Source organism: Acidovorax sp., from assembly GCF_046291265.1.
In the GTDB taxonomy this organism is placed as follows: Bacteria; Pseudomonadota; Gammaproteobacteria; order Burkholderiales; family Burkholderiaceae_C; genus Acidovorax.
Window position 1 is genome coordinate 1 of the sequence record NZ_JBKBTV010000009.1, and the last position, 108,091, is coordinate 108,091.

The 108,091-nt window shown below is 59.8% G+C and carries 93 protein-coding genes and 1 pseudogene; 52 read left to right on the top strand and 42 right to left on the bottom strand.

The features are described 5' to 3' along the window. The 15 genes from ACK41V_RS05290 to ACK41V_RS05360 all read left to right on the top strand — a co-directional run. Positions 1-628: substrate-binding domain-containing protein (locus ACK41V_RS05290; protein ID WP_409778839.1), on the top strand; the 628-nt coding region annotated here is incomplete at its 5' end. A 204-nt stretch (positions 629-832) separates the two neighbouring features. After that, positions 833-2,350 carry a multiple monosaccharide ABC transporter ATP-binding protein gene (gene mmsA / locus ACK41V_RS05295; protein WP_409778842.1) on the top strand — a complete coding sequence of 506 codons (1,518 nt, stop codon included), beginning with the start codon at positions 833-835 and terminating at the stop codon, positions 2,348-2,350. Position 2,351: 1 nt separating this feature from the next. Further along, the gene (gene mmsB / locus ACK41V_RS05300) at positions 2,352-3,584 is read left to right on the top strand and encodes a multiple monosaccharide ABC transporter permease (protein WP_409778845.1); all 1,233 of its coding nucleotides are present in this window, start codon (positions 2,352-2,354) and stop codon (positions 3,582-3,584) included. A 5-nt stretch (positions 3,585-3,589) separates the two neighbouring features. After that, the gene (locus ACK41V_RS05305; RefSeq protein WP_409778848.1) at positions 3,590-5,119 is read left to right on the top strand and encodes a sugar ABC transporter ATP-binding protein; all 1,530 of its coding nucleotides are present in this window, start codon (positions 3,590-3,592) and stop codon (positions 5,117-5,119) included. Continuing rightward, complete coding sequence (locus tag ACK41V_RS05310) at positions 5,112-6,167, top strand: ABC transporter permease (RefSeq protein ID WP_409778851.1); 1,056 nt, start codon at positions 5,112-5,114, stop codon at positions 6,165-6,167. Before ACK41V_RS05305 ends, ACK41V_RS05310 begins: the two co-directional genes overlap by 8 nt. Beyond that, a complete protein-coding gene (gene yjfF, locus ACK41V_RS05315) occupies positions 6,164-7,201 on the top strand; it encodes a galactofuranose ABC transporter, permease protein YjfF (protein WP_409778854.1) in 1,038 nt (345 codons plus the stop codon). The genes ACK41V_RS05310 and yjfF overlap by 4 nt, the downstream gene beginning before the upstream one ends. Before the next feature lie 196 nt (positions 7,202-7,397). Further along, positions 7,398-9,131 (top strand): IlvD/Edd family dehydratase, encoded by a 1,734-nt coding sequence (locus ACK41V_RS05320; protein ID WP_409778856.1) that lies wholly within the window; start codon positions 7,398-7,400, stop codon positions 9,129-9,131. A gap of 112 nt (positions 9,132-9,243) precedes the next feature. Then, on the top strand, positions 9,244-10,182 hold the full coding sequence (locus ACK41V_RS05325) for a dihydrodipicolinate synthase family protein (RefSeq protein WP_409778859.1): 939 nt from the start codon (positions 9,244-9,246) through the stop codon (positions 10,180-10,182). 1 nt (position 10,183) lies between these two features. After that, complete coding sequence (locus tag ACK41V_RS05330; protein WP_409778862.1) at positions 10,184-11,167, top strand: 2-dehydro-3-deoxygalactonokinase; 984 nt, start codon at positions 10,184-10,186, stop codon at positions 11,165-11,167. A gap of 44 nt (positions 11,168-11,211) precedes the next feature. Next, a complete protein-coding gene (locus ACK41V_RS05335) occupies positions 11,212-11,856 on the top strand; it encodes a 2-dehydro-3-deoxy-6-phosphogalactonate aldolase (RefSeq protein ID WP_409778865.1) in 645 nt (214 codons plus the stop codon). A gap of 53 nt (positions 11,857-11,909) precedes the next feature. Continuing rightward, on the top strand, positions 11,910-13,058 hold the full coding sequence (gene dgoD, locus ACK41V_RS05340; RefSeq protein ID WP_409778868.1) for a galactonate dehydratase: 1,149 nt from the start codon (positions 11,910-11,912) through the stop codon (positions 13,056-13,058). A gap of 544 nt (positions 13,059-13,602) precedes the next feature. Beyond that, positions 13,603-14,322, top strand: a complete 720-nt coding sequence (locus ACK41V_RS05345; protein WP_409778870.1) for an ArsR/SmtB family transcription factor — start codon at positions 13,603-13,605, stop codon at positions 14,320-14,322. 352 nt (positions 14,323-14,674) lie between these two features. Then, complete coding sequence (locus tag ACK41V_RS05350) at positions 14,675-16,321, top strand: methyl-accepting chemotaxis protein (protein ID WP_409778873.1); 1,647 nt, start codon at positions 14,675-14,677, stop codon at positions 16,319-16,321. Between the two features lie 443 nt (positions 16,322-16,764). Next, entirely contained in the window at positions 16,765-17,757 is a 993-nt protein-coding gene (locus ACK41V_RS05355) for a sensor histidine kinase (protein WP_409778876.1), read from the top strand. Positions 17,758-18,121: 364 nt separating this feature from the next. Beyond that, positions 18,122-18,760, top strand: a complete 639-nt coding sequence (locus ACK41V_RS05360; protein WP_409778879.1) for a LysE family translocator — start codon at positions 18,122-18,124, stop codon at positions 18,758-18,760. Positions 18,761-18,967: 207 nt separating this feature from the next. Here ACK41V_RS05360 and ACK41V_RS05365 read toward each other — a convergent pair whose 3' ends face one another. The 9 genes from ACK41V_RS05365 to ACK41V_RS05405 all read right to left on the bottom strand — a co-directional run bounded on the left by ACK41V_RS05365 (position 18,968) and on the right by ACK41V_RS05405 (position 30,900). Further along, positions 18,968-19,588: a hypothetical protein gene (locus ACK41V_RS05365; protein WP_409778881.1), complete on the bottom strand. Its 621-nt coding sequence runs from the start codon at positions 19,586-19,588 to the stop codon at positions 18,968-18,970. Between the two features lie 200 nt (positions 19,589-19,788). Continuing rightward, a complete protein-coding gene (fusA, locus tag ACK41V_RS05370; protein ID WP_409778884.1) occupies positions 19,789-21,837 on the bottom strand; it encodes an elongation factor G in 2,049 nt (682 codons plus the stop codon). A 483-nt stretch (positions 21,838-22,320) separates the two neighbouring features. Continuing rightward, positions 22,321-22,497, bottom strand: coding sequence for a helix-turn-helix domain-containing protein (locus ACK41V_RS05375; RefSeq protein ID WP_409778887.1), 177 nt, complete (start codon positions 22,495-22,497; stop codon positions 22,321-22,323). A 375-nt stretch (positions 22,498-22,872) separates the two neighbouring features. Then, positions 22,873-23,289 carry a hypothetical protein gene (locus ACK41V_RS05380; RefSeq protein WP_409778890.1) on the bottom strand — a complete coding sequence of 139 codons (417 nt, stop codon included), beginning with the start codon at positions 23,287-23,289 and terminating at the stop codon, positions 22,873-22,875. A 15-nt stretch (positions 23,290-23,304) separates the two neighbouring features. Beyond that, positions 23,305-24,234 carry a hypothetical protein gene (locus ACK41V_RS05385; RefSeq protein WP_409778893.1) on the bottom strand — a complete coding sequence of 310 codons (930 nt, stop codon included), beginning with the start codon at positions 24,232-24,234 and terminating at the stop codon, positions 23,305-23,307. 813 nt (positions 24,235-25,047) lie between these two features. Next, positions 25,048-26,922: a patatin-like phospholipase family protein gene (locus tag ACK41V_RS05390; protein WP_409778895.1), complete on the bottom strand. Its 1,875-nt coding sequence runs from the start codon at positions 26,920-26,922 to the stop codon at positions 25,048-25,050. Positions 26,923-27,160: 238 nt separating this feature from the next. Further along, the gene (locus tag ACK41V_RS05395; RefSeq protein ID WP_409778898.1) at positions 27,161-28,420 is read right to left on the bottom strand and encodes a hypothetical protein; all 1,260 of its coding nucleotides are present in this window, start codon (positions 28,418-28,420) and stop codon (positions 27,161-27,163) included. A 500-nt stretch (positions 28,421-28,920) separates the two neighbouring features. Beyond that, positions 28,921-29,196, bottom strand: coding sequence for an IPTL-CTERM sorting domain-containing protein (locus ACK41V_RS05400; RefSeq protein WP_409778901.1), 276 nt, complete (start codon positions 29,194-29,196; stop codon positions 28,921-28,923). Between the two features lie 630 nt (positions 29,197-29,826). Next, positions 29,827-30,900, bottom strand: a complete 1,074-nt coding sequence (locus ACK41V_RS05405; protein WP_409778904.1) for a helix-turn-helix domain-containing protein — start codon at positions 30,898-30,900, stop codon at positions 29,827-29,829. A gap of 314 nt (positions 30,901-31,214) precedes the next feature. On the opposite strand from ACK41V_RS05405, the gene ACK41V_RS05410 reads away from it, so the two are divergent. From ACK41V_RS05410 to ACK41V_RS05420, 3 genes are all read left to right on the top strand, one after another. Next, the gene (locus ACK41V_RS05410) at positions 31,215-31,424 is read left to right on the top strand and encodes a hypothetical protein (protein ID WP_409778907.1); all 210 of its coding nucleotides are present in this window, start codon (positions 31,215-31,217) and stop codon (positions 31,422-31,424) included. A 60-nt stretch (positions 31,425-31,484) separates the two neighbouring features. Beyond that, a complete protein-coding gene (locus ACK41V_RS05415) occupies positions 31,485-34,694 on the top strand; it encodes an IPTL-CTERM sorting domain-containing protein (protein WP_409778910.1) in 3,210 nt (1,069 codons plus the stop codon). Between the two features lie 133 nt (positions 34,695-34,827). Further along, positions 34,828-35,658 carry an IPTL-CTERM sorting domain-containing protein gene (locus ACK41V_RS05420; RefSeq protein WP_409778913.1) on the top strand — a complete coding sequence of 277 codons (831 nt, stop codon included), beginning with the start codon at positions 34,828-34,830 and terminating at the stop codon, positions 35,656-35,658. A 725-nt stretch (positions 35,659-36,383) separates the two neighbouring features. On the opposite strand, the gene ACK41V_RS05425 is transcribed toward ACK41V_RS05420, so the two are convergent. The 6 genes from ACK41V_RS05425 to ACK41V_RS05450 form a co-directional block, all read right to left on the bottom strand. After that, entirely contained in the window at positions 36,384-38,711 is a 2,328-nt protein-coding gene (locus ACK41V_RS05425) for a S8 family peptidase (RefSeq protein ID WP_409778915.1), read from the bottom strand. 694 nt (positions 38,712-39,405) lie between these two features. Continuing rightward, a complete protein-coding gene (locus ACK41V_RS05430; protein WP_409778918.1) occupies positions 39,406-39,765 on the bottom strand; it encodes a DUF4150 domain-containing protein in 360 nt (119 codons plus the stop codon). Positions 39,766-39,788: 23 nt separating this feature from the next. Beyond that, complete coding sequence (locus tag ACK41V_RS05435) at positions 39,789-40,775, bottom strand: hypothetical protein (protein ID WP_409778921.1); 987 nt, start codon at positions 40,773-40,775, stop codon at positions 39,789-39,791. After that, the gene (locus ACK41V_RS05440) at positions 40,775-41,803 is read right to left on the bottom strand and encodes a hypothetical protein (RefSeq protein WP_409778922.1); all 1,029 of its coding nucleotides are present in this window, start codon (positions 41,801-41,803) and stop codon (positions 40,775-40,777) included. The genes ACK41V_RS05435 and ACK41V_RS05440 overlap by 1 nt, the downstream gene beginning before the upstream one ends. Positions 41,804-41,931: 128 nt before the next feature. Next, positions 41,932-43,044, bottom strand: coding sequence for a DUF2169 domain-containing protein (locus tag ACK41V_RS05445; RefSeq protein WP_409778925.1), 1,113 nt, complete (start codon positions 43,042-43,044; stop codon positions 41,932-41,934). A gap of 17 nt (positions 43,045-43,061) precedes the next feature. Then, positions 43,062-45,380 (bottom strand): type VI secretion system Vgr family protein, encoded by a 2,319-nt coding sequence (locus ACK41V_RS05450; RefSeq protein WP_409778928.1) that lies wholly within the window; start codon positions 45,378-45,380, stop codon positions 43,062-43,064. A gap of 245 nt (positions 45,381-45,625) precedes the next feature. Here ACK41V_RS05450 and ACK41V_RS05455 point away from each other — a divergent pair, with 245 nt between their 5' ends. The 5 genes from ACK41V_RS05455 (at position 45,626) to ACK41V_RS05475 (ending at position 49,452) form a co-directional block, all read left to right on the top strand. Further along, positions 45,626-46,702 carry an AP2/ERF family transcription factor gene (locus ACK41V_RS05455; RefSeq protein WP_409778929.1) on the top strand — a complete coding sequence of 359 codons (1,077 nt, stop codon included), beginning with the start codon at positions 45,626-45,628 and terminating at the stop codon, positions 46,700-46,702. A 127-nt stretch (positions 46,703-46,829) separates the two neighbouring features. Next, a complete protein-coding gene (locus ACK41V_RS05460; RefSeq protein ID WP_409778932.1) occupies positions 46,830-47,534 on the top strand; it encodes a hypothetical protein in 705 nt (234 codons plus the stop codon). Beyond that, the gene (locus tag ACK41V_RS05465; RefSeq protein WP_409778934.1) at positions 47,534-48,109 is read left to right on the top strand and encodes a hypothetical protein; all 576 of its coding nucleotides are present in this window, start codon (positions 47,534-47,536) and stop codon (positions 48,107-48,109) included. Before ACK41V_RS05460 ends, ACK41V_RS05465 begins: the two co-directional genes overlap by 1 nt. 472 nt (positions 48,110-48,581) lie before the next feature. Further along, positions 48,582-49,205: a hypothetical protein gene (locus ACK41V_RS05470; RefSeq protein WP_409778938.1), complete on the top strand. Its 624-nt coding sequence runs from the start codon at positions 48,582-48,584 to the stop codon at positions 49,203-49,205. A gap of 55 nt (positions 49,206-49,260) precedes the next feature. Beyond that, positions 49,261-49,452, top strand: coding sequence for a hypothetical protein (locus tag ACK41V_RS05475; RefSeq protein ID WP_409778941.1), 192 nt, complete (start codon positions 49,261-49,263; stop codon positions 49,450-49,452). Between the two features lie 22 nt (positions 49,453-49,474). Here the strand turns inward: ACK41V_RS05475 and ACK41V_RS05480 are convergent, their stop codons facing one another. Next, entirely contained in the window at positions 49,475-50,581 is a 1,107-nt protein-coding gene (locus ACK41V_RS05480) for a PQQ-dependent sugar dehydrogenase (protein WP_409778944.1), read from the bottom strand. 10 nt (positions 50,582-50,591) lie between these two features. Here ACK41V_RS05480 and ACK41V_RS05485 point away from each other — a divergent pair, with 10 nt between their 5' ends. Next, the gene (locus ACK41V_RS05485) at positions 50,592-51,062 is read left to right on the top strand and encodes a hypothetical protein (protein ID WP_409778946.1); all 471 of its coding nucleotides are present in this window, start codon (positions 50,592-50,594) and stop codon (positions 51,060-51,062) included. 112 nt (positions 51,063-51,174) lie between these two features. Here the strand turns inward: ACK41V_RS05485 and ACK41V_RS05490 are convergent, their stop codons facing one another. Then, a complete protein-coding gene (locus ACK41V_RS05490; RefSeq protein WP_409779086.1) occupies positions 51,175-51,246 on the bottom strand; it encodes an H-NS family nucleoid-associated regulatory protein in 72 nt (23 codons plus the stop codon). A gap of 398 nt (positions 51,247-51,644) precedes the next feature. Between ACK41V_RS05490 and ACK41V_RS05495 the strand changes: the two genes are divergently transcribed. Next, the gene (locus ACK41V_RS05495) at positions 51,645-52,757 is read left to right on the top strand and encodes an endonuclease/exonuclease/phosphatase family protein (RefSeq protein ID WP_409778948.1); all 1,113 of its coding nucleotides are present in this window, start codon (positions 51,645-51,647) and stop codon (positions 52,755-52,757) included. A 374-nt stretch (positions 52,758-53,131) separates the two neighbouring features. Here ACK41V_RS05495 and ACK41V_RS05500 read toward each other — a convergent pair whose 3' ends face one another. The 3 genes from ACK41V_RS05500 to pstS all read right to left on the bottom strand — a co-directional run bounded on the left by ACK41V_RS05500 (position 53,132) and on the right by pstS (position 57,613). Then, on the bottom strand, positions 53,132-54,598 hold the full coding sequence (locus tag ACK41V_RS05500; protein WP_409778951.1) for an IS5 family transposase: 1,467 nt from the start codon (positions 54,596-54,598) through the stop codon (positions 53,132-53,134). 306 nt (positions 54,599-54,904) lie between these two features. Next, positions 54,905-56,437, bottom strand: a complete 1,533-nt coding sequence (locus tag ACK41V_RS05505) for a CHAD domain-containing protein (protein ID WP_409778953.1) — start codon at positions 56,435-56,437, stop codon at positions 54,905-54,907. A 108-nt stretch (positions 56,438-56,545) separates the two neighbouring features. Further along, a complete protein-coding gene (gene pstS, locus ACK41V_RS05510) occupies positions 56,546-57,613 on the bottom strand; it encodes a phosphate ABC transporter substrate-binding protein PstS (RefSeq protein ID WP_409778955.1) in 1,068 nt (355 codons plus the stop codon). A gap of 224 nt (positions 57,614-57,837) precedes the next feature. On the opposite strand from pstS, the gene ACK41V_RS05515 reads away from it, so the two are divergent. Then, positions 57,838-59,493, top strand: coding sequence for a methyl-accepting chemotaxis protein (locus tag ACK41V_RS05515; RefSeq protein ID WP_409778958.1), 1,656 nt, complete (start codon positions 57,838-57,840; stop codon positions 59,491-59,493). Between the two features lie 40 nt (positions 59,494-59,533). Next, positions 59,534-59,737 (top strand): hypothetical protein, encoded by a 204-nt coding sequence (locus ACK41V_RS05520; protein ID WP_409778961.1) that lies wholly within the window; start codon positions 59,534-59,536, stop codon positions 59,735-59,737. A gap of 72 nt (positions 59,738-59,809) precedes the next feature. On the opposite strand, the gene ACK41V_RS05525 is transcribed toward ACK41V_RS05520, so the two are convergent. The 4 genes from ACK41V_RS05525 to ACK41V_RS05540 form a co-directional block, all read right to left on the bottom strand. Next, positions 59,810-60,304, bottom strand: coding sequence for a protein tyrosine phosphatase (locus tag ACK41V_RS05525; protein ID WP_409778963.1), 495 nt, complete (start codon positions 60,302-60,304; stop codon positions 59,810-59,812). A 124-nt stretch (positions 60,305-60,428) separates the two neighbouring features. After that, a complete protein-coding gene (locus ACK41V_RS05530) occupies positions 60,429-61,301 on the bottom strand; it encodes a phosphate/phosphite/phosphonate ABC transporter substrate-binding protein (RefSeq protein ID WP_409778966.1) in 873 nt (290 codons plus the stop codon). Positions 61,302-61,330: 29 nt separating this feature from the next. After that, on the bottom strand, positions 61,331-63,568 hold the full coding sequence (locus tag ACK41V_RS05535) for a putative bifunctional diguanylate cyclase/phosphodiesterase (protein ID WP_409778969.1): 2,238 nt from the start codon (positions 63,566-63,568) through the stop codon (positions 61,331-61,333). 339 nt (positions 63,569-63,907) lie between these two features. Further along, positions 63,908-64,816 (bottom strand): LysR substrate-binding domain-containing protein, encoded by a 909-nt coding sequence (locus ACK41V_RS05540; RefSeq protein ID WP_409778972.1) that lies wholly within the window; start codon positions 64,814-64,816, stop codon positions 63,908-63,910. A gap of 181 nt (positions 64,817-64,997) precedes the next feature. Here ACK41V_RS05540 and ACK41V_RS05545 point away from each other — a divergent pair, with 181 nt between their 5' ends. The 12 genes from ACK41V_RS05545 (at position 64,998) to ACK41V_RS05600 (ending at position 76,797) form a co-directional block, all read left to right on the top strand. Then, a complete protein-coding gene (locus ACK41V_RS05545; RefSeq protein ID WP_409778975.1) occupies positions 64,998-65,765 on the top strand; it encodes an ABC transporter permease in 768 nt (255 codons plus the stop codon). Continuing rightward, entirely contained in the window at positions 65,762-66,790 is a 1,029-nt protein-coding gene (locus ACK41V_RS05550; protein ID WP_409778977.1) for an ABC transporter ATP-binding protein, read from the top strand. The genes ACK41V_RS05545 and ACK41V_RS05550 overlap by 4 nt, the downstream gene beginning before the upstream one ends. A gap of 37 nt (positions 66,791-66,827) precedes the next feature. Next, entirely contained in the window at positions 66,828-67,919 is a 1,092-nt protein-coding gene (locus ACK41V_RS05555) for an extracellular solute-binding protein (protein ID WP_409778980.1), read from the top strand. Between the two features lie 10 nt (positions 67,920-67,929). Next, positions 67,930-68,751 carry an ABC transporter permease gene (locus ACK41V_RS05560; RefSeq protein ID WP_409778983.1) on the top strand — a complete coding sequence of 274 codons (822 nt, stop codon included), beginning with the start codon at positions 67,930-67,932 and terminating at the stop codon, positions 68,749-68,751. Then, on the top strand, positions 68,702-69,274 hold the full coding sequence (locus ACK41V_RS05565) for a TIGR00725 family protein (protein WP_409778986.1): 573 nt from the start codon (positions 68,702-68,704) through the stop codon (positions 69,272-69,274). The genes ACK41V_RS05560 and ACK41V_RS05565 overlap by 50 nt, the downstream gene beginning before the upstream one ends. A 458-nt stretch (positions 69,275-69,732) precedes the next feature. After that, entirely contained in the window at positions 69,733-70,902 is a 1,170-nt protein-coding gene (locus ACK41V_RS05570) for an esterase-like activity of phytase family protein (protein WP_409778989.1), read from the top strand. 327 nt (positions 70,903-71,229) lie between these two features. Beyond that, complete coding sequence (locus tag ACK41V_RS05575; RefSeq protein ID WP_409778992.1) at positions 71,230-72,318, top strand: substrate-binding domain-containing protein; 1,089 nt, start codon at positions 71,230-71,232, stop codon at positions 72,316-72,318. A 43-nt stretch (positions 72,319-72,361) separates the two neighbouring features. Then, positions 72,362-73,375, top strand: a complete 1,014-nt coding sequence (locus tag ACK41V_RS05580; protein ID WP_409778994.1) for an extracellular solute-binding protein — start codon at positions 72,362-72,364, stop codon at positions 73,373-73,375. After that, positions 73,375-74,193 (top strand): ABC transporter permease, encoded by an 819-nt coding sequence (locus ACK41V_RS05585; protein ID WP_409778997.1) that lies wholly within the window; start codon positions 73,375-73,377, stop codon positions 74,191-74,193. The genes ACK41V_RS05580 and ACK41V_RS05585 overlap by 1 nt, the downstream gene beginning before the upstream one ends. After that, the gene (locus ACK41V_RS05590) at positions 74,190-75,017 is read left to right on the top strand and encodes an ABC transporter permease (RefSeq protein WP_409779000.1); all 828 of its coding nucleotides are present in this window, start codon (positions 74,190-74,192) and stop codon (positions 75,015-75,017) included. The genes ACK41V_RS05585 and ACK41V_RS05590 overlap by 4 nt, the downstream gene beginning before the upstream one ends. Further along, positions 75,014-75,985 carry an ABC transporter ATP-binding protein gene (locus ACK41V_RS05595; protein ID WP_409779003.1) on the top strand — a complete coding sequence of 324 codons (972 nt, stop codon included), beginning with the start codon at positions 75,014-75,016 and terminating at the stop codon, positions 75,983-75,985. Before ACK41V_RS05590 ends, ACK41V_RS05595 begins: the two co-directional genes overlap by 4 nt. Further along, positions 75,979-76,797: a phosphodiesterase gene (locus tag ACK41V_RS05600; protein WP_409779005.1), complete on the top strand. Its 819-nt coding sequence runs from the start codon at positions 75,979-75,981 to the stop codon at positions 76,795-76,797. The genes ACK41V_RS05595 and ACK41V_RS05600 overlap by 7 nt, the downstream gene beginning before the upstream one ends. A 48-nt stretch (positions 76,798-76,845) precedes the next feature. Here ACK41V_RS05600 and ACK41V_RS05605 read toward each other — a convergent pair whose 3' ends face one another. Then, the gene (locus tag ACK41V_RS05605) at positions 76,846-77,742 is read right to left on the bottom strand and encodes a LysR family transcriptional regulator (protein ID WP_409779008.1); all 897 of its coding nucleotides are present in this window, start codon (positions 77,740-77,742) and stop codon (positions 76,846-76,848) included. A gap of 108 nt (positions 77,743-77,850) precedes the next feature. Here ACK41V_RS05605 and ACK41V_RS05610 point away from each other — a divergent pair, with 108 nt between their 5' ends. Beyond that, complete coding sequence (locus ACK41V_RS05610) at positions 77,851-78,888, top strand: Kelch repeat-containing protein (protein ID WP_409779011.1); 1,038 nt, start codon at positions 77,851-77,853, stop codon at positions 78,886-78,888. 461 nt (positions 78,889-79,349) lie between these two features. On the opposite strand, the gene ACK41V_RS05615 is transcribed toward ACK41V_RS05610, so the two are convergent. From ACK41V_RS05615 to ACK41V_RS05625, 3 genes are read right to left on the bottom strand one after another with little or no spacing between them, the layout of a single operon-like run. Continuing rightward, the gene (locus ACK41V_RS05615; protein WP_409779088.1) at positions 79,350-80,606 is read right to left on the bottom strand and encodes a phosphoribosylamine--glycine ligase; all 1,257 of its coding nucleotides are present in this window, start codon (positions 80,604-80,606) and stop codon (positions 79,350-79,352) included. Positions 80,607-80,644: 38 nt separating this feature from the next. Then, positions 80,645-81,598, bottom strand: a complete 954-nt coding sequence (locus tag ACK41V_RS05620; RefSeq protein ID WP_409779014.1) for a methyltransferase — start codon at positions 81,596-81,598, stop codon at positions 80,645-80,647. A gap of 7 nt (positions 81,599-81,605) precedes the next feature. Next, positions 81,606-81,824, bottom strand: coding sequence for a hypothetical protein (locus ACK41V_RS05625; protein ID WP_409779016.1), 219 nt, complete (start codon positions 81,822-81,824; stop codon positions 81,606-81,608). A gap of 268 nt (positions 81,825-82,092) precedes the next feature. Between ACK41V_RS05625 and ACK41V_RS05630 the strand changes: the two genes are divergently transcribed. The 4 genes from ACK41V_RS05630 (at position 82,093) to ACK41V_RS05645 (ending at position 85,118) form a co-directional block, all read left to right on the top strand. Further along, positions 82,093-82,443 carry a hypothetical protein gene (locus ACK41V_RS05630; protein WP_409779019.1) on the top strand — a complete coding sequence of 117 codons (351 nt, stop codon included), beginning with the start codon at positions 82,093-82,095 and terminating at the stop codon, positions 82,441-82,443. Between the two features lie 476 nt (positions 82,444-82,919). Further along, positions 82,920-83,072 carry a hypothetical protein gene (locus tag ACK41V_RS05635; protein ID WP_409779022.1) on the top strand — a complete coding sequence of 51 codons (153 nt, stop codon included), beginning with the start codon at positions 82,920-82,922 and terminating at the stop codon, positions 83,070-83,072. Positions 83,073-83,226: 154 nt separating this feature from the next. Then, the gene (locus ACK41V_RS05640) at positions 83,227-84,390 is read left to right on the top strand and encodes a zinc-dependent alcohol dehydrogenase (protein ID WP_409779025.1); all 1,164 of its coding nucleotides are present in this window, start codon (positions 83,227-83,229) and stop codon (positions 84,388-84,390) included. A gap of 299 nt (positions 84,391-84,689) precedes the next feature. After that, positions 84,690-85,118, top strand: coding sequence for a KGG domain-containing protein (locus ACK41V_RS05645; protein WP_409779028.1), 429 nt, complete (start codon positions 84,690-84,692; stop codon positions 85,116-85,118). Positions 85,119-85,208: 90 nt separating this feature from the next. Here the strand turns inward: ACK41V_RS05645 and ACK41V_RS05650 are convergent, their stop codons facing one another. After that, positions 85,209-85,595 (bottom strand): hypothetical protein, encoded by a 387-nt coding sequence (locus tag ACK41V_RS05650; protein WP_409779031.1) that lies wholly within the window; start codon positions 85,593-85,595, stop codon positions 85,209-85,211. Between the two features lie 182 nt (positions 85,596-85,777). Further along, a complete protein-coding gene (locus tag ACK41V_RS05655) occupies positions 85,778-86,020 on the bottom strand; it encodes a hypothetical protein (protein WP_409779033.1) in 243 nt (80 codons plus the stop codon). A 560-nt stretch (positions 86,021-86,580) separates the two neighbouring features. Between ACK41V_RS05655 and ACK41V_RS05660 the strand changes: the two genes are divergently transcribed. From ACK41V_RS05660 to ACK41V_RS05670, 3 genes and pseudogenes are all read left to right on the top strand, one after another. Further along, entirely contained in the window at positions 86,581-87,069 is a 489-nt protein-coding gene (locus ACK41V_RS05660; RefSeq protein WP_409779036.1) for a hemerythrin domain-containing protein, read from the top strand. Positions 87,070-87,101: 32 nt separating this feature from the next. Then, positions 87,102-87,347 (top strand): annotated as a pseudogene (locus ACK41V_RS05665) (hypothetical protein); the annotation flags it as partial. Positions 87,348-87,360: 13 nt separating this feature from the next. Then, positions 87,361-87,708: a hypothetical protein gene (locus ACK41V_RS05670; RefSeq protein ID WP_409779091.1), complete on the top strand. Its 348-nt coding sequence runs from the start codon at positions 87,361-87,363 to the stop codon at positions 87,706-87,708. Between the two features lie 52 nt (positions 87,709-87,760). Here the strand turns inward: ACK41V_RS05670 and ACK41V_RS05675 are convergent, their stop codons facing one another. The 8 genes from ACK41V_RS05675 to ACK41V_RS05710 form a co-directional block, all read right to left on the bottom strand. Then, complete coding sequence (locus ACK41V_RS05675) at positions 87,761-90,187, bottom strand: catalase (protein ID WP_409779039.1); 2,427 nt, start codon at positions 90,185-90,187, stop codon at positions 87,761-87,763. Between the two features lie 360 nt (positions 90,188-90,547). Continuing rightward, on the bottom strand, positions 90,548-90,730 hold the full coding sequence (locus ACK41V_RS05680; RefSeq protein WP_409779041.1) for a DUF3606 domain-containing protein: 183 nt from the start codon (positions 90,728-90,730) through the stop codon (positions 90,548-90,550). Positions 90,731-91,367: 637 nt separating this feature from the next. Then, on the bottom strand, positions 91,368-92,528 hold the full coding sequence (locus tag ACK41V_RS05685) for an IS30 family transposase (protein ID WP_409779044.1): 1,161 nt from the start codon (positions 92,526-92,528) through the stop codon (positions 91,368-91,370). Positions 92,529-92,809: 281 nt separating this feature from the next. Beyond that, positions 92,810-93,172, bottom strand: a complete 363-nt coding sequence (locus ACK41V_RS05690; protein WP_409779047.1) for a choice-of-anchor U domain-containing protein — start codon at positions 93,170-93,172, stop codon at positions 92,810-92,812. 1,178 nt (positions 93,173-94,350) lie between these two features. After that, the gene (locus tag ACK41V_RS05695; protein WP_409779050.1) at positions 94,351-94,788 is read right to left on the bottom strand and encodes a response regulator; all 438 of its coding nucleotides are present in this window, start codon (positions 94,786-94,788) and stop codon (positions 94,351-94,353) included. Further along, on the bottom strand, positions 94,775-96,301 hold the full coding sequence (locus tag ACK41V_RS05700) for a sensor histidine kinase (RefSeq protein ID WP_409779053.1): 1,527 nt from the start codon (positions 96,299-96,301) through the stop codon (positions 94,775-94,777). Before ACK41V_RS05700 ends, ACK41V_RS05695 begins: the two co-directional genes overlap by 14 nt. After that, positions 96,302-96,886 (bottom strand): YfiR family protein, encoded by a 585-nt coding sequence (locus ACK41V_RS05705; protein ID WP_409779056.1) that lies wholly within the window; start codon positions 96,884-96,886, stop codon positions 96,302-96,304. Continuing rightward, positions 96,874-98,796 (bottom strand): TonB-dependent receptor plug domain-containing protein, encoded by a 1,923-nt coding sequence (locus ACK41V_RS05710; RefSeq protein WP_409779059.1) that lies wholly within the window; start codon positions 98,794-98,796, stop codon positions 96,874-96,876. The genes ACK41V_RS05705 and ACK41V_RS05710 overlap by 13 nt, the downstream gene beginning before the upstream one ends. Positions 98,797-99,035: 239 nt before the next feature. Between ACK41V_RS05710 and ACK41V_RS05715 the strand changes: the two genes are divergently transcribed. Next, positions 99,036-102,113, top strand: a complete 3,078-nt coding sequence (locus tag ACK41V_RS05715; RefSeq protein ID WP_409779061.1) for an EAL domain-containing protein — start codon at positions 99,036-99,038, stop codon at positions 102,111-102,113. Positions 102,114-102,290: 177 nt separating this feature from the next. Here ACK41V_RS05715 and ACK41V_RS05720 read toward each other — a convergent pair whose 3' ends face one another. Further along, positions 102,291-102,614 (bottom strand): response regulator, encoded by a 324-nt coding sequence (locus tag ACK41V_RS05720; RefSeq protein WP_409779064.1) that lies wholly within the window; start codon positions 102,612-102,614, stop codon positions 102,291-102,293. 173 nt (positions 102,615-102,787) lie between these two features. Between ACK41V_RS05720 and ACK41V_RS05725 the strand changes: the two genes are divergently transcribed. Further along, positions 102,788-103,393 (top strand): IPTL-CTERM sorting domain-containing protein, encoded by a 606-nt coding sequence (locus tag ACK41V_RS05725; protein ID WP_409779066.1) that lies wholly within the window; start codon positions 102,788-102,790, stop codon positions 103,391-103,393. 880 nt (positions 103,394-104,273) lie between these two features. Here the strand turns inward: ACK41V_RS05725 and ACK41V_RS05730 are convergent. Continuing rightward, on the bottom strand, positions 104,274-105,071 hold the full coding sequence (locus ACK41V_RS05730; RefSeq protein ID WP_409779069.1) for an IPTL-CTERM sorting domain-containing protein: 798 nt from the start codon (positions 105,069-105,071) through the stop codon (positions 104,274-104,276). A gap of 429 nt (positions 105,072-105,500) precedes the next feature. Between ACK41V_RS05730 and ACK41V_RS05735 the strand changes: the two genes are divergently transcribed. Beyond that, on the top strand, positions 105,501-105,752 hold the full coding sequence (locus ACK41V_RS05735; RefSeq protein ID WP_409779072.1) for a hypothetical protein: 252 nt from the start codon (positions 105,501-105,503) through the stop codon (positions 105,750-105,752). Positions 105,753-105,949: 197 nt separating this feature from the next. Here ACK41V_RS05735 and ACK41V_RS05740 read toward each other — a convergent pair whose 3' ends face one another. Further along, positions 105,950-106,834, bottom strand: a complete 885-nt coding sequence (locus ACK41V_RS05740) for a hypothetical protein (protein WP_409779075.1) — start codon at positions 106,832-106,834, stop codon at positions 105,950-105,952. Positions 106,835-107,278: 444 nt separating this feature from the next. Here ACK41V_RS05740 and ACK41V_RS05745 point away from each other — a divergent pair, with 444 nt between their 5' ends. Beyond that, positions 107,279-107,452 (top strand): MbcA/ParS/Xre antitoxin family protein, encoded by a 174-nt coding sequence (locus ACK41V_RS05745; RefSeq protein WP_409779078.1) that lies wholly within the window; start codon positions 107,279-107,281, stop codon positions 107,450-107,452. A gap of 105 nt (positions 107,453-107,557) precedes the next feature. Here ACK41V_RS05745 and ACK41V_RS05750 read toward each other — a convergent pair whose 3' ends face one another. Next, positions 107,558-107,866, bottom strand: a complete 309-nt coding sequence (locus ACK41V_RS05750) for a hypothetical protein (RefSeq protein ID WP_409779081.1) — start codon at positions 107,864-107,866, stop codon at positions 107,558-107,560. Between the two features lie 29 nt (positions 107,867-107,895). Here ACK41V_RS05750 and ACK41V_RS05755 point away from each other — a divergent pair. Then, positions 107,896-108,091 (top strand): hypothetical protein (locus ACK41V_RS05755; RefSeq protein WP_409779083.1); only part of this gene is annotated, 196 nt, incomplete at its 3' end.

The window sequence follows — 108,091 nt, forward strand, 5'->3', positions numbered from 1 at the left end:
GCTGGGCCTCAAGCAAGGCAAGGGCCCGTTCAATATCGAACTGTTCGGTGGATCGCCTGACGACAACAACGCCTTCTTCTTCTACGACGGCGCCATGAGCGTGCTGCAGCCCTACATCGACAGCGGCAAGCTGGTGGTGCGCAGCAAGCAGACCGGCATGAACAAGGTGGGCACGCTGCGCTGGGACGGATCGGTCGCCCAGGCGCGCATGGACAACCTGCTGTCGGCCTACTACGGCAAGGACAAGGTCCACGCCGTGCTGTCGCCGTACGACGGCCTGTCCATCGGCATCCTGTCGTCCCTGAAGGGCGTGGGCTACTGCACGGCGCAGCAACCATGTCCTGTGGTCAGCGGCCAGGACGCCGAAGTGCCATCGGTCAAGTCCATCCTGAAGGGCGAGCAGTATTCGACCGTGTTCAAGGACACGCGCGAGCTGGCCAAGGTGGCCGCCAATATGGTGGACGCCACGCTGTCGGGCAAGCAGCCCGAGATCAACGACACCAAGACCTACAACAACGGCGTGAAGGTGGTGCCCTCGTACCTGCTCAAGCCGGTGTCGGTCGATGCATCCAACTGGAATGCCGTGCTGGTGGGTAGCGGGTACTACAAAGAGTCGCAGATCAAGTAAGGGGCGCGGCTCAAAAAACTCTTCTGGCGTTGTTGCTGCGTCTTGTCGTACTGACCGTATTGCCTGCGACGCAGCGCCTAGCCAGAACCGCTTCGCTGAGTTTTGTGAGCCGCTGAGTGTTACGCGTGGAGGGCTTAGGAGACATCCAGCCCTCCCCTCTGAGATCCCAGAGGACTATAAAAATTTCCTCACCGAGCCCAAGCAATGCTTCTTGAAATGCGGGACATCCGCAAGACCTTTCCCGGCGTTGTCGCACTGAACAAGGTCAACCTGCGCGTGAAGGCGGGAGAGATCCATGCCATCGTGGGCGAGAACGGCGCAGGCAAATCGACGCTGATGAAGGTGCTCTCTGGCGTCTACCCGCACGGCAGCTACAGCGGCGACATTCACTTTGACGGCCAGGAGCGCCGCTTTGACGGCATCCGCGACAGCGAACATCTGGGCGTCATCATCATTCACCAGGAGCTGGCCCTGGTGCCGCTGTTGTCGATTGCAGAGAACATCTTTCTGGGCAATGAAACATCGCGCTACGGGGTGATCGACTGGATGCAAGCGCACAGCAAGACGCTGGCATTGCTGCAAAAGGTGGGTCTCAAGGAGCGGCCCGACACCCCGGTCGGCCACCTCGGCGTAGGCAAGCAGCAACTGGTAGAGATTGCCAAGGCGCTGTCGCGCCAGGTGCGGCTGTTGATTCTGGATGAACCCACCGCCAGCCTGAACGAGAACGACAGTGCAGCGCTGCTCGACCTGCTGCTGGAACTCAAAAGCCAGGGCATCACGTGCATCCTGATCTCGCACAAGCTCAACGAAATCTCCCGCGTGGCCGATTCGATCACGGTGCTGCGCGATGGCAGCACGGTGGAGACCATGGACTGCCAGTCGGGAGCCGTGAGCGAAGACCGCGTGATCCAGGCGATGGTCGGCCGCGAGATGGCCGACCGCTATCCGCAGCGCCAGCCGAACATCGGCGAGACCGTGTTTGAGGTGCGCGACTGGCGTGCCTACCACCCCCAACGCGGCGATACCGAGTTCATCAAGGGCATCAACCTGCAGGTGCGGCGCGGCGAGATCGTGGGCATCGCGGGGCTCATGGGCGCAGGGCGCACCGAGTTGGCGATGAGCATTTTCGGCAAATCCTGGGGCCACCGCATCAGCGGGCAGGTGCTACTGAACGGCCAGCCCATCGACGTGAGCACGGTGGAGAAGGCGGTACACCACGGCCTGGCCTATGTGACCGAAGACCGCAAGGGCAACGGGCTGGTGCTGAACGAAGACATCCAGTTCAATGTGTCGCTGGCACACCTCAGCGGTGTTTCGCGCGCCACGGTGATCGACAACGGCCGCGAACATCGGGTCGCCGAAACCTATCGCGAGAAGCTGCGCATCCGCTGCTCGGGTGTGGACCAGAAGACCGTCAACCTCTCCGGAGGCAACCAGCAAAAGGTGGTGCTGAGCAAGTGGCTCTTCACCAATCCCGAGGTGCTCATCCTCGACGAGCCCACCCGCGGCATCGACGTGGGCGCCAAGTACGAGATCTACACCCTCATCGCGCAACTGGCGGCCGACGGCAAGTGCGTGATCGTGATTTCGTCGGAGATGCCCGAGCTGCTGGGCATCACGGACCGCATCTATGTGATGAACGAAGGCCGCTTCGTGGCCGAGATGCCTACCGCCGAAGCGTCGCAGGAAAAGATCATGCGAGCGATTGTGAAAGCCAGTTGATATGTCCCAGACACCCTCCACCCTCACACCTCCCATGCCCCCAGTGAACGCCGCTCAGCCCGCCGCCCGTAGTGACCGATCGCCGCTGGACCACCTGAAGCACAACTTCCGCGAGTACGGCATGTTGATCACGCTGGTCGCCATCATGGGCTTCTTCCAGTACATGACCGACGGCACGCTGATGCAGCCGCTCAACCTGACCAACCTGATTCTGCAGAACAGCTACATCGTCATCATGGCGCTGGGCATGTTGCTGGTGATCGTGGCCGGCCACATTGATCTCTCCGTCGGTTCGGTCTGCGGATTCATCGGCGCACTGGCCGCCGTGCTGATGGTTCAGTACCAGTGGCACTTTGTGCCTGCCGCCCTGGCGTGCCTGCTGTGTGGTGGGCTGATTGGCGCTGTGCAGGGCTGGTTTGTGGCGTTCTCGCGCATCCCGTCCTTCATCGTCACGCTGGCGGGCATGCTGGTGTTCAAGGGCTTGGCGTTGGCGCTGCTGGCGGGGCAGTCCGTAGGGCCGTTCCCCGAAGCATTCCAGATGCTCAGCTCCGGTTTCATCCCGGATGTGTTCAACGCCGAAGGGCTGCGCGTCACGTCCTTGCTGCTGGGGGTTGCAGTGGCCGCCGCACTGGCGGTGGCAGGTGTTCGCGCACGGGCCAACCGGCTGCGGCACGGGGTGCATGCCGAGCCCGCAGCCCTGTTCCTGGCCAAGACGGCCGTGTTTGCAGCGCTGTTGATTTATTTCAGCTATCTGCTCGCGTCTTACAAGGGCTTGCCCAATGTGCTGATCGTGATGGCACTGCTCATCGTGCTGTTTGACTTTGTCACCAGCCGCACCACGATCGGGCGGCGCATCTATGCCTTGGGCGGCAACGAAAAAGCCGCCAAGCTCTCGGGCATCAAGACCGAACGCCTGTCGTTCTACGCCTTTGTGAACATGGGGGTGCTGGCCGCTCTGGCGGGTCTGGTGTTTGCCGCACGGCTGAACACGGCCACGCCCAAGGCGGGCCTGGGCTTTGAGCTGGATGTGATCGCCGCGTGCTTCATCGGCGGAGCCTCTGCCTCCGGCGGCGTGGGCAAGGTGATGGGCGCGGTGATCGGTGCGTTTGTGATGGGCGTGATGAACAACGGCATGTCCATCCTGGGCATCGGCATCGACTACCAGCAGGTGATCAAGGGCGTGGTATTGCTGGCAGCCGTCTTGGTAGACGTCTATAACAAGAACAAGGCCTGAGCCCCATGGACACAGCCAAGGTTCACGCCCCGGTCCTGGAACTCAGGGGCATCCACAAACATTTCTCTGGCATCCCGGTCCTGAGCGATGTGCAACTGCGCCTGTACCCCGGCGAGATCCATGCCCTGATGGGTCAGAACGGCGCGGGCAAGTCCACCTTGATCAAGGTGCTGACGGGCGTGCTGGAGCCCAGCGGCGGACAGATGCAGCTGAACGGCCAGACGGTGTGGCCCGACTCGCCCCTGGCAGCGCAGCACCTGGGCATCAGCACCGTGTACCAGGAGGTCAACCTCTGCCCCAACCTGTCGGTGGCAGAAAACATCTTTGCGGGCCGCTACCCACGCTGCGGCATCACCCAGGGCTTTCGCATTGACTGGGCCACGCTGAACCAGCGCGCCCGCGAGCTGGTGGCGCGCATTGGCATGGACCTGGATGTGACGCGACTGCTGTCGGACTACCCCGTGGCCGTGCAGCAGCTCGTGGCCATTGCCCGGGCACTGAGCATCGAATCCAAGGTGCTGATCCTGGACGAACCCACCTCCAGCCTGGACGATGACGAAGTACAGAAGCTCTTCACCGTGCTGCGCCGCCTGCGCGACGAGGGGCTGTCCATTGTGTTCGTGACCCATTTTCTGAACCAGGTCTATGCCATTTCCGACCGCATCACCGTATTGCGCAATGGCAGCTGGGTGGGCGAATGGGCAGTGGCCGACCTGGGGCCACAGGCCCTGATTGCGGCCATGCTGGGGCGCGAACTGGCCGCGCAGTCCACCGAGGCTGCCGTATCGCCCGACTTTGACGACGCCACACCCGTACTGCTGCAGGCCGAAGGCCTGGGGCAGAGCGGGCAGCTGCAACCCGTGGACCTGCGGGTGCGCGCAGGTGAGGTCGTCGGCCTGGCGGGCCTGCTCGGCTCAGGCCGCACCGAGCTGGCACGGCTGCTGTTCGGCCTGCAGTCGCCCGACCGGGGCGTGCTGCGCATCGACGGGCAGACCGTGACATTTAGCAACCCCATGGACGCGATCCGCCAGGGTCTGGCCCTGTGTCCGGAGGAGCGCAAGACCGACGGCATCGTGGCCGAACTGTCCGTGCGGGAGAACATTGCGCTGGCGCTGCAGGCGCGCATGGGCGTGGGCAATTTCTTGTCGCGGGCCGAGCAAACCGCACTGGCCGAGCGCTACGTGAAGCTGCTCGGCATCAAGACCGAAAGCGTGGACAAGCCCATCGGACTGCTGTCGGGCGGCAACCAACAAAAGGCGATTCTCGCCCGCTGGATGGCCATCAAGCCGCGCCTCTTGATCCTGGACGAGCCCACACGTGGCATCGACGTGGCGGCTAAACAGGAAATCATGGAACAGATCCTGCGCCTGGCCCGGGGCGGCATGGCAGTGGTCTTCATCTCCTCTGAAATGAGCGAAGTGGTGCGCGTGGCGCACCGCATCGTGGTGCTTCGCGACCGCCGCAAAGTGGGCGAACTGCCCGCAGGCAGCAGCGAAGACGCCGTGTACGAACTGATTGCTGCCGACCATGTCTGAACGTTCCCCCTCCCCTTCCCTGGTCGCTGCGTTGCTGCGCCACCGCCTGGCCTGGCCGCTGATCACGCTGGCGCTGCTGCTCACCGTGAACACGGTGTTCAACGACAGCTTCCTGCGCATCGAGTGGCGCGATGGCCATCTCTACGGCAGCCTGATTGACATCCTGAACCGCGCCGCCCCCCTGGTGCTGGTTTCGCTGGGCATGACGATGGTGATCGCCACGCGCGGTATCGATATCTCCGTGGGTGCGGTGGTGGCCATTGCGGCGGCCGTGGCGGCCTGGATGATTGGTGGCTCGGTGTCTGGCACCGAAAGCCGCTTTCCGCTGCCGGTGGCCATTCTCGGCGCTATTGGCGTGGCGCTGCTGTGTGGCCTGTGGAACGGCGTGCTGGTAGCCAAGGTGGGCATGCAGCCCATCATCGCCACGCTGATCCTCATGGTCGCTGGCCGGGGCATTGCCCAGTTGATCACCGACGGACAGATCATCACCATCTACTACACGCCCTACTTCTTTCTGGGGGGCGGCTACCTGCTGGGCCTGCCGTTCGCGCTGTTCATCGTGGCGGCGGTGTTTGCGTTGCTGTACCTGGCGGTCACCCGCACGGCGCTGGGCCTGTTCATTCAGGCAGTGGGCATCAACCCCACCGCAGCGCGCGTGGCTGGCGTGCAGTCGCGCGGCCTGATCATTGCGGCCTACACGTTTTGCGGCGTGTGCGCGGGGATTGCCGGGTTGCTGATCAGCTCCAACGTGAAGAGTGCCGACGGCAACAACGCAGGGCAGTTGCTGGAACTGGACGCCATCCTGGCGGTGACCCTGGGCGGGACGGCGCTGACCGGCGGGCGGTTCAGCCTGGTGGGCAGCGTGATTGGCGCGCTCATCATCCAGACGCTGACCTATGCCATCTACTCGCTGGGCGTGCCGCCCGAGATCAACCTGGTGGTCAAGGCCGTGGTCGTGTTTGTGGTGATGCTGCTGCAGTCGCCCGAGTTTCGCGCCCAGGTCGGCGTGCTGGTGCGCAGGCCGGGCGTGCGTGGAGCGCCGTCATGAGCACGTTGCCCACTTCGTCGCTCAAGACGGATGCTGCGGTAGCGGCGCCCCCAGCCGCTTCCACGGCTGCGCGCCTGAACCCCAAGTTCCTGCCGCTGATCGCCACCATCTCCCTCTTCGTGGCCATGGCCACCATGGGGTCGGTGATGTACACGGGGTTCTTCTCGGCCCAGGTGTTTTTAAACCTGCTGATCGACAACGCCTTCCTGATCATCGTCGCGGTGGGCATGACGTTTGTGATCCTCTCCGGCGGCATTGACCTGTCGGTGGGGTCCGTGGTGGCGCTGACCACCATGGTGCTGGCCGCACTGGTGGAGCACAGGGGCTGGAGCCCGCTGGTGGTGATTCCGCTGGTGCTGCTGATGGGCACGGCCTTTGGCGCGCTCATGGGCTTCTTGATCGAGCGCTTCCGGCTGCAGCCCTTCATCGTCACGCTGGCTGGCATGTTCCTCGCGCGCGGGCTGTGTTACCTGATCAGCATTGATTCCATCAGCATTTCCAACGAAGGCTATTCAGAGCTATCGCAGTGGCGCCTGCCGCTGTGGGAAGGTGCATCGCTGTCGCTGGGTGCTGTGATCGCCATCGTGGTGCTGCTGGCCGCCGTGTTCATCGCGCACTGCACGCCGTTTGGCCGCGCCGTGTATGCGGTGGGTGGCAGCGAAACATCTGCACTGCTGATGGGCCTGCCGGTGCGGCGCACCCTCATCGGCGTGTACACGTTCTCGGGCTTTTGCTCTGCATTGGCCGGCGTGGTGTTCACGTTCTACATGCTCTCGGGTTATGGGCTGCACGCCGTGGGCATGGAGCTTGACGCCATCGCTGCGGTGGTCATCGGCGGCACCCTGCTGACCGGCGGCGTGGGCTATGTGGCTGGCACGCTGTTTGGCGTGCTGATGCTCGGAATCATCCAGACCCTGATCTCTTTTGACGGCACGCTCAGCTCGTGGTGGACCCGCATCGTTGTGGGCGTGCTGCTTTTCGTCTTCTGCCTGCTGCAGCGGGTGTTGACCCACCGCACCAACAAGCCGTCCTGACCCTAGAGGCTGAGAGTCTTTTTCCTATGCCCGCCTTGCACGTCAAAACACCCCTGCTCGTCGTTGCAAATGCGCGCCATAGCCCGGGCTATGGCTGTGCTTTGCGCCTCGATCAGCGGCGTTTTGACGCACCTTTCGGACACAGGCAAAAAACTCCCAGCCTCTGCCCCCCTCTTTCGCGCTCCTAAAAAAAATCATGACCACACCTCCCCGCAAGCTCCGCTCCGCCGCATGGTTCGGCACCGCCGACAAGAACGGCTTCATGTACCGCAGCTGGATGAAGAACCAGGGCATCCCGGACCACGCATTCGACGGCCGCCCCGTCATCGGCATCTGCAACACCTGGTCCGAACTGACCCCGTGCAACGCCCACTTTCGCAAGATTGCCGAACATGTGAAGCGCGGCATCTACGAGGCGGGCGGCTTTCCGGTGGAGTTCCCGGTGTTCTCCAACGGCGAATCCAACCTGCGCCCCACGGCCATGCTCACGCGCAACCTGGCCAGCATGGATGTGGAGGAAGCCATCCGCGGCAACCCCATCGACGCCGTGGTGCTGCTGGTCGGCTGCGACAAGACCACGCCTGCCCTCTTGATGGGCGCCGCCAGCTGCGACGTGCCCGCCATCGTGGTCACGGGCGGCCCCATGCTCAACGGCAAGCTCGACGGCAAGGACATCGGCTCGGGCACGGCCGTTTGGCGCTTGCACGAGTCGCTGAAGGCCGGTGAAATCAACGAACACCAGTTCTTTGCGGCCGAAGCGGGCATGTCCCGTTCGGCCGGCACCTGCAACACCATGGGCACGGCCAGCACCATGGCCTGCATGGCCGAGTCGCTGGGCACCTCGCTGCCGCACAACGCGGCGATCCCGGCGGTGGACGCGCGCCGCTACGTGCTGGCGCACATGTCGGGCCGACGCATCGTCGAGATGGCGCATGAGGACCTGCGCCTGTCCAAGATCCTCACCCGCGAAGCGTTCGAGAACGCCATCCGCACCAACGCCGCCATTGGCGGCTCGACCAACGCCGTCATCCATCTGAAAGCCATCGCGGGCCGCATCGGCGTGCAGCTAGACCTGGAAGACTGGACACGCGTCGGCCGTGGCACGCCCACGCTGGTGGACCTGCAGCCCTCGGGCCGCTTCCTGATGGAAGAGTTTTATTACGCGGGGGGCCTGCCCGCCGTGCTGCGCCGCCTGGGCGAAAACAACCTGCTGCCCCACCCCAATGCACTCACCGTCAACGGCAAGAGCCTGTGGGACAACGTGCGCGAAGCCCCGCAGTACAACGACGAGGTGATCCGCCCGATCAACAACCCGCTGATTGCCGACGGCGGCATCTGCATCCTGCGCGGCAACCTGGCGCCGCGTGGCGCGGTGCTCAAGCCCTCGGCGGCGTCGCCCGAGCTGCTGAAACACCGGGGCCGCGCTGTGGTGTTCGAAAACCTGGAGCACTACAAGGAGCGCATCGTCGACGAAGACCTGGACATCGACGCCAGCTGCGTGATGGTGCTCAAGAACTGCGGGCCCAAGGGCTACCCCGGCATGGCCGAGGTGGGCAACATGGGCCTGCCCCCAAAGCTGCTGCGCCAGGGCGTGAAGGACATGGTGCGCATCTCCGACGCGCGCATGAGCGGCACGGCCTACGGCACCGTGGTGCTGCATGTGGCGCCCGAAGCAGCGGCGGGTGGCCCGCTGGCTGCCGTGCGCGATGGTGACTTTATCGAGATGGACTGCGAAAACGGCCGACTGCACCTAGACATCAGCGACGAAGAACTGGCAGCGCGCCTGGCGGCCCTGACCAACACCGACCACGGCGGGCGCGGCGGATACCAGAGGTTGTACGTGGACCACGTGCTGCAAGCCGACGATGGTTGCGACTTTGACTTCCTGGTCGGGTGCCGGGGGGCTGCTGTGCCCCGCCACTCGCATTGATGTGACCCCTGAGGCGCTCGCCGCAATCAATTGCTACAGATTCAATAGCTGCTAGCGCTTATTAGATAAGCGCTAGAGGCATATTTCAATCAAATTCTTACCTGCATCCGCCATGCCAGCCACCCATTCCCTCCAGAACCCTCGCTATCGCGGCATCTTCCCCGTCGTGCCCACCACGTTCCATGAAGACGGAACGCTCGACATCGACAGCCAGAAGCGCAGCCTCGATTTCATGATCGACGCCGGTGTAGACGGCCTGTGCATCCTGGCCAACTTCTCCGAACAGTTTTCACTGTCCGACGCCGAGCGCGAAACGCTCACGCGCCTGTCGCTGGAACACGTGGCCGGGCGCGTGCCCGTGATCGTCACCACCACCCACTACGGCACCCGCGTGTGCGCCGAGCGCAGCCGCGCCGCGCAGGACATGGGCGCGGCCATGGTGATGGTGATGCCGCCCTACCACGGCGCCACCTTCCGCGTGCCCGAGGCGCAGATCTACGAGTTCTACGCCCGCGTTTCGGACGCGATCAGCATCCCGATCATGGTGCAGGACGCACCCGCCAGCGGCACCGTGCTATCAGCCCCATTCCTCGCGCGCATGGCGCAGGAGATCGAGAACCTGGCTTACTTCAAGATCGAAGTGCCCGGCGCGGCCAGCAAGCTGCGCGAGCTGATCCGCCTGGGCGGCGACGCCATCGAAGGCCCGTGGGATGGCGAAGAAGCCATCACCCTGCTGGCCGACCTCGATGCCGGTGCCACCGGCGCGATGACGGGCGGCGCCTTTCCGGATGGCATCCGCCCCATCATCGAAGCGCACCGCCAGGGCGACATGGACCAGGCCTTCACGCTCTATCAGCGCTGGCTGCCCCTCATCAACCACGAGAACCGCCAGGGCGGCATCCTCACGGCCAAAGCCCTCATGAAGGAAGGTGGCGTGATCGCCTGCGAGGCGGGCCGCCACCCCTTCCCGGCCATGCACCCCGAGGTGCGCCGCGGGCTGATCGACATCGCGCGGCGGCTGGACCCGCTGGTACTGCGCTGGGGGCGTTGACTTGACTCCGCTCACCCCCCTGCCCCAAGCGCCCGCGCTGATCGCGTTGGACTGGGGCACCAGTTCGCTGCGGGCCTATGCCATGGCATCGACCGGCGCCGTGTTGAGCAGCCGCCGCAGCGACCACGGCATCATGAATCTTCCGCCCGGAGAACCGGGAGCGCTGGGGACATCCGCACGTTTCGAACACGCGCTGCAAACCCTGTGCGGTGATTGGCTTGCTGCCAACAACCCTACCCCGCTGCTGGCTTGCGGCATGGTGGGCAGTGCACAAGGCTGGGCACCCGCGGACTATCTGGCGCTGCCCAGTTCCAGCGTGGACCTGGCCCGGTCATTGACCGTGGTGCCACGCGCCCATGGGCAGCCGCTGCACATTGTTCCCGGCCTCCTGCAGCCGGGCGACCTGCCCAACGTCATGCGCGGCGAAGAAACGCAAATTGCTGGCGTGCTGCAAAGCCTGGCCGCCAGCAACACAGCACCCGCCCGCATGCTGGTAGGACTGCCCGGCACCCACAGCAAATGGGCGGTGGTCGAGTCCGGCAGTGTGACGCGTTTTGAAACCTTCATGACCGGCGAGATCTACGCCGCGCTGCGCCACCACTCCATCCTGGGCCGCACCATGGTGGACACCGGCGTGTTTGACGAGGCCGCCTTTACCCAGGGGCTGCGCGTGGCACGCACCCCCGAGGGCGCCTTGGGCGTGTTGTCCAACGTGTTCAGCAGCCGCACGCTGGGCCTGACGGGCCGCCTGCCCGGCGAGGCACAGGCCGACTACCTGTCAGGCCTGTTGATTGGCCACGAAGTGGCAGCGCTGGCGCATGTGCTGCTGGACGGTGGGCTGCCCGTGGTGCTGTGCGGCGAGCCCGCGCTGTGCCGCCGCTACGCAGCCGCACTCGAAGTGCACGGCCAGGATTCACCCCAGATCTGCACCGATGCCACCCCGCTGGGACTGTGGCGCCTGGCCCAGGCTGCTGCCCTGGTTTAAGCGTTGTGAAAGACGATGCATCACCGACCCGCCTGGAACCTTTCATGCCTCTATCGCCCCCCTTCCACCAAGCCCTCGCTCGCTGCGGGTTGATTGCCATCCTGCGCGGACTGCGACCTGATGAGGCTGCCAGCATAGGGCGCGTGTTGTATGACGCGGGTTTTCGTTTGATCGAAGTGCCGCTCAACTCGCCTGAGCCGCTGGACAGCATCCGCGCACTGCGCGATGCGCTGCCGCCCGACGCCCTGGTGGGTGCGGGCACGGTACTGCGGCCCGAATCGTGCAGCGAGATTGCCGCGGCGGGCGGCCAAATCGTGGTGATGCCACACAGCGACCCGGTCGTGATCCGCGCGGCGCGGGCGTGTGGGCTGGCGTGCGCGCCCGGCGTTGCCACACTGACCGAAGCCTACGCCGCCCTGGCCGAAGGTGCGGATGCTTTAAAGCTCTTCCCTGCCGAGGCGCTGAGCCCCGCCGTGCTCAAGGCGTGGCGCGCGGTGATCCGGCCCCCGGTGGCGCTCATTCCTGTGGGCGGCATCACGCCCGAAAGCATTGCGCCGTATGTCGCGGCGGGCGCCTCTGGCTTTGGCCTGGGTTCGGCGCTGTTCAGCCCTGGCGATACGGCGGCTGAGGTGTCTCGGCACGCCCACGCCTTCATGCAGGCCTGGAAGAACCTGCATCGCGGCACCTGAATGCACATGTCTTTCTGCCTTTTCTTCACATCCTTCAACCACCCTCCGCGTCCATGAAGATCACCCGATTGACCACATTTCTGGTGCCCCCGCGCTGGTGTTTTCTCAAGATCGAAACCGACGAAGGCATCGTCGGTTGGGGCGAACCCGTGCTGGAGGGCCGCGCCCACACCGTGGCCGCAGCGGTAGAAGAACTGGGCGACTACCTGATCGGCAAGGACCCGCGCCACATCGAGGACCACTGGACGGTGCTGTACCGCGGCGGCTTCTACCGCGGGGGTGGCATCCACATGAGCGCGCTGGCCGGCATCGACCAGGCGCTGTGGGACATCAAAGGCAAGGCGCTGGGGGTGCCGGTGTCTGACCTGCTCGGTGGCCCAGTGCGCGACCGCATCCGGGTGTACAGCTGGATCGGCGGTGACCGCCCCAGCGAGACCGCAGCCGCTGCCAAAGCAGCCGTGGAGCGTGGGTTCACCGCCGTCAAGATGAACGGCACCGAAGAGCTGCAGTACGTGGACACCTACGACAAGGTAGAGCGCTGCCTGGCCAACGTGGCCGCGGTGCGCGATGCCGTAGGGCCCAACGTGGGCATCGGGGTGGACTTTCACGGCCGCGTGCACAAGCCCATGGCCAAGGTGTTGATGAAGGAGCTGGACCCGTACCGCCTGATGTTCATCGAAGAGCCCGTGCTGAGCGAACACTACGAAGCGCTCAAGGAGCTGGCGCACCTGACCAGCATTCCGATCGCGCTGGGCGAGCGGCTGTACTCGCGCTGGGACTTCAAGCGTGTGCTGGCCGAAGGGTATGTGGACATCATCCAGCCCGACCCATCGCACGCGGGCGGCATCACCGAGACGCGCAAGATCGCCAGCATGGCCGAGGCGTATGACGTGGCACTGGCCCTGCACTGCCCGCTGGGGCCCATCGCGCTGGCCGCCAACCTGCAGCTGGACGCGGTTTGCTACAACGCCTTCATCCAGGAGCAAAGCCTGGGCATTCACTACAACGAGGCCAACGACCTGCTCGACTATGTGACGAACCCAGAAGTTTTCGCCTACAGCGACGGCATGGTGGCCATCCCCCGCGGGCCCGGATTGGGCATTGAAGTGAACGAGGCCTATGTGCGGGAACGCGCAGCCGAGGGCCACCGCTGGCGCAACCCGGTGTGGCGGCACCAGGACGGCAGCTTTGCAGAGTGGTAGCCGTGTGTGAAGGAATGGATCAGATTACTACTATTTTGATAGCTACTAGCGCTTTACCAATAAGCGCTAGAGGCCAAAAACACTAAAAATTTTCCATCCAAGTTCCTTCAGGCGGCTGCACGGTCCTTCCCCCGCTCAGCACACACCCTGCCGCCAGCACCTGCAGAACAAAGACAACGAAGAAGTACACGCCGGTGGTGGTAGTGCCCAGCGGCGGCAACCCTGCCGAATCCCGCACGATGAGCCCGCCAGAACCGCGGGCGCAAACGCATATGGCGCCTGGGCCATTGCCACACTTCGGGGCCACCACGCGCGGTACCCCAACCGAACAACGCCAGCACAAATGCAGTACGCACCACCGTGTCGCCGTAGAAGGGGATGGACGGTGTAGATGTCAGAGCGGGCATGGGGGCGAGTGTTGAAATGGCTGTGTATGCAACGGTGCGCCCCATGGTGCGGGCTCACAGCCCACCGATACTTCGCTGCAGGGCGAAGCGTCCACCCCGCCGTGTGCTTTAGGCTTGCACGCACCGAAAGCGCCACCATGAACACCAACCAGATTGCCCGAATCGCATCCCTGCTGGGCGAACCCGCGCGCACCGCGATGCTGGTCCAGTTGATGGATGGCCGCCTGCTGACCGCTACCGAATTGGCCAGGGCAGGCAATGTGTCGGCCCCCACCGCCAGCAGCCACCTGGCCCAGATGGTGGACGCCGGGCTGATGTGTGTGGAGCAGCGCGGCCGACACCGCTACCACCGGCTGGCGTCGGCCGACGTGGCCAAGGTGCTCGAGGGCATCATGCAGATTGCCACCCACCAATTGCCCCGCACCACCGTGGTGGTTGGCCCACGTGATGACGCCCTGCGCACCGCCCGCATGTGCTACGACCACCTGGCCGGGCGCCTGGGGTTGGCCATTGCCGAACGGCTGCTGGCAGACCAGGCGATCCAGTTTGACGGAGAAGCCGGGCTGGTCACCGACCGGGCTGCCGAGGTGCTGCAACGCTGGGGGCTACCCGACCCGACGGATGCACAGCCACCGCACCGCAGCAGGCCCTACTGTCGGCCGTGCCTGGACTGGAGCGAACGCAAATCCCACATCGCGGGCAGGCTTGGCGCCATGATCTGCGCCCATTGCCTGGACCAGGGGTGGCTCACACGCACCGCGGGCAGCCGCGCTCTGGCGATCTCGCCGGTCGGGGCCAAGAACTTTCGAGAGCTTCTGGGGCTACAGGCATGGGAGCGGGTGGTGGGTCGTTGTTGAAACCCCCTCATGGGGGCACTCTCCGCCTGAAGACTGCGTGTGATCCATGCGGCTATCACGGGCGCCAACCTTCCCCCCGTGTGCAGACGTTCAGCGTGGCGCACTGACGCCACCTGGAGGTGGATAAAGCTTGAATTTCACGGAAAAAAGATGGATGCATTCCTGGGTCATCCGATGAAAAACTGATGTCCGAACTTGTATCTACGATGCCCGTCAGAAATGAAATGCGCAAGCAGCGCTGGCTATTTTTTGATTTCGCGGAAACAATGCATCCACAAAGCACAGCACGTTAGACCTCGGGGTTTGCGATGGAGCGCAGCGCAATCCGGGTCACCAATTAGCGGGAGGGACCATGGCTCACAACGCATCCAGCTGGACCTTGGGTCGACGACTCATAGCGATCAACACGGCATTGTTCTTGTTGCTCGGAGCCGTCATGATCGCGATCTGGATCATGATGGGCGCACTGAGCGAAGATGCCGAGGTGGTCCGCTCCAACAACGTTCCCCAGTTGCAGAGAATTGCGGAATTGGAGTTGAACGTGACGCGGGTGTCACTGCAGGTGCGGCATGCCATTCTTTCGCGTACACCCCAGGAACAAGCTGCAACGCTGGCTGACATCGGCGACAAACGGGCGCTGCTTCAAAAGACGCTGGACGATTTTGGCAAGAGCATGGTCGACGGCGATGGCAAGCAGGCGTTTGCGCCGTTGCCCGGTCTGATGCAATCCTTCTGGGCCGATGGGGAAGCCAACATAAAGCTCATTCAAGAAGGACGCAAAGACGAGGCATTTGCCTATCTGGTGGACAAGACCATTCCCGCCCGCAATCGCCTCTTGGCACCGCTGGCTGCAGAAAAAAGCCGCCAAGGGGATCAACTGTCTTTGCGGATCAACGACATACAAAAACTGGCAGCCACGGATCGAAACATTGCAATGCTGGCGATGTTGGCGGTATTGGTTTGCCTGGGCGGACTGGGCATATACCTTCGTTCCGTGGTCCGCGACCTGGGAGGCGACCCCCCCGAACTCAAACGTGTAGCGCTGGCCGTCGCAAGCGGAGATTTGCAGGCTTCGGTACCCATCAAGGCAGGAGATCAAAACAGCATCATGGCTGGCCTGGGTTCAATGCGTGACCATTTGGCGTCGGTCGTTGCTACTGTCCGACTGGGCGCAGAGAACATCGCATCCTCCAGCGGTGAAATCGCCGCCGGCAACAACGACCTTTCTGCACGCACTGAGCATCAGGCGTCCGCCCTGCAGCAAACAGCGGCTTCCATGGAAGAAATGGGGTCCACCGTCAGACAGAATGCGGACAGCGCTCGCCGTGCCAACGAACTTGCGCAAGCCGCATCCGCCGTAGCGGCGCAAGGTGGAGCAGTGGTTTCTGAAGTGGTCGACACCATGAAGGGCATTCACGACAGCAGCAGCAAGATCAACAGCATCATCGGTGTGATCGATTCGATCGCCTTCCAAACCAACATCCTTGCCCTGAATGCAGCTGTTGAGGCTGCTCGGGCTGGCGACCAAGGCCGCGGATTCGCCGTGGTCGCAGGGGAGGTCAGAACCTTGGCACAGCGCAGCGCCAGTGCGGCCAAGGAAATCAAGGCGCTTATTACCGCCAGCGTCGAGCAGGTCAGCAAAGGGAGCACGCTGGTGAACAAGGCGGGGACCACCATGACGGAAGTCGTGACTTCTATCCGCAAGGCGACAGACCTGATGGGAGAGATCAGCGCCTCCAGCAAAGAACAGAGCAGTGGTGTGGATCAGATCACTGAAGCCATTACGCAGGTAGACCATGCCACACAGCAAAATGCGGCACTGGTGGAACAGATGGCGGCAGCTGCAAGCAGCCTGCGCTCGCAAGCGAGCGAATTGGTGCAAGCCGTCGCGGTGTTTCGCCTTGCAGACACCGCCAAGTCTGCTGCGCAATTTTCTGCATCAAAACCCGTGGCAGTGCTCGCGGGCGCGCGGCGCCTTCAAGCCAGTGTCTCGAGTTAAAGATTCGCCAAAAAATCGCGTGATGCTTGCGAGAGATGTCATCGGCGGATTGGGTCCAAACGAATGGTCCCTGTCGACGAAGTTCGATTCAATTCAATTCGAATCGCTCACACATTCGTATCCTGGGTAGTGAAAGCCGTCAGCCCGTCGCTTGCGCTGCAGTGCTGGAGCGGATGCTGGCTTGACCAGATCTGTCCAAGTGTGCCGCTTGCGGTGTGACCACCCAGAGCCTTCGCGGGCATACTACGCTCGCCCGCGCACATACCTTCCCGTTGGTATTCCACATATCTGCTAGGAGCCAGCATTGAAGTTAGATCGTTTCCTGAATGAAAACATCGAGGAAATCCTTGCGGAGTGGGAGGCATTTTCTTTGACGCTGGTGCCAACGGTCACACCGTCAGACATGGTTTTGCGGGATCATGCCAGAGGCATGTTGCAAGCCATTGCGCTGGACATTGGTACCCAACCAGAACCCAGAGCAGCAATACCAGAAGTCCCGCGGAAACGCCCCGCATCTGGTCGGCGGCGTTCAGAGCGCGGCGTTCAGCCATGGAGGGCAGCGCCAAGCGAGTGACTTCTCGCTGCTCCAGCTGTGCGCGGAATTCCGCGCCCTGCGCGCAACTGTGCTGCGGCTGTGGTTGCCCAGGTTGGGGCAAATGACCCAGGAGATCTCCAACCAGATGGTGCGGTTCAACGAGGCCGTTGATCAGGCCCTTGCCGAATCCGTCGTGAGCTATTCGTCCAAGGCCGACCAGACGCGCGAGCTGTTCTTGGCCATTCTTGGTCACGATCTGCGAATGCCGCTGTTTTCGATGCGTCTTGCGGGCGAGAGCCTTAGAAAGCCAACGCTGTCAGCCGCGCAGATTGCCGAAACTGGTGACCGAATCCGCAGCAGCACGCGGCTGATGAACAGCATGGTCGCCGATCTGTTGGGCTTCACACGCACACAACTGGGCAGTGGCATGCCCATCGTTCCTGCGTTGGTGGATGTGAAAATCGTGTGTGAGTCTGCGCTGGAAGATGCCAAAGCGGCCCACCCGCAAAGTCGCTTTGAATTCCAAGCCACCGGCGATACGACGGGCTCATTTGATGGCGTCAGGCTGCATCAGTTGTTTGCGAATCTCCTTTTCAACGCCGCCCAGTATGGTGACCTCGACATGCCGGTGGTTCTGGGCATCCATGGCGACGCTCACGGTATCTTGGTCCAGGTTACTAACCACGGGCAGCCGATTCCGGCAGCCTCCTTGGGCGCCATCTTCAAGCCGTTGGTCCAACTTTCCGACGAAGGAGGCCAGGACGAGCGACCGCGCACCAGTCTTGGCTTGGGCTTGTTCGTTGCACGAGAAATCGCGGAAGCCCATGGAGGCACGATCGCAGTGCAATCAGACTTGGCAAGCGGGACGGTGTTTACTGTGCGCATTCCCGGGGCCGTCTAGTTGCCCGCGCTGAAGCTGTAGTGCTGAGCCAAGCCTGGGGCGCCGCTGCTTGCAGGGCTCTCGTACAAGTACCCCTGGTATTCAGGGTAACTAAAGTCGTACAGCCCGACCCAGTATCCACGCGGTCTAGCGCCCTGCTCGGCCAAGTGGCTGCTCGATATTGCTCAGGTTCCGCTTGAGTTTGTGGCATGCGACCTCCGACCAGGAGATTGCTTGAGGCTGGCGGCACGTTCGGCTCATCACCTGTCTTCCAGACGAATGTCGTTTGGAGCCCTTTTGCGCCTCTTACTTCCATCCAGAACGAAGGGTGGCAGCCATGCTTCAACAACAATAGGCCTTGTTTGTGCAACTGGAGGCCACCACCATGGCGTTAACCCACTGGCTTTTCTTCTGCAGCGTCTCTCTGCTGATGTGTTTTACCCCCGGCCCGGCCGTGCTGCTGGCGGTCTCGAACTCTATGGACGTGGGCGCCAAGCGCACCGTGTTCAGTTCACTTGGCAGTTCGGCAGGCATCTTCGTCGTGTCGGGGCTGGCGATGATCGGCATGGGCGCCGTCCTGGCGACGTCGGCGAGCGCGTTTCTGACCATGAAGGTGGTTGGTGCGATCTACTTGATATGGCTCGGCGTGAAACGCTGGCGCAGCAATGAGGCCTTGATCAACAACGATGCCGACCAGGCAACCTCACCACGACGTGAGCGCAAAAACTGGCAACTGGTGGCACAAGGGCTAGGCGTGTCGTTGACGAACCCCAAGGCCATCCTGTTTTTCTCGGCGCTGTTTCCGCAGTTCATCGTGCCCGGCATGCCGCTGTTCACGCAGTACCTGCTGCTGACCAGCACATTCGCCGTCTGCGCGCTGATCTCACACGCTTTTTACGTGGTCCTCATTTCTCTGGTGAAGCAGCACGTAGTGGCGCGCGCCAAGCTGTTCAATCGCATCGTCGGCGGTACCTTCATTGCACTGGGTTTAGGTCTATTGAAGACGCGACATAGGCTTGCTTAACGGCTACAAGCGATGATTTTCTCGTTGCGCGGCGACGGTTGGGGTATGGCCGCGTCGGAACCACATGAGCAACGGCTTTCGCTGCATTTCGATACCCGTGAACTCGCGCTACTTGCGACCGGACCCACCCTTGCGATGTTGACGATGGGATGAAGCACCAGGCAGGTGTCGTACAAGATTGGCGAAGCGGTCCCATCGTCCAGCCTGTCACCCGTTGTAGGAGTAGATAAGCAATCCCAGCGCGGGGACAACCACCAGATCCTGCTCATGGCCCGTCGTGAAGAACGCTCCCTCCTTTGCTGCAGCGCGCTGGGCTTGCTCCAGCAATTCGGGTGGTTCGCCTGCGCAGTTCTGCCCCCGAAACAGCCAGTCTTGCTCCGCTGCCGGCGTGGCTTTCCAAGGCTGGTACTGGTGGTACGGCCTGCCATCTTTGCCCAGATTCGCCGTTTCAAAGTAGGCCAGACCCTGGCTGCGGATGCGCACCAGGTTCGCGTCAGACAGCCGAAAAATCGCGAATCCGCAGCCCTCTCTGAACCCTCCGACCTCATCGTGGTGCACGACCTCCAGCAACTCGAACTGGGGCGGAATCGCTTTGCGATACAGCTCCACCTGCCAGTGGTTGCACCCCTTGATGGGAAGCAGAACTACCAGGGCCAGGGCGCAGGCTGCAGAGGCAGCGCGGAGCGCGACGACCGGTGGTCGGTATCCGAGCAACTGATGGGCCACGGTGTTCAAAGCAATGGCTATGCCTTTTGCAAGGAAGAAGACTACCGTTCCAAAGATAGCGAGGCAGAGCAAGCTGATGCCAAGTCCGATCGCGATAAACATTGCTACCTTTCAAGAAGTCTGGAGCGTTGCGCGCAAGTATTGGATGGCTGTGTGAGGTGGAAATGAAGTCTGTGAGGTGCGTGTGATCTTCTGGCAGCCTACGTCGGTAGAAGGAAAGCAAAAAGGGGCGCAGACATCTGCCCACGCCCCTCCTGAAATTGCGCTACCAAACCATCCAGCTCGGCCCGGCGCGCAACACTTCACTGCACTAAAGCAGCCATCTCTCCCGCAGGCACTACCCCGTAGTGGTCCAGCCGCATCGAGTACTGCGCACGTCCCGAAGACAAGGCGCGTAGGCTGCCGATGTAGCCGAACATCTCTTTCAGCGGTACCTCGGCTTCGACCGTGGCGGCGTTGCCGCGTTGGCCTTGGCCCCGCACCAGTCCTCGGCGGCGGTTCAGGTCGCCGATGGCATCGCCCAGGTAGTCGGCCGGGGTGATGACCTCCACAGCCATCACGGGTTCGAGCAACTGGGGCCCGGCCTTGGCGAAGGCTTCGCGGAAAGCGGCCATGGCCGCTAGTTCGAAGGCCAGCGTGGACGAGTCACGCTCATGGAAGCTGCCATCCATCAGCGTGGCCAAGAAGTCCACGGCGGGGAAACCAGCCACCACGCCCGCAAGGGCTGCACGGCGGACACCGGCCTCCACCGCGGGGATGAACTCGCGTGGCACGGCGCCGCCGACGATGCGACTTTCAAAGCGGATGCCTTCACCCCTGGGCAGGGGTTCGAGCTGCAGCTTCACCTCGGCGAACTGGCCGGGGCCGCCCGATTGCTTCTTGTGCACATGACTTACCTCCACACTCTTCGAAATGGTTTCGCGATAAGCCACCTGGGGGCGGCCTACCGACACGTTGACACCGTGGCGTGCGCGCAGCTTCTCTATCGAGACTTCGAGCTGCAGCTCGCCCATGCCGGACAGAATGGTCTGGCCAGATTCGGCGTCGTGCTGCAGCCGAAGGCTCGGGTCTTCGCGCAGTAGGGACTGCAGGGCCTTGGACAGGCCTTGCTGGTCCGCGCTCGCCTTGGGTTCGATGGCCACGTGGATCACCGGCTCGGGCACACTGATCTGCTCCAGCACCACGGGGTGGGCCGGGTCGCTCAGGGTGTGCCCCGTCAGCGTGTCCTTGAGGCCCACGACGGCGGCGATGTCGCCCGCCACCAGCTCATCGCGCTCGATGTGCTTGTCGGCATGCACTTCGTACAGGCGCGACACGCGCTCGGTCTTGCCCGTGCTGGTATTGAGCACCACGTCGCCCCGGCCCAGCCGGCCGCTGTAGACGCGCACGAACACCTTGGCGCCGTGGTCGTCGGTGACGACCTTGAACGCCAGGGCCGCGAACGGGTCGGCCGCTGTTGCTGGCTTCTCGTTGCCTTCGCGCACGATGTCGTCCGGCGAGGGCAGGTAGTCCACCACGGCGTCGAGCAGGGGCTCCACGCCGCGGTTCTTGAAGGCCGAGCCGGCCAGCGCGGGCACGAAGGCACCGGCCAGCACACCCTTTCGGATGGCGGCGCGCAGCACGTCCACGGCGATCTCTTCGCCGTTCACATAGGCCTGCAGGACGGCTTCGTCCTGCTCCACGGCAGCTTCGACCAGGCGGGCGCGGGCGCTCGCGGCTTGCTCAAGCAGGTCCGCGGGCACGTCGGCTTCGCGGTAAGGCTCGCTGGCGTCATCCTTGTCCCAGATGCGGGCACGCAGGCTCAGCAAGTCCACCACCCCCCGGAAGTCGCCTTCCGCTCCGATGGGTATCTGCAGGGGAACGATTCGCACGCCCAGGCGTTCTTCCATCATGGCCACCACGCGGTGGAAGTCGGCTCCCACGCGGTCGAGCTTGTTGATGAAGGCAATGCGGGGCACACGGTACTTGTCGGCAAGGCGCCAGTTGGTCTCCGTCTGCGGCTCCACGCCGGCCACGCCGTCGAACACGACGACCGCGCCATCGAGCACGCGCAGCGAACGGTTCACCTCGATGTTGAAGTCGATGTGGCCGGGCGTGTCGATCAGGTTGAGCTGCGCGCCCTTCCAGTGCACGGTGACAGCCGCGCTGTTGATGGTGATGCCGCGCTTTTGCTCTTGCGGGTCGAAGTCCATGTGCGCTGTGCCGTCGTGCACTTCGCCGATGCGGTGGCTCTCGCCGGTGTAGAACAGGATGCGTTCGGTGGTTGTGGTCTTGCCCGCGTCGACGTGGGCGATGACACCGAGGTTGCGTAGAAGGGCGTTGCTGTTGGGGTTGCGTGAATTCTTGGTCATGGCGAATCTTTCTTGCGGCTGCACTCGGCTCTGCGAGCAGCTGCCGCCTGGTTGGCATTGCGCCAGCCCAGGCGATGGATTCGCCTGATGGCTAGCGTCGATGGGAAGTTGTGCTGTCGCCGGAGCCCGGGCGCACGGAACTCAAGCTCCGGCGGTCGGGAATCGTGGCAATCAACTTGTCGTAGGTACGCATAGGTTGGTGAGGGAATAGATAGATCTAAAAACAAAAAACCCCGGAGGTGGAGCCTGCCGGGGTTCTATTGACCGGAAGGCGTACAGCCCTCCGACACGCGATCGAGGGGCGCAACTAGGTGGCGAACGATGCCTTGATCACGTTGGTGAGAATTTTCATAGGTGTGAATTATCCTCCTCGCGCAGAAAGCTTGCAAGCGACCACGTCGTCGTTGGCGTCTTCAGGCTGGTTGTGGACGTTCGGTGACCACAGGCAAATGACCGTTATCCGCCAGAGCAAACGTTCGCACTTTACGTGCTGCGCTTGGGGCGCAACCCGTCTATGCCGTGCAGGCGGTAATGGCTCACCCAAGTGCGGATCTTCTCCTCGGGAACTGACCACTGTCGAGCCAGCAGCTTCGCTCCGCCGTCCCCAGCCAAAAAGCTTGTCACCACTTTGAGCTTGACCTCTGTTTGATACTTTTTCATGAAACCCTTTGAAGTTTGTCCAACTTCTGGGGGTCAGTTCAATCCAGGGGAGATTCACTTGCGACGTTGGGGAGCGCTCTACCATGTAGGCGAGGTTCGCAAAGGCCAACCGTTGACGTAGTCAGTGAGACAAGTGGGAGATTGCAGTCACAAAACTTCCTCAACCTCTTGGGAGGTTCCTTAAATCATCTCCATCTCGCGCTCTTGCACAAGTCGCGTAGGCTGGGCCCCTCACGGAGCATGTGTGCCGCGTCACAGCGGCATCCGCGAAAGCCAAAGAACTTGCTAGAAGCGAAGCTCCGATCCCAAAGGCTATAAGGAGGATAAGGCAGCGCCATAGGTTTTCCTGTGGCGAGATTACTTCTTTGCCTCTTGTTAGGAATTTCCGAGAGCTGCGTCGGCATTCGCGTTGTGGATCGCCTCCTTGACCCCTTTTGCGGCCGACAGGATCCCTGACGGGTCTCCCATCACGACTGCTCCAGCAAGTACCAGGAAGCTCGCGATTACCTTCAGTCCTTTCTTGATGTCATTGATGTTCTCGATGAAGAGCTTGCTCGCATCGGAGATTTTTTTTAGCTCTGTAAGCGCCCCGGCGGCTTCTCCACCAATCACTTTCAACGCCTGCCCGTTCAAAGCCGCGATCGCCTTGCTTGCCTGCGTGTCCAAGTTCTCAACTTGGGCATAAAGTGAGCTCCCTGGATTTGACAGGAGGAACGCCTGCATCTTGGTTCTACTGTCTTGGAGTGCTGTGACGGCCGTCTGAATCGTTGCGAGGGGGATAGAAGCTGCCATGAAAGTCACCTCGAATTAAAGCTTTTGAACGCTGTCCCGTAGATCCCTAACTTTCTTGATGAAGTCCAGGAGTGCGGGCATCTTTTCGATCGCTGTCTTTTCGTCAAACTTGACGATGAGTTCGGCGTGGGCTGCGGTAAGTGCGTCGGCAGCCTCGTTGAACTTGGTGATGTTTTCTTTGGCTTTAGTGACAGCGACGATCCTCTCATGGTTCTGAGCCTGCAAAACACGCATGGGGATGGCCCGGTACATCGCCGCAAAGGATGCGTCGTCGTTGCCTTGGACCTGTACGGCGTTCGAACCGGCCAGTAGCCTGGCCTCCATAAATCGAAGATGCCTCTCCAGTTCCATCAACTCGTTCAGATATGGCGTGTTGACCACAACCTTCATAGCTTGCACCGTGGTTGCGAGGGCGACCTTACCTTGCTCAAGCTCCTTCCTGGCCTCCTCCTTGACCTTGTGGCCCAGGAGCATCTCTACGGCGTAGGTCGCCAGCTTTGTCGCAAGATCAAGTTCTGTTTTGTTGATAAGGGCCGTGCCGCCAGCGTTCTTCAGCTTGCCGGCCGCACCGGAAACCGCGCCGATGTCCGCGGAGAGCGCGTCAGCTTTGAGCCCCGCGAGCTCGACAAGACCGGCGCCATAACCGTCCAGGATTACGGCAAATTCCTGGACAAGCTTTTTGTTGTCGGTGATCTCCTTGCAGTCCGTAGCGGCGACCACAAGAGTCGTGGGGTAGTTGTATTCGCCGTAGGTCTTGGGGATGGCCTCTTCGGTGCGCCGTGCGAGGCAGGTCTTCTCGAGGTCGCTGACCATCGGTTTGTAAGTGGCCGCAAGAGCAGATGCGCCTGCTCCGAAGGTGGCAACTGGCTTAAGATTTGCCGCGCACCCTGTCGTGAGTGCAACGAAAAGTCCCAGAAACAGGACCTTTAGTAATTGAGTGCCCATAACGGTTTCCTCCTGCCCAAAGTTTGCCATTTCGTTCTTACCGCCACATGCGGGTTTGCGAGTAATCAATTTGGGTGAGGCGCCCGCGTAGCGGGCGCGAGCCTGCACCAAAACGCAGCGTTCCGCTCACCAATCCGGGAGTTTCAGGCCTTGCGGACTGATTGCCTGAGTCCTTCATTTGCCGACGGCGTTTATGTTTGACCTTTGGCTACTTGAACTTGCCGCTAATGAACGTCTACACATTGAAGCGGCATCTGCGCGTATCCGAACTGCATCACTGCGACGTTCATTGCTTTGGCCGGCTATGGCAGTTCCGATGACAGAAAGCGCGGAGATACGTTGGCTTCAAGCACTATCCGGTGAAGCCCACGGATTTTGCGAAACTGGTGCGCTTGCTGAAACTTGGATAGCACGTCACGCTGCAGATCCTCCGCACAACTTCGAACCGAACCGAAGCGGACCGAACCTAGTCTAGATTCTGACGCGTCAGCGTAACGACTGCTTTAGGCAGACCGTGAGAGTTCAGCCGTGCGAACAGCTGACATCCGACCACGATTTGAAGGGGTACCTGCGGCCTGCCAAGCTGGATGACTGCGGTTCCCTCGATACTGGTCATCGGTGCTACCGCACTGCCGGGTAAGCCGATGGCAGCTTGTTGCCATGCACCGTGAATCCAGCTCCCGGCCGCGTCGACGTCACACGGTGCAGACTCGACTTTGGGATAGTAAATATCGAGCAGTGTCTTGCGTAGATAGACACCTTCACCAACATTGACAATGAACAACAATTTCAGCCATCGAGTGGCTAGCGAGATCAGTCTCCATTCATTGCCGGAATGCTTGGCCCAGGCCTGACTTTGTCGTTTGGGTGTGCAATCTGCAGTTGCTCCGGCCTTCCCAGAACGATTTTCTGATCATCGAACTTCAAGTAGCCAGCGTTGTAACGCCCCAGCTCCCTGTATGCGGTGATTTTGTACGAGCTGAAATTTAGTACGGAGCTCGCCGTTCCGTCCTGCGGGAAATCCATGTAGTCCCCCTCGGGGGTCTTGTACTCCGTGTTGTTGGCATAGTGCAGGATCAACCCACATGGCAGGGATGTAGGTTTGGTCTGGCACTCAAGTGCCTTGTCGTTGTACGCTTCCCTTATTTCTTGTTGGTTCCAGCCTGGCTTGATTAGCCAAAGGTTAGTTCGCTGACCGGTGTCTTCACTTGTTATAGTTCCCCTGACGACAGGGTTTAGCCACATGGAAACGTTGTAAGCGAGGTTCTTCCCATCGCCAGCGGGCGGGAATTGAAATTTGCAGATCTCATCGAAGTGTTGGAGGTTTTCAAATTTCATGACCAAACGCTCTTGTTCCAAGGCCTTTTGGGCCCAACAGAGATCGTGCATGGTTCCCCTTTTATCCTGGGCACTGTCAGCGATGATGATGTCACTCAAACGTCGACGGACCAAACTCATCAGCCCAAGGTTGTCAGCGCCACCACCGTCGCTGAGGCGTGCTGGCTTGCCGTTCTTGAGCTTGATGTCTACTCCCCATCGCGACGAAGGCAACAGGTGGTTAGAGATCCCGACCATCAAAGATTTGAGAATTCCCGGCTGCACACCTTGTGAATCTGCGAAAGCGGCCGAAGCGCGAACTGCTTTCGGGATTTGCTGAATCTCGGGAGCGAATTTCTCCGGGGATGACTCATATGGTGCTAACTTGTTCGGTGAGCCCTGAATGAACGGAGAAATTTCATACAGTGTTTCCATATTGGGCAGCTTGCCCTTGTTACCTAGCGTGGATTGCAAGACCCACATCGGTGGTGCGGTGTCGTTTTTGTAGAGTTCGCGCAGCTGAGCAAAGGTAGCAGTGGTGCCGTCCATCCGTGGCAAGTAGTAGGCCTGCGAGTCCTTGTTGTCGTTGGTATAAGACCAAGCTTCTTGTCTGTCTGGGGCGCCGAACTGACGGCGCTCCGGGTTTAGGCCCCAGGTCCGTTCTATCCCCGCCTGGTAGGCGTCGACTAAGCCCGTGTTGATACCCATCCAGCCCACCAGAAGCTCAAACATAGTGTTCGCAAGAAGACCTAGCGATTCTCCTACGGGTGCGCTCTGCTTATTACTGGTCTGTGCGGTATAAGCCGTGCGAAACAAATCTGGATATCGAACTAGGTGCGCTTGGAAGCGGTACGGATCACCTGCCACGTTGTGCGTTCCGTTTGCACACACGCTAACTTCTTTTTTGGCAGCCGCATCGAACAGATGCTTGTACTCGGGCCAATCTTTTTTGGTGCTATCAACCAGTGGGTAGATTCGCCAAGCAGGCCAACAGTCGAGAAAAATTTCCTTTGCATCGAAATTGTGGCGCTTGGCTTCAATTTGCTTGGTGAAGTACCACATGGCGGCATAGCTGCCGCCTGACACACTGGAAATGACGTCTACATGTTGCAGCACACCTGCGTCATGGAGTCCATGTAGGACGCCGTGCGCGAAGGCCGCTGCCTTTGTGCCTCCACCAGCGAGGGCGAGGCCTACCTTAGGTTTCTTGGCGCTAGAAAGGTGTGCACGCTCGGCGGCAAAAAGTCCGTCCTCGACATTTTGAGGGTTGCCGAGGTCATGCTTGGGCTCAGGCTTGGAAGGCGAAGCGCTCATCGCAGTACAGCCTGCTAGCCAGACGAAAGATGCGAGAACGGCGATGCCATGGACCATAAACCGCACTGCGCAATTCCTAAATTTGCTCATCAGAATGCCCTCGCCTTGGTGGGTGTCCCGGGGGAGCTAAGCGCTTTTTTTATGTCTACACACTACGCAGTGCGGCACAAGCACGTCAAAGGGTGCTGAGGGTATAGATTTCCCCCGCTTGCACCATGAGTCGCTGTACTGCCGAAATCTTCGCGTATTGCCGACTTAGCTCCAAGCCGATCGGTTTTCTATTTCAGCTTTTGGCCTAGAAATTCCCGGCTGTAGCCTTGCGCACAGTTGGCGTCAATTGATAGACACACTCGAGATACGGGCCAACCTCGGACCAGTCCGCCTTTGCCTTGCGCAATGCGACGAGAGTTCTACCGACATCGACTACGTCAGGCGTCAAACGGTTGTTGACGAATGCCATACGGCTGTCTGCGTCAGCATGTTTCGCGGAATCTTGATGGGTATACGAATGGAACTCCTGTATTGGGCCAGGGGCGCGGTGCTGACTGCCTGCACACTTGTCTCCGTTAGCGGGCTCCATCCGGTCCACATGACCTGCCGCGAAGCTATCCTCCACCATGTGCAGCAGACTCCCAAATGCGATGTCTCCAAGATGAGCGCGTAAGCTGGGGTCGCCCAGCGTAAACAACTCTTGCACCCTCCATCCACTAGTGCCAAAAAACTGTTCGATGACTGGCACTTTGACATCTTTGAGCCAAGTGCCAAGTTCATAGTCGCCCCTAACGACTCCCCAGGTGAACTCTGCCCAGCTCAGAATTTTCCGACGTGTCTCAACCGGATCCTCGTCGTTCGCCGACGCCATCGAATGAATGAACTGCAGATCTCCAAAATGGGAGCGTAGTGGTAGCGCAGATTGGTTTGCGGCGTCGAAAGTTTTTTCCGGAGTCGCCTTGATCTGTTTTTCTGCTGCAAGAAACAGCTCACCCCAGCATCGCGGCTGTGTAATGAACCTGATTGTCATTGGCCGTCCATCGGCATAGGTGGTCTTGCACGAAGTTCCTTTTGCTTGGTCGCTTTTCATCTGAAACGGCGGATCATCGTTCCATCGGACGCCGGCGATGATGTACGGGGTGGCGTAGTCAGCATCTGGGTTGCTGCAAATGCCAAGGCCCTCATAGTTGCAATCGTAGGCGCGATGGGTGATCTCTTCGTGTACCGATTGCTTGAATCTAGGAAGGCCCTTGTCGGCCAACGAGGAAAGAATCCCGTCTAGCCATGAGGGTGCCCACGCTTTGACGGCGTCACGGTCATAACGCGTACCCTTCGGAGAAAGGTCAAAAGCGTTAGCCGTTAGTGCACTTCCGGCAAACAGACATGTAGCAACAATCAGTTTTGCAACTGTGCTGTACAGGACCGTTTGCGAGGCACAGATGGCGGATGAGGCAGCGTCATGTTTTTCAGATCTGCGTAGCTCATCAGCCGCAGAACTGGGCAAGCTTTCAGATGTTGACCAAGATACCGACGCCCCCACACGCAATGCGGCTTGATGTGCCATAGATCCCTCCAGAGTGTTTTGTATTTCAACGTCTGCTCAGCATCGGCTGACCAACCTCTTTTTCAGCGATGTCGTAACAGAATGCAAGAAATTTTTTACTAGGACTGATAAGTCCGCAACTGATGGCCCGCAATGGAAGTGCGGTCCGAAGTCTCAGAGCCCGTACATCCACCGCAGACGGGAGTAGACCGAATCGCGATCTCAGCCGCTCGCTCAACTGCCACCGGCTTAGAAAGCCGGGTCGCAACTTCTGGCCATTGTTTTTGTAGAGGTGGGAACTTGCGGATTTGAGGCCGAAGCTACTGGTGGCGTGCTGCTTTAGGCTGATTGCACCCAGTCATGTTCCAGAGATGGCCGGCGGCTAGTGCAGATTCCATTCATTGGGAGCTAAAACCGCTTGCAGCAGCTGGCCTTTAGGACCGGAAGGTGTTGCGCCTCCACCCGCAACGCTTCAGTGGGAACCCCGGCAAGTATTGAGCTTGTCGGGATTTTTCTTTGGGTCAGTTCCCTGTGCGTCCGCGCCTGACAGCGGCGATACCGATCATTGCCATCAGTAATATGAGACCCACCAGAGCGTAATCGCTGAGAGTGGGAATTGGAGCGGTGGCAGTTGCAACGGGTGGGATGGGGGGCCCTACATTAAGAACTATCGTGTCGCCTGAAGGCAGAGTAAATGTGCGGGTAGCTCCGTTGGTTAGACCTAGTCCAGCTATCGTTCTGCCTGAGAAAGTCGATGAATTCGAAATAGGCGTGCCAGAAACATATGCGCCTGGCAATCCCAGGACGGCATTGAAGAGATATACGGCTGGCCCAGTGGCAGTGGTGGCCTGAGATATGAGGCCAGTAGTAACTGCAGATACTGGTGGAGTGAGTACGTTCGAATAAGTGTCCGCCGCCGACCCACTACCAACACAGATACTGCCCCCGTAAGGATGCCGCAGCTTGACAACCCCAGAGAACCCGGAAAGCCGGTGGTGTCGATAGAGCCGCTGCCCGTCATGACGACATCGGGCCCGCTCTGGACTATGTTTATCGTGAACGTCGCATTTGCAGCGCTCGCGGCAGCCACTAGCGCCACAAAGACACAGAACTTAAGCAGATTCATCCCATCCCCATAGATACTATGTGTGCATGCGAGTGTACGAGGTGGGTTGAGCCTTGGTAGTGCATGGCGACAACGCCGCTGCGAAGCGGCTTCGCCGAACGCAACTGGAGCTGTCGCGTGCTGGACAGCCCGCACTCGTACAGGGTTGAGCCGTGCCCAGCGATCCTGGGGTGAACGAGCAATTTGTACTCGTCGATCACATCCAGTCGGTCCCGTTCGTTGCGAGCTTGCCGCTACCAAGGAGTAAGCCCTCATGGCCGAAGGCGGCTAGCCCCACCAGATTTGAGCGTGAAAGGTCAGCTCAGAGACGCTTGCCCCACCCCTGCGCAGCGCCTTGCACGCCGCTGCTTTCCATGCTGAATTGATGTGCCCGATATTCCTGCGGTGCCACCCCAAAGGCCCGCCGGAACGCCCGAGAGAAGTCGGAGGCGCTGCCAAACCCAAAGCTGTAGCCCACCTGCACTACGGCCATGTCACGTCGTTGTACCAAGTCCTGCGCCGAGGCCCAGAGGCGGCAGTGGCGGATGTAGTTGGCCAGCCCTCCTTCCTCTTCGAACATCCGGTAGAGCGTGGGACGCGGGATGGGAAACCGCTCCATGATGCTTTCCGGTGAAAGGTCCATATTGTGCAAGTTGGCCTGAACGTAGCGGCGCACTTGGCTTTGCACCGCCAAGCGAGCCGCAGCGCGGGCGCGCTGGCTCAGGTCATGCTGCTTGCTGAAAGCCGCCAGGATCAGATGGGCGCAGGTGCGGATCGTGGTGGCGGCTTCGTCGGCCGGCATCGATGCCAACCTGTGGCACAGCGTGAAGAGATGGTCCAGGATCAGGCGGGTTAGCGGAGAGGAATATGCGATCACCCGGCCGTGGATGGATTCCGCATCGGCAATCTCGGACTCTACCAACGCACGGGGCAGAAAGAACGCTAACGCCCGCACCTTGGTGGGCCGCACCATGCGCATGGGCTGGTTCATGTCCAGCGCCAGGATGCCCGGCACGAACTGAGTGGAGCGGCAGTGCAGTCCCTGCTTCACATGCGTCTCCAGCATTCCATAGGCCGCCACATGGAAAACGAAGTCGCGCACGGAATCCCGGGAGATGCGTGCCCCTGTTCGTGCCTGAACCAGTCGGTCCGTTCGGCTGTCCAGGTAGGTCATGTCGGGCAACACGTAGGCGTCCAGGTCCCCCTGAAACCCATGCTTGACTTGGCTGCTCGAAACGGGCGTGTCAAGAATGCGCCCCACATATTCGCTCCAGACCAGTGCTTGAGAGCCTACCGCCTCGTGCGCCACCGTGAAATGCTGGTGCACCGCCGGCAAAGGCGACGTCAGTCCCGCAGAGATGGTGGGATAGGCGTAGCGGTCGGCGGCGGAGGTCATGGACCCGGGATTATTCATGCTTCCATAACCTGATCCAAGACGACAGGGCCATTCATTACAGACTACGACTACGGGTTGATCGCCCGCCGAATGGGTAGGCAGTCATGAATCTTTTGCACCAATCTGCAAAAAAATATGCCAAGTGAGACGCACGGTCAAAGTCGGCCAATCAATTTAGTGAGAATTTGAAACACGGCTTGGACGGAATTGCTGATGACCTCCCGGTATAGCAAATAGCCCCCAGTCGGCCATTGACCCTCGGGATTGTCCCCGGCGCCGCAGCGCTGCCATTCAGCGCTCACCTGAGATAAACCGTGCGTCACTCTCTAATTGCCCGTGCCCTGCCCAGCGCCACAGCCTTGAGCAACAACGCCCACACCTTGGTCTTCCAGGTTGCTGACAACGGCGAGGAGGAGTGCGAAACGGCCTTGCGGGCTGTCGCCGGATCTTTCACGTCCAAGCTGTTCGCAGCCTATCGCGTGTGCATTCCTGTAGTGGGCATTGCGGCCTTTCACTGCAGCTGAGTGAGTGTGATGGCCATTTTTTCATTCCGTACCAATACACACCACGAGCGAAAACCCGCAATGCCTTTGCACATACCTGTGTATTTCCTCCGTGCCCTTGCGTTCGTGCTGTGCTGCCTGGGCCTGTGGACCGCAGCGCCCGCTAGCGCACAGTCTCTGGGGCCGACGCTGTTGGGCGCACCCTCTACCCAGGTGGCAGGAGGAGGCTTGCACACGTGCGCGCTCAAGGCAGTGGGCGGCTTGCAGTGCTGGGGGGCAAACGATTTCGATCAAACCACTGTTCCCGCTGCTTTGCAAAGCGGTGGTGTCGCCGCTGTCACCACGGGTGGCCGACACACCTGCGTACTGACCACGGCGGGCGCGGTGCTGTGCTGGGGCGAGAACACAGACGGAAAAACCACGGTCCCCGCGGAGCTGCAGAGCGGAGGGGCAGCGGCCATCTCTGTGGGCACCAGCCACAGTTGCGCCGTGAGCACCGCGGGGGCTGTGCTGTGCTGGGGCGCTGGTGCCAGCGGCCAAACCACCGTTCCTCCCGCGTTGCAAAGCGCGGGGACTGTCGCCGTCTCAGCGGGCTTTGAGCACACATGCGCACTTACAACGGCTGGTGCAGTGCAGTGCTGGGGTGCCGGCGGCAGTGGGCGCACCAGCGTTCCCATTGCACTGCAGAGTGGTGGTGCAACCGCTATCGCAGCGGGCGGGATGCACACCTGCGCACTGACCACTGCGGGCGCAGTGCAATGCTGGGGGTTGAACAACTGGAGCCAAGCAGGCGTTCCGCTCGCACTGCAGAACGGCGGGGCAGTGACCATTGCGGCGGGCTTCTACTACACCTGCGCGGTGACGACGGCTGCAGGCGTGCAGTGCTGGGGCGACGACAGTGAGGGGCAGGCCACCGTCCCGGCCGCGTTGCAAAACGGCGTGGCAGCGATCGCGACAGGCGAAGGACATGCGTGTGCGTTGACGACGGTCGGAGCGATCCAATGCTGGGGGCTGGACAATCGCCAGCAAGCCACTGTTCCCAGCACGTTGGCCCATAGTGTGCGCAGTATGTCGGGCCATGACCAGCACACCTGTGCCGTGTCCACAGGCGGTGGATTGCGGTGCTGGGGTCTCAATACCTACGGGCAGACCGATGTCCCGGCCCTGCTGCTCAATGCGGGCGCGGCGGCAGTGGCTGCTGGGTACAGCCATACCTGCGCACTGACCACGGCGGGTGGCGTGCAGTGCTGGGGCTTCAGCCTGAACCGTCAGACCGAAGTGCCTACAGCGCTGCAAAACAACGGCGCTACAGCCATTGCGGTGGGTAGTGGTCACACCTGCGCCCTCACCATATCGGGTGGCGTGGAATGCTGGGGGGCAAACGTCGACGGGGAAACTGACGTCCCGCCTGGCTTGCAAAGTAGCGGTGCCATGGCCATTGCTTTGGGCAGCGGATCCACCTGTGCGCTGACGACTGCTGGCGGCGTGCAGTGCTGGGGCTACAACGTCCTGCACCAAACCGATGTCCCTCTCGGGTTGAGAACCAGCGGTGCAAAAGCAATCACGGCAGGCTCGAACCACGTTTGTGCACTCACTACCGGGGGAGGCGTGCAATGCTGGGGCTTCAACGCGTTGAATCAAGCCAGTGTTCCCGCAGACTTGCAAACCGGCGGAGTGGTGGCCATTTCGGCCGGAAACGCCTTCACCTGTGCACTGACTGCGGCTGGTGGCGTGCGATGCTGGGGAGAAAACTACAGCGGCCAAGCCAGCGTTCCGACCGGCCTGCAAATCGGCGGCGTTACTGCCATATCTGCTGGCAAATTTCATACGTGTGCATTGACCACCGCTGGCACGATGCAGTGCTGGGGGGCGAACACCAACGGCCAACTGGGTATCGACAGCGACGCGCAAAGCACCCAAGCCGTCAGCCTGGCGGGCCAGGCGCTGGTTTTCGCCCCTGGCGATGTCGGCACCCCGCTACGTGCACTGCCATTGGGCAGTCAGACAACACTCACGGCAACCTCCAATGCCGGCGGCGCATCTCCAGTCACCTTTGACACGTGGACGCCCGGCACCTGCTCGTTGAGCGGCAACGTGCTTACCGCCACGGCTGCCGGTCTTTGCGGGGTGCGCGCCTCACGTACGAGCGGGGCAGACGGCGCTGGAGGCTCCACCGCCACCGCTCCGCAGCAGTTGCGGCTGCTGGCATCGGCGCAGGCACAGCCCACCGTAGCGCTGGCTACGGGAAGCAACCCCAGCATGCCAGGGGGGAGCGTCACTTTCACGGCTACCTTGAGCAGCGCGTTTAACCCCACGGGCAGCATCACGTTTTCTTACGGGGTCACCACAATTTGCACGGAGATGGTGACAGCCGGGGCGGCCACCTGCACCACCAATAGCCTGGCTTCTGGCACGCACACTATCACTGCAGCCTACGCGGGCGATGCCAACAACGCGGCTGCCGCATCCAGCGCCCTCGTGCAGAAAGTTCTCTTTCAGCCAATCTTGACACTCACATCAGGCACTAGCACCAGTGTTGTGGGCGCCAGCATTGCGTTCACGGCCTCCCTGAGCGGTGCAGCCAGCGCTGCGGGCAGCATCACGTTCTCCGATGGGGCCATACCGCTGTGCACGAGCGTGGTGGTTGGTGGGGCCGCCACCTGCGCCACCAGCGCCCTGGGAGTGGGCATGCATGCCATCACCGCTGCCTATGCAGGTGATGCCAACAACGCAACGGCGGTGGCCGCGCCTCTGACCCATGTTGTGCAGCCCGACAGTTTGCCGCTGCCCCGGGGTGGTAACGCGCAGGTGAGCTTTACCGGATCTGCGGTGGGCTGCAATGTCGGGAACATCCAGTTCACAGCAACACCGTCGAATGGAGTGGCTGCCCCAGTGGGAGGAACCCTTCCGCTGGGGGTGTTCAGTTTCATAGCTACTGGGGCGGGCTGCAACAACGCCACACTCAACGTAAAGATCGACTATCCGGCGGGTAGCCTGAACGGCTTGCAGCCGCGCAAATACGGCCCACAAGGGGGCGGCGCAGGCACAGCCTCATGGTTCCCGCATGGAACGATCACTGGCGACTCTGTGAGCTATTCGGTCACCGACAACGGCGTCGGTGACAACGACCCCACATTGGGCGTGATTGCAGACCCCTTCGCGCCAGTTTTGCTAGCGGCGCCGGGCGGGGTAGCGTCCATTCCTACGCTCAGCCAATGGGGCCTGTTACTGATGTCATTGCTGGCAGCTGCGGTGGGCATAGCGGCTGTGGGTCGCAAAGCGGCGCCCTAGACGATGGCATGAACCTTTCAGGACCGACCCTCCCATGTGTATGGCGGCGGCTGCGCCTCTCTACTGCTACCTTTTGTCGCGGTAAGTATTGCCGGGCACCACAACCACAATAAGTCTCCAGGGAAGCATCTGCATGCGTCGTATCGTCAAACACTGCGCTTATAGCGCCGTAGCACTGAGCGCACTTGTATCCGCGCAGGCCTCTGCGGCCGATTGTGTCAATGGGACCAACACCGCCAACTGCACCGTGCCCGCAGGCGCCACCTCGGTGGTCATTGAAGCCTGGGGTGGTGGTGGCGGTGGGGGGGGGAACCTCAGCCCAGCTAATGGCACCGGTGGTGGCGGTGGCGGTGGCGGCTCCTACTGCAAGGCCACTTTCGCCGTGTCCGGCGGCACTGCGTTGGTCGTCTCGGTCGGGTTTGGCGGTGCCGCTGGCGGTTACCAGCTTGCTGGCGGCGGCGGTATACCGTCCTCGGTCACCGGAGGGAGTGTCGTCGGCCTGCAAGCCAATGGTGGTTCACCTGGGGCGCCGAATGCATCTTCGGGTCATGGCGGTAACACAGTCGCCTGCACGGCAGTAGGTTCCATCGCGTTCTCTGGAGGGCACGGCGGTAGCCATGCCATAGGTGGTGGAGGCGGAGGCTCTGCGACGCCAACAGGCCCCGGTGGCGATGGGATAGGGAGCAATGCTGGCATTGGTACGGGGTCCGGTGGGAGCAGTGGCTTCAACTCCACAGGCCAGCCCGGCTTCATACCAGGTGGTGGTGGCGGTGGTGGTGGCGGTTTCGCTGGTACCAACGCTGGTGGCGCTGGCGGTGCGGGCCAGATCCTGATGGCCTTTACGCTTGCCCCGGTTGTCACCTCGACAACCGCAGTCCCCACCTTGAGCGAATGGGGCGTGATTTTGTTATCCGGTCTTATGGCGCTGGCGGTGTTCGCCAAGTCGCGCAAACGCCGCAACTGAAGCTAAGCGAAAGATCAGCGACCCCTGCCTCCAACGCCATGTGGGTCATGGTGGAGACCGTCTGCTCTTCGCCGAATTCTGCCCCACGGCGAAGGTCGCTAGCGGGCCCTAAGCAACCCATCACAGAGCTTAGTCGGCGAGTCTGTCATCTAAAGACTTCATGAGTTCGTCAAGCCTTGGAGCCAAGCCGCATAGACAATCACGTTTTTGCTCATCCCAGGAGTTCAGATCGATGCTTGGACAATCAGGATCATGCTCTGCATAAGTCAGGATAAATCGTCGTAACTCGGCGACTAACGGATTGCGATCCATATTGTTCCTTGGCGACTTTTTACTTCTAGCTGAGTTCACGTTGCCGCAGATTTCCGGTATCCAAGCTACGCTTTCTGGCTGTCTAGTTTTGGCCGATAGTACCCATTCGCGACTGAGATGCGAACGGCTGCAATCGCTGCGGAGCTGCCATGAGTCTGTAGCGACGCCCCAGGCTGGTTTCGGTGCCTCGCGCCAACTGGAATGAGGGACAGCTTATTCCGGAGGCGACCCTCATTTCCTTCCACCTCTTCAGAAAGAGTTGGAATATCGGCTTCCACTGTACTAATGAGGGGATCTGATCAGAATTGCCTCGGCACAATCGTCGAGTTCAGAAGCATTTGCCGTGTTGTAGGCCAGCGACGCTATCCTGGCTGTCCGCCTCCGCCACCGCGGGGGGCATGCCGCATCTCACATTAGCGTGGGAAAAATCCGCTGATGAAGTCCACCGTGTCGGACGCAGCTTCACCGACCGTGTCGACAAAATCCTCGATGGCTTCGCCAGCCTGCTCGGCGGTCTCCTCCACGGCTTTGCCGGCTTTCTCGATGACTTCGTCCTTCTGCCGAAGCAGTTCATCAATATCCTGCTCGATTTCCCGTTTTACTCGGTCGGCTTCCTGCTGGACCGCTGCGACAGCGCCTTTCGCGCCGGCGTCAACCGCGGCCCAAACCTCGCCCAGGCCATCGATGGCGTCATCAAGTGCCTGCTGCCCGGCGGCCCAAAGCACTGCGGCCTGGCGCTCGGCACCATCCTTCTGCTCGCCGATCCAGTTGACTAGCTCCAGGAAGCCGTCATGGAAAGCGACTAAACCGTCGCTGATGCCCGGTACCAGGCCGCTAACCATACCGGGCGGCTCTTCGATATCCGCCGCAGGAGGCAGCGGTGCCCGCAGCAGCGCTTCCGTGTCGAGGATTCCGGGTCCGTAGCGCCCGTCATCCCAGCCGGATGGGGTCCGTGCCGTCGCCTGCAGCAGGTGCCTGAAAACCCAGGCCAGCGGCACGCCTTGCGGCCGATAGCGCTGGATCAGCGCGGCGCGACCATGATGAGCCAGCCATAGCGCGGCAGCGCTCGCCACCAACGGCGCCGCAAAGGAAGTGCCGGAGGCACATTCCAGCGTCTCGCGACGGGTGGCGCCCGCCGATCGATTGTCCTTCGGCAGATAGTCGGCGATCCATACCGCATCGGCCGGTGCCGAGATGTCGACATTCGGTCCGTAGTGCGTCTCGCTCCATGGCGCCCCGCCGGGGGTACATCCGGCAACGGCGATGACATTGGCATAAGCAGCGGGGAGCACCACCGTATCGTCGGCGACGACGCCGATCGCGGATGCCACAGCGGCCGCGCCGCCGGCAACATTGCCGAGATAGGTCTGGCCGACAGCCGCGGCGATGATGATGTCGTGATCGCGCACGGCCTCGTCGATGATCTCGCGTACCTCGTCGTGCATCAGGCCGCCGATGCTGAGCGAAATGACATGGGCATTGCCGTCGATGGCGTCACGGATGCCCCGGATCAGATCGTTGTCGAACAGCCGGAACACCCCGAGCCCGCTGACGCCGCGCGAACTGATCTCGGCCGCGGCGGTGTCGCTGATGAACTTGATCGGGAGCACCGTGGCCCGCGGCGCGGCTCCGGTCAGCTGCCCGAATGAGTCGCGGATGCTGCGACCGGGAACATGCATGCGCGTCCCGTTTGGCCAGGTATTGAAACGCAGGTCGGCATCGCTCACCGAGCTAACGAGTTCGAGGCCATCGGCTTCCTTGCCGCCGAGGATGACCGAGCCCGTTGCTGTCCCGTGCGAGATGTTCGGCGAATCGCTGTCGCCGTTTCGGATCGAGTGCTTGGCGCTGGTTCCGCCGCGGGCGCGGGTGATGACGTTGATCGAATTGGCGACGTCAATCCGTTCGACGTTATATTGCGAATGATCGGCCCAGCCGGTATCGATATGGGCAATGGTGATGCCTTCGCCCAGTGCCCGGCCTCCCGCTGCCGGCTGTAGCCGGTGCGCGCGGGTGGTGCGGGTGAGATCGAGGTGCCAGTCGAAATTGCGTTCCGCATGGGTCGCGGCGGTTGGCGTCGCGGCGAAAAGACTGGCCTGCAGGCCGCTGACACCCACCGAGCGGAACAGCTTCGATTCGCGCAATGCCCAAGCCAGGTTCAGGATTTCGGTCCGCACCTGCTGGTGCGCGATCGGGAAGGTGACGGAATAGCTGGTGACCGCGCCCTTGGCCAAGGGTATCCGGCTCACGCCGATGCGCGATCGAGCGAGGTCGACTGCCAGCGCCTTGGCGAGGGTGTCTCGGAAGATCCTCCCGTCGGCCTCGGTGCTTCGGACGATCAGCGTGGCGACACCCGTCGCCTGCGCGGCTCGGTCTGCGGGCAGGGCCGCCCGTTGCAGGAAAGCCGCGATAACTTGCGCGGGCGTGCGCTTCGCCCTGCTGGTGAACGCCGCCTTGATCGCCGCTCCCTTTCGGGCACGCAGCTTGGCGATGCGATCGCTGGCGGCAGCGACCTTCGTGCTGCGCTTGCTCACCATCACCGCGCGCAAATTGGTGACCATGCCCTGAGCCGCGATGCGACTGGTATCCAGCGTTGCCTTGGCCACGGGTGCCGTCAGCAGCGCCGAAATCCCCGGCGATTTCAGGTGCCCAATCAAAGCTTTCGAAACGAACGCCCCGTCGACCAGCCCGGCCGAACGGAAAGTAGAATCGCGCAACAGATTCAGCCGGCGAGGTGTGGGCACGTGAAACTCCTGTTTTGCTGGCGGGCTATGGTCCTTAATGAGACTAACATGGCAGGCGGTCGCGCGCAAACTGCAGTCTCTTGGTCAATTGAAGCTGGTTCGAATGGTCCCCCTAACTTTGTGGGACACCTGCCCTTAATCAGTGGCAGATCGACACGTTTATGCGGGGGACGCGCAGGTGTCCCAAAAACTTAAACAGCAGTGATCCGTCTGGTGTAAGGGGAACAGTCGTTCGACCTCAGCGAGCCGATGTTCGGCGTGGGCCAACGGGCGTGCTCGCCCCACAGCCACCACGGTCATCGGCTAGTTCCGCAGCACCCCGGTAGCCGCCACTGGCGGCGAGGCTGACTGCATGGTCGAGCGACTCCAATGTGTCCTTGACCGTGAGCTCAAGGGCTAGCGACCATCGACAGCAACCGCTGCAAAGCGAACTCCCGCTGCATCTGGTGCTAGTCACTGGCACGATCCTGTAATCCACGAATCGTTCGAACTTGGGCGAAAGTCGAGCCACCTGCGCTGCTATGAGTGACGAATAGGAAGCGTGATCAAGCCAAAATCCAAGCGCTGGACTGCTAGTTCTCTGAGCCACAACCATAGGGCAGCGCTGGCGCCTGAACGTAAGCGAAGCGCTGTGCAGACAGCCGACCGTTAGTGACGCATCTCGGACTCACCCGTCATACAAGAACAGTCTCTATCACGGCTTGCGCCAGTTCATCCACATCTTGTCCCCTGTGCGGACGATCTGTCGCCCATTGACGTAAACGGTGGCGCTTTTGTCAATGTTGTGGCTGATCTGAACATGCGTGTCGCTGGCCACTCCCTTCCCAGCACCCGGCTCGTCTCCGCGCACGTTGTCAACATAGCTTTCATTGTGCAAGTACGCAGCCTTGCCCCGAAAAAAAACATTGGGCGAACATTGTTCGCTTTGGTCCATTTGGTGCGTGATGACATAGGGCACGGGATACCCCTTCTTGCTGGGAGTCAAGCATACGTCCGGCAATAAATTAACGAGTACGAATCGGTCGTCTTTGGCTGTTGCAGCTTCGTTGGCCATCGGGGGCGGTCTCGTGTTGTGGCCTATCGGATCGGGGGATTGTCGGGATGATGAATCCGCTCCCAATTTTGCCCATCGAACCGGGCAATATCTTTGGGTCCAATGGACCACAGTACCTTGTCATAGCTGTCCACGATATTGGCATCTTGCAGTTCAGGTTTCAGGTTGGTCTTGGTCATCTGAATACCCGCACCGTGGTTGGCCGGGTCATAGACAAACAAACCCATGTTGGAGGCCAAATACATTTTCTCCTGGAACTTGCACACCGACGTAAAGAGCTGGTTGTCATCCACTGTGGAGAGACTTTTGAATCCATCTTGCGCGTTGCCCAGAAGCAAGGTGCCATTGGCACCACACATCCAGATGCGATTCTCTGTTTCCACGTACATGTTCACGATTCGCTCCGCCACAGGGGGCAGTGCGATCTCGCGCCACTGGTTACCGTTGAAGAAGAATGCTTTGGGAGGCAACCAATCGGCATGCTGGTAGCCGGCGGCATAGATGGCGGCTTCGTGAGGGCCGTTAATGACCGACAGGGCAATTCGGTTTTTTCGCTCGGTTTTTGCGTCCTGAAGCAGACCCATGTCGATGTGCCGCCAGTCGTTGGGCCCACGCCGCTGGTAGACCTGCCCTTTGTATCCGCAGGCGTACAAGTTATCGCCGATCTGCTGCACATCGGCTAAATAGCCCCAACCACTCGCGCCTTCGCTGAACACACCGGCGCCACGAATTTTTTCCAACAAGGGGGCGTGATCGCCGATGTAGCGAACATCTCCTTCTTCAGACAGAACTACAACATCATCAAAGTCCTCATGCTTGGGCCCAAAGTAAGTTAGCGAAACGGCGCGCCAATCTTGATCATTGCGTCCCCACTGGGGATCGTAGTTGCTGTCATAGCGAGCAACGCGAGTAAAGCGAGCAAAAGTGTCCAGCGCGTCTCCTGCACCAGACAAGTACACGCTGCTATCGGTAAAGGCCATTGCAGTAGTGAAAGTAAGTTCAACGCTCATTACTTCTTTCGTCCTCCTGTCGGAGGTTTACGGTTGTTGTCGTTGGCTGTGCCACCGCTCTCCAGATGTGCTTTAGCGTCGCCCTCGGCAGGCTTGCCCGCACCATTCATAGAACGGTTATCGTTTTCGTAGTTCGGATACGCCTTGCGCACCTCGGCTTCAATCTGCGCCTTGCAGTCAGGCCGCGCCGCGATCGCCGCATTCATGGCAATAGGCACTGCCTCACTGACAGGAATCGTACCGGGAAGTCCGTTCTCGGTGCTCTTCGCTGCTTCGCAGATTTCATCGTCGCACTGATGCGCTGTGTTGTGTTCTGAGCCCTGGGTACCGGCGTTGCCCTGCAAGCAAATGGATGGTCCCCCGCCAAAGCTAGCCATCCCAGGAATACGCCCGATACCTTTACTACCTTGCTTCCGGTTGCTGGTTCGGGCAAGCGTGTCGGGGATGATGTGGTGGGCCTGCTGGCCAACGCTGCACTTATTCTTGATCTGCGCATAGGTGCCGACGATGCAAGGCCCTCCCGTACCCGGAATGTAGCCACCCGCGGGGCCCGCCCCACCACCCTTTTGATTGCCTTTGCCACCGCCCCCCAGCCCTGGCACCTTCTTCAGCACCATATTCGTCAGCAGCCGCTCTCCCAACGCCAGCGCTGGCTGCACAAAATCAGGGGTCTTACCATCAGTAATCCAGCTAGCTGCGGTGTCGAGTGCCGTAGCCGCAGCATCCGTACCCGCGCCCACGCCCGCCACTACCCCCCCAGCCGCGGCTGCTGCGCCGCCAGCTGTCGCCATGCCAGCCCCCACCGGAGCTCCAATGCCTGTCGCGGCCACCACGCCGCCCGCCGCTGCAGTTGCACCGCCTGCCATCGCCACCTTGCCACCAGTGTCCATGGCATTGGCGCCAAAATCATGCAGAGCTTGGGATACGTTGTCTTTGTAGTATTGCGCTGCGTCTTTGGTCCCTTGTTTGAGTTTGTCCCACCAGTCTTCTTCCTGGGTTTCTGGCCGGGTGCTGGGCGAGCTCAGCAACGGGCTTGTCTTGGGTAGGATGCAGCCGATGCAGTTGCCCATGTCCCCAGGGCGGGCGTAACTGTTAGGTTTAACCTGGGCTTTGGACGTAGCTGTGGCGCCGGTCGATAGGGATAAGGGTGGCGGGCTCATGCTGGCACCGGTCCTTTTCTCAGCTCCAGCACGCGTGCGCCAAACTGGGCGGCAACTTGGATGCGCCACACGCAGGTCAGCGTCATGGCCTTGAGGTCCAAAGTGACAGTGTCGAGCCGCATGGGCAGCGGCAGTACGGGACCTAACTGCAGGCGGACCACTGCATGCACTGCGGGCAGGGGCAGCAGACATTTGAAGAGTTGCTGTCTGGGCACTAGGCCCGCCAGGATGATTTCTTCTGCGCCGTTAGGGTAGGAGATTTGCTGGTCTTCAGGCGCGCAGTTCCAGTAGCCAAAGTCAAAGTCTTTGGGCAATCTGGGCCAGCGGCTTTCTTTCCACGCTTGGTCGTAGGTCCCGCCCTTTTGGCGCCGAGGTAGCCACCATTTGCCCACTGGCCCTACGCCTACAGGGGTGTAGCGCATGGAGTTTGCTGCGTCAGCATCGAAAGGCTGATCGAAGGTCTCAATCTGTGGGCCACGCATTTCGTCAACGTGGGTCTTCTTGAGCCATGTTTTTTCCACCCAGCCACAGCCAACAGGGTTGGGCTCGTAGGCTGACCAAGTATCTGGCTCCTGGCCCTGCGGCATTTGCAGCGGCCATTGACAGGTGCCACCGTAGGCCAGCTCCCAGCGCAGGGGGACTTCGGTAGCTTTGTCGGGTTCAGTGACTTTCCAGCCCAGCACGCCCTGCTTGATGCGGCGAGGGCCCGTGACTGTGAAGACTTTTTGCCAGTTGCCTATGCGCAGGCCTGCGGGCCAACGCTGGTGCGGCTGTCCTTCAGGGGCATACGCCGTGGCGTGTGCCAGCAGGATGTCGCACTTAGGTTTGTACGGCGCAAAGTCGCTTTCTTGAATGCAACTGCTGGTATTGGGATCGGCATAGAACTGGTCGGCATCCACCAGGGGCGCCTGGGACTGCGCCAACTGCGGCGTTCCATCGGAGCCCAAGCGCCTAAGGTCATAGGTCACGCGACTGGCAATGACGTGAAACACCTCATCGCCGGTATCGATCATCTGGAAATACTGGCTCTCGAAGGGGGTATGGTTGCGCATCTCCGCGAGAGGTGCTGCCTGCACCGGGGCAGGCATCAGCAGGTCGGGTCCGTTCATGGTTTCCTGCTCAGTCGTCAATTCAGATCAATACGCTCAGATCCCACACCAACGTGTTTGGAGCCGACGATGTCGATCTCCTGTCCATTGAGACTGATGGTTCCATCGGCTTTCATCACCATCACGCTTTGACCCACTTGGAGCGTGATGCTGTCGGGCTCCATGGTGATGTTCGATGTATTGCCTCCGCCTCCACCGCCAGATGACTCACCCGATGGCGCCACGATGTGCATCGGCCCGCCAGCTCCGTCTGCCCCACCAGCTGCGCCACCTCCCGCGCCACCGCCGACGGTCAGTTCGTACTTCTTGCCCACTGTGGTGCTCTTGTCAGTGCCGACCTTGGTGGTCTGTGTTTTGCCGACCAGTGTGGCCATGATGGCGCCGACGTTCAGGTTGTAGGCGACACCCACGTTCTCCATCCGGCCCACGCCCACGTTCTGCATGTATGCAATGCCCACCGTCTCGGTCTTGAACTTGCCCACCTTGATGGACCAGTTGTTGCCGATCTTGTCTTTTTCGTTCTTGCCAACCGTCTTGGTACGGTTGATGCCGATCTTGAACGTCTGGTTGTCCCCGATATCGACGCTCTCGTTGTGGTCCACCCGCTCGGTCCGGTTGCTGTGAATGGTGATGGTCTCGTCACCATCTACTTCTTCAGTGCGCCAGCCGTGGACCGTGATCTTCTCGTTGCGGTCCACAGTCTCCGTACGGTCGCGATGGATGGTGTTGGTCTCATCCCGATCAACCGTCTTGCGCCGGTCGTTACCCACCCATTTGTCTTCGTCGTTTTCGACTTCGGTGAGCTGGTCCTTCTGCGCGTGAATCCACAACTGCTCTTGGCCCGCTTTGTCTTCAAAGCGCAGAACATTGGCATCGCCAGGGCCGTTCTTGAGCCCAGGACCAGATGCACCGCCTTTGCTGGAGCGGGTCTTGATACCCGTTTGGGTTTGGTTACCCGGCAGCTGCCATGGGGGCATGTTGTCGGCGTTGTAGACCACGCCGACGATGATGGGACGGTCTGGGTTGGCGTCAATGTGGTCTACAAGCACTTCCATGCCAATCCGTGGAATCGCAATGGCACCGAAGTTTGACCCAGCCCAGCTGCTGGAGAAGCGCATCCAGCAGCTGGATTTTTCATCCATGGCGCCGATGCGGTCCCAATGGAACTGCACCTTGACGCGGCCAAACTTATCGCAATAGATCTCTTCTCCAGGGGGGCCCACCACCCACGCTGTCTGCAAGCCTTGGGTGCGCGGTTTGGGGGTGATGCGAGCAGGTCTGTAGGCCCGACTTGTAGGTAGAGCTTCTATTGCAAAGCGCTGTGTGGAGCCCTTGCTTGCATCGCTGACCTGCACGTTTTCGGTGAAGTGGTACGTCACCGACGTAAGCAGGTACTGAACGTTCTGGTCACCACGCGGGTAGTTGCGCAAGGTCATGAAACATCCGGTGGCGCCCACCAAGTTCCTTGCGTTGCCTTGCGCTGCAATTCGCTCATGCGTGGCAATGTGCTCTTCTACGCGCACCTTGGCGTAGTGCTCACCATCAGCGTAGTCTGTGTACTGACCCGGAAACTCATAAATTTCGAACGCATCGTTGGCATGCCCAGGCGGCATCTTGCGCATGGTGGCCAAGTCGGCGCGCGGCTTCTTAAAGTCAAAATCATCCGTCAGCACGCGACCCGATTGCAAGCCTTGTGTGAAGTCCCAGTCATCAAGGCTTTCTTCTTTGGCGAAAGCTGCTTTTTCTGGCGGATAGAACGGCAGCCCGCCCCCAGCCATGGGCTCATGAGAACCAACAACGTCGTCGCAAAACACCAGCGTGTGGTTGCCACTGGAATGCTTGAAGTGGAAGTAGATCCCGAGGTCTTCTGCCAGGCGACACACCAGGTTGCAGTCGCTCTCTGAATACTGAACCAGGTACTCCACCGGAGGATAGGATTTGGTGAGCTTGAACTCCATCGGCTCACCGTACTTTCCGAGCACATCCCGAATGATGTCCGGTACGGTCATGTTCTGGAAGATCTTGAAGTCGCTCTTGCGTGTGGCCAGCCACAGCCAAGGACGCATCTCCAAAAAGTAGCTGTACTTGGATGCGTCTTGACCGCGCATACCAAAGCGGCTGACAACACCGTGCAAATACCGCTTGCCGCCGCCATCTGTCTCCACCTCAATAGAGGCCGACTTTCCGAGCAGCGCCTTCGGGTCCACGCTCTTGGAGTCGCTGATCACCTGAACATTGAACGCAAACAGCTTGCTGATTTCTTCCGTTCCATGCAATTGGCGCAGTTGCAGGGTCTCGCCCAACGGGGTATTGATCTTGGTGCGGCGTTGGCTCATAGGTCAGCGGTAGTCAGTGGGACAGGCAAGAACGAGTCAATGCCACGGGGCCGACGGATGCTAGCAGCGAGGGTCATCGCACCTGATGGTCAAGTTGTTAGAAAGAAGTCGTTTTTTGCAACTGATGGAAACAGTTTGAAATGAGTTATCAAGCGTCTTGGTGAGTACACGGGCTTTTTGTATCCTTGCGCACCCGAGAGCCTCGTTACTCAATTTCTGTCCGGATCTATCGCTGTTTTGCACACGTGAACAAGCCCATCACCCCTGAAAATTTGACCACCGAGCAGCAGGTGGCGACGCCATCTTTTTTGGCAACGGAGCGCAAGTTCTATGGCGTCTATCGACAAGTGTCTAGGGTTGGCTCAGTGGCCTGGCGCGTCTGCTTGGCCCGCCGGGGGCGTTCATATGCCAAGACGTTTTCCGTAAAGCGCTACGGCAGCAACGAGGCCGCTGTGCAGGCGGCGCTGGCCTACCGCGACAAGCTGGTTAGCGAACACGCCATGGTGAGTCGGCGCGAGAACCATGTGATCCTGCGAAAGAACAGCCACTCGGGCGTGCCGGGGGTGAGGCTGGACCAATCGCGGACACCAAACAGATGGGTGGCCGACATTCGCTTGCCCCAGCAAGGCTCGGTTACGCAGACGTTCTGTGTCAGGAAGTTTGGCTACGAACAAGCGTTCGAGTTAGCACTGCAGGCGCGCTTGCAAATGCTCGGTATGGTGGTGGATCAAAAAACCATCCGCTCGCAATGCGATCCAGTATTGGTCGCCTTGGCACCGCACCGCGTTGTGACCGATGTAGTCGTTCCGTTGACTTCAGATTTCGTGGCACCTGCGCCCCGCACCAGCAGTGAAATCCCTGGGGTTTTTCACTTTCTGTACAAAAGGCGGCGGCCTGACGGTAGCTTGTTGGAGAGCCCGATGTGGGCAGCGGAATACCGCTGGCCCGACAAGACCATTCTGAGGCGCACCTACTCTGTTGCGCGCTTTGGGGAAGAAACGGCCAGGCAGATGGCGTTGGACCAGCTCGCTATGTGGAAAGAGACTCCACCTTCTAAACCCATCAAGGGGGCCTCGCGCAAGAAGCCCAATGGAAGCAGAAAACCAATCTGCAGCGTGCAACGAAAAATTCAGCGCTCTCGTTCCCATGGCGGCGCTCTGGCTTATTGGCAAGTGATCTACCGGTTCCCTGATGATGGTCAGCAGCGCACCGCCACCTTCAGCGTGTCGCTGTATGGAGAAGACGGAGCGTACGAGCGTGCCGCGCGGCGTTGTCAACTGTGGCAACACATGCCACCAACAAGACTTTCCACCACCAAATAATCTGACCGCATCCCGTGCTTTTACGGCGCTCTTGGAGCAAGTTGGTGCCGGTGCAAATGTGCACAGGGAAGCGGTATTCAAGCTGTCGATACAAATGCTGCTCGCGCTGAGCGAACAAGAAAGAAACATGACTGAGTACCTTCGTCCTGGCCCCCTTGGCACCTCTGAACACGACACAGCCGGAGAGTTTTCCAAGATTCGTTTGAATCGCCCCTCTCACAGCTTCATTGGAAAGGGGCAGGCGCCAGTGCTTTTAGGCACCCACTCCAACGACGAGGAGTCACGGCGGCTTCTGAAGCGACATCCTGCACCTGCTCGGAATTTGCCAACAGAACCAGATAGCAAAGCTACGAAGGCGGCGCCTAAGAACGAGGCGGGGCCGTCCTCCACTGCCGATGTGCGGCCCCACTGGGGCAATGAGCCCAGCCTCAAGCGCATCGCTGATACAGATGACAGCGTGAAGGACTGGTTGCGCGCCGCACTTTCAAACCGCAATGAATACCAAACTCCTGGGTTGTGGCTGGCCGCACGACGCGAAGATGGTCTGGACCGCTACGACAACAATCTGGCCGCGGCAGAGCGCTTTGCTATGGCGGCAGAGGGGTTCTGGGATGTCTTTCCCGGATCGCAAACCATGGCCATTGCGGGAAAGCAGCTTTTGCAACAAGCGCGCATGAACATTCCCGGAGCAGAGGCAGTTCTGGGTAAAGCAGGCTCCAGCAACCCAGAGTTCACAGAGAAGTGGGGGCAACTCGGCAACTCATATCACCAGTTGGGCTTGAAGCCGCAAGCCGCCTGTGAGGCGGCGTTGACACACAAGTTCTCCCGGTGATGAAAGTGGCATTGGCTGCAGCCGAGGCGCGCGAAGAAAAGGGCCACCGTGGTTCCAAAGTGATGTGGCTTTTGGCCGCGCTTTTAGTACTCTTTGCTGTGGGGAGTGATTTGCTTTTGCAAGCGCCATTGGCCGGACTGGTGGTTTCGGTGCTCGCTCTGCTGTGGACTGCTGTGGCGCTCGTCACCAGCCTGGTCAAGCGTCGAGGTATTTCGCCCATATTGAGCAAACACAAGGTGTCTGCCATTCTCATCGGCACCTACTTCGCCAGTGTGGCCTGTGGCCTCCTGATCAGTCGCTCGGTCATGAACGAAGCGCAGGCACTGCGAGTAGAGATTCAGCAACGAGCAAAACCAGGCGACGACAAAGATAAACAAGAGGCATACGCCTCGTTTTGCGCTGCACGATTGAATGGCCGCTGCGGGTGGATGAACTACCGCATCATCTACTCGCCGGACGCGATGCCTGCAGGTGCCAATGTGCCAGGCACCTTGGCGGTGTTTCAGTTCTTCACCGAGAGAGTCAGCATCGCCATTGAAACCGGCGCAGTTGTGGATAGGCGTAGCGTAGATTGATGCAATGCTCAACGGCCTGTAGCGGCACCTTGAGGTAAGCCACCAAAGCGATTAGATGGACCTCAAGGTCGTTCGCGACAACCTGGGTCACGCGAACATTTCGACGACCAACACATACCGGCATGGCGAGGACAACACGCACCGTGACGTCAACTATAAGGTTGGTCGGTGCGATGAAAGTGAGCAGCAGGAAGCATGATCAATTGCAAGTTCCGACCAAGTTGCTATTTGTCAGCCCGATGGGTATCGTCTTCAACGTGAGAGACCTGAAATAGAAATCGGGAGGCGGTGCTTTGGCTCAAACCAAGTGCAAGCGGCTTCTGCCGCATGCGGGTGAATTTCTGGAGCACCTGTAGAAACTGACCACTCAATGAGAGGTTCAGTGCTGAAGTGCTATTTCCAAATTCGCTCACTACTTGGCCCAGGACAGTCACTACACTACCTGGACAACTGCTCAAACAGAATTATCGTGATGCTCAAAGCCGCCCGATTCGTCGTCGCTAGCGTAGGCCTCTTGAACGGCCTGCGCCGAGGAATAGGTCTTCTGATGGCAGCGGCGCTCCTCGCAGGCTGCGACACCCCCACGGTTGCCGCGAACACGGCGCCCGCCAGCGCCGAGCGGGCCCACCTGCCACTACTGCGCGGTTGGTTCGAAGGCAACGAGGTCCTGTACGTGACCACAGATGCATCCGATGCAGAAGTGGCTCGCGAACATCTTGCGAACTATGTGCCCCAGCTCGCGCATGCACTGGCTGACGTACCCACCACTGCAGGCGGCACCCACCGGCCTGGTGCCACTGCGCGCGTGTATGGCAGCACCAACTTTCGCCAGCCCAGCGTGTTCGCATCAGCACCCGAACCCGTGGGCCATGCCAACCTTAGTGCGGCTTATAGCCCTCTGTGGCAACTGGTCAAGGTCACCTGGCGTGACCCCTCGCAATCGCGCACCTTGCGCTCGGAGGAGGAAGTGCTGGATGCTGCAGACAAAGGGCTGGTGGTGCTGGAGGTAACACGTGTGGTGCTCAACTGCCCCATCATTCATCGTGGTGCATTGGGAGTATTGCCAGGGGTGGCGGTAGATGGGCGCACGCCCTGAAAGGAAAGTTCTCGAAAGCTACGAGAAGAATTTCCGTCACGTGATACCAATACCCATGCGCCGTGACCATCGTCGCACCCGCCTCTCCCAAAGCAGCCAGTTGCATTCACATGAAGTAGAGGCTGCTTTGCGCGGACCTGTCGCCACTTATTTTTTCCCAATGAACGCCTCCAATCAGCGGCCTAAAACGTTGGTCAACGGTGAGCATCCGCATGTGAAAGGGAATGATCTCAGCAACACCGACTGAGTCGGTCGAAATCAAAAGCCGTTCATGGAACCGCCGGAACCACTCTCAGCACCCGCCCATTGGGACTGTCCGTCAGCAGGTACATCGCACCGTCAGGCCCGGTGCGCACGTCGCGGATCCGTTCACCAATCTCCTGAAACAGCACTTCCTGCGGCCCCGGTACCCCCTTGACCATGGGCACTCGCCGCACGCTTCGTTCAACCAGCGCCGCGACAAAGAGACTGCCGCGCCATTCCGGAAACATCGACCCTTCATACCAGGTCAGCCCGGCCGGAGCGATCGATGGCGTCCATTCCACAAGCGGCGGCAGGATGCCGGGCAGGCTTCTATACGGGGTGATGCGTGAGTAGGTGTAGTCGATGCCGCCCGTGGTGATGGGCCAGCCGTAGTTGCCACCAGGCTCAATGCGGTTCAGCTCATCGCCTCCCCGTGCGCCATGCTCGTGGGCATACGGCACGCCGTCTATCACCGCCACCCCTTGCGGGTTGCGATGTCCGAGGGAATAGATTTCCGGCAAGGCCCCTGTACGCTTCACGAAAGGGTTGTCATCCGGCACATTGCCGTCCGATTTGATGCGCATCAGCTTACCAAGATGGGTGTGCATTCTTTGCGCATCCGTGCGCTCCAGGTTGCCGTCTCCCATGCCGAATAGCAGGGTTCCGTCGGTCAGCCAGGCCATGCGACCACCGAAATGCTGAGTGTCTGCCTTGGCAGGTTTGGACGTGAATATGGGGCGCACTTCCAGCAATTGACGGCCATCAAACCTGGCACTCACCAAGCGCAGATGGTTGGCCTCAGGCGTGCCATGAGCGAACGACAACAGCAACCTGCCGTTGTTCACGAAATCCGGATCCAAAACCAGATCGAACAAACCGGCCTGCCCTCGTGCCAGAACCGGCGGCACGCCGGCCACAGGCTCAGAGAGCAACTGGGGGCGTCCATCAGGCCCCGGTTCAATCAGGCGCAACCGGCCCGGGCGCTCGGTCACCAGCATGCGGCCGCCCGGCAGGAATGCCAGCGACCAGGGGTGCACGAGCCCGGTGGCCACCATCTCCACCCGGTAGCCTGCAGCCTGAACCGACGTGGCCAAGGCCAGTACACCCACCAGGAATGCAAACACGTATTTCATAATGAGCATTATGAGTTTGCGCACCACGAACCATTCCACATCCCCCCGCTGGACACGGCATCTTGCGCCGCTGTCGCTGGCTTGGCTGTTGGCTGCGGTGTGGGGGTCTGTGGTCCAAACGCAATGGAATCTTCAGGCGCTGGTGGACCTGGGTGTGGACATTCCCGCCACCGAGCGAGCCAGCGCTACTTGGCAAGATTTGATCAGCTTCGCGCCTGTATATGCCGGCATCCTGGCCGCTGGCTGGCTACTGGCGCTGCCCGTGGCACTCCTGCTGGCCCGGCGCTGGCCTGTTTGGCGCAGCCCCCTGCTGGCGGCGGCGGCCGGGGTGGGTATGGTGGCCGCAGTGCGCACAGTCGATGCGGTGGCGCCAATGCCTGTGTTCATCGACGCGACACGGCATCTACCGGGTCTTTTGGCAATGGCCACGGGCGCTGTGATCGCAGGGTTGCTGTATGCACTGCTCACGGCACGGGAATGATCTCGGCGGACCCACGTACGCTAACACCAGCTTCTATGTTGGCGCTGACAAAAGCTAGACAAGCACAACTACGTTACAGAGCCGCGGCGCAACAGACGTTGCGAGCGCCAGATCAAACCGCAAAATCTTCGCGATTTCTCCCTTCGATCCATTTAGGCGCCCTGCCCCTATCGCTCCAACCCACCCCAGACTTCGGATCCCGTACTTGGCCTCCACCTCATTGCCCACCGGCCTCCAAGGAAAGACCTGTTGCGCAGTGAATCCGAAATCAGCAATCAAGTTGTGAACGGTATGGAGCACTTGCTTGGCTTACATCTTGCGCACCGGTGCAATCTGCTGATCTAGCAGGTCTTTCTGTTCGAGAAGCTCTTTTTGTGGGCTCATGCTTTTCTGTGTGTGGTTACGTTCGGTCGGATGAGGATGTCCCGGAACCATTTGTTGTCATTGCCGGTGCGCGCACTTTTTCATTGAGTTGTCACGAGCATTCGGTGAAGCTGCTTGCCGTCCTGCGTTCAGTGAAAATGCGCTGTTGAAATGGCGATTCGCTGCTTGCTGGACACAATCCACCTGGAGGAATACTCAATGCGTCTTGCCACCTACAACGTAGAAAATCTCTTTGACCGCCCTAAGGCCATGAACATGGGCACTTGGGACGAGGGTAAAGTGATCTTGGAGGACTTTGCGGCCTTGAATCAGCTTTTGGGTGAGCTCAACTACACAGCTGTTCGCAAAAAGCGTATGGCTGAGTTGATGATCCGCCTCGGTCTGGAAAAACAGGACGAGTCAAAATTCGTCATTTTGCGCAGAAACCGTGGCCATCTGCTCAAACGTCCTGCAGTTGGCGGGATCGAAATCACAGCCGAAGGTCGGGCGGACTGGGCAGGATCCCTGGAGCTCAAGGATGAGCCGGTCGATGAAGTTGCGATGCGCAACACAGCCCGAGTCATCCACGATTTAGGTGCCGACGTCTTGGCTGTTGTGGAGGCCGAGAGCCGTCCCGTTTTGGAACAGTTCAACCAGCAACTGCTCAAGGCCGTGGGTGGAACACCCATGCGGCACGTGATGGTTATCGACGGGAACGACAGTCGTGGAATCGATGTGGGTTTGATGACAGGCGCCAACTATCCGATCGGCCTGATGCGCAGCCACGTAGACGACCGAGATAGCAAGGGCAACGATATCTTTTCACGAGATTGCCCTGAGTTTGCGGTCCAGCTGCTCGGTGGCCAGACTCTGCGGGTACTCGTCAACCATTTCAAGAGCAAAGGCTATGGTGGGAAAGCCGCATCAGACCTCAAACGCAAGACGCAGGCCCAACGTGTCGCCGAGATTTACAACGAACTGATCGCAGGCGGAAACGCATTCGTTGCAGTGGTGGGCGATTTGAACGACACCCCAAAGAGCGATCCGCTTTCTCCACTGCTGCAGGCGACTGATCTGAAGGATGTTTCCGCGCATCCTTCATTCGATGATGGCGGATTTCCCGGCACGTATGGGCTGTGCAATGCAGGCAACAAAATTGACTATATCTTGCTGTCTCCAGCGTTGTTTGAGCGGGTGCAGACGGGAGGGATGATGCGCCAGGGCATGTGGCCCGGTTCTCGACCTAAGCGATGGGAGACATATGACGATCTGCTGGACCCGAAGAACGCTGCTTCTGACCATGCTGCGCTATGGGTGGATCTGAATCTCTAAGAAATTGCGGCCACTGCCCGGTATCCGCAGATGGCGCTCAATGACACATGTCGCTTGATGGGGTGGCGCAGGAGCTTGACCGGTGATCTCGCAGTGATGCTATCCACTGCCAACTGATGGAGCCAGCTCCGGCAAATCAGCTTCCCGCCAGAGGGCTGCGGTTTTCACCTATGTGATGATCAATCCAGGCGCCCACTGCTGCAGCCAATGCAGTCCGGTCGGTGGTGTTTTCTTTCGCGCTTACCAGTTGCTCTCTCAATTCAGTTCTGATGAGTCCAGCTCGCCTTCTGTGCTCATACAAAGCGGCACGGTCATTGATCGCCAGAACTTGCTCTTCAAGTTCACCATGGCTTTCATAGTCGGCCCTGCAAAATTCACCCGACCGACCACCCCAGCCGGCCGACGCCAGTATTTCTCACCCCCGTCACCGCGGCGAGCGCTACAGCCAGCATTGCGAGCAGCGCAAATAGCGGCGAAAAAAGGCCCCGCAACCCCAGGCGCACGATGGCCCGCAGCAGCCATCGGATGTTGTAGCCCGCAGCGCATAGCACCGCGTGTAGCGCATCGCCGGTGGCGCCTTGCAACCAGCATCGGTCCATGGCGTTGTCGTGCTTCAAGTGCCCGATGGCCGGCTCCACCGCCTGGCGTCGCTTGAGCCAGCGCCGCTGCTGATCCGTCAGGCCCTTGAACTTGCCCCGGTGGATGATCTCAACGCCCGGGTTGGCTGCACCCACACCACGAAAGCCCAGGTCCACAACGACCTGCTTGGGCTGGGCACCGGTGTCCTCTGTCAGGATCGTCGCCTGCTCCAGTTGCTCGGCCAGCGTGTGGCCGTCGTAGGGGTTGCCGGTGAAGCTGCGCGCGCCGACCATCAGGCCTTGTTTGTGCGTGACTGCCACGCTGACCTTCACGCCGAACTCGTAGGGCTTGCGGGCCTTGCCTTTGCCGATGCATTCCACCTCGGGTGCGTGCAGTGCGTACAGCTTGTTCTTGTCCCTGGGGCGCTGGCTTCGGATGCGCTCGGCGCGTTGCATCAGCGTTTGCAGATTCGTCAATGTCAGTGCCGTGGCCTCGCTGGCCTGTTCGATCTTGCGCTGCACCTCGCGCAGCACGATGCCCAGGATCGTGCGCTGGCGTTTGACGACCTTGCGCAAGCGTTTGAACTGCTTGGCGTGGGCGTAGCCGCCCGCACGGCGGCGCAGGCTCTTACCCTCCTTGGCGAAGGTCTGCTTCAGGGCAATGCCCGCGCGCTTGGCCGCAGCCACCACCTTGTGGCGGGCAATCTCCAGCAGCCGCGAGTCCACCGGGTGCGCGATGGCCTTCTCCTGCACCGTGGTATCCACAATCAGCCGCTCGAACTCGGCTGGCTTGATGGCCTTGGACATCACTGCCGTGTCGATCGTGGCCTTGAGCAGCTCCTCCACCCCGGCCTCGCCGATAGCGACGCAGAACCGCCCGATCTGCGTGGCATCGCAGGGCAGTCGCGGCTCGTAGAAGCGCATGCCGCTGAAATGCTGCCAGACGACGTTCTCGGCCCAGCGCTCCACCAGTTCTTCATCGCTGAGCTTGTAGGCGTGCTTCAAGTACAGCAGGCTGGCCATCAGGCGCAGGGGAAGGCGTGGACGGCCGGCGGCTGCAACGCCCGCGCCTGCGACCTGCAGCGACGGGCCGAACAGGTCATCTTGCGCAATGGCCCGACCTTCACGCACTTGGCGGGCAAACCGCGGCGCCAGCGCCGCCTCGATCTGCGCCCAGGGCAGCCGACCAGCCAGCACCGCCAGCGGGTGGCGTGGATCAATCATCTCGGCCAACGGCTGGCGGAAGAAATCGGCCTCGGACATCTGCAAAACTCCCAGGAATCAGGATCTGATGTGATGATTCTCCAGGGATCAAGCACCCAGCGGAACTGGCGGAAACCCAATGTTCATGCGGGCTGCAGGGGTTCTGCAGGGCCGACTTCATAGCACTCGGCAATGTCTCTGAGCAGAACGTAAATCGCCTCATCGTTGCGTGGCCTGTCTGCGAGGATACGCAGCATTTCCCGGCTCAATTCCAGCAGTGTGATGTGTTGCGCATCTAGCAGTGCATTTCCGACACTCAGGCGTGGGGTCCAGAACGGTAATGAAGGCATCGGCGCTACTTTGTGATCAAGATTTGCTTGGCTTTCGGAGTTTTGGCAAGTCTCCAATTTTCAACAGCGCCTTCTCACAGCTAGAGAGAGTCGACTTCTGCCGTGCCGCCAGCCAGCCCACTGCGAACCACGCCCTGGCGTCTGTCAGCGCGATCTGTCGATATAGAGAACCTGCCACACGCTCGTCATTGAGACGCCCCAGTGCCGCAAGCGCTGGTTTCAGGCTATCGAGGAAGCGTGCGCCCTGGGTATCCAACGCTGGCGCAACGAACTCCGTGAGATAGCGCAAGCGCTTGAGACGTTTGCGGAGACGATGCTGCTCATCGACAGACAGCGTAGAAAATTTGCGCGCAGCTTTATTGACCTGCGCGTGAAGGCGTCGCAATCTCTTTTGAAGAAGGCGGCGGGGATCCGCGACATCTTGCGCGCCCTCCTCGCGCAGAGAGTTGGCATGACCCTGCACGGTGAAGGCCATGAGTTCGATCAGCGCCGCTTGGAACGCTACGGTTTTCACGATGGCAGCGGCGGAAGTATTAACGTCATCTTCGGCCGACGCCGCCAATTCGAAAGCAGGTGCGCCTGCTTTATGAAGTTCAGACGAAAGGATCGTCAGGGCCTCACCGCGGTCACGCAGAACGCCCAAGCGCTGGAACACATCCACCAGGACAGGTTCCCAAGTTGATTGAAAGCGTTCAGGGGACAGGGTTTCAAGCTCACGCAATGCCGTGCGCAAACGGCGGATTCCGATGCGCAACTGATGCACGTGCTCTTCATCGGAGGATCCCTCCACGATCTCGCTGACATTCCCCAAGATCTGCTGAAGGCAATTAGCGAAAACAGCCCGCTGCAGCGCTTGCCCCGTCAAACTAAGCAGCGTTGTGCCGTCCGTACGCATCGCTTTCGCCCTGGTGGCCGGTCTCATGACTTGCCCAGCCATCAATCGCTCGCCACGCTCGGCTTTGGAGACCGTACTCAGAAAGAGTCCATGCCGAGCCGCCCACCGCTTGGCGATGCTCTCCAGACCGGATACAGGCCCCTCCTTGAGTTCGAACTCCAGTTCGCAGATGCGCGTTTCGCATTGTTGAGGCGTCCCCCGGTGGGCGACAACTTTTCCCAAATCGAGGGCCAATTCGACCAGACCACCTCGGAAGCTGATATCCCGGGTCAGCCGATCCATCTCCGTGCTGTAGGTTTCAACGAGCGGTGTCTTGTCTGCCGTCAAGGCTTCAAGGAGCTGCGTGCCCGCCACAGTACCTGCGTGTAATTCAGGATTTGGCCACGGCTGGTGGGCCGATGCATCAACACGCCCCACAGTCGCGTTGTGCTCTTCCCTGTCCAATGGGCCCTCACCCATTGCTTTAACGGTTTGGACCCACTCGTCACCCTCCCGGCGCAGCCGAAACGCAATACCTCGGCTCGCCAGCGCTCCTTTGGGCGTGTCGAAATAGTGGGCCTCCATGCGGATCAGGGAAAATTTGTCCCGTCGCACAGCGATCAAAACAGCTGCCAGGCGTTCTGGCGGGATGCAGAACTTGAACTCGATTTCCATGGTGGGTCTATTCCATACGGATGACTGCGAGTCTATTGGCAAATGCAATCAGCATGGTTTCGAAAAATTATCATTTCACCGATAAATAGCCAACTAACTTTGTGATAATTATTTCCTCTGAGCCTCGGATGATATTAAGCTTAATCCTAAAGGAGTTCCTGATTTGTCTCGAATAGTAGTAATGGCGCGAAAAGCAGTGGCCTGAACGCGATCTGGCAAGCGTACAAAGTTATTTTCTTGTACCAATGTATCCCCATTCAGGAATGACCAGATGATGAACTTAAGTGCTGAAGTCGTTTTCTGCGGATCCTGGGGTATTTTTGGGAAAACCACAAAAGTGCCCATTGTGATGGGCCAAACGCTCTTCCCTGGTTTCTGGGTAAGGGTGCTCTGGAACGTCCCGGTGGAGGCCCATTCACTGTTCGCCAGCGCAGAGCGGAAAGCATCAATGGAGGGGCGAATGAAAACTCCGTCTGCGTTTCGCACCTGTACAGACGAGAGTTCGTACTCTGCTACGTAGCCAAAATCTACGTAGCCGATAGCGCCCACCGTATCGCGAACACCTTTGGCGACGCCATCGCTGCCTTTGAACGCAAAGAACCCTTCGGGCCATTTGATGCTGGTTTTGGCACCATAGCGAGCCCGCCATTTTGGATCGACTTTGCCAAGGTAGTCAGCGAAGTTGTAAGTTGTCCCTGAGCCGTCTGACCGCACAACGACCTTGATGGGAATATCTGGGAGCACCAAGTCAGGGTTCAGTGAAGCTATTTCAGGTGAGTTCCAGCGATTGATTTCGCCCATAAAAATTTGGCTCAGTACCTCTCCCGTCAATCGCAGTTGCGCGCTCTTGACCTTGGGGAGGTTGACGACCGGGCTGATGCCGGTGATAGCCACAGGCAGAGCAATCAATCCGTTGTCGATGAGGTCTTTTTCCGAGGGATATACATCGGTAGCACCGAACCCCACTGCTTGCTGCTGGATCTTCTTCATACCCGCGCTGGAGCCGACTGGCTCGTATTCAACGATAGAGCCTGTGGCCTTTGTGTAGGCCACAGCCCAGCTGCGGTAGATAGGCGCGGCAGCCGATGAGCCCGCCCCGGTGACCAACTGCGCGGTTGCCGCTCCGTGATGTGCCAGCAACGAAGCCAATACAAACGTTAAGTAGATATATTTCATATATTTTTGGACTTCCAAACCTGGAAGAGAAATATTTATTTAGGTGCACGTTAAATTTCATGCCCGTCGTAGTCCATTAACTATTTTATCAATTTGCCCTTGCTTCTTCAAAACTACTTGTAGAGTCAAGGACTTACTCACCGTCACGGCATTGTCATTTGAAACAATTAGTATCTTTGGACGTTTAATAGGCGCTTACGGTGTCTCCAAAGAGAGATTTTCAAATGCTTCAAAAGATGAAAATTGGCACCAGGCTGGCCCTGGCGTTTGCGTTGCTGTTGCTTCTGATCTCGGCACTGGCCACCGGCGGGATCAGCGGCGCGAAGCGCTTGACGGAGCGAAGTGCGGCACTCTACGAGGATCGGACAGTGCCCATGGGAGTGCTTGCGGAGATCAGTCACCTGACCCAACGCAACCGTGTGCTGGTCATGGATATGCTGATGGACCCAGGCACCAGCAATCTCCAATCCAGCCATGCTGCGCTCAGCGCGAACGTGGAGCGCATCCGTGCTTTGTGGAAGGCGTACACCGCCCATCCGCTCGGTAGTGAAGAGCAAGCACTCGCCAAGGCCTTTGCCGATGTCAATGCAACCTATCTAGACAGTGGGCTGATTCCAGCGGCCGGGGCGCTGATAGGCGGCAAGTACGACGATGGCTCCGAACTCTATATCAACCAGATCCGGCCCAACGCCGCCAAGGTCCAGGACGCCATTGAGAAGCTGGTCGCATTGCAGATCAATGTGGCTGCCGCTGAGTTTGGCGCGGCCCGGCAACTCAGCGAATCTATCCATGTCTGGATGCTGGCAGCCACCGCGTTGGCCTTGATCGTCGGCGCTGCGATGGCGTGGGTGATCACCCGCTCCATCTCACGGCCTCTGCGTCAAGCTGTGGACTTGGCCCGCCGAGTGGCTGGTGGCGATCTGGGTGCGCAGTTCGAGGTTCGGGGTACCGACGAAACAGCAGACTTGCTAAAAGCTCTTCGTGAAATGAACCAGCAGCTCGTACGGGTGATCACAGAGGTCCGCGAAAGTACCGAGACGGTGGCAAGGGAAGCGGTGCAGATTGCGGTCGGGACAGAGGATTTGGCCCGCCGTACTGAAGTGCAGGCGTCTAATCTTCAAGAAACTGCCGCTTCAATGGAGCAGCTCACCATTACGGTGCAGCACAACACGGACAACGCAGGTCGCGCGACCCAGCTTGCTCACGAGGCTAGCAAAGTGGCAAACGACGGCGGAAGTGTGATGCGAGAAGTGATTGCGACCATGGAGGAGATCAACCTCCAGTCGCGCAAGATATCCGACATCATCAAGGTGATCGACGACATCGCGTTCCAGACCAATTTGCTAGCCCTCAATGCCGCGGTAGAGGCGGCGCGAGCGGGTGAACAAGGGCGCGGCTTCGCCGTTGTAGCCGGTGAAGTGCGAGGGCTTTCGCAGCGCAGCAGTACAGCCGCTCGGGAAATTCGAGGCCTGATATCAGCTAGTGTGCGCGGTGTCGAGCGTGGCTCGACATTGGTGGTGCAGGCTGGAGAACGTGTCGCGAACACTGTATTGCACGTGAATCAGGTAGTGGCCCTCATCAGCGAAATCAAAGACGCTGGCCAAGAACAGGCCCGTGGTATTGCCCAAATCGGCGAAGCCGTGCGGCAACTGGACACCGCCACGCAGCAGAACGCAGCCTTGGTGGATGACAGCTCATCGGCCTCGACGGGTATGAAAAATCAGGTGAAACGGCTTTTGGAGGTGATCCACCATTTCAAGCTGGCTCCCGATGATCAGGGCTCCGAAGACCTACAAAAGTTGCAGCAGGCCACTGGATCGCCGGTCCTGGTAGCTCTCGCAGGGGGGCCGCGCAAGCAGCTAACCCTCGACATGCAGTAGACGAAACGAAGCATCACCTCTTGCAGACGATACAGCCGCTATGAACCGCACCGATGTCCTGATCGCAATTGCAGAATTGGCACGAACAGGAGGCGGGTCGGAACCCGAAGATGCGATATCCCAGCTCGCCATCATCATTGACGGCCTGGAGTTGTCAAACAGCGGTTCAGAGCATGTGATGGAAATGCTCCTGCGCATTGCGGCTTGCCTGTGGAACCTGCAGCAAGAGCGTATGCGGCTATGAGTGCGCCCCCAACTAGCTAAAAACGGCTCTGCAACTTCCACCAGGGCGAGGGACGCTACGCGCCGGACATGATCACATGTACGCTAGGTCTCGCAGGTCACTCCTGAGCTCGCTGCGATGCTTCACCTTCGCATGCAAGCTCACCAAGAGTTCAATGCGCCTTTGCAAGGAGAGAAGAACCTGCTCGGCACGCCGTTCTCTGTTGACCACAGGTGTCAACGTCCAAAGAAGTGGCGGGTAGCTCCAGAGTGCCAACTCGGGCTGTGACGCCCAGGCTGGGTGCTCGCTGGCTGTTTCAGCATCGAGTGAGATGACAAAGTCCATCCGAGTCGGTCCAGATACGCGAAACAGATCCCAGCTTTTGGGACTAAGTCGCGCGATGGGCATCCCTGCGCGATGCAAGACTTCCAGGGCAACCGGACTGACTGTGGGAGCAAGGCGTCCAGGCATACCACACGAATAAGCGTTGAAGCGCCCTTTACTCACATGGCGAAGACAAGCCTCGGCGAGTTGGCTGCGCAACGCGTTTTCTACGGATACAAACAGGACATTGGGCACCGGACTCATACGCAAACGTTAGAAGGAGAATCGTGTGTGGGGGTTTGGGAGTGCCACTTAGGCATGCGTTCTGCGTTCAGTTTTGCACATCCCGCATTTCGCTGCAGCCCACAAGGACAAGCAACCCTTGTGCCTAGGGGCGACGACCAGAAACAAGCTCACGGATGGACAGGTAGTCAGCATCCGTCACAGGAACGAAACGCTTGCCGCCCAACTCATCAAACATTGGCTTGAAGGCCGGGTAGGAGCCGAAGAAGACCGCCCGGATCTTGTCAGCCACTGGTTTGCACAAGTTGGTGCGATACACAAATGGATCAGAGGGAACATCGGGGGATTGCCACAGCACACGCAGATCGCTTGTCGATTTTGGTGCACGCTGGTTGTACTCTTCCAATCTGGTGCTGGACACAAATGCGGCGGCCACCAAGCCCTTGTGGACCGCCTCCAGCGCCCGGAGGTGAGAACCGGCGTAGGTGACCCGGCTAAAGTAGGTCTCCATGGTCTGGCCTGTGAGTTTCTGGATCGCCTGTATCGGTAGCAGTGCCCCAGACGTGCTGAGAGGGTCGGTCAAACTCAGCGTCTTTCCGCGCAGGTCTGCTACGGACTTAGCGTTCGTATCTTTGCGCACCACCAGCACGGATCTATAAGTGGCTGGCTTCAATGGTGCCGCCTGTTCCGCATTAGAGAGTGCCGCAAATGCGGTTATGGAAGGCTGCCGCTCCATCAACAAGGCGTAGGATGCGGGGCCCAGTTCAGCCAAGTCGATGTGGGCTGTGTAAAGCCCCTCGACCACTGCTCCGTACGAATTGCTGCGGACGAGCTCTACACGACGTTCCAGAACTCGCTCCAGTTCTTTGATCAAAGGACCGTAGGTCTGCTGCTGCCGATCCACACCCGATTTCGGTACGGCCGCGAAGTGAATAGTGCGCGGGTCATCACAGGACTGCGCCTGGGCTGCTATCGGGATGAGCACTGCAAGGCCTACCTTGCAAAGGCGGCTGACCACCAACGAATTTAGGTGGGTACAAGCAGTTTTCATTGCGGCAAAAGAGTTCGCTGTTGCATTAATTTGAGTACGTCTTCGGGCGGCAGTGGACGACTGAGGAAATAGCCTTGGACTTCGTCGCACCCAGCTGTCTTGAGCTGCACCAGTTGGTCAAGCAGCTCTACGCCTTCCGCAATCACCTTCATGTTCAGACTATGGGCCAGAGTGATCATGGAAGTCACAATCACTCCGACTTCTTTGCTGGTCCGGATCTCGTTGATGAACGAGCGGTCGATCTTCAGATGACTGATCGGCAATTCTCGAACTTGGCTCAGGTTTGAGTAGCCGGTACCGAAGTCATCCAGACCGATCAATACGCCCATTTCGTGCAGTTCATTAAGTACCTGTTGGGCCATCTCCATCGGCTCCACCAGCGAGCTTTCGGTGATTTCGATCTCTATCTCTTTCGCACCGATGCCATGTTTTTCGAGTAGCTTTTCTACTTGGCCAGGCAAGCTGGCGTCACGCAGTTGTCTTGGAGAGAGGTTGAAGGCGACCGGCATCAAATCCACGCCCAAGGCCTTCCATTCGGCTTGCTGCGCACAGCATGCCTGCATCACCCAATAGCCCAGAGGAATGATTAACCCAGTTTCCTCAGCAACGGGAATGAACTCGCCGGGGTGAATGAGGCCCAGCTCAGGATGCGTCCATCGGACAAGCGCTTCGAGACCCACGATCCTGAAGTCCGCCAGCCGAACCTTCGGCTGGAAGTGCAGAACAAGCTGACCGCTGTCTATCGCCTTCAGCAATTCACCCTGAAATCTCAATGCACGGTCTTCGAGCGGTCTGAGGGAAGCGTCGTAGTACGCATAGCATCCGCGCCCGCGTCGCTTGGCCATATACATTGCCGAGTCTGCGTTTCGGCACAGAGTCACCACATCGTGCCCATCGCGTGGAAACATAGCGATGCCCATGCTGGGACTGGTCTGGACGTTGTGGCCTTCGATCTCGTTGTAAGGCTGACTGAGCTGAAGCAGCAGCTTCTTTGCAATGGCGTCGATGGACTCTGCGGAGTCCAGTTCGGTGAGCAGCACAGCAAACTCATCACCACCCATTCGGCCGATGATGTCCGCACCGCGCAACCCGTTCGCGAGGCGCTCCGCCACAGCCTGCAACAGCCGATCACCCACGTGGTGACCCAACGTATCGTTGATCAGCTTGAATTTGTCGAGGTCAAGGTATATCAACGCATAGTGCTTGCGGCTTCTGCGGGCAACTTCCAGGTGGCTGGCCGCCAGCTCATTGAACATGCGCCTGTTATTCAGTCCTGTGAGGTGGTCGAACGATGCCAGAGCCACAGCGCGCGCTTTCTCCTCTGTGAGCTGGGCAATGAGTGAGCGATTTTCGTTATCGGCGCCGACCAGAGCCGAAAAGAGCAGTTGCTGCCTTTTGAAGCCGCGCACCAGGCCCCATGTGGCGATGCCCAGTATGCTAGCCAATACGGCAATGGAACCCCAGACACGCGCGCTGCTACGCACATGGCTTGCGCGCACCTCTGACAACTCTTTGCTCACAGCAACGATGAAGGGCGACCGCTCTACCCGTCGCACGCTGGAAACGTGTTGCCCGTCACCATGAAGATCGACGACAAGATTACTGTCTTTTCCTGCTTTGGCGGCGGCAGCGAACTCCGCAAACTTTTGAGTCTGAAGCCTGTGGGTCAAACCTTCAGATCGTGCCTCCGCCAATTCGGTACCGTCTTCCCCAAGTATGTGAATGACGCCGCTGCGCCCGATATCGATATTTCGATAGAGACTGAGGAAATACCCCATATCGAGCGTGATGAGGAGAAACCCCTTACTCACACCCATCTCGTCAGCCACGGGGAAAAGGACAGGTGTCGCCCACCGGCGTTCCTGCAGGCCGGACGTTGGCAACACCGCCAAAGTCTGCTTGGGAGATCGAGCACTACCTAAAAGTAGGGACTGCAGGTCCTCCAAGCGTGGGGCGTTGCCGCCTGTAGGGGAAGAGCTGTAGACCAGTTCGAGGGATGTGTTGTAGAGCGAAAAATTCAGGAATATCTGATCGATTGCCAAGATGTTTGCAAGGCGTTGCTCGGCTTCCTCCAGATCTCCACCAAGCCATGACTCTGCCACCACGGCGACCGTGCGACCTCTGTCCATCACCTGCGACAAATTCTCCGAGATGATGGTCGCCAGACTTTGGTGCTGCGCCTGGGCGTTGGCTTCCAGCAGCTGCTCTTCCGCTTGCAAGCGCTGCCAGGTCAAAAAGCAAATCAAGAAAACCGCACTACCTGCGATTGCTATGCTGGCCCACTGGATTCGTTGCCAGATATCCCCTTTTGAGAATGCACGTCCCGCGAAACTGTCTGTTGAAAAATACTTCCGCACGCGACGCAGCCCTACTGTTGAGTAACACTGTGATTGTCGCGATAGAAACAAAATGTTTCGTGACAGTTTTATTTCACTGCGATGATTTCAGAAGAGGTCGGATGCCCGCACTTCCGGTCTCAACAAACGGACCAATTGCACCCTAGGTCGGCTGCGCTGCGGGAGACGCCTTTGCGTCTGGGAGTGGTACGAAGTTGAGCTGTGGATTGGACACGCTCAACCCCCCGCCCCCCGCGACTGCTCACCCTCTTCCAGCAGCCACGCGCGAAACGCGGTGAAGCCGGGCAGGTCGAGACGGTCAGGCCGATAGCAAAGGTAGTGGCCCTGGTCTACCCGGATAGCGCTGCCGCAGGGGCTCAACAGCGAACCTTCGGAAAATTCCTGTTGCACCAAGAGCGCGGGCACAAGCCCAATGCCAAGGCCGTTCAAGGCGGCTTGGATCAATGCTGAATACTGGGCAAAACGCGGGCCTGCAAGGGTCTGAACCTCGGGTATCCCATGCTGCGTAGCCCATTGCCTCCAGGCGGTGGGTGCTCCCTCATGGTGCAGCAAGGTGTGACCCAGGAGGTCGGTCGGTTGAGCGATGCGGTGGCGCCCCTCGATCAGGCTGCGCGCCACGATGAGCACAAACTCGCGCCCCGCGATGTATTCCGACACCACGCCCGGCCAGCCGTCGGGGCCGTAGCGGATGGCAGCGTCCACCCCGGCCGGTATGCCGTCGCTGGGCTCCAGGTGGCGGCTGAAGCTGAGCATCACGTGGCGGCTCTTCTGGCTGAAGTCGGGCAGGCGGGGGATCAGCCATTTGGTCAGGAAGGTGGGCACGCTGGCCAGCGTGAGCAGGCCAGCACCCGCATCACCCGAACGGGCCTCAAAAGTGGCGGCCTCGATGGCGCGCAGGCCGCCCGAAATTTTCTGCCAGTACACACGCCCCTGAGGCGTGAGCTCCACGCCGCGCCCGCTCTTTTGCAGCAGTTGGCGGCCCAGAAAGGCCTCCAGCCCCGCGATCTGCTTGCTGACCGCACTGGCCGTGATGCACAGCGCGCCCGAGGCGAGGGTGATGCTCTCGTGGCGGGCCACGGCGTCGAAGGCCAGCAGCTCCTGAATGGTGGGGCAGTCGCGTTTCATATCCGGGGTTGATGAAAGCTGTGTGAAAAACGTTTTCCAATTGCTCAAGTGTCCTCATCCAGGTTTCACCCATCAATGGCAGAGTTCTCCCTAGAATTTGTCTGGTGCTGCGGGCCTGTCCGCTGCAAACAGTAGCGTATCCGGAAAGTGTTCCGGGCGGCAACGGTATCGGAGACAAACGGTGGTTCGCGGCATTTCACTCATCTACGGCCTGTATTTGCTGCTGCCCATAGCGCTGCTGATGGTCGGCAGCGTGGGCGGCAACTGGACCAACACGCTGCTGCCCACGGGCATAACCGGCCAGTGGTACCTAGACCTGTGGCAGGACACTTCGTTTCGCAAAGCCTTCGTGAGCAGTCTGGTGGTGGCCATGGCCGCCTGCGCCATCAACACCGTGCTGGCCCTGCCGCTGGCCTATGCGCTGCACCACGGCGCACGGCGTGGTGGTGGGCTGGCGGCGCGCGTCGTGAGCGCCATGCCCGTGGCAGTGCCGGCCATCACCCTGGCCTTTGGCTACATGGCGGTGTTCAACACCGACCTGGCGCCATGGCTCGGCTCCATGCCGCTCTTGATCGCGGCGCACGCCATCCTCACGCTGCCCTACCTCACCAACACGCTGCTGACCGATCTGCGCCACCTGGACCTTGGCCGGCTCGAACAGGCGGCGGCCACGCTGGGCGCCTCGGGCTGGCAGCAGTTCAGCGGCATCGTGCTGCCCAGCCTGCGCCAGAGCCTGATCAGCGGGCTGGTGATGGTGGCCGCCATCTCGGTGGGCGAGTTCGGTGTCTCCAACCTGCTCACCAGCTTTCAGAACCGCACTTACCCGGTCGTGCTGCTGCAGGCCTTCTACGGCGCCACGGGCTTTGCCTGCGCCGCCACGGTGATCTTGCTGGTGCTGGCCGGCGCATCGGCCCTCCTGTCCTCCTCTTTGGTAAAGCAACGCCCATGAGCCTCGTCCTCGACAACGTCAGCTACCACTACCCGGGCAGTGCGCACGGCCTGCACGATGTGTCGCTGCAGGTGCGCACCGGCGAACTGGTGGCGGTGATCGGGCCCAGCGGCTCGGGCAAATCCACGCTGCTCCAGCTGGTGTCGGGGCTCACCACCGGCCACACGGGCCACATCGCCTTCGATGGCAAGGATATGTCGCGCACACCGGTACACGAGCGCCGCATGGGCATGGTGTTCCAGAGCTATGCGCTGTTTCCGCACCTGTCGGTGCTCGACAACGTGGCCTACGGCCTCAAGCTGCGCAAGGTGGGCGTGGCCGAGCGCCACCGGCGAGCGCAGGAACTGCTCGACATCGTGGGTCTGGGTGCCCATGCGGAGCGTGGCGTTGCCCAGCTCTCGGGCGGGCAGCAGCAGCGCGTGGCATTGGCACGCGCATTGGCCATCGATCCGCTGGCCCTGTTGCTCGACGAGCCGCTGTCGGCGCTGGATGCCAGCGTGCGTGGCCACTTGCGTGACGAGATCCGTTCCATCCAGCAGCGCTTCAACGCCACCACACTGTTGGTCACACACGACCAGGAAGAAGCGCTGGTGATGGCCGACCGCGTTGCCATGCTCAAGGACGGCCGATTGCTGCAGTTCGCCACCCCGCGCGAAATCTACGAGCACCCAGCCAACCGCGCAGTGGCAGAGTTCGTGGGGCTGTCGACCATCCTGCCTGCCAAAGTGGCATCGCCAGGTCGACTAGACCTCGGGTTTGCTGAGCTTCTGGCAGATACGGGCAGCCGCGTTGCAGGCGCCGAAGTGCATGTTCTGGTGCGGCCAGAACACATCCGGCCCGACCCGCCACCGGATGGCGTGAACCATTTGCAAGGGCGCACGGGTGCACAGCGCTACCTGGGTGCGCTCACGCGCTACGACTTCGAAGTCCAGGGCGCTAGCAGGCCTTTCCTTGCTGAATCGCCTGTTCCGGCAGCGCAAGCGATTGCCATCGCGCCGGAGCACATCCGCTTGCTCGACCACTGATTTCATCATTTCCATCCCAACCCACTGAGGAGCCTCCATGCAACGCAGACAACTGATCCAGGCCGCAGGTGCACTGCCCGCACTATCATTCGCCACGCTCGCCGCCCGCAGCGCTTTTGCCTTCGATGGCCCCGAACTCTATGCTGGCGAGAAGGCACTGTACGCAGAGGCGCAGAAAGAAGGCCTGTGCGTCTCCTTCGACACGGGCCCCGAATGGGCCAACTGGAAGTCACTGTTCCGCGACTTCAAGAAACGCTACCCCGAGATCGAGCTGACCTACAACGACATCGGCTCGGCGGCCACCGTGGTGGCGCTGGATAAGACCAGGCGCCGCCCGCAGGCCGACACCGCCTACTACTTCGCCGCGTCGGCCTTGGACGCCGCGAAGAAGGACGTGGTGGCCCCCTTCAAGCCCGTCAACTTCGACAAGCTGCCGCCGGTGTTCCGCGAGGCCGATGGCCGCTGGTTCACCATCCACACGCTCAACATCGCCTTCCTGGTGAACAAGAAGCTTGTGAAGAACGTGCCCACCGGCTGGGCAGACCTGCTCAAGCCCGAGTTCAAGAACACGGTGGTCTACCTGGACCCGCGGTCCACCGGCATCGGCCAGGTGCTGACCTTTGCCGCAGCCTACGCCAACGGTGGCAACGTGGACAACGTGCAACCCGGCACCGACTACCTGGGCAAGCTGCATGCGGTCGGCAACGTGCTGCGCGTGGAGGGCACCACGCCCTACGCCAAGTTCCTGAAGGGCGAGATTCCGGTCTGGATCAGCTACGAGAACGATGGCCTCAAGGCCAAGCATGTCGATGGCATGGGCGATGCGGTCGAGGTGGTGATCCCCAAGGAGGCCAGCGTGGCCGCGCCCTATGCGATCAGCCTAGTCAAGAACGGCCCCAACCCCAATGCCGGCAAGCTCTGGCTCAACTTCATCATGAGCGAGGCCGGGCAGTCGCTGTTCGCCCAGGGCTTCGTGCGCCCCGCCGTACCGGGCACGCCGCTGTCCGCCGACGTGGCTGCCAAGATGCCGGCCGCACCGCAGATTCGTCCGCTCGACGTGGTCAAGGCCTCCGAGCGCAAGGCCGAGGTAGACCGCCTCTGGGCCCTGGCTGCGCTGGGCAACAAGTAGGCGTGCCGGCATGCGACGCTTCGGTGCCTGGCCCGCATGGGCCTTCATGGCGCTCTTTTTTGCAGTGCCGCTGGCAGCCCTGCTGCCCGAGGCTTTCGGCGATGGCGGCAGCGCCTTCGCGCGCCTGTTCGGCAACCCGCTGTTCCTCGGTGCGTTGCGCAACACGCTGGTACTGGGGCTGGCGACGGGCTCTGTGTCGGCGCTGGTGGGCACCTGCATCGCGATCGAGCTGGCGCGCCAGAGTGCGCCCCGTCGCCAGTGGATGATGACGTTGCTGGGCCTGCCGCTGGCTTTTTCGGGGCTGGTGATTGCCTATGGCTTCATCCTGGCCTTTGGCCGGGCAGGTTTCGTCACGCAGTTGCTGGCGGGCCTGGGCGGCGACCCGGCGGTCATCGGCGGCTGGATCTACAGCGTCTCGGGCCTGGGTGTGGCCTATGCCTACTACCTGATTCCGCGCGTGGCGCTGTCGCTGTATCCGGTGTTTGCCAACCTCGACCTGCGGCCTTCGCAGGCCGCGCGCACGCTGGGTGCATCGCGCGCGAGGGCGTTTTGGGACACGGTGGTGCCAGAGGTGCTGCCCTCGGTACTGTCCAATGCCTGCATGGTGGCCGCGATTGCGATGGGCACGTATGGCACGGCGTTGGCTCTGGTGGGCACGCAGCTCAACATCCTGCCGCTGATGCTGCTGGCTCAGGTCAGCGATGGTGGGTCGGATTTTGCGGTGGCAGCGGCCTTGTCGCTGGTGCTGATGGTGGTGTGTGTGGTGGTAATGGGAGTGGGTGATGTCTTTACGCGAAGTCGCGAGCGGGGTGCCGTTGGTGCCGGTCATTGAGGAGCTGTCGGCATCGGTCACACAGGCGCTGCAGCGCCTAGCCTTCAAACAAAAGGGGCCATCGCGCCACCGCCAGCCGGTGGCCGTGATCGGGCCGGGCGATGCAGGGGCGGCCGAGTGCGCTGCCGCTTACGCCGTGGCGCATGCGCTGGCGGGAGCCGGTATGGTGGTGATCTGTGGCGGGCGCGGTGGCGTCATGGCGGCCGCATCGCGTGGGGCCTGCGAGGCCGGAGGGATTGCCGTGGGCATCCTGCCCGAGGACGATGACTCCCAGGCAAACGAGTGGCTGAGCGTGGCGGTGCCCACCGGCATGGGGGAGATGCGCAATGCCATCATCGCGCGCAGTGGTGTCTGCCTGGTGGCCATCGGCAGCAACTTGGGCACACTGTCGGAGATGGCAATGGGCCTCAAGTGGGGTAAGCCGGTCTTCGTCATGCATGGGGATATAGAACTGCCCGGAGCGATCCAAGCGCTCAATGTCGATGACATGCTTGCGAAGGTATTGGTTAGGCTACTCGGTTGAGGCGCACACAGCAATGCGCTCAGCCAACGGCTGGAAAATGGCAGATATCACGGTCCAAGTGCTAGTCGCCCCCGCATGGAATGACGGCGATGGTTTGGAAGCTGCCCAACCACAATGGACAGGTTCATTGCAATTCGTCAAAAGACTACTGAGCAGGATTCTCCGAGCATCTTCTAAAAGCGACTTGGTGGGTGGGGTGCACTTGCGCCGATTGCATCCGCAATCCTGCTGATTTCCTTGGAGAATTGACCCGGCAACTCCCATTCGCGACGCTAAGCTGGCGTGGGCAAGCTGATCTGCCCCACGCAGGCTGGGCTTGCCCGTGGAACGGCAAAGACGTGCCTGATCGGCTTCTGATAGCAAAAGTCGCCCTGTGTTTTTCTTGAGTGTCACGCCCTTGACGCGCTCGCCGCCCATGCTCCCGTGCTTTCTTCATCATCCGCAGAAAGACACTCAACATGGGCTTCGCACTCAACTCCTTCTGGCGCCGCTTGGCCGCCGCCTCTACCCTCATCGCACTGACGGTCACCCTGACCGCATGCGGTGGCAGCGACGATGAAAACAAGACCGGCGAATTCCGCGTCGCCTCGCTCAAATTGATCGGCGCAGCCTCCATCCCCACCGGTACGCTGTTTGAGGGCGTGGAGTTTGGTGGCATCTCGGGGCTTGACCAAGCCACGGACGGCAGCTACTGGGCAATCTCGGATGATCGGGGCGGCGAGCGTGGCACGCCCCGCTTCTACAACCTGAGCATCGACTATGCAGCCACTGGCTCCGTCACAGTCAAGGTCAACCGCCAGATGTACATGCAACGCGAGGATGGCGCCCCCTTCCCTGCAACGGCGCGAACAGTGGACCCGGAGGCGATTCGTTTGGCACCCAATGGCAACCTGTATTGGTCGTCCGAGGGCAACTGGGGCACGACAGCTGCCACCTTGTTTCAGCCATTTGTGCGGGAGATGACCACTGCAGGCAAGTTCGTGCGCGAGTTCAAGATGCCAGCGATCTACAACTACGTGGACAACACCACCATGGGAGCGCGCAGCAACAAGCTCTTTGAGGCGCTGACCGTGGCGCACGATGGCACTGTTTTCGTGGCCAATGAGGATGCGCTGATCCAGGACGGCCCGCTCACCACCGTGCAGGCCGGCAGCGTGGTGCGCGTCACGGCACTCGACCCAGCCACAGGTGCAGCCAAGGCACAGTATGCCTACCAGTTGCCAAAGATTCCGGTGGATGCACCGGCCGGAGCGCCGTTCGGTCCGGACAATGGTTTGTCGGATTTCCTGGCCATCGGCAACAAGAAGTTCATCGCGGTAGAGCGGGCCTTTGCCTCCGGTATCGGCAACACCATCCGCCTGGTGCAGACCGAGATCACCGATGGCACGACCAACGTGATCAACATGGCCAGTCTCGCGGGCGCAGCAACCTACACGCCCATGAACCGTAAGCTATTGCTGGAGATGCCGATCACCTACGAGGGTTTGAAGCTCGACAACATTGAGGCTATCACCTGGGGAAAGACCCTGCCCAATGGCCACCGCACCATCGTGCTGGCGGCGGACAACAACTTCACCGCCAATACACAGGCCAATCAGTTCATCGCCTTCGAGGTCATTCCAGACTGACTGGGTGCACAGACAGGACTGCGCGGCAGAGATCGCAACCGCCAGAGTGCTTCCCGCCAATTAGTCCGCGGCCCGCTACCTGTCCATACGCGCGGACAGCGGCGGTCGATTTGACTTTGGTCGATCCCCCAAAACCCCCGTGTCCATGATTTTCTGGTGCGGGGGCACTAACGCTGGCGATACCGCCCCAATCTTCACTCCCTGCGGATGGGGGTAGAAAATTTGACCCGCTTTGTGCCGTTGGTCTAAAACAGCTGTGTCGGCGTCACAGTGGTGTCACGCGCAGCGCCAATGATGTAAACGTTTCCACAACGATTGCATTCAGGCATGCCGAACCCCCGACCGTCAGGTGACTGCTCCATCGCCAAGGCACCGACTATCAAAGAGGTGGCCGCTGCAGCGGGAGTTTCGGTTGCGACCGTATCGCGGGCGCTCAACGCCAGTGGCGCAGTGCACGGCACAACCTCGGCGAACGTCCTGGCCGTGGCGAGGCAACTTGGGTTCCGCCCCAATCTCATGGGTCGAAACCTGCGCGCCACCCGCACGCGCACGCTCGGCGTGATGCTGCCGACACTCAATCACCCGGTATTCGCCGAATGTCTGCAGGGCATCGAGACGCAAGCGCAGTCGCACCAACAGGTCATCGCCGTAAGCACCACGGGATACCAGGTCGATGCGGAGGAACGAGCCAGCGAGCGCCTGCTACAGCAACGCGTGGACGGACTGATCCTCACAGTGGCGGACGCTGCTCACAGCTCGGTGCTGGACAAGCTCGATGCCGAAGGGGTCCCTTATGTATTGGTGTTCAACCAGCCTGGTGGAACACAGCCATCCCTGGCTGCGCGCCCTTTTGTCAGTGTCGATAACTTTCTGGCGGGCAGACAGATGGTGGAGCACCTTCTTTCTCTGGGTCACCAGCGCGTGCACATGCTTGCTGGACAGTTTCAGCAGTCTGATCGTTCTCTCCAGCGTTTTCTGGGCTACCAAGCGGCCATGAGCGCCGCAGGTCTTCCCTGGAGTGAGCCTCTGGAGGTCCCCTTCACCACCTGCGACACACGCAGCGAACTTCAGGGCCTGCTGGGTCGGCGCTCACCGCCCACGGCGCTTTTCTGCTCCACCGACCAGCTGGCCATGACGGTCATCCGTGACCTGCGTGACTTGGGCTTACGCGTCCCAGAACAGGTCAGTGTCGCCGGTTTTGATGGCGTGCAGGTGGGCGAATGGTTGAGTCCTGTGCTGACCACGGTGGTGCAGCCCACCGCCGAGATTGGACGTGCAGCGGTCGATCTTCTGCTGCAGTTGATTGCCGGTGAGCGCTACTTGGGTCCCGCCCTGCTGCATCACACGCTGCGCCTGGGAGGCACTGCCTCGCAGCGCGCTCAGCAACACCAGGCAGGTTCCGTTCCTCCCCCTTGACCGAAAACCCCGCAACCCTTCCTCAATGCAAAAGGAAACTCTGATGATGAATCGCCGCGATCTCCTCCTGGCTGCTGCTGCAGTTGGCACCAGTGCTGCCTTGCCAGCGTTTGCCCAGTCTTCACGGGCCATCTGCTACAACTGTCCGCCCGAATGGGCTGACTGGGGCGGCATGCTGCGCATGGTCAATCAGCGTCTGGGCATCCAGGTGCCACCGGACAACAAGAACTCCGGCCAGTCACTCGCGGCCTTGATTGCAGAAAAAGCCAAGCCCGTGGCGGACATCGTGTACCTGGGAGGACAAGTGGGCCCCCAAGCCAAGGCGGCCGGCGTCATCGAGGCCTACAAGCCCAAGCGCTGGGCTGACATTCCAGCGTCTCTGAAGGACGCAGAGGGAAGCTGGTTCACGATCCACTCCGGCACCCTGGGCTTCTTTGTGAATACGCAGGCACTGCGTGGCAAGCCCGTTCCTCGCAGCTGGGCCGACCTTCTCAAGCCCGACTACAAAGGCCTGGTGGGCTACCTCAACCCCGGCAGCGCAGCGGTGGGCCAGGTGGGCGTGATTTCCGCCAACCTGGCGCTGGGCGGCAGCTATGAGAACCTGGACCCCGGCATCAAGTTCTTCAAACAACTGCAAGCCAACAACCCCATCGTTCCGACGCAGACGGCCTATGCACGCGTGTTGTCGGGAGAGATTCCGATCCTCATCGACTACGACTTCAACGCCTACCGCGGACAGTACGGCGACCAAGCGCCCACTGTTTTCGTGATCCCGCAGGAAGGCACGCAGCAGTTGCCTTACGTGATGGGCTTGGTCAAGAACGGACCCAATCCCGAGCAGGGCAAGAAGCTGCTTGACTTCGTGCTCTCGGACGAAGGCCAAAGCCATTGGGCCAATGCCTATCTGCGCCCCGTGTTCTCGGCAGCCATGTCGGCAGATGTCAAAAAGCGCTTCTTGCCTGATACGGAATACCAGCGTGCCCAGGCGATCGATGTGCAGAAGCTGTCCTTGGCTTCCAAGGCCATTGGCGAGCGCTACCAAAAGGAAGTGGGCTGATGAAATCGGACCGCGCCTGGCTGCTGGGACTGATGCTTCCATGCGCGGCCGTCTTTCTGGTGTTCTTCGCGATTCCTCTGACGCGGTTACTGTTGATCGGGGGAAGTGGGGAGCTGGGATGGGCAGCCTACAGTGCAGCATTCACAGAGCCGCGCTACCTGCGCAGCATGGTCTCCACCGTAGTGCTGTCAGCCCTCGTCACGCTGACCACGCTCGTGATCTCTGCCATCGCAGGGGTTTTCCTGGCACGCCATGAGTTTGCCGGTCGCCAGGTGCTCACGGCGATGCTGACCCTGCCACTGGCTTTCCCGGGTGTCGTCATCGGTTTCATGGTCATCATGCTGGGAGGCCGGCAGGGACTCATTCCATTGGCCACAGAGTTGCTCATCGGTGAACGCCTGGTGTTCGCCTATTCCATGGCGGGCCTCTTTGTGGGGTACATCTACTTTTCCATCCCCCGCACCATCCTCACGGTGATGGCTGCGGCAGAGAAGCTGGATCCACAGTTGGTAGAGGCTGCCCGGTCCTTGGGCGCTTCGCACTGCCGCATCTTGCGCGATGTGCTCATTCCTGGGCTCAAACCTGCACTCCTGGCAGCAGGAGCCATTTGCTTCGCAACATCGATGGGAGCCTTTGGTACAGCCTTCACGCTGGCTACCCGCATCGATGTACTTCCCATGATCATCTATACCGAATTCACGCTGCAGGCCAATATCGCCATGGCGGCAGCACTCTCGTTCGCCCTAGGCCTGCTGACTTGGACAGCCCTGGCGTTTGCCCGAACACTCACAGGCAACAGCGTTGCCGCAGCCGCATGACGCAGTCACCAAATACGCCTGCGTTCAACGCTCCGCGCGTAGGCCGTACTCCACTATTCTGGGCACTGCTCGCGTTCACTGGGTGCGTAGCAGCCTTCCTGATCGTGCCAGTGATCCTGTCGGTGCTCACCGGGCTGACCAACAACCAATTCGTGGGATTGTCCAGCGGGCTGACGTTCAAGTGGGTAGCCAAGGTCTGGACAGACTACCAAAGCAGCCTGTGGCTATCCATGGGTATCGCCATCGCTTGCCTTGCCTGCACTTTGGTACTGGGGGTGCCTGCGGCATACGTACTCTCTCGAACCCAGGGGCGACTAGCTCGGACCATTGAGGAACTGCTCATGCTACCCGTGGCCCTTCCTGGGCTCGCAACGGGACTGGCACTCATCGTCACGTATGGTGCCGTGGGAGAGTTTCGGACGCATTGGACTTTCGTGCTCGTGGGCCATGTGCTTTTCACGCTGCCATTCATGGTTCGGTCGGTCCTTGCCGTGCTGTTATCGGTGGATATGCACACGCTGGAGGAAGGCGCACGAAGCCTGGGTGCATCGTTTTGCCAGCGCTTCTTTGGAGTAGTCCTGCCCAACTGTCGCTCCGGCATCCTTGCGGGAGCGCTCATGGTGCTGACGCTGTCCATCGGCGAGTTCAACATGACGCTGCTGCTGCACACCCCACTGACGCAAACACTGCCCGTGGGCTTGGCTGACGCATATGCCTCCTTGCGCATCGAGGTAGGCAGCGCCTACACGATCGTTTTCTTCATGATGATTGTTCCGCTGCTGATTGCATTGCAGCTGGCGGGTGCAAAGAAAGCCTCCCCATGAATTTGAGCCACCAGGATCCCGGAGTCCGTGTGCGCCTTCACGCCTGCACCAAAACCTACAAACAGCAACGGGTGCTGGAGCCGACCGATCTTCAGATCGAGGCCGGCGAAACGCTGGTGCTTCTCGGTCCCTCGGGTTGCGGCAAGACGACCACGTTGCGCATCATTGCGGGACTGGAGTCGCCCGATACGGGGGTTGTGCACTTCAACGATGACGACGTGACACACCTGCCCATCGAGCAGCGCAATGTGGGCATGGTCTTCCAGAGCTATGCATTGTTTCCCAACATGACAGTACAAGAGAACATTGCCTACGGACTCAAGGTGCGGAGCATGCCGAGCGCTGATCGCGACATCCGTGTCAAGGAGATGCTGGCCATGATGCACATTGAGTCGCTGGCCACACGCCAAATCAACCAATTGTCAGGCGGGCAAAAGCAGCGGGTGGCATTGGCCCGCGCCATCGCGCCGCGCCCGCGTGTTCTGCTACTGGATGAGCCCCTCACGGCGTTGGATGCGCGTCTGCGTGAAACGCTGCGCTCGGACATCAATGCACTGCTGCGCAGCCTAGGCATCACCACTGTTTACGTAACGCATGACCAGGCGGAGGCCATGGCCTTGGGGGACCGTATTGCCGTGATGGATCGGGGGCGAATCTCGCAGATCGGCACTCCAAAACAGATCTACTTCAATCCGGCCAACGCATTTGTGGCAGATTTCATAGGCACACTGAATGTGGTTGGCAGCCTGCGCTTTCGGCCCGAAGACGCTGTACTGGTACCTGCGGCGCTGGCGGATTTGCAAGGCACCGTTGTCTCCTGCCTATTCCTGGGTGATCACCACCGTGTCCAGGTCCGTTTGCAGGGAGGTGAGGAAGTCATCCTGAAGTTGCCACCCCGGACTTCGCTGTCGCAAGGACAGGCAGTGGGCTTGCGGGTGGACGCATTTTCTGAGAGCACCCTATGCTGATCGCGCAGCTTTCAGACATGCATATCAAGGCCAACGGAAAGCTTGCCTACGGCGTGGTTGATACAGCGGGTCTGCTTCGTGAGTGCGTGACTGACATCGTGGGTCTGGCCACTCCACCCGACGTGATTCTCATCACTGGCGATCTCGTTGACTATGGCCGTCCAGAAGAGTACGCATTGCTCAATGAACTACTGGCCCCACTCACCATGCCGATGTACCTCGTCGCTGGCAATCATGACGAGCGAACAGCGCTGCGAAAGGCCTTCAATGGACCTCGCTTCGACTACCTTTCGCAGGCGACGGAGTTCTTGCAGTACGCCGTGGACTTGGGGCCACTGCGGCTACTTGTGCTCGACACGGTGGTCCCTGACGAGGGGCGTGGGCAACTGTGCGACAGAAGATTGGCCTGGCTAGACGCGCGTCTTGCAGAAGACAGTCGCCCCACGGTTATTGCCATGCACCACCCTCCATTTGCAACCGGCATTGCACACATGGATGCAGTCGGATTGGAAGGCGCCGATGCCTTGGAAAAGATTCTGCTCAAGTACAGGCATGTCGAGCGTGTCGTGTGCGGCCACCTGCATCGGTCCATTCAGTGCCGTTTTGGAGGCACGGTTGCATCCACTTGCCCGAGTTCCGCCCACCAGGTGGTGCTTGATCTGAGCCCAGAGGGGCCCGACTGCTTCGTGATGGAGCCACCCGGCTACCAGCTACATACGTGGCTGGGAGGGAGGCTCGTGACGCACACCTGCGTTGTAGGGAGTTTCGCGGGGCCTTACAGGTTCCGAAAGGGCGGTTTGCTTATAGATTAGGTCGTCGTAGACACCGGAAGAGTTGGCCGAGAATCCATGAAACGCATGTCAATTCTCTGCCCGCCCCTTCTCCCGAGCGAGATCGATGAATGTGCGCAACGCCGCTGAAAGATACCGCTGCCGCGGGTAGTAAAGGTACGGGGCGCCGATGCCCGGCGACCAGGTCTCGAGCAACCGCACAAGACAGCCTTCGGCGATTTCCCGCTCTACATACTTCTCGTGCACGTATGCCAAGCCTCCGCCCGCTAACGCGGCATTCACCGCAATCTGCGCATCGTTGACGACGATACGCCCCGGGGGCAACTCGACCTTTGCCGTGCGCCGCTGAAAGGCCCACGTCTGCAGGGAACCTCCCGGAAAGCTCCGTCGAATGCATTCGTGCCTGACGAGGTCGCGAGGCGTGAGCGGAGGTTCCCGCCTGTCTAGATAGTCCGGTGATGCAACGATCGCGTAGCGCTGAGCATTCCCGATGCGTACAGCCACCATATCTTGGGGCACGTCATTTCCGAAGCGCACGCCCGCGTCAAAGCCTTCGAGCACGATGTCCTGCAAGGCAGCCTCGGCCACGATTTCGATCGCGACGTCTGGATGGTCGCGTGTAAAACGTGCGGCTAGCGGCGCCAGAAGAAACTGCGCAATGGGTGCGGGCGCATTGATGCGCAGGGAACCGATCGGCGTGCCGCGGTGGAGGTTGACTCGCTCGACCGCGTCCTGAATCTGTCTTAGACCAGGCTCCAGGCTGGCGAGCAACTCAGCACCGGCGGCGGTTGGTGCGACGCTGCGCGTGGTGCGCCGTAGGAGCACCACACCGAGCTGGTCCTCTAGCTTGCGCATTCCTTGACTCGCCATCGACGTTGAGACTTTCCGCTCCGCCGCTGCGCGCCCAAAGTTGCCGTGCCGGGCGATGGCCGCGAACAGTTCAAGCTCAGGCAACAGGGATCGCATTGGCATTGTTCACTCTGGGTTAATAGCTCTTCCTTGATTATGTAGCTAGTCGCTTTGGCACATCCCTCATAGCATCGACTTAACTCATCGAACATGAAGGAGAGACCCATGAACATCACCTTTCACCAACTGCGTCAATTCGCGGTTTCTCTGGCAGCAGTGGCGTTGGTCACGACACCTGTTCTCGTGCGAGCGCAATCCGCAGGCGTTTGGAGCAAGGCAGCTCCCGCTGGTGTGGCCCGGCAGGAGCTGTACCCAGAGGTACTTAACGGTCGCATTTATGTGGCGGGAGGTTTGCTCAGTCCGAATACTGGCTATTCAGCGCACTTCGAGGCCTACGATCCTGCGGCGGACCGGTGGACACGCTTGGCCACGCTGCCTCAAGCCCGGCACCACATCGCTTTGACCGCCGCAGATGGTCTGCTCTACGGCATTGGCGGTTTCAGTGGCGGTTTTCCAAACTGGCAGGCGCAATCTGAGGTGTTTGTGTACGACGCGAATGCCGATCTCTGGCGCAGCGGAGTTGCGATGACCCAACCCCGAGCGGAAGGAGTCACCGCTGCGGTGAACGGCAAGATCTATGTATTTGGCGGCAGAGTGCGTGCCAATAGCGACGCGAACCATTTCAACGACCATGTCGACACGAAGCTTGCCGAAATGTTCGATCCCTCCTCTGGCAAGTGGTCACGGCTGCCGGACGCCCCCAGCGCGCGGAACAGCGCGGGCGGTGCTGTGATCAACGGAAAGATCTATATCGTCGGCGGGCGCCAGGCCCTCAAGCAACCTGACGGCAGCTTGCGCCAATTAAACGTCGCGAGTCTAGAGGTCTTTGACCCCGCAACGCTCAAATGGGAGGTCCGCGCGCCAATGCCGCAGGCTCAGGGCGGTCTAGCTGCTGCTGCTCAGGATGGCAAGTTGTATGTCTTTGGAGGGGAGCAATGGGTCCCTGAGCAGAAAGTGTTTGCTGAGAGCTGGGTCTACGACCCGCAAAGCGACCGATGGAGCTCTGTGTCGCCATTGCCCACGCCCCGACACGGCCTGGGCGCCGCCGCCATCGGAAATCGCATTCACGTGTTCGGCGGCGGTTTGGGCGTAGGTGGCAACGCTGCCACTGCTACGCACGAGGTTCTAGTTCTGGCGCCTTGACCGAATGACCAACCGCCCAACCAGTGCAATGCGTCCGGTCGTGGAAGACTCCAATGCAGAGATTGCAGATTTCCGCTGCTAGCAGGCAAATATCCGGTTCAGGCTGGTTGCTGACGCTCAACCCGCGGTCGTTGAACGACTGCTGCGCTCAAGACCTGAACTGCGCGACAGCGCAAGGGGTGCGGTCTATTGACTCTTTACGCTCCTGCGCCGGCGGGAGATGGTTGTCCAGGTGATCATAAAGAAGGGCATGGAGATTGCCGGGGGCGCACTGGTGCGGGGCGCTGTGGCTGAGTTGCGGGGAACTGCGGGTTCGGAACAGGCGCGTTTCTGCGGAGTGAGGTACACGGCGTGTTATGGATAAGTATCACCCTGCATTGGGATAATGCTCCAGCAGGCGTGGGTTGCCTCCTAGGGCACGTGGCCATGGCACCGTCCGCTGGAAATGCCCGTCCACGCGCCTATAGGTAGCCCCAGCGCCGTAGTTGGCCAAGGCTTTCTTCACCCACCCGCGCACCGATGTCGTTGCGGTAGCGCAGGTTCGGCACGTAGACCTTGCGCGCTATTTCCAGCGCGTTGGCGCGCGCCGCCTTCACGGTAGGCGCACAGCCGGTGGCGACACCCAGGTAGCCGCAGGTGCCGCTTGTGATGAGAGAGTCTTGGTGCATCTCTACCTCCGCAAAGGCGATGGCCGCACGCTCAGCCGGTGACAGGCCTTCGTCCAGTATCACGGGTATGCCCTTGGAAAGTTCTTCGTATCCGTGCGTGTAGGGGAACGGGGGAACGGTCAGCACGATGCCTACCGCAAAACCCGGTGCCGTGTCGAAGCGCAAGCCTGATTGGCGATGCATTTTCAGAAAGATGTCTTCCCATGGTTCGCGGTGCAGGCGTTCGCAGATGGCGTAGCCTGGGTAGCCAAAGCGGCTGGTGAACTCCAGGGGCCACAGCCCCTGCACGTTGGCCATCAGGTTTACGTTGATGTAGCCACAGTAGCCGCTATCGCGCAGCACGGCCGCCAGGGGGTTGAGGACTTGGTCGCGCAGCTTGCCGCTACCGTCGTAGCTAACAACCGTGCCCATTTCGCCCGTCAGTTCGCCCAATTCACCCGGAAAAAAGCGCTTGTGCTCGAAGTCGATGCACGCCGTTTCCAGGAACTCGACGCCATTGAAGTACCCGCCCACGCCGATCTCGATGCCCTCGATGTACTCCATGAGCACGAAGTCGGGGGGCGACTCGGGCGCTTCGTGCGCGGCGTAGAAATCCAGCAGCGCGGTTAGGTCGCTGCTATCGTCCTTCTGGGCGATGTAATTCCTGGTGCGCGGGCTGCCCGCCCCGTTGAACTTGAGGACGAAGCGCTGCCGCCTGGAGGCAAGAAACTCCGACGCCTGGCGGTAAGAGGTGAATGAATGGCTTGGAGCGGTGCGCAGGCCGGCTTGCCTCAGCACGGACTGGCCATACTCGCGCTCTGCCTCCAGGCGGTCGCCCAATGCGCTTCCGCCGATGACCTGAAAACCGTCCGCACGGAGGGCGTCCTGCAACGCCCCATGGTTGGCCGTCTCGAAGAGTATGAGGCCAGCGGGCCCGGCCTGCCGGACCCACCCGAGTTCCTGTTGCCAATCGTCTGTGCGAGTGAGCATGCCGGAAAACACCCCATGACTGGCCGTGTCGCTCACGAACACCCGGACCTCATGGCCGCGGGCCTGCATGCCGCCGTACATCGCAGCCAAGTCATTACTCTCACCAATGCCCAGAATCCTCATGCCACCGGCCGTTGCACCAAGAGTCCGACGGCGGCGATCCGATATACCTGAGCATATTCGGGCCGATCAAGCTCTTCGCCAAAGACATCGGGATCGATTTCCCGTCGCGTGAACGAGCATCCCATGCGTGCCCCAACGTCAGCGGCCCATTCGGAAAAGGGGTCCACCCCCCGCACCACGGCGCAGCCCGTGTAGAGGATGAGGCGGCCACCAGGGCGAAGGCGTGCGATGGACTGTTCCAAGATTCGTTGCGAGAGCCCATCGCCAAAGTCACCGCCGCCGTGCCGGTAGATGCGCTTGTCAGTATCCACCAGGTAGGGCGGGTTCGAAACGATGAGGTCGAAGTCGCCCGCGACGCACTGGAACAGGTCGGACTGGACAAAGGTGCAGGACTTCATTTGTGTGAGGCGGGCATTGGCCCGCGCCAGCGCCAAGGCCCTGGGATTGATGTCCGCAAGCACCAGCTCCTGGACACTGTCCTCGGCAGCCCTCGCCGCCACGATACCGCCCGCCCCTCCTCCGCAACCCATGTCCAGCACACGGCTCATCGCCCCCAGCGGGCGCACGGTCAGTTCCGAATCGATCAGGGCCGCAAACCGGTAGGTATCGGGGCCGAAGAAGACCGCGTCTTCCTCCGCAGTGGGAAAGCCCGAGTGGACATACAGGTCAGAGGCCAGGCTGCTGAAGCGCACCGTGCTCTTGTAAAGGCCATCCTCCAGCTGGGCAATGAACTGCGCTGAGCACAGTTTCTTCACCAGCGGCGGCGCCAGCAGCGCGCCATCGAACGGCAGGTTCCAGCCGAAAGCGTCGCGCAAATCATGGGCAGGTAGATCACCTCGGTTACACAACACCCGCTGGTGCGTCAACGGGGTGACCGTGGTGAACTCGTACTGTATAGATTGAAGGTAGCCGCCCAATTCAAAGAGCGCGAGGGAGCATTGTTCGTCCACGGCGTGCTTAGCCCCCTCGGGATGCGAAGACCTCAAGCCGGTTGCCCAGGGATTGGACGAGGTCGTTGTCCGGGCCATCACCGGTCGGTGGCGGCACGTTGACAGGGTAACCCGCGTCATCTTGCTCCACCAAGCCTACGGCCGCACAGGCACCGTACGCAACCAGGGTCAGGCCGGCACCAATAAAGTACACGGCTTGAGTCGTGTTGGGAATGCGCTGCAGCATGGCGACCTCCAAAAATCTTGAGTGTTACCAGCCATCATGCGCTCGGGCTTTTTGCACGCCTGTAGGAAAAGCAGCATAGAAGCAGTTCCCTCGTGGAGGACTTCTACTCACCCTTTGTTCACACGGGGCGAAGGCTGCCCCTGCTGTTAGTGCAGTCCTAAGTGCACTAACTTGATACGGTCCGTAACTTTTTAATAACCCTATTTCGTGTTTCGCCATGTCTGCAACGTAACAATAACTCTCGCTCCGTACTTTCAAGGGGTCAACCGTGACTGGAAACATACTCATTATTGACCCTTGCATTGAGACCGGAACCCTTCTAAAAGAGTTCTTGGCAATGGACGGGCACGATGTGCGATTCGCACAGACGCCCAAGCAAGCAATAGCTCAAATGATGGTTCATCCAGCAACAGTTGTGATGATTGATCAGGACATCGTGGGCGTTACCACTGGCGAATTGCTGCCAGCGCTGCGCCTACTAGCGCCATACCGGGACAATCTCTTTCGCATTATGTTTTGGCACTTGCTGGAAGTGCCGAACCCCTCGAATATCATCGAATTGGCTTCGTCGACGTCTTGCGCAAGCCGCTTGATTATGAAGAAATGGAACGTGTTGTAGACGGCTGCATTGCCTCCTTGAGCATGGAATGCTGAAGGTCACAGCCTGCTAGACCTCATGCAGCGCTGCAGTGGAGCCTTTACACCGAGCGCTAGGGCTTGCGCAGCGGCCCGAGCAGCGAGCGCGGGGAATGGCCTCGCCCCCGTTCCGTGTAGTTCCTAGCCCAACGGTCACGTGGCTTCTTTACGCTGTGCCGCGTAGCTCGTGCATCGAGCTGAGGTGAGTAATGCGGCCCTGCGGTGATTGCAGAAAGCCATCCAGTCCATCACAGCCCCTCTGGCTTTTTTGCAATGTCACGCGCAGCCGCGTTACCGCATGCAAATCGTAAAAACGCGGTCGGCTGCGCCCCGCCACAGGCATTCGGTACAAGGCCTACGTCCTACATAGACAACTCCCAGAAGACGACTTTGGACGAAGCGTGCAATTCCTAAGGTGAGCTTTGGCTCGCTTCCCGCGCGCTTCAACCAGGAACCACCATGACCACCAACAAGACATCGGGCTCGTCTAAAAGCAGCGACAAGCCATCCGAAAAAACCAGCCCTAAAGCCACCGACAAGTCCAAGAGCGGCACGAGCGACCGCAAGAGCACCGGCGGAGAGAAAAAGACGACGGGCAGCAAATCCAGTTGAGGTCAGGGCAGTTTTCGGGACGGCGGGCCGCGAAAGCGCATCCGCCATCCCGCCTGAGTGACGCCGAGCGCCCTCAACACCTGTGCCCTGAGTGGCGCAAGTTCCCTGGGGAACAAGCCCTGGCCAATTCTTATCCCTCTCTTCAAGGATCACTATGCGAGCCCTCACCTACCAAGGCGCCAAGGACGTGCGCGTCGAGACCGTGCCCGACCCCGTCCTGACTGCCAATGACGACCTCCTGCTTCGCGTTACGGCGACCGCCATTTGTGGCTCTGACCTGCATATCTACCGCGGCAAGATACCGGGCATGCAAGGGGGCGATGTCCTGGGCCATGAATTCATGGGCGTCGTGGAAGAAGTGGGTTCGGGCGTGACCGACCTGCGCCGGGGTGATCGGGTTGTGATCCCCTTCGTGATTGCCTGCGGATCCTGCTTTTACTGCAATAAGACGCTGTTTGCCGCCTGCGAGACCACCAACCCGGGCCGTGGCGCCATCGTCAACAAAAAGACGGCCACTTCGGGTGCAGGAATGTTTGGCTACAGCCATCTTTATGGCGGCTATGCCGGTGGGCAGGCTGAGTACGTGCGCGTGCCGCAAGCCAACGTGGGGCCACTCAAGATTCCCGATGTGCTCAGCGATGAGCAGGTTCTCTTTCTCTCGGACATTCTGCCCACCGGCTACCAGGCGGCGGTCAACGCCCAGATCGTCCCCGGCTCGACCGTGGCGATCTTCGGGGCAGGCCCAGTGGGGTTGATGAGCGCTCTGTCTGCGCGCTTCCTGGGCGCAGAGCAGGTGTTCATGATTGACCACAACGCCTACCGTCTGGAGTTCGCCCGCGCGACTTATGGCGTGATCCCCATCAACTTCGACAAGGATGACGACCCGGCAGAAATCATTCTCAACGCTACCAACGGGCACGGGGTAGACGCCACCATCGAAGCCGTCGGGTTCGAGGCGAAGGGCAGCGCACTCGAAACCGCGCTCACCGCCATGAAGCTCGAAGGTTCCAGTGGCAAGGCGCTGCGCCAGTGCATCGCGGCGACCCGGCGCGGCGGCGTTGTGAGCGTTCCGGGCGTCTACGCCGGTTTCATTCACGGGTTCTTGTTCGGCGATGCCTTCGACAAGGGGCTGACTTTCAAGATGGGGCAGACCCATGTTCAAAAGCACATGCCCGAACTTCTGGAACACATTGCCAACGGCGCGATGAAACCCGAAGTGATCATCTCCCACCGCATGAAACTGGAAGACGCCGCACGCGGGTACGAAATGTTTGAAAAACGCGAAGACGATTGCCGCAAGGTGGTCCTGACGCCTTGACGTTGCCACCCGAGGCACGGATCCAGCGCGCGCAACGCGCCTGGAACTAGCGTGTTCCAGCGCAATGACACGCAGGTGGCGGAGCCCTTGCACTCATCCATTCCACGCAAGTTGCAGCGAACGACATTTAAAACATCCGTTACCGATCAATAAACCAGAATTATCTGATTGCATTTGAAACGTTAAAAATCACCGGGAGTCGGCAGCATCCTACAAAAACAATTTTTCGCCCGCTGCAAGGTTTGAGTGGTCGTCGCAATGTTTGCTCCGACCCATTAATCAACCCCAAGGAGTCATCTATGTCTAGCAAAGATAATCAAAATCAAAAGGGCAACGAAGAAAAGTCCGGCGGAGAATCCGAACGCGGATTTGCAGGCATGGACAGCGAACGTCAGCGTGAAATCGCCAGCGAAGGCGGACGTGCTGCCCACGCAAGTGGCAACGCGCATGAATTCAACTCAGAAGAAGCCCGGGAAGCCGGCTCCAAGAGTCATGACGGCCAGTCGAACTCGGGTGGCCAGAGTAGTAATCAGGGCAGGCAAGGCGGAGGCCAAGGTGACAATAGCCAGAACCAGGGCGGCAGCAACAGGGGCGGTCAAAGTGGTGCCCAGGGCAAGGGCAGTGAAAGCGACAGCCAAAATGTTGAAGGCTCCTCCAGTGGTACGCGCGGTGGAACCAGCGAACAGCATGCGGAAGCTGGTCGCCAGAGCCACAAGAACGACCGCTGATCCCGGTTGAGCAACTGCGGGTCCTTTAATAGGACCCGCAGGTTGTTGAGTACGGACTGCTCAGTTGCACGCCTCGTGCATTCCATCATTTTAAGTCCTGTCAGCAAACCATTGCAAAGATGCCTCAGTGGAGACGGCATTGCGCGCAGCGTCACTGCAGATTCGAAAGTAGACATTATTCAAAGAAACCATTTGGAGCACCGCTGCGAACATGGAAGCAGGAAAGCCCAATGTTCCAATCGCATAATCGCTATCCAAACGAAACGACGGCGCATTGGATCGTATGTCGTGCGAAAAAACCGCCAGCAGTACCGTGCTGACGGTCCCCGCCCGGCTTCCTGCAAGTTCGACAACGCCCACTGGTTTGGTAATCACAAGATCATACAAAATCAGATCTTGCAACCCACTGAGTGCGATGCTCCGAATACTCTTTGCCTTGATGGAGTTGGGAATACTCCAGTCGTATGCGAGGTTCAAGGGAGAAAATTCTTGATGGAGACCTCGGCGACGAGGGTCGGTTCTTGCGTAGTTCATCGATTAAATCTTGTCGGAAAATAACTTTTGTGGACACCGGGACCGCAGGGTGCGACTTGCCAGAACAGGCGCTAAGGTCCACAGCCCACCTTTGGTCATCTCCATTTCCAGCAGGTTCGGTCGACTCACTCAGTCCGCAGAGTCAGTGCGATTGGCACGCAGGTGCGCAGGCGGTCAAGCGCAACAAGGCATTCCTCCACCACATGCTCAGGGGTTTGCATCCGGAAGGCCAGGCCACCGCGCGCGCTCTTATCGACGGTTGATCGTGAGAGGGTTTCGAGTACCGCCCGGAACATCAAATCCCAATCCTCCAAATCGATGCCAGTCTTGGTTGAGTCAGGACCGCAAGTGATGGGTTGAAGTTGCATGGGTAGAACGGTTGCAGCGGTGCCGCATAGGCTCCAAGCTACGAGCGACGGCCTGGATAGACCGCTCTGAGCGTTGGACCGTGGTGTGAAAGGCTTCGCTGGAACATAGGGGCAGGTTGATTGGTACCAGCCTCTCGCGGTCTCGCCGTTCCAGACATCGGGTTGAGTCACTGTCATTGCGTTACTCCGATCAAAGGTTCAATGCATCCGATGGGTCCGTTGTGTGTGAACTCGCGGCTCACGCAGATCAGACCTGTGTTTTTAAAACCTGGCTGCGTCTGCGTCTGTGCGGTCTCGCACACTACTGCTTTGAGGGAGAGGCCGAGATCCGAAGGCTGCGGGCGTTTCGATAGGGTGCCGCGTGGATGGCAAGGCCATGAACATTCAAGGCGGGAACAGTACGCGAAGCACTGATGCCCGCAGACCCTGGCATGGCGAGCCGCTCAACGCACCGCCGACTCGTTTTTCGCGGCTCACAGCTGTCATTGGCTTTTGCCTACAGAAGCATGGAAGGGGTTTTTTGAAGATGGGATCTCCCATCAATCTCTAGGAGTACCTCCATGCCTTCCAGCCAACGCCAGAAAGACGTGTGCGACCTGCTTGACGCCGACCACAAGGCGGTCAAGAAAATGTTCAGTGATTTCGAGTCGCTGAGTAAGTCCAAAGCCCGAAATGCTGCCCAGCTTCGCATGGATCTCGCCCGCAAGATATGCACCGAATTGACCGTCCATGCGCAGGTGGAGGAAGAAATCTTCTACCCCGCCTTGCGTGAAGCCATCAAAGAAACCGACCTGATCGCCGAAGCGGAAGTCGAACACCAAACCGCCAAGGACCTGATTGCACAAATTGAATCTGCGGACACCGCCGATGAAAGTTTTGATGCGAAGGTGACGGTCCTTGGGGAATACATCGACCATCACGTGAAGGAAGAGCGCAACGAGATGTTTCCCAAGGCACGGGCAGTCAAAAAGCTCGACCTGGTCGCGATGCGGGCTGAGGTTGAGGCGCGCAAGCAAGAACTTCTCGACGAACTCCTGGCTGCAGCCTGATCGCTGAAGTCCACCGGATCTGGAGATAAGGGATGTGGCAATTGACCGTCCCTTGGTGGGAGTTGGTGCTGAGAGCCACGGTGGTCTATGCACTGCTGCTGCTTCTCATCCGACTGTCAGGCAGGCGCACAGTGGGCCAGTTCACCCCCTTTGATCTGCTGGTGGTCATGCTGCTTAGTGAATCCGTCTCCAACGCGCTGACAGCGGGCGACGAATCCCTGCTCGCAGGGCTCATCGGTGCAACAACCCTGATGGGATGGAATTCGCTGGCAGCGGTATGCGGAACTCCCGATGTCCGCCAAAAACATCCTCAATCGCATCAACGAGACCGCTTCGGTCAATGGCTTGGTCTCAGAGCTGAGGGCGCTGGAGCTGATCAACCGCAATGTGGGCGGCGCCGACATTCGCATGCATGTGCTGAGCCTGCCCGACCAGCCCGCCGGGCTGCTTGGCACCGAGCCTTCGATCAAGCGCACCGTCGGGCGCGTGCTGTTCGAGATGCTTCGGCAGGATGGCCGACGGGCCTGCGAAACATGGCTATCGGACCACAGTACGCAAATGGGGATGCATTCCACGGTAGACATTGCCGCGCGCTACCTGAGCCCTTACACGCAGCAACGGGAGACGGCAATCGCTTGAGATAGCCTGCGTCTCAAGCGCCTCCCAAGAACTTTCCGGCTTCCCGCCGCCATCACACCATCGGAGGGTCTGTCTCTCTTTCGGGGTGGCGATGCCGAGCGATACCTTCCAGGAAGCACTGAAAATCTGCTTCCGAAGCCCCAAAAACAATGCCAGGATCGGGTTCGCCTGAAGGCAGCGTCGACGGAATCTGCGCTTTGAGCATCAGGGCACTTGAGGCAGGCATGACCAGGATCGTTTTGCAGTGGCGATGGTGGTCCTTGATGAATTCCATCGTGTGGCCGTCCACCGCCAGCATGTTCACGCCCTGTTCTCCGTCCGGCAAAGCCAGGGCGTCGAAGAGAAAGCCCGGCTCATTCTCCAGCGATGCATCTGCGTTGATGGCGACCTGATCGCTAGTTTTTACAGGGCCGATGCGGGGCGCGACATACCGTGGAACGGCTCCGGCGGCGAACAATACGCCATGGAGTGCCACAGCGCTCTGACCCACCACCCCATCGGCCACCAGAATAGCCACCTTGCGGCCTGCAATTCCGCCCTCGCCCGGGCGCGCCAGCAGTGACAACGAAGGCGAGAGCGCCACCTCAGGCTTGGGCGGTTTGGCCAACGCGCGGGGCATGGCCTCGGGCAGCGCCTCCATCCCCAGGCCTGCCGCAACCTGGGCCGCCAGTTCTTCAGCGGCGTTGCGCAAAGAAGCCACCATGCGCTCGCGGATGGCTGGCACCGTCACCTTGCTCAGTTCAAAGCGAAAAGCGGCGGCGATGTGGGCCTGCTCCACGGGAGACTGGCTTTTGAAGAAGAGCGTGGCTTGCGTGTAGTGATCGGCAAATTTTTCAGGTTTGGCGCGCACCTTGCCTTGGGCTTCCTTGGCTTCGATGCGGGCGGGCACCGATACAAAACCCTGCGCCGCGCCCGCCTGGAAAGGGCAACCGCCTGCCAGGGAATTGGGCTCATAAGCCACCTTGCCGCGATGGATGGCCTGCCGGTGCATGCCGTCGCGCTGGTTGTTGTGCACCTGAACGATCGGCGAGTTGATGGGGATCTCGTGGAAGTTGGGGCCACCCAACCGGGATATCTGGGTATCCACATACGAATGGATGCGTCCTGCCAACAGGGGATCGTTGGAGAAATCGATGCCCGGCACGACATGGGCAGTGCAGAACGCCACCTGCTCGGTCTCCGCAAAAAAATTGTCCGGGTTGCGATTGAGCACCATGCGTCCAATGGGACGCACCGGGACAAGCTCTTCAGGAATGATCTTGGTGGCATCCAGAATGTCAAAGCTGAATTGCTCTGCTTCCTGCTCCGAAAACACCTGCACGCCCAGTTCGTACTCGGGATAGGCGCCTGCCTCGATGCGCTCCCACAGGTCGCGGCGGTGGTAGTCGGGGTCTGCACCCGAAATCTTGACTGCTTCGTCCCACACCAGGGAGTGGGTTCCCGCCTTCGGCGTCCAATGGAACTTCACAAAAACTGACTCGCCAGCGGCGTTGACGAAACGGAAACTGTGCACGCCAAAACCCTGCATGGTGGCGTAGCTTCGGGGAATGGCCCGGTCTGACATCACCCACATCAGCATGTGGGTCGACTCTGGCATCAGGGACACGAAATCCCAGAAAGTGTCGTGTGCGCTGGCGGCCTGCGGCATCTGGTGGTTCGGCTCCGGCTTGACCGCATGCACTAGGTCCGGAAACTTCATGGCGTCTTGGATGAAGAACACCGGCATGTTGTTGCCCACCAGGTCCCAGTTGCCTTCGTCGGTGTAGAACTTCACCGCAAAACCCCGCACGTCGCGCGCCGTGTCTTTGGAACCGCGCTCGCCCTGCACGGTCGAAAAGCGCACGAATACGGGGGTGATCTTTCCGGCCTCTTTGAAGGGAGCGGCCCGGGTCAGATCGGTCAACGGTTCGTAGCACTCGAAGAACCCATGGGCGCCCGATCCGCGGGCATGGACGATGCGCTCCGGTATGCGTTCGTGATCGAAATGGGTGATCTTTTCGCGCAGGATGAAATCCTCCAGCAAGACAGGGCCTCGCTCCCCATACTTGAGCGAGTTCTGGTTGTCGGCAATAGGCACGCCCTGATTCGTCGTGAGCACCTGGCCTGACGAATCAACACGCACGCGATCAAGGGGTGCAATCGTTGAGTTAACGCCTTCCGAAGCAATGCTGCCCGTCTTCGCCGTCCCATTCAGTTCCGAGACCGTGCTCGACGCGGGTAACCTTGATGCAGGCTCGGCCGTGGCACCCAGGGTCGGGCTGACACCGTTGTTGAAGCCATGCTCGCCCGTCTTGTTTGGGTTGTAGGGACGGGCTGCAGCTAGATCGTCCGTTTGTCCAGCTTTGATGGAAAGAGGGTCCCCAGAAACGGGCTCTACACTAGATGGCCCACTGTCGGTATTTCTAGCGGCGGCGGCTGCTGCAGATTCTTTGGCGTCAGTAGACTGTTCTTTCGCATCGGTCGTACGGTCTTTGGGCATCAGGGTCTTTCAGGGCGTTGAGGGTGATACCCAGCCTAAAGTGGAGCGTGAAGGCGCACGTAGGACGATCACGCGTGCTTCAGCAATAGAAGTGCCAAGAGACGTCTTTTTTTGAGCCCTAGCAGGAGAGACGTGCGCGCACCAGGAACGGCACCCATGCGCTTGGCTTTGCCCCGAGTCAGGCAGCGTGGAATTCTTTGACCAGTTCTTGCCCAGCGCCACAGTCAACGCGGTGCGCTACAGGGCGCTGTCCGGAGTCTGTCCGTAGACATGGTGCGCAAGCGCTCTCAGGGCCATGCACACTTGGTGGGACTGACTTGCTGATGCACGGCTGCGTGACCCACAGCGATCTATAGCCGCCTATTTTTTCGGGACGGCGAGATGGCGGCGCACAGCTTCTGCGGAATTACCAACGACCGATACAGCCGAACGCAACTCCTCGACTGTGCAGTTAAGACTATTGGTCCAATATCTCACCTCATAGTCTTCTACCAAAGCGATGAGTTTTTGATCTTGTGCGAATTGGGTTTTGTTATCTGACATTGTGATCTCCTCGCTGAAGCCTACGGGAACAGCTTTTTTCGTGCGTAGGACAACTCGACATTCCAGCCTCTCGCCAACCGACGCTGTTGGTTTTGATCACGTAATGCGGGCCATTTTTTGGGCTCCTCTCCTACGGCCGAGCACGAAGACCCGAAGCCCAATCGATTCTTTTCATTGGGAGCCACCATGGCCACTGAACCCCGAGACCAACTTTCCTCTCCTTTGCTGAGGGACGCACAGGAGGATCCGAGCCGTCACCCACACACGGATTTCCCGCGGCCTGTTCCTCCACCCACGGAATCAGTCCTTGGCGAGGAAGATCCAGGGGCCTCACTCGATCTGGTGATGCCGACCGCTCCACCAGCTTCTCAGAAATGACGCGTTGCTCTTTCTGTGGAGATCGTGCACCGTAGTAATAAGGTCAGAAAAGGAATCGTCCGGAATTTCAAGGGCAACGAGATAACCGTTTCGGTATATAAACACTGCCATTTTGGAAGACTTTTTGACCATTTTTCGATCACTCATGGATCTACAGATCCTCGAGAGGGATCAGCAGATTTTTGCATCCCAAGACTGCTATGAGGCTACCAGCGGCCTCTCGGCGGGCAAGCTTGAAGGACTGCAATCGCTGGCGGATTCAACCGGTCGATGCAACACATTCGCTGAACATTTCAGCGGGTGTGTGGAAGCCCAGCGTCTTGCGCGGCCTCTCATTCAATTGTCTCGCAATGGCGTTGAGCTGAAGCTGTGAGAGACCCGAGAGATTCATGCCCTTGGGCATGTACTGCCTGAGTAAGCCGTTCGTGTTCTCGTCGCTTCCCCGTTGCCATGGGCTTCGCGGGTCGCAGAAGTAAACCTGGATGTCAGTAGCCATCGTGAATTGCTTGTGAGCATGCATCTCCGTGCCCCTGTCCCAGGTCAGTGACTTGTACAGCTCCTGCGGTAGTTTGCTGGCGTTCTTGATGAGTGCCTTGACGACCGACTGCGAGTCTTTGCCATCCAGCTTCACCAGCACCACGTATCGCGTCTGCCGTTCAACCAGTGTCGCAATTTGGCTGTTGCCACTGCCAAAGACCAAGTCGCCTTCCCAGTGACCAGGCACTGCACGGTCTTCGACGCAAGCGGGGCGCTCGCTGATCGAAACAGCGTCAACGATCTTTCCGTGAATTGCCGTCTTCTGTGTGTAGTGCCGTGATCGGCGCATCCCGCGAGTGCGCCTGAGGTGCTCCAACAGCTCCTTCTTCAAGGCGCCGCGCGCTTGAATGAACAGACTGCGGTAGATGGTCTCGTGTGACACGTGGTGGCTCTCGTCGCAAGGATAAGTTTGCTTGAGCCAACCTGCAATTTGCTCCGGCGACCACAGCATTCGCAGCTTGTGGGCCACGATTCTGGCCAATGCACGGTTCTGCCTGAGCTTGCAGCGCTTTGGGCGCCGCGCTCGACCCCAGGCTGCTTCATCGGCCCGGTTCGCACGGTAGCCCTCACAGCCGCCATTGCGCTTGATCTCTCGGCTGATGGTCGATGGTGCTCGCCCGAGCCGAGTTGCGATGGAGCGAATCGATTCACCTGACACCATCGCGCGCGAGATCTCCTCGCGTTCGGCCAACGTCAATGCAATTGCTGCACGTGATCGCTGTGCGGGTCGAAATCCGCCTGTTTCAGCGAGTATTCGGTGGATTGATGAGTGGGCGCGATCGAAGAGCTTGCCGATCTCGTGGAGCGTCCAGCCTTGCTTCCAGCGCTCCCACATCAGCGCCTTCTGGGTATCTGAATAGTAGATTCTTGGTCGCTGTTTCATCTGCAACACTCCTTGCTCTTAGGCGGTGGTTAGTGTGTTGCATCGACCGGTTGAATCCGCCCTTCACAGCAGTCATCGGTATGCGCAGACCTAGAGACTGCAATACTGGAGCCGCCCTTACGCCAGAGCCATTTGGAAGACTGTGCGATCGACAGCAGGCGGCCTCCTTCGAACTGATGTCGTCCCGAGAGGAACGCACCCTAGTTTTGTACAGGAAGACGCACCAGTGGGAGCCTTGCTATGGAACGAGGGGCTAGTGTCAGCTTCTGGATCTCCTGGTCCTACCGCTCCACCCCATCACGATAGCAATCAACAGCGTCGCAAGGGCCACGCCTGCGGGGGGACAGCCCTGGCACACTGGTCACGCCTGCTCCAGGAGGAGCCAAGGCAGCTCCCAGCGGGTCCAACACGACACCGTTGGTGCTGCCACTGTCTCCTATGCCGTTGTCGGTGATTGAATACGTCACCGCCCTGCGATCCGGACTCAGGGTGGCGCCAGGATGCGCAGACCATGTAGATGCTGCGGCAGGAACTGCCGGTCCGTATTTCCAGAATTGCACGTTGATGGGAAGCGGGTTTGGGTAGGTTATGGCAACCGGCAAGGTGCTGCCCAGTACGCATCCGCTAGCCCGGAATTGGAACACTCCGTAAGGAAAGACGAGCTGTGCAGGGGCCCCTGCTGGTGGCGCGATGGCAGAGGTTTCGGGCCCAACCAACGTGCAAGCGGGACCCCCACCAGTGACAACGACGCTGATGGTGCCAGTGCCGCCAGGAGAAGGCCCGGTGTATTACTTCTGAGGGTCAGTTCAAACCCGGGGCGCTTCAAGATGGTGATGGGCGTCTCAACGCAATTCTCCCCCCTTACTACGACACCCGTGCTCTAACATCTCAATTCGCACCCCAAGCGCTATGACTTGCTCGGTGAGTGTGCAGATCGAGTCGTCGATCTCCTTTGCTTCAGAGGCTGGAATCCTCATTGTCTCTAGCGGACCACTTTGAACCGATTCCGACAAATCATGTTGAGTTGCTGTCCGTCTCGTCTCAGAGGCAACGCTCTTCAACAAGCTGGCATACACCTCTCCAATGAGCCGGATATCCTCCATTCCTTTCACTTCGGAGGAGGGGAAAGAACCGTTGGATGGAATTGCCAGATTGGATAGCGCTTGACCCAGTGTGCGCTCTGCGGCTTCGGCAACATCGCAGACTAGCGCTGCCAATGCACTTACCCGAAATGCAAGGTCAGACCGGCGCCACACGCCAGGGGGGGCCAACTCCCTGAGGCCTGCAATTGCCAGAACACCAGTCATCAAGACAAGTGCGTGAGAGCAAATGACAAACACGTATGAGATGCCAGGGATCCCCATACACTGCGCCTGAGTTGTCAGTACGGGCAAGACATTGGTGCCTGTGGGTGGGCGAATCTTAAGAATCTGCCAAATATCGTGTTTCATCTGGGCTCAGTTCAATTGAGATCGGGCGCAGGGCTTGTCCAAACTCTTGTATGTGGGGCAACTCCGCTGAGCGTTTACCTAGAAATGGCGAGGCTGTTTGGGCAGGTCAGGCTCTTGCCGCTGTGGCTTGATTCGTGTAGTGCCGGTCGTTTTCGCTGGCTGTACGCATACAACAAGTGCCGACAGCCTTTCGAGCTTGGACCTCGACACCAACTCACCTAGTGAACATCACTTGTTCCTTGGCCTTCCATAGTTCACTGCTTGGTTTCCCCGGGAGCCAGACTACCGGCAACATTTGATCAGCAACAGTTCCCGTCATCCAGTCATAAAAGTTTGGGGGAGCGCACGCAAGAAATTAGTAGCCTTTGCAACTACACCGTTCTGTTGACGTTCAACCAGTAGGCGCCAGTCTGGCCGACGACATCCGCCATGAATTCAAAGTCCAGCGGCTTGACCACATAGCTGTTTACTCCCAGGTCATAGGTCAGGGTGACATCCCTTTCTTCCTGCGAAGAAGTCATGATGACGACCGGAATGCGACGCGTGCGTGCATCTACCTTGATCGCGCGCAGTACTTCAATGCCATCTACGCGCGGCATCTTCAGGTCTAGAAGCACCAAGCGGGGAGCGGAGTTTTCGTGGTTTGCGTACTGACCCTGGCGAAACAGATAGTCGAGGGCTTGCTCGCCGTCCCTGACCCATAGCATCTTGCTCCCAAGTCCGCGTTTTCTAAGTGCGCGCATCGCCAGCTCCGCATCATTAGGGCTGTCCTCTACCAAGAGAATATCCAGATCTTCAAACAGCTCCATCGGGGGCCTCCTTTGGTAAGGCAAAGTAGAACGTGGCGCCTTCCCCCACACTGCCATCTGCCCAGACGCGACCGCCGTGTCGGCTGACAATCCGCTGCACCAGTGCTAGACCTACTCCGGTCCCGGGAAACTCGGTGGCGTCATGCAGGCGTTGAAAAACACCAAACAACTTCGCCTTGTACTTTGGGTTGAACCCGGCACCATTGTCACGGACAAAGAATATGTGGTCTTGCTCATCGGAAACGGCGCCGATTTCAATGCGTGGGTCGTCGCGTTGCGCGCTGAATTTGAGCGCATTCGATAGCAGGTTGGTCCACACCTGCCCCAGCAAGACCCTGTCGCCTCTGATGATCGGCATGGCCCCTATGTGCAACTGCACTTTGCTGAAGTCTTCGCGCTCTTTCAATCCGCTCCAGGTCGCGCCGACCAGGGCGTTCATCTCGACCTGGGCCACGGTCAAAGCCTTGCGTCCCAGACGCGAGAAAGCCAGGAGGTCATCTATCAGTACCCCCATCCTGCGACCTTCGTTTTGGATGATCTGGATTTTTCGACGAGCTTCCTCATCGAGGCTAGCGCCGTGGTCCTCGATGAGTGCCTCAGAGAACCCCACAATCCAGCGCAGGGGGGCGCGAAGGTCATGGGACACCGAGTAGCTGAAGCTCTCAAGCTCCTGGTTGGCAGTTTCCAGTTGGACTGTGCGTTGAGAAACACGGTGCTCCAGTTCAGCGTTCAACAGACGCACATCCTGGTCCGCACGTTGCCGCTCCTGGGCCTCCTGTTCAAGCGCTTGATTGACGGCCTCAAGGGCTTCGGCGCGCCGTCCCACTTCGCTGAGCATGTCGTTGAAGGCATCCACCAGGTAGCCCACTTCATCTTGGGTCGTCTTCTGCACCCGCAATGAGAAGTTTTTTTCTTCCATTACTTGGCGCGCTACGTTGGTAACGGCGAGTATTGGCTTCGTGAGGGCGGCTTGCAGCCAGGCCGACATCCCCGCTGCTACTAAAAGGCTTAGACCGAACACGCTGGCAAGAATGCCTGCATAACTCTTCAACCGCTTGGTCAGCTCGTAGTCCACGCTCATGTAGACGGTGCCGACAATCTCATTGTTTTCAAGAATGCGCTTGAAAACAGTGAATGCATCGTCTCGAAGCAGCACCCCGTCTACTTCTGGTAGCTTTGGGATTTCAGGCTCGGGAGTCATGCCATTCCCGCTGTACTGGGCCACCAAATTTCCACGCGCGTTGTAGATGGCGGCTGCACGAATCTGGGGCCGCGACTCGAGCAATGACAGGTTTTCCTTGGCGGACTTGTGATCGTCGAAGGCGAGTGCAGGCCCGGTTGCGCGCCCCAGAATCTCTGCCTGCGTCAGTAGATCGCTCACCACGTTCTGCTTGTAGCTCTGCAGTTCGTAGAACGCCAGCCCCATGCCCGCCACGGCCAAGGAGACGAAGGTCGCCGCGAGCACCGCTAGGGCAAACTTGTAGCGAAGCGAGCGGGCTACTGTTTTGAGCATCTAGCGCTCTCCCGAATGCACTTTCTGTGCAACAGCGAGCATCCGGGAGCTCAAACGTAACCCTCGCTTCTCAGCGGGCTCCAACGAGACTTCAAACCGCACACGCCGGTCCACCAGAAGGAAATTTATGATGCTTCCAAGCGCCAAACCCCCTTCATCCTCAGTTACTGCCAGCACCGAATGGGACTGCAGTGATCCCAGCAGGGGTTTGAGACGGGCCGTTTCTGCCTTGCCCACAAACAAGATGGCGATGCCGTCGAGCCCGTCATCCGCTTTGAGCCGGCGCACCGCAATCGCACGGGCATGAATTTTTCGACCGCTGACGATTTGAGCCAATTCCTCGGCGATCGGATCGGCGCCCAGCACCCCGATCGTGAAGGGCGCATCCATGTCGCCCAGCGCTCCATCGGGCCACTCGACATAACCTGCCAGCCTGTACAGGTACGCAGCTTTGACTTGCGACTCATCATTGGGCTGGTCGGATTGGGCTCGGCAGAGGCCTGCGCCGCAGACGCTTAGGAGTGCCACCAGCGCAACCCAGTACAGAGGCCTCCGCAGCGGCGCCAGTACGCTCACATCGACCACCGTATCCGCAGTCCGATGCTGCGGGGAATCTCCTGTCGGCCGCTGGCAGCATTGAATTCAGGGTGGGCACGATCAAAAATATTCTGCGCCGCAACAGACAGCTCGACACCCGGCAGCACTTTCCATCCATAGTGGAGATCGACGGCGGTGTATGCGGGAACGGCAGGATCGGGCAGGGCGCCCACCCGGCGCACGATCACGTCCAGTTCCTGCCGATGGGGCAGGTTGAGTCCGGCGCGCAGCATCCACTGGTGGGTGGGGTCGTTGCCCAGCGCGCGGGGCCCCTCCGGGTCCGTGCTGCCCGGCTTGACCGTCAGATGCTTGCGAAGCAGCGAAAGGCCGGCACCCAATTTCAGGTTCCGCGCCGCCTGCCACTCGCCCCAGGCCTCGATTCCCCGGGTGGTGCCTTCGATCATGTTCTGGACCTGGGCGTTCGGCGGCGTCTGTCCGCTGCGCAGCTTGTCCCAGTTGTGCTGGAACGCCGTGACCGAGTAGGAGAGGGTGCTTGACGGCTGGGCCCGGTATCCCAGCTCCAGGACTTCGGCAACTTCCGATTGGAACTGCGATCCGCCGGCGATGAAAAAGGGCGGCCTAGGCGGCAGGCGTATGTCTCGGTCCAACCGGGCGGGGGCGCGCACGGCGCGCGAGGCCGCCCCCCACCAGAGCTGCTGTGGAGACGGCTTCCACTCGAAGCGCGCCCCCGGCAAGAACTCGGTGCCGGTAAAGCCATTGCTTTCCAGCTTGGCTCCCAGGGTCAGGTTGAGCCGGTCCGTGAGCCTGATTTCGTCCTGAACAAAGAGATTGGTCCAGTGCATCGATGTTTCGTTGGGCGTAAATCCAAAAATTAGCCCCGGGCGGATGTTATCGCTGGCCTGCCGGTAGCCGCCTCCCCAGAGCAACTGGTGGCCCTCCAGGGGGATGCCATGTTGGAACTCCACATCCAGAACCCGCTGGCGGGGTTGGTACAGGAAGGCGTCTTTTCGGTCGGTGAAATCGTAGTAGGCCTGCAGGCGCAGGTCCTGCCCCCCGTCGAGCTTCCGCGTCAGCCTCCCCAGGAGATTGCCCCCCGACGCCTCCACCCTGCCCAGGTCCACCGTCCCGAACGGCCCACGGCTGTCCGTCCTTCCGCTGTACGCGTCCCCTTGCAGCGTTACGCCCCCGTGGCTGTCGAGCCAGTCGGCCCTGAAGCCGACCTGGGTCCGCCTGCGCCCATCCTTACCTGCCACCTGGGCGGCGGTCTTGGTGTTGTTGTTTTCTTCGGATTTCGCGTAAACGCGAAAACTGCCCCCGCCTTGCAGGCTGCCGCCATAGCGAAAGGAGGCGTCCGCGCCCTGGTTGCCCGCGCCAAGGACCACCAGGCCCCCCTGGGTGCTGGCCGATGGCTTGGTGATCACGTTGATCACTCCATTGACGGCATTCGAACCCCACAGCGTCCCGCCGGCTCCGCTGATCACCTCGATGCGGTCAACGTCTTCCAGCATCACATCCTGCTGGTCCCAGAACACGCCCGAGAAGAAGGGGGTGTAGACGGTACGGCCATCGATCAAGACCAAGAGCTTGTTGCCAATGGCATTGTTGAAGCCGCGCGCGCTGATCGCATATTGGCTGGCATCCAGGCGGGCGACCTGGAGGTTGGGGGCCAGGCGCAAAGCCTCTGCAAGAGTGTTCGCCCCTGAGCGGCGAATGCTGTCCGAGGTAATCACGAAAATGGATGCGGAGGCATCTCCGAGCAGCTCCGGGCGTCTGGCCGCTGATGTGATTTCGATGTTCCCCAGCTCCTCCAACGAGAGCTCGGCGAGTGCGGCCACCTGGGTGCCCTGGGCATGGGCCGTCGAAAGCGATAGCGCGAGCACTCCTATCCAGCACCCTTTGGTATCCATCATCGCCACCTCCCTGCGTTGTTGGTACATGCACGCTGATAGCCAGGCTATTCGCTGCATGTCGCGCCTTGCATCGGCTCCCGGCAAGGCACTTGCGCGGCACCGCCAAGATTACAGATGCGTTTCCTGGAGCCCCTTTGGGGGCCATATTAGGGTGAAAAGCGGCGCCTGCCTACCATTCTTCTCCCAGGGGTTGCCGCTGCCATGTCCAGAATTGCTTGATGCCTGTGGGTTCACGCCATAGACTGTTCCCGAGACGGACACATTCAGTGAGCGTTGCCTTGTGGCGGGAGGCCTATTTGCACGATGTACCCCTTCGCATTCTGATCGTCGAGGATGAGCCCAACGATGCCGAGCTGGTTGTGCACGCTCTGCGGCGGGCGTCCCTGGCATTCACGAGCCGCCGCATAGACACAGAGGAGGCTTTGCGCAGCGAGATCGGTAGTTATGTGCCTGACATCATCCTGTCTGACTTCAGCATGCCGAAGTTCAACGGTGTGGATGCCCTGTCTGTTGCGCGTGAGGTGTGCCCGGACACCCCATTCATCTTTGTATCAGGAACGATTGGTGAAGAGAACGCCATCAATGCACTCAAGAGCGGAGCGACCGACTACATCCTGAAACACGATCTGGGGCGGCTGGTGCCCGCAGTGAAGCGGGCTCTCAGCGATGCCCACGCAGCGCTGGAGCAGCGGCGAACCCAGCAGGCCCTGAGGCACAGCGAGTTGCGGTTCCGCCTCGCCGCCTCCACCGGTGATGTGTGGGATTGGGAAATCGCCACGGGAAATGCGGAAATCTCTCCGCAGTGGAAGGCGCGCCTTGGTTACCAGGACACGGAGATCCAGAACACGGCCAACGCCTGGCTTGATCTGCTGGAGCCAGGCGACCGCGAGATGGTCCTGGACGCGTTTGCTGCGCATCTGAGAAGCAACAAGCCTTACGACGTGGAATACCGTGCCCTGGCAAAAGACGGCAGCTACCGCTGGTCCCATGCCAAAGGCCAGGCCGTCTGGGACGAAAGCGGTCGCGCAACCTACATGGCCGGCTCGGTCGTGGACATCACGGAGAGGAAAACAGCCGAACTCAAGGTGAAGCGCCTGAACAGGATTTATGCCGTGCTCAGCAGCATCAATTCCTTGATCGTGCGAACCCAGGACCGAGACGAACTTTTCAAGGAAGCCTGTGAGATTGCGATCAATGCAGGTGCATTCCGCCTGGCATGGATTGGCCTTGTCGATGAACAGGCCCAGCGCGTCAACGCGGTGGCGTGGGAGGGCGCCGGAGAAGACTACATCAATAACATTCCTCTGGGTTTGGACCCCGGGGAGGCAGACCAGTACGGCCGGGTCGGTGAATGCGTATCTGATTCAGCAACCGTACTCATTCAGAACGTCGCCAGTGAAAAGAGGGTTGCACTCATAGAAGAAGCCGCAACCAGAGGTTTTCAGAGCTTTGCCCTCTTTCCCTTGTCGATAGACCAGAAGGTCGTAGGGGTCATGGCCCTTTATGCGTCGGAGTCGGAGTTCTTTGACAGCGCGGAAGTCCGGCTTCTGGAAGAGCTGGCGCGTGACATCGCGTTCTCTCTGGACCACCTTGAAAAATCAGAGCGGCTCAATTACCTTGCCTACTACGATTCACTGACAGGCCTTGCCAATCGAGGCCTGCTCCAGGATCGTTTGAATCAGCTGATTCAGAACCATCCGCGGAGCGAGGAGGAGTCTGAGAAGATTGCATTGGTCTGGTTGAATATTGACAGATTCAAGAATATCAACGATACGCTGGGCAGCCATGCGGGGGATGCATTGATCAAGATGGTGGCCCATCGCCTTGCGCAGGAGTTGGGGGTCAAGGATCGGCTGGCACGCATGGGGGCCGACCAGTTTTGCGTGATCCTGACCTATCGCAATGCGCCTTCAGAAGTCGCCCATCTCATCAATGAGCAAATATTCCCTTCGATGGAGCGCGCGTTCCATATCGAGGGGAAGGAACTGTTCCTGACTTCCCGCGTGGGTATCGCCCTGTTTCCCGACGACGGGCAGGACGCCGACACGCTGTTTGCCAATGCCGAGGCGGCCTCACGCGCGGCAGGTGTGGCCAAAGGCCGCTACCAGTTCTATGCCGCCTCCATGAACGCGCGCGTGCGCAGCCAGCTCACCATCGAAAGCAAACTTCATAGAGCGCTGGAGAACAACGAGTTCATCCTGCACTACCAGCCCAAGGTCGCCCTGCGCGATGGGCGGCTCACGGGCATGGAGGCACTCATCCGGTGGAACGATCCAGAGGCAGGTCTGGTGTCGCCCACCGTTTTCATTCCGGTGCTGGAAGAGACGGGCATGATCATCGACGTGGGCCGGTGGGTCATGGAGCAGGCCATGCGGGACCATGATGAATGGCACGCCAAGGGGTTGAACCCTCCCCGCATCGCCATCAATGTCTCTGCCGTGCAAATGCGGCACAGCAATTTTCAGAACACCGTTGAAAATGCACTGAAAGGCAGGCACAACGCGGACCCCTTCCTGGATATCGAGATCACCGAGAGCCTCTTCATGGAAGACATAGATACCAATGTCCAGCGGCTGCGTGCGCTTCGGGACATTGGCATCCGGCTGGCCGTGGATGACTTTGGCACGGGCTACTCCTCGCTGAGCTACCTAAAGCGTTTCCCCATCGACTACCTGAAAATTGACCAGAGCTTCGTCAGGGACGTGACGTCCAATCCGGACGCGGCGGCGATATGCGGCGCCATCATTGACCTTGCGCACAACCTCAAGCTCAAGGTTATTGCAGAGGGCGTCGAGACGCAGGCCCAGATGAATTACCTGCGCCGCAGGCACTGCGACGAGATGCAAGGCTACTATTTCAGCAAGCCGCTGCCCAAGGAGCGGATCCTCGACCTGCTGGCCCAAGGGGGCGGGCTGGATATTCCCTCCCATTCTCCAGAGGGTGGAAAGAAGATCCTGATCGTAGACGACGAGGCCGACATCCTGGCATCGATGAAGCGACTGCTGCGCAATGAGGGGTACGCCATACTGACCGCGGCCAGCGCGCACGAAGGTTTCGAGATTCTTGCCAATCATGACATCCAGGTCATTCTCTCGAACCAGCGCATGCCAGAGATGTCGGGGACGGATTTCTTGGCCCGAGCACGCGACCTTTACCCCGAAACCATTCGGATCGTGCTTTCCGGCTACACCGATCTCGAGTCCATTTCGGACGCGATCAATCGGGGTTCCATCTACAAATTCCTCACCAAGCCGTGGGACGACGATTTGCTACGTGAAAACATACGCGAGGCATTCCGGCACCATGACGGAGCCCACAGCAAGAGTCGGGGCTCAGGATATTAGAGACCTGGCAGGAGTCAGCGATGCGGACAGGAGCCGGCAACTGCCTTGCATTCACTTTTCAGGCCCCACAACCTCGTCGCTGCGTCCCCAAACGACATTGGGTGAGGCGCGGCTCCAACGTTTCCAATCTGTGTCGCTCCAGCCCCGTGGCATTGAGCTTGCCAAACTCATGCCGACCTACATCGGCAAGATCGCCCTCGTGGCGCAGTCGGTCTGCACGCTCGAGCGCAGCGCGCATGTGGCCGTCAGGTCCTTTTCGTCCAACGGCTTTAGCAGGTAGCGGAGCACCTCCACGTCATTCACGGCCCGCATCAGAGCGTCTGAGTCCGAGGACGCGCTGAGCACCATTCCCACGGCCATGGGCTGCATCGTGCGCACAGAGTCCAGGAACTCCACGCCCGTCATGAGCGACCTCCGGGAAACTGAAATCACCACATCGAAGGCAGTCTCACGCAATCGGGTCAGTGCAACTTCGGTATCCACCGTTTCTTCGATGCGCAAATCAGCTCAAGCCCGCACGAGGCGGGCTGCAAAAAGGAGGTAGTCGGCTGTGATCAGTAGCCGACAGGGATCGGTATCTGGTAAGGATGGGGCGTACCAGCAACTTTGGCTTTGGCTGGATCAAACGCATCCTCTAAACTCGAAATGATATTTATTCTTATGAAAGGGTGGAGATGAATTTGAGAAGCGTTGGTGTGGGCTTGATTTTCTTCCTGGCAGCAAACCTAGCTCAGGCCGTCTACACCATTAACATCGATCAGGTCGGCGCAAATGTCGTGATGACCGGCAGCGGCTCCATCGACACGAGTTCCATGACTGCCCTTACCACCATAGGGCTGTGCGCTACTGGCAACGGCTTGGTCGGCAGCACCGTTCTGTGCGTTGGGACTGAGACAACTGCTGATCAGTTTGACGATATCCTGATCCCAAGCTTGTCAGCCTTCAGCACAACGATGCTCGATGGCACAAGTTCTTCGGGGCCCGGCGTCTACATCTTCGGCGACGACCTATATTTGCCGGAGAACTATGTCTCTGCGGCACCCATCTCGAATTCCAGTACGTACGCTGGTACTACCCTGGCCGCGCTGGGACTTGCCGTGGGGACTCGCTCTTTGTTTGTCCCATCCGGCGACGAGATCGTGATCAACGTCGGCCTTGCTCCTCCAGTCGCTCCCGCTACTCCGACCAGCATTCCTACGCTGGGTGAGTACGCCTTGCTGGGAATTTCGTCTTTGCTGGCGATGCTGGGCATCGCTGCTGTGAGACGTAAGCAGAGCTGAAACCTCGCCCTTCCCGGTGATGTGTGGTGTGCGCTCCGTGGGGAAAAGTGTTCCGCAAAAACTCTGAGGCCTGCACCACCTTTGGGCTGCCGAGAGGCTAACCTATCAAAATGGCGGAACAAGAACCGGCAGCAACCCCGCGCCGGGCCTCAATTCCGTGACGGACTCGGGTTCCTTTGTAGTTCTCGAACCCCTGGAAGTCCTTGTAATCGTATTTCAGCTCACTACATAGTGAATGGAGCATCTGTCGAGAGAGCCGCGCAACACCTAACCTGAGCTCCAACAAAGTGCCTCTCATTGAACTCTCAAGCGAACTTGGATTTTCTACGTCGCATCTTTCCAGCGTGCCTTCAAAAGTTGGACCGGGAGCGCTCCTGGTACCTACCGACGAATGTCACCATCGCGGGAAAAGTAGTGCCCTGATAGAGCGCTCTCAGGGCTGCGCATGTTTTCGCATGAGCTGTATTTCGCGGACATTTCTCTTGTTTTATATCCTCGATTGCCACCCCAAGCTGCTCGACTTTTAGCCGACTAGAATGCTTCACGCAATGCGTTTGGAAGGAGCCGTTGCGGCCGACGATGCCGACTGATGCGCTTTCACCTGGCGTTCCGCATTGGGTCCTTCCGCGAGCACCCTGGCTGAGATCGAACGGCGCGAGGGTTACGAGCTGCAGCTGCGGGACGCAATTCAGGTTTGCACTGCCCAACCCGACGCTCTGTCTGGATAGAGGCTCATGCGCACGGGCCTTGTCACCAAGCCTGGTTTTTCCGAAAGACCATCAAGCTGCTCATAGAGAAAATGCGGCGAAACCAGCTCCATTGAATCCGAAAACGCTGCGCATTTGGGGCGACGGTAGCTGGTCCCCTTACACGCCGTCGTTCAGCGCAGGCGAGATGAGCGGCGGCTGTAACCAATGCCCAATAGCGCCAAGATGGTCGTAAGGATGATCAAGCCCCACTGCGACAGGGTTGGGATACTTGATGCATTTGCGGGAGCTACCGGTACTACCACATTAAAGCGAAGGTTGTTGGCACCAATAACGCTGTTGGCCCCGGGTACAAACGCGCCTGTGCCGCTCGATGTAGATTGCATGGCATTGATAATTGCCAGCCGCACGGTCGTTCCCGCTAAGGTGGATACATTCCAAGTGGCGGATGTAAACGTGGCCAAAGTTGGACTGGCAGAGGCACCACCAACAATCAGCCGGGCTGTGCCGGCAAGTGCTGTGGACCCATTAAAACTGGGAACAGTAGCTGTCGAGTACATACCTATAAAAATAGCTTGATCGCCCGACGCAAGTCCGCCCACGCTTTTAATACCCAAATCGCCTGACAATGTAGCGGTCGTTGCCCCTGCAGGAATCGCAACGTCTTGGTACAGAACGCAGCTCCTAAAACCAATGGCGGTCAGGCTCATGCTCCCCAGCGCAATCTGGGTTCCCGTCAGCGCATTAAACCCAGCGGCGGTCGTCAATGTTTCAGTACCCGGGGCAGCATCTACGTTATAGCTGCAGGTGCCAGCGGCACTGCCACCGGTACTTGGCGCGAGAGTCCAGTTGGTCAGTCCCCCTGAAAAATCACGATTGGTGAGTACCTGAACCTGGGCTTGGGCATTGCCAGCCATGATAAGGGCGGCGGCCACTGAGAAAAAGCGAAGCGTAATGGTTGTGAAATTCATGGGGCAACCCTCGTGGTTGTGTTGGTGGTATGGGTATGTCAACCATTGCCAGGAAATCAGGGCGCGAAGCAGCTGCCGTGAAGCTCGGACTGTTTGGAGATTGTATGGATGTTGACGTCTGCCATTAGTGTCGTTTCCACCGACTGGACGCCAAGTTCGGGGCCGAACACCAATGTTTTCCCGACAAGGGGAAACCACTATTTCCTCGTATGGCAGGGTCGCAGTCGGAAGTATTTGCAATGCGCAGTTCAGATGCGCAGTGTGTTCTGGTGACGTTGAAACATGCTGCTCTGCGCCCATGCCCTCAGGAGCGTCATAGCGCAGACCAATAAGTTGCCCTCTGGTCGATGCGCAGTACCCCTGCCCACCAAGATCACGTCTATCTGGTAGTGCCGTTCCGCTGCGGCGGGATCTCGCCACTTGCCCCGCATGAACCGCGATGCGCTCGTGCCTGTTCGACACCAGTTGCCGGGCGCGCAGCCTTCAGCCCAGATCCTGGGCATCGACGGAGGCACGCGAGTGCGCGCAAGACTGGCCAACTCGTGCTTGGCATCCTGCTGTTACTCCTTGAGCGTCCTACAGCGCTATCTCCGTCTGGCTGGCGCGGCGGGTGAAATCCCGGCCGATGCCGAGGCTCTTGATGAAAAAGTGGCGACCCTGCATGCGATGTTTCGGGAGTGAACTATTTCAGTGGCGCTGGCAGTGAGCGGCCTGCTTCTGGCTCGGCATCACCCTAGCGCTAACCGGTTCGGACAACTGCGTCCTATCTCCGCTTTTGGCCGATAGTACGCGTTCGACGTCAACACGCGGATGACTGCAACCGCTGCAAAGCGATCGTTCAATCCACCCTGTGTTTCGCGATGTGCCCGACAGTCGCTCTAATCCAAAGGCCGAAGCAGCTTCCTAAAAATGTGCTCCGCCTGCTCCTGCCCCCGCGTCGGGTGATTCAACACATCCAGCCAGACCTGAATCACATCGGCCACCATTGCCCCGTCTCGCCGCACCGCCCCGCGAAACGTCGATTCCGGAAACTTCGCCACCCGCAGCAATACGTGCGGCGCCTCCTGAGGAAACGGCCGGAGGGCATTCCATGGATTGCTTCCCGGTAATGCCAAATTGAACCGAGGCATGCGGCGAACGCAGATGTACCTGGGGACGCCGCTCACATGTCCCACGTGGAGCCCATCCGCTGCCGCAAACAGCCCCAGGCAGGCATCGCCTTCGACTGCGCTCAGAAGCTCTCGGACACGCTCCTCAATTTGAATGTTGACAAAGAACCGCGCAGGCACGTCTGGCGTGCCGTAGGGCGCCACTGAACTCCAGCGCTCGAACAGCTCCTCTCTCCGCACCAGCGTGAGAAACTCTTGAGACTCCAGCAGGAATCTCTCGCGCCGCAGCTGCTGCAAGAACCTGGAGGCGGTCATCGCGGAAACCTGCGCCGCCCGCGCAAGCTCCACCCCATTGCGGTACCGACCTCGGGGAGCGTTCAGCATCCCCTCTGGCAACTCGGGCGCCAACAAAACCTTCAACATCCACTGGTTCAAATCAGAAAACAGGTTGTCTGCACGCATTGGAGTGCCTTTGACCTGTCGCGGCCTGTAGGGCGCGGAGATGTTGAGATCTTCCAGTCCCGGCCCCAGAAACTCACTCGCCCCTTCTTCAGAAACGAAACCCACGGCCACCTCCGCCGCAAACTCCTGCGCAAAAGCCATCACATTGGCAATGAGCGCTTTCGGCGCATGGTCCACGTGCACCACGGCCAAGGGCATAGATCCACGCAAATGAAGGGCATATGCCCGGGCCTGGAGAACGGCCTGGGACAGCAGTGGAATCACGCGGTCGGCCCGCCCCTCTGATGTGGCTTTGAGGACGACCCCATAGCGTTTCCCGCTCCGACGAATGATGAGGCCTGGCCCCGCGCTGCCTGGCTCAGCGGCCTGGATCTTCCAACCCTTGGCTTCGAACAGCCCAGCTACACGCTGCAGCGCTTGCGCAGTCCGTGGAGATGTCTTGGACGAGGGCATGGAGACGGCATTATTAACATGGCCATGTTACATAACACGCGCGTGTTAGGCAAACATGCGCATGGTGGGGGAGATCTAGTCCCGTGGTTGTGATCGCTGGAGAGGAAGGCCAGATTGGCTCATGGCCCACACCAATGACACCTGCCCCCGCAAGTTCTGACGGACCTGGTGCAGAAGATCTTGATGGAATCGGGTACTTCTGGAGGCTTCAACGCCGAAGCCTGGCTGCAAGAGTGGCTAGCAGCGCCACTCCCCGCCTTCGGAAACCGCCGCCCGTGGGATGTGCTGCAAGAGCCCGGGGGACTGGCCTTGGTCCAATCGACGCTGCTGAAGATCCAGAAAGGCAGCTTCGCCTAGATCTGGCAGGGGCGCGTGTTCACGAAGGCAACGCTATTTGGGCCTCAGCCCGCAGAAGACTTGATCCGCCAGCGGTAGTGGATCTCGACCTTCATATCTCCACCTTCATCCCAACCGTACTTCAAAGTACGCCCCATCCCCTTCCCCCAGATCCCGGAACCCCGCCTGCTTGGCCGCAGTGCTGGCCTTGCCCCAGGCCTTGAGCAAGGTGAGATCTCCGGAAGACACCACCTCAGGGGGCGACTCCTCCAGGTTGTTCATCGTGTCCAAGGCTGCGGCGACTTGCTCAGGGCCGCCCAACTGCTTTTCCAATGCCTTGGCGTAGCGGGTCTCCGCGGCAACCCGCTCCTTGGCGGGCAGTTCTTCAGGGTAGTCGCGCAGGGTGACGGTGTAGGTGGATGCGATGGTTTCCATGAGGCTTCTCCGGGGTGTTGGTGTACTGTATGAATATACAGTTTTCTTCGGAAAAGTACATGTCAGAAAGAACCCTTGGGGAAGGTTCGCCGAGGGGGGTTGTAGAGGTTGATTGTTTTCAATACTGGAACAGTCAGTTTGCGACTGGGTGGTTTTTCTTTGAACACCAGCGGCGTACAGTTCAACCCATCGATGAGCCGAACCCGCAAGGCGACTCACCGAACC

Excerpts from the sequence above, each read along its gene's own strand:
- ACK41V_RS05310 (WP_409778851.1), top strand. The coding sequence starts at position 5,112 with ATGTCTGAACGTTCCCCCTCCCCTTCCCTGGTCGCTGCGTTGCTGCGC.
- ACK41V_RS05730 (WP_409779069.1), bottom strand. The coding sequence starts at position 105,071 with ATGAATTTCACAACCATTACGCTTCGCTTTTTCTCAGTGGCCGCCGCC.
- ACK41V_RS05660 (WP_409779036.1), top strand. The coding sequence starts at position 86,581 with ATGCCTTCCAGCCAACGCCAGAAAGACGTGTGCGACCTGCTTGACGCC.
- ACK41V_RS05675 (WP_409779039.1), bottom strand. The coding sequence starts at position 90,187 with ATGCCCAAAGACCGTACGACCGATGCGAAAGAACAGTCTACTGACGCC.
- ACK41V_RS05590 (WP_409779000.1), top strand. The coding sequence starts at position 74,190 with ATGACGCAGTCACCAAATACGCCTGCGTTCAACGCTCCGCGCGTAGGC.
- yjfF (WP_409778854.1), top strand. The coding sequence starts at position 6,164 with ATGAGCACGTTGCCCACTTCGTCGCTCAAGACGGATGCTGCGGTAGCG.
- pstS (WP_409778955.1), bottom strand. The coding sequence starts at position 57,613 with ATGAAATATATCTACTTAACGTTTGTATTGGCTTCGTTGCTGGCACAT.
- ACK41V_RS05575 (WP_409778992.1), top strand. The coding sequence starts at position 71,230 with ATGCCGAACCCCCGACCGTCAGGTGACTGCTCCATCGCCAAGGCACCG.
- ACK41V_RS05420 (WP_409778913.1), top strand. The coding sequence starts at position 34,828 with ATGCGTCGTATCGTCAAACACTGCGCTTATAGCGCCGTAGCACTGAGC.
- ACK41V_RS05495 (WP_409778948.1), top strand. The coding sequence starts at position 51,645 with ATGCGTCTTGCCACCTACAACGTAGAAAATCTCTTTGACCGCCCTAAG.
- ACK41V_RS05700 (WP_409779053.1), bottom strand. The coding sequence starts at position 96,301 with ATGCTCAAAACAGTAGCCCGCTCGCTTCGCTACAAGTTTGCCCTAGCG.
- ACK41V_RS05390 (WP_409778895.1), bottom strand. The coding sequence starts at position 26,922 with ATGGTCCATGGCATCGCCGTTCTCGCATCTTTCGTCTGGCTAGCAGGC.
- ACK41V_RS05515 (WP_409778958.1), top strand. The coding sequence starts at position 57,838 with ATGCTTCAAAAGATGAAAATTGGCACCAGGCTGGCCCTGGCGTTTGCG.
- ACK41V_RS05605 (WP_409779008.1), bottom strand. The coding sequence starts at position 77,742 with ATGCGATCCCTGTTGCCTGAGCTTGAACTGTTCGCGGCCATCGCCCGG.
- ACK41V_RS05655 (WP_409779033.1), bottom strand. The coding sequence starts at position 86,020 with ATGCAACTTCAACCCATCACTTGCGGTCCTGACTCAACCAAGACTGGC.
- ACK41V_RS05450 (WP_409778928.1), bottom strand. The coding sequence starts at position 45,380 with ATGAGCCAACGCCGCACCAAGATCAATACCCCGTTGGGCGAGACCCTG.
- ACK41V_RS05485 (WP_409778946.1), top strand. The coding sequence starts at position 50,592 with ATGAGTTTGCGCACCACGAACCATTCCACATCCCCCCGCTGGACACGG.
- ACK41V_RS05305 (WP_409778848.1), top strand. The coding sequence starts at position 3,590 with ATGGACACAGCCAAGGTTCACGCCCCGGTCCTGGAACTCAGGGGCATC.
- ACK41V_RS05520 (WP_409778961.1), top strand. The coding sequence starts at position 59,534 with ATGAACCGCACCGATGTCCTGATCGCAATTGCAGAATTGGCACGAACA.
- ACK41V_RS05625 (WP_409779016.1), bottom strand. The coding sequence starts at position 81,824 with ATGCTGCAGCGCATTCCCAACACGACTCAAGCCGTGTACTTTATTGGT.
- ACK41V_RS05600 (WP_409779005.1), top strand. The coding sequence starts at position 75,979 with ATGCTGATCGCGCAGCTTTCAGACATGCATATCAAGGCCAACGGAAAG.
- ACK41V_RS05540 (WP_409778972.1), bottom strand. The coding sequence starts at position 64,816 with ATGAAACGCGACTGCCCCACCATTCAGGAGCTGCTGGCCTTCGACGCC.
- ACK41V_RS05415 (WP_409778910.1), top strand. The coding sequence starts at position 31,485 with ATGCCTTTGCACATACCTGTGTATTTCCTCCGTGCCCTTGCGTTCGTG.
- ACK41V_RS05460 (WP_409778932.1), top strand. The coding sequence starts at position 46,830 with ATGACTGAGTACCTTCGTCCTGGCCCCCTTGGCACCTCTGAACACGAC.
- mmsB (WP_409778845.1), top strand. The coding sequence starts at position 2,352 with ATGTCCCAGACACCCTCCACCCTCACACCTCCCATGCCCCCAGTGAAC.
- ACK41V_RS05525 (WP_409778963.1), bottom strand. The coding sequence starts at position 60,304 with ATGAGTCCGGTGCCCAATGTCCTGTTTGTATCCGTAGAAAACGCGTTG.
- ACK41V_RS05325 (WP_409778859.1), top strand. The coding sequence starts at position 9,244 with ATGCCAGCCACCCATTCCCTCCAGAACCCTCGCTATCGCGGCATCTTC.
- ACK41V_RS05725 (WP_409779066.1), top strand. The coding sequence starts at position 102,788 with ATGAATTTGAGAAGCGTTGGTGTGGGCTTGATTTTCTTCCTGGCAGCA.
- ACK41V_RS05745 (WP_409779078.1), top strand. The coding sequence starts at position 107,279 with ATGGAATCGGGTACTTCTGGAGGCTTCAACGCCGAAGCCTGGCTGCAA.
- ACK41V_RS05645 (WP_409779028.1), top strand. The coding sequence starts at position 84,690 with ATGTCTAGCAAAGATAATCAAAATCAAAAGGGCAACGAAGAAAAGTCC.
- ACK41V_RS05475 (WP_409778941.1), top strand. The coding sequence starts at position 49,261 with ATGCGCCGTGACCATCGTCGCACCCGCCTCTCCCAAAGCAGCCAGTTG.
- ACK41V_RS05365 (WP_409778881.1), bottom strand. The coding sequence starts at position 19,588 with ATGTTTATCGCGATCGGACTTGGCATCAGCTTGCTCTGCCTCGCTATC.
- ACK41V_RS05480 (WP_409778944.1), bottom strand. The coding sequence starts at position 50,581 with ATGAAATACGTGTTTGCATTCCTGGTGGGTGTACTGGCCTTGGCCACG.
- ACK41V_RS05555 (WP_409778980.1), top strand. The coding sequence starts at position 66,828 with ATGCAACGCAGACAACTGATCCAGGCCGCAGGTGCACTGCCCGCACTA.
- ACK41V_RS05380 (WP_409778890.1), bottom strand. The coding sequence starts at position 23,289 with ATGGCAGCTTCTATCCCCCTCGCAACGATTCAGACGGCCGTCACAGCA.
- ACK41V_RS05670 (WP_409779091.1), top strand. The coding sequence starts at position 87,361 with ATGTCCGCCAAAAACATCCTCAATCGCATCAACGAGACCGCTTCGGTC.
- ACK41V_RS05585 (WP_409778997.1), top strand. The coding sequence starts at position 73,375 with ATGAAATCGGACCGCGCCTGGCTGCTGGGACTGATGCTTCCATGCGCG.
- ACK41V_RS05570 (WP_409778989.1), top strand. The coding sequence starts at position 69,733 with ATGGGCTTCGCACTCAACTCCTTCTGGCGCCGCTTGGCCGCCGCCTCT.
- ACK41V_RS05375 (WP_409778887.1), bottom strand. The coding sequence starts at position 22,497 with ATGAAAAAGTATCAAACAGAGGTCAAGCTCAAAGTGGTGACAAGCTTT.
- ACK41V_RS05680 (WP_409779041.1), bottom strand. The coding sequence starts at position 90,730 with ATGTCAGATAACAAAACCCAATTCGCACAAGATCAAAAACTCATCGCT.
- fusA (WP_409778884.1), bottom strand. The coding sequence starts at position 21,837 with ATGACCAAGAATTCACGCAACCCCAACAGCAACGCCCTTCTACGCAAC.
- dgoD (WP_409778868.1), top strand. The coding sequence starts at position 11,910 with ATGAAGATCACCCGATTGACCACATTTCTGGTGCCCCCGCGCTGGTGT.
- ACK41V_RS05430 (WP_409778918.1), bottom strand. The coding sequence starts at position 39,765 with ATGGCCAACGAAGCTGCAACAGCCAAAGACGACCGATTCGTACTCGTT.
- ACK41V_RS05470 (WP_409778938.1), top strand. The coding sequence starts at position 48,582 with ATGCTCAAAGCCGCCCGATTCGTCGTCGCTAGCGTAGGCCTCTTGAAC.
- ACK41V_RS05615 (WP_409779088.1), bottom strand. The coding sequence starts at position 80,606 with ATGTACGGCGGCATGCAGGCCCGCGGCCATGAGGTCCGGGTGTTCGTG.
- ACK41V_RS05445 (WP_409778925.1), bottom strand. The coding sequence starts at position 43,044 with ATGAACGGACCCGACCTGCTGATGCCTGCCCCGGTGCAGGCAGCACCT.
- mmsA (WP_409778842.1), top strand. The coding sequence starts at position 833 with ATGCTTCTTGAAATGCGGGACATCCGCAAGACCTTTCCCGGCGTTGTC.
- ACK41V_RS05685 (WP_409779044.1), bottom strand. The coding sequence starts at position 92,528 with ATGAAACAGCGACCAAGAATCTACTATTCAGATACCCAGAAGGCGCTG.
- ACK41V_RS05595 (WP_409779003.1), top strand. The coding sequence starts at position 75,014 with ATGAATTTGAGCCACCAGGATCCCGGAGTCCGTGTGCGCCTTCACGCC.
- ACK41V_RS05560 (WP_409778983.1), top strand. The coding sequence starts at position 67,930 with ATGCGACGCTTCGGTGCCTGGCCCGCATGGGCCTTCATGGCGCTCTTT.
- ACK41V_RS05640 (WP_409779025.1), top strand. The coding sequence starts at position 83,227 with ATGCGAGCCCTCACCTACCAAGGCGCCAAGGACGTGCGCGTCGAGACC.
- ACK41V_RS05710 (WP_409779059.1), bottom strand. The coding sequence starts at position 98,796 with ATGTACCAACAACGCAGGGAGGTGGCGATGATGGATACCAAAGGGTGC.
- ACK41V_RS05505 (WP_409778953.1), bottom strand. The coding sequence starts at position 56,437 with ATGGAAATCGAGTTCAAGTTCTGCATCCCGCCAGAACGCCTGGCAGCT.
- ACK41V_RS05395 (WP_409778898.1), bottom strand. The coding sequence starts at position 28,420 with ATGGCACATCAAGCCGCATTGCGTGTGGGGGCGTCGGTATCTTGGTCA.
- ACK41V_RS05360 (WP_409778879.1), top strand. The coding sequence starts at position 18,122 with ATGGCGTTAACCCACTGGCTTTTCTTCTGCAGCGTCTCTCTGCTGATG.
- ACK41V_RS05610 (WP_409779011.1), top strand. The coding sequence starts at position 77,851 with ATGAACATCACCTTTCACCAACTGCGTCAATTCGCGGTTTCTCTGGCA.
- ACK41V_RS05565 (WP_409778986.1), top strand. The coding sequence starts at position 68,702 with ATGTCTTTACGCGAAGTCGCGAGCGGGGTGCCGTTGGTGCCGGTCATT.
- ACK41V_RS05405 (WP_409778904.1), bottom strand. The coding sequence starts at position 30,900 with ATGACCTCCGCCGCCGACCGCTACGCCTATCCCACCATCTCTGCGGGA.
- ACK41V_RS05335 (WP_409778865.1), top strand. The coding sequence starts at position 11,212 with ATGCCTCTATCGCCCCCCTTCCACCAAGCCCTCGCTCGCTGCGGGTTG.
- ACK41V_RS05735 (WP_409779072.1), top strand. The coding sequence starts at position 105,501 with ATGAACCGCGATGCGCTCGTGCCTGTTCGACACCAGTTGCCGGGCGCG.
- ACK41V_RS05580 (WP_409778994.1), top strand. The coding sequence starts at position 72,362 with ATGATGAATCGCCGCGATCTCCTCCTGGCTGCTGCTGCAGTTGGCACC.
- ACK41V_RS05550 (WP_409778977.1), top strand. The coding sequence starts at position 65,762 with ATGAGCCTCGTCCTCGACAACGTCAGCTACCACTACCCGGGCAGTGCG.
- ACK41V_RS05345 (WP_409778870.1), top strand. The coding sequence starts at position 13,603 with ATGAACACCAACCAGATTGCCCGAATCGCATCCCTGCTGGGCGAACCC.
- ACK41V_RS05465 (WP_409778934.1), top strand. The coding sequence starts at position 47,534 with ATGAAAGTGGCATTGGCTGCAGCCGAGGCGCGCGAAGAAAAGGGCCAC.
- ACK41V_RS05350 (WP_409778873.1), top strand. The coding sequence starts at position 14,675 with ATGGCTCACAACGCATCCAGCTGGACCTTGGGTCGACGACTCATAGCG.
- ACK41V_RS05500 (WP_409778951.1), bottom strand. The coding sequence starts at position 54,598 with ATGTCCGAGGCCGATTTCTTCCGCCAGCCGTTGGCCGAGATGATTGAT.
- ACK41V_RS05635 (WP_409779022.1), top strand. The coding sequence starts at position 82,920 with ATGACCACCAACAAGACATCGGGCTCGTCTAAAAGCAGCGACAAGCCA.
- ACK41V_RS05750 (WP_409779081.1), bottom strand. The coding sequence starts at position 107,866 with ATGGAAACCATCGCATCCACCTACACCGTCACCCTGCGCGACTACCCT.
- ACK41V_RS05695 (WP_409779050.1), bottom strand. The coding sequence starts at position 94,788 with ATGGAGCTGTTTGAAGATCTGGATATTCTCTTGGTAGAGGACAGCCCT.
- ACK41V_RS05385 (WP_409778893.1), bottom strand. The coding sequence starts at position 24,234 with ATGGGCACTCAATTACTAAAGGTCCTGTTTCTGGGACTTTTCGTTGCA.
- ACK41V_RS05435 (WP_409778921.1), bottom strand. The coding sequence starts at position 40,775 with ATGAGCGTTGAACTTACTTTCACTACTGCAATGGCCTTTACCGATAGC.
- ACK41V_RS05320 (WP_409778856.1), top strand. The coding sequence starts at position 7,398 with ATGACCACACCTCCCCGCAAGCTCCGCTCCGCCGCATGGTTCGGCACC.